The following is a 96,641-nucleotide window of genomic DNA, read 5'->3' on the forward strand; positions in this document are numbered from 1 at the left end:
TCTGGCGGCGCGCGCATCAGGCGGAGGCACGACGCCACCATTTCCGAAGGCGGCTAAGGCTCCAGATGATCCAGATCTAGCCCTGTAGTACTAGGCCTAGACAGGCCCGGGAGCCCGGACCTCCGTAGAGTGGATGCAGGGATCCGGACCGCCGGGACGGACACGACGAGCGGGGTACCACCATGACCGGAGTCGACCCCAGCCGGCTGGACGACCAGCAGCTCATGAAGGAGCTGGAGACCATCCACCGGACGCGCCACGACACCCTGCTGTACGGCTCCAACGACGCACTGCGCGCCCACAACGAGCGCATGGCTCAGCTGGAGGGCGAGTATCTGCGCCGCAATCCGCGCCGCATCGTCGCCGCCGGCCGCACCCGGGAAGGTGCCCGGGAGCGCAGTTGCGCCGAGACGACCACACCGGGCGCCTCCGCGAGCTGAGGCCGACGTCCTTCTCAGGCCTCGCTGAGCCTGTCGAGGAAGGCCTCGCAGAACGCCTTGAGGTCGTCCGGCTTACGGCTGGTGACCAGCGTGTTGGGCCCGGATTCGCACACCTTGGCCTGCTCGTCGACCCAGGTGCCGCCGGCGTTGCGGATGTCGGTCCGCAGGCTCGGCCAGGACGTCAGGGTCCGGCCGCGCACGACATCGGCCTCCACCAGCGTCCAGGGGGCGTGACAGATCGCGGCGACCGGCCGGCCCGCCTCGAAGAAGCTCTTCACGAACGCGACGGCCTTCTCGTCCATCCGCAGAAAGTCCGGATTGGCGACCCCGCCGGGCAGGACCAGCGCCCCGAACGAGTCCGCCGAGGTGTCGGCGACCACCTCGTCCACGGGGAACGTGTCCGCCTTGTCGAGATGGTCGAAGGCCTGGATCTCTCCCGGCTTCGTCGACACCAGCACCGGCTCGTGCCCGGCGTCGGAGACCGCCTTCCACGGCTCGGTCAGCTCCACCTGCTCGACGCCCTCGGGCGCGGTCAGAAACGCGATACGCATGATTCACTCCCTTGCTTCCTTGGCTTCCGTGCCGGCGTCCCGGCTCACTCCCCGCCGACCACGGCCTCGGCCAGCGCCAGCAGGTTGCGGTAGCGCGTCGAACGCGGCAGTCGGGACACCCCCTGGACGAGGGCGTCGGGGGCGTTGCCGCGGCGCAGCACGCGTGCCAGTTCGCTCGGCTGCGCCGGGAAGTCGTGCCGGGTCAGGGACCGGGCCAGTTCCAGCCGTACGGTCGCCAGTGACGGCTGCTCACTGGTCCACGGCTGCATCGGGGCGCGGTACACCTCCGGATCGTCATCGGCCGGTGGCTCGGGGTCGTTCCAGTCCTCGGTGCGCGTCGGATGCCCGGACCTGAGCAGGCCCTGCAACTCGTGCTTCATCTCGTCGTCCCGATGAACACTCAGCCGGTCACTGCCTCGCTGCATATCTCCCTCCAGGTGCTTCAGGGGGTGCCGGACGCGTACCCGGTGACGAGGGGCCGACACGCCGGAACGGGCCCCTGAGGTCACCCGAAAGGGCGGGAGGGTCCCGCGAATGGGGGTCGGCCGCGCGCGGCACGGCGTGGGGCGGGCTGTGATGGCTGCGGGGGCACCAGCCGCGTGTCCCCGGAGTCGTACTTCCGAGGAGCCACCCCATGCGCCGTACCGCTCGCGCCCTGTCCGTCGCCGTCCTGGCGGGTGCCGCGTTCGGCGTCGCCGGTACGGCCGCCGCGGCCGGCCCCGCCGCCGAGGCGAGCCCCGGCAGCGCGCGCCCCTGGAGCACACACTCCACCGTCGCACCGAGCCAGGGGGGCGGGGTGCCCCCGGGCGGCGGCATGGTTCCCGGTGGGGACAGCGCGGTTCCTCACGGGGACGGCGGCGCGGCCCCGCGCGGCGACGATGCCACGGGCCCTTGGGGCGACGACGGTACGGGCGCTCGGGGGGACGACGGCACGGGCGCTCGGGGAGACGACGGCACGGGCCCTTGGGGCGACGACGGCACGGCTGTCCACGGTGACGACGCCACGGGTTCCCGAGGAGAGGCCGGGGTCGGCACGGCGCCCGGGGGAAATGACCAGCGGCCCTGTTCCGCCGGGCAGAAGTCGTGCGGCGGTGGCGGGCGCGAGTGCGCTTCCTCCGGCTCCTCCCGTTCCTTCGGCTCCTCCGGCTCCTGCGCGGACGATCACGCGTGTGACGAGCCACGCGGCGGTGCCACGTCCTGCGATCCGCCGACCGTGGAGCACGGGGTGGAGGCCGGGGAGGGCGGCGCCTTCACCGACTCGGTTCCCGCACTGGTCGCGGGCGGCGTGCTGATCGCGGCCGCGTGCGGTGGCGCGGTGTACCGGCTGGCCGGCGGAAGGTCCCGCGCGGACGGGTGAGACGACCGCCACCGGGTACCCCGGGGCGACCACTCCGGCACCGTACGCGCCACCAGACGAAGAGCACGGCCCGGACCGGACGGCACACGGCACCACGGACTGCGCGGAGGCGGACATGCGGCGGACGGATTCCGAGGGTCAGGAGCCGGTCCGGGACGCACCCGCGCGGGGCCACGGACCCGTCCGGTACGGGCCGCCGCTGCCCGACGACGGGCTGCCCGTCCTGCCCGAGCTCTCCGCGGCGCTGGCCGCCGCCGCGAGCCGGGGCGGAGAGGAACCCGTCGGCGGCGGTCCGGCGCTGCTCGACGCGGCCTGCGGCTACTGGGAGCGCCGCGGGCTGCCCGTCACGCCCGGCCGGGTGACCGCAGGCCCCGGCGCCCCTGCCCTCCTGCTGGCGCTCACCGCCGCGCTCGGCGGCGACGTCCTGGTGCCGCGCCCCTGCGCCTCCTGGTGGGCGCCGTACGCCCGACTCCTGGGCCGGCCCGTCTTCCACGTGGCCACTCCGGCCGAGTCCGGGGGCGTACCCGACCTCTACGCGCTGCTGGAGACCGTGCGCCGGGTCCGGGAGGAGGGCGGTGACCCGCGGCTCCTCGTGCTCTCCGTCGCCGACGACCCGACCGCCACCGTCGCCCCGCCGGAACTGCTGCACGAGACCGTCGAGGCGGCGACCGGCGAGGGACTCCATCTGGTCAGCGATGAGACCTGGCGCGACACCCTGCACGCCCCGGACGCCACCGTGCTGCTCAGCCCCGCCGAGATGCTCCCGGACCGGGTCACCGTCGTCACCGACCTGGCTGGCGCCCTGTTGCCGGCCGGCTGGCCCGCCGCCGTCGCCCGGTTCCCCGAGGGGGACACCGGTACGGCCCTGCACGCGCGCGTGCTCGACGTTCTCACCGCGCTCGGCGCCCGCCTCGCCGGACCGGTCGCGGTCGCCGCCGGCTACGCCCTCGACGAGCCCGGGCCCGTCACCGGCCGCCGGGAGGCCGCCGTACGCCTGCACGCGCGCGTGGCCGCCGCCGCACACACAGCGGTGGTCGCCGGCGGCGGCCTGGCCCGGCCGCCGCAAGCGGGCCGTCACCTGTACGCCGACCTGGAACCACTGCGCGCCGCACTCGGCGCCCACGGGGTCGGCGACGCACAGGAGTTGGAGGACTTCCTCACCGACCGGCTCGGAATGCCCGCGCCCGGCGGCCACCGCTTCGGCGACGACCTCCAGGCGCTGCGCGTCCGGCTCGCCACCGGGCCACTGCTGGGCGGCACCGACGAGGAACGGCTGGAATGCCTCACGTCACCCGCGCCGTTGGAACTGCCACACGTGCAACGCGCGTTGATGTCCTTGAGGTCGGTACTCGACGATCTCCGCGACGACGCTCAGCGATGGGAGCCTCCTCGATGACGCAGCAGACGCATGAGTCAGGGTCCACCACGACGACTGCCGACACGACTGCCCTGATGACCCGGGATGCCACCACCACCCCCACAGCCCCGACTCCCTACGCGTCTTCGTTCCCGCTCGCCGAACCCCGCCCCCTGGGCGAACTCCGGGTCTGGCCGCGGACATTCCACGACCGTCTGACCGCACCCCTGCCCGGCCTCAAGGCCATGGCCCGGTTCGCCCGTGAAGGCTCCGTGCGCCCCGGGCGCGAGGGCCTCGCCGACATCCCCCGGCTGCCCTACGAGCCGGGCCAGCTACCCCGCGTCGACACCGACACGGTCGCCGTCACCTGGGCGGGACACGCCAGTTGGGTAGTCCGGATCGGCGGCCTGACCGTGCTCACCGACCCCGTCTGGTCCCGCCGCATCATCGGCACCCCGGCCCGGGTCACCCCGGTCGGCGTCGACTGGGAGACCCTGCCGCGCGTCGACGCGGTCGTCATCAGCCACAACCACTACGACCACCTGGACGCCCCCACCCTGCGCCGACTCCCGCGCGACACCCCGGTGTTCGTACCGGCCGGCCTCGGCAGCTGGTTCCGGCGCCGCCGCTTCACGACCGTCACCGAGCTGGACTGGTGGGAGGCGGCCGAACTGTTCGGTGTCCGCTTCGACTTCGTCCCCGCCCACCACTGGTCCAAGCGCACCCTCACCGACACCTGCCACAGCCTCTGGGGCGGCTGGGTCCTCACCGCCCCCGACGGACAGCACGTCTACTTCGCCGGCGACACGGGTTACGGCCACTGGTTCTCCCGCATCGGCGGCCGCTACCCGGGTATCGACCTGGCCCTGATGCCGATCGGCGCCTACGACCCCCGCTGGTGGCTCAGCGACGTCCACCTCGACCCGGAGGAGGCGGTCAGGGCGACCGAGGACCTGGGGGCGAGGCGGATGGCACCCATGCACTGGGGGACCTTCATCCTCTCCGCGGAACCGGTCCTGGAGCCCTTGACACGGGTACGGACGGCCTGGGAGAAGGCGGGCCTGGACCGGGAGTGCCTGTGGGATCTGCCGGTCGGAGGGTCGAGGGTTCTCGAGCGGGCCTCACTGGACAGCGCCCAGTAACTCAAACCCCGCAGCGAGACATCACCCGGCAGACCGAACCCGCCGCCACACACTCGGCGTCGCGCTGATCACCACGGTCAGCGTGACCGCCAGCACAACCCCCTCCCACGGCTCCGGAAACAACGACCCACCGAGAATCCCGATCAACTGATAGGTCACGGCCCATGCCACACAGGCCGGCGCATTGCCCCGCGCGAACCGTCTGAGCGGCCACTCCGCCAGCAGACATGCCAGCATCACCGGTATCCGCCCGGCCGGCACCAGGCGCGACAGCACCAGCACCATCACCCCGTGCCCGGTCAACTTCTCCTGCGCCTGCTCCAGCCGGTCCTCCGGCGCCCGCGCCCGGATCGCCGCCAGCCACCGCGACCCGTTCTTCGACCGCATCCCGCGCCGCCCCAGCCAGTACAGCGCCGCGTCCCCCAGGAAGGCGGCCAGCGACGACGTCACCAGCACCAGCGCCAGCGCGAACGGCGCCGTCTGATGAAAGGCCACCACCGCCGCCGAACTCACCAGCGCCCCCGTCGGCACCACCGGCACCAGCGCCCCGACCAGCACCAGCAGAAACAGCGTCGGATAGCCGATCACCTGCTGCGTGGACTCCGTCGACGAGGTCGAGGAGGTGGCTGCCGTGGCACCGGCGGCGGCCGCCATCACCACCAGCAGCCTCACCGCGCGACCTCCAGCCGCACGCTCTCCCCGTGACCGAGCTTGTGCACCGCCACCCGCGGCGCGTACTCCGCCGCGAGACGCACGAACTCGTCGCCGGGCGCGTGGAACTCGTGCGGACGCACCCCGTCCATGCCGATGGGCCAGTACGTCCCGTAGTGCACCGGCACCGCGCTGCGCGGCGCCAGCCGGGCCAGCGCCCGCGCCGCCCGCCCGGCGTCGAGATGCCCCTCGCCCAGGTGGGGCCCCCAGCCGCCGACCGGCAGCAGGGCCACATCCACCGGCCCGACCGCCTCGGCCATCTCGTCGAACAGCCCGGTGTCCCCGGCGAAGTACGTCCGTGCCGCGCCCTCGACGACATATCCGAGGGCGGGGGAGCGGTGCGGGCCGACCGGCAGCCGGCGGCCGTCGTGCCGCGCGGGCACGGCCCGTACGAGGAGGGGGCCGACGGATATCTCGTCCCCGACACCGACCTCGGTGATCCGCAGCTGCCGGAGCCGGCGGAGCGCGGGCACCGCGCGTGGTGCGCCCCGGGGTACAAGGAGGCGCGTGCCCGGGGCGAGCCCGGCCAGCGAGGGGACGTGCAGGTGGTCGGCGTGCAGATGGGAGACGAGCACGAGGTCCGCACGACGGGCCTCGGCCGGCGGCGGGGCGCCCCGCCGCCGGCGCAGATGCGCGAGCCGGCGCGCGAACAGAGGATCGGTGAGCAGTCGTATGCCCGAATCCTCGATCGTGCAGGTGGCGTGACCCCACCAGGTGATCTCCACCGGCACCTCTCTTTGCCTCCTTCGCGCGACTCCCCGAAGCCTACGTGCAGGAGTAGGGTCGGCGGCGAAACCCGGAGGTGAGGGGGACGCCATGGGACAGGTGCGAGGTGCCTACGGCGGGTTCGCGCCGGTGCGGGTGACCGCCATCGCGAGTCTGACGCCCCTGGAGGAACTGGAGATCGACCCCTTCCTGGTCGACTCCCGCAGCCAGCACGCGATGTGTGCCCGCTGGGCCGTGGAACACGGCTACGTCATCGCCCGCGAACTCCTGGTCCGCGGACTGCGCCACGACCACAGCGCCCTGTGGGCGGGTGTCCGCCCCGGCCTCGACATCTTCGTCGCACCGAGCAGACGGGTCCTGGAGACCGCGCTGTCCTCGGTTGAGGACTTCACGGCGGAGTGCGCGAGACGCGGGGTGCGGGTGGAGACGGTGGGGCGGGCCGAACCCTGCTACGACACCCAGATGAAGGCGCGGGTCCACCGGAGACTGTCGATGCCGACGGCGGGGTACGACGGGAGGTGAGCGCCCGCTCGCACCCCAGGGCCGTATGACAGTGTTGACGGCAGCAGACCCGCGGCCGACGCGGGTCGCGGATGCGAGGTCGGTGGGGCGTGCGGTGGCGGCGGGTCGTCAGTCAGCTCGGACGGAGCGTCGTGGTGTGGGCGGTGTCCACCGTCACCATGCTGGTGCTCGCCGGAATCCTGCCCGACTTCCAGCTCCAGTCCGCCGACGGTGACAGCGCCACCCGGATCGCCATGACCGCGGCCCTGGGCGCCGGCGCCTTCGGTGTCCTGTCGGCCGTCGTATGGCCCCTGATGGTACGACTGCTGCTGCTCGTGCCCGCACTCGTCCTCGGCCTGCTCGTCTTCTTCCTCAACGGCTCCCTCCTCCTCGTCGCCCTGCGCATCAATCCCTCCGGGCAGAGCGAGGCCGCCCCGGAGACCGCCGTGATCGTGGCCGCCGTGATGTCCGCCGTCGCCTCCGCCACCGGCGGTGCCCTCGCCGTCCGTGACGACGACGCCTACCGGCGCCGGCTCTCCCGCCTCGCCACCCGCCGCCGCCTTTCCCACCCGCCCTGCCCGGCCACCCCCGGCACCGTCTTCCTCCAGCTCGACGGCGTCGGCCATGACATCCTCACCGCAGCCGTCGCCAAGGGCCTGATGCCGACGGTCGCCGCCTGGCTGGACACCACCCACCGGCTCAACCCCTGGCGCACCGACTGGTCCAGTCAGACCGGCGCAAGCCAGCTCGGCATCCTGCACGGCTCGAACTTCGACGTCCCGGCCTTCCGCTGGTACGAGAAGGACAGCCGGGAGGTGACGGTCTGCAACCGGCCGACCAGCGCCGCCGAACTCCAGCGCCGTGCCATCGAGCGCACCGCCGACGGGGGACTGCTCACCCTGGACGGCGCCAGCCGCGGCAACCTCTTCAGTGGCGGCGCCGACGAGCAGGCCCTTGTGCTGTCCATAGCGACCCGCCGCCGAGGCCGGGAGAACCGATCCCGCGCCGGTTACTTCGCCTACTTCTCCGACCCGGCCAACGCGGTCCGCACCGCCCTCTCCTTCTTCGCCGAGGTCGGCCGCGAGATCGGCCAGTCGACGGCGGCCCGGATGCGCAGGCAGCGGCCACGCGTCAAACGCGGCGGCCTCTACCCCTTCGTCCGCGCCTTCGCCACCGTCGTCGAACGGGACGTCGTCGTCGCCGCGGTCATGGGCGACCTGCTCGCCGGCCGCACCGCCGTCTACGCCGACCTCGTCGCCTACGACGAGGTCGCCCACCACTCCGGGCCGCACAGCCGCGACGCCGAGGGGGTGCTGCAACGCCTCGACCGTGCCCTCGCGCTGATCGAGAAGGTCGCCGAGCACGCTCCGCGGCAGTACCGGATCGTCGTCCTCTCCGACCACGGGCAGAGCCCCGGCGAGACCTTCCACAGCCGCTACGGCCTCACCCTCGGCGACCTGGTCCGGGCCGGCTGCGGACGGCACGTGCCGCGTCGCGCCGAGCGTACTCACAGTGGCACCGAGGCCCGCGCCGCCGTCCGCGCGGCCCTGCGCAGACCGGTCGAGGAAGGCGGCGAGAAGCACCGGCCCACCCGGCACTCGGAACCGGTCGTCCTCGCCTCCGGCAACCTCGGCCTGGTCTCCTTCCCGGAGATGCCGCACCGCATGACCAAGGAGGAGATCGACGCCCGGTACCCCGCACTGCTCACCATCCTCGCCAACCACCCCGGCATCGGGTTTCTGCTGGTGCGCAGCGAAAAGCACGGCGGGGTCGTGCTCGGTGCGTACGGCGCGGAGATACCCCTCGACCGGCTCGACGGGCATCCGGGTCCGCTGGCCGTCTTCGGCGCGGGTGCGGCGGACGCCGTCCGGCGGACGCACTCGTTCCCGCACACCGCGGACATCATGGTGAATTCGTCGTACGACCCGGAGGGCGGCGAGGTCCTCGCGTTCGAGGAGCAGATCGGGTCGCACGGGGGGCTGGGGGGCGCTCAGGGGAGACCGTTCCTGTTGTCGCCGGTGTGCGTTTCGGCAGCGGTGGAGGAGGGCGAGGACCTTGTGGGGGCAGAGGCCGTCCACGGGGTGCTGCGGCGGTGGCTTCGGGAGGCCGATGGGCCGCAGGTTCCGTTGTCTGCGGGGCAGGCGGAGAGGGCCGCGGAGGAGGGGCAGGCCGCGTAGGGGGTTGGCTGCGGAACGGTGTGGGTGGGCGTGCACACGCGGTGGTGCGGCTCTGGCGGTGGTGCGGCTCTGGCGGTGGTGCGGCTCTGGCGGTGGTGCGGCTCTGGCGGTGGTGCGGCTCTCGCGGTGGCTGCGCCCACGCGGTGGTGCCGCTCTGGCGGTGGCTGCGCCCACGCGGCGGCAGCGCCCACGCGGTGGCTGCGCCCACGCGGTGGCTGCGCCCACGCGGTGGCTGCGCCCACGCGGTGGCAGCGCCCACGCGGCGGCAGCGCCCACGCGCCGGAACTGCCCACACCGCGAAACCGCATATGGACGCTGCCCCGCGCCCCCCTGGAGGGGCGCCTCAGGCCGACCCGTGAAAAATCGGCTGCGTCCGCCCGGCTCCCGGCACACACTGTTCGAGTCGGAGGTAATCGTCACCTCCTCGAAGACTCCTCAGGAGCCCACCCTTTGCAGGCAGCCGTCACCGTCACCCCCGCCCGCCTCCCCGAACTCCTCCTCGGCCTCGCCACCGTCCGGCCGGTCTTCCTCTGGGGCGCTCCCGGTATCGGGAAGTCCTCCCTGGTGAGGGAGTTCGCCGAATCTCTGGGGCTGGAGTGTGTGAGTCTGCTCGGTACGCAGCTCGCGCCCGAGGACCTGATCGGCGTCCCGCAGATCCGTGACGGGCGGTCGGTGTTCTGCCCGCCCGAGGCGATCGCCCGGGACGAGCCGTACTGTCTCTTCCTGGACGAGCTGAACGCGGCCACCCCGGATGTGCAGAAGGCGTTCTACTCGCTGATTCTCGACCGCCGGATCGGCAACTACGAGCTGCCGAAGGGATCGATCGTCATCGGCGCCGGCAACCGGGCCACCGACAACGCCCTCGCCCGGCCCATCGCCTCCGCGCTGGTCAACCGGCTCGCCCACGTCCACCTGGAGGCCTCCGCGCACGACTGGCTCGCCTGGGCCGCGGGCAACGGCATCCACCCGTGGATCCTGGACCACCTCACCGACCGGCCCGACCATCTGTGGTCCAAGCCGCCGAAGACCGAGGAGCCGTTCTCCACCCCGCGCTCCTGGCACATGCTCTCCGACGCCCTGCACTCCTTCGGGCGCGACCTCGACGAGGAGACCCTGAAGGTCCTCGCGCACGGCACGCTCACCCCGCCCCACGCCACCGCCTTCTGCGGATACGTCAAGATCGTGCGCAGCCGGTTCGGGATCGAGGCGATCCTCAAGGGGGAGGCCGGCTGGCCGCACCGGATCGAGGACCGCGACCTGCTCTACTACCTGGCCGAGTCGTTCCGGGGACGGCTGGTCAAGGAACTGCCCGTCGACAAGGAGCACATGTCGGCGAACGGCCGGCAGACCGCGTACCGCGCCAAGTCGCTGCTGGTGCAGCTCGCCGAGATCTCCGTCGAGGTCGCCCAGACCGTCATCGCCTCCGGCACCGACGGCAACCCCGTGCTGCCCGCCTGGTTCCTGATCGAGGCCGCCCGGGACATGCCCCGGCTGGTGGAGGCCCGACGATGAGCCGTGGCGGCCGCAAGGAACAGAAGAAGGAGCAGAAGAAGGAGCAGAAGAAGGACCCCGCCGCGGAGAACTTCGCGGCCGGGGTCGAGCTGCTGCGCGCCAACCCTGCCCTGCGCGCCGTCGAGTTCACCATCTGCCGGCACGAGAACTGCGAACTGGCGCCCCACGAAGGCCTCGTCCGGGCCGACTCCGACGGTGTGCTGCACGCCCACGCCACCCGGCGCGCCGAACCCGCCGAGTGGGCCTGGGCGTTGGCGCACTGCACCATCCATCTGGGCTTCGGCCACCTGCCCGCCGCCACCGGACCGCGCACCCAGCCCGACCGTTACGACCTCGCCGCCCGCTGCACCGTCGTCAACCGCTTCCTGCAGACCTTCCCGGTCGGCGAGGCACCGGACCATCTGCCGGCGTCCTACCCGGGGGGTGACGAGGAACGGCTCGCCGCCGGCTGGCGCCGCGTCGGCAGTGTCCCGGCCGTCTATGAGCGCGGTGGCACCAGTGGTGGCGAACCCGACCAGCTCCTCCTCCCCTGGAACGAGTGGGCGGGCCAGGTCCCCGACTGGCAGGTCGGGTTCGCGCACGCGCTGACCCGCACCATGTCCCGGGCGATGGACCTGGCCGGCGGCCGCCGCACCTCCATGACCGGGCCGCCGACTCCGCTGCGCCCGTGGGAACAAGGGCTGAGCTGGTTCGTCTCCTCCTATCCGCTGCTCGGCGGTATCGCGGCCGGGATCAAGCTGGTGGCCGACGCCGAACTGGCCCGTGCCCACGACATCGCCATCGCCGCCGTCAATCCCGAGGCGGGCGAGATCTACGTCAATCCGCTGCGCACCCTGGAGGGCGAGGAATGGCGGTTCGTCCTCGCCCACGAGATGCTGCACGCCGCCCTGCGCCACGGCGACCGCCTCGGCGGCCGCGACCCCTACCTCTTCAACATCGCCTGCGACTACGTCATCAACGGCTGGCTGGTCGAGATGCGGGTCGGCACCATGCCCGAAGGGCTGCTGCACGACCCGGAGTTGAAAGACCTGTCGGCGGAGGAGGTGTACGACCGGATCGCCGTCGACCTGCGCCGGATGCGGCGCCTCGCCACTCTGCGGGGCAAGGGACGCGGCGATGTCCTGGGCGCGCCGATCGGGCCGCCCGGTGCCTGTGTCGACCTCGACGAGTTCTACCGCCGGGGCCTTGGCCAGGGCCTCGACCTGCACCAGGCGCAGGGCCGCGGTTTCCTGCCCGGCGGCCTGGTCGAGGAGATCCGCGCGCTCAGCCATCCACCGCTGCCCTGGGACGCCCGACTCGCCCGCTGGTTCGACGAGTTCGTGCCCCGTCCGGAAGCCGTACGGTCGTACGCCCGGCCCTCCCGCCGCCAGTCGTCCACCCCGGACATCCCGCGCGCCGGCCGGTACTTCCCGCCCGAGGAGGTCGCCCGCTGCACCTTCGGCGTGGTCCTGGACACCTCCGGCTCCATGGACCGCACCCTGCTCGGCAAGGCCCTCGGCGCGATCGCCTCCTACGCCGAGGCCCGTGACGTACCGGCCGCCCGTGTCGTGTTCTGCGACGCCGCCCCGCACGACGCCGGGTACCTGCCGACGACCGAGATCGCCGGGCGGGTCCGGGTGCACGGCCGCGGCGGTACCGTCCTCCAGCCCGGTATCGACCTGTTGCACCGCGCGGACGACTTCCCGCCGAACGCACCGGTCCTGGTGATCACCGACGGCTGGTGCGACGTCCTGCGGGTGCGGCGGGAGCACGCGTACCTCGTCCCCGACGGCCGTCGCCTGCCGTTCACTCCCCGTGGGCCGGTCTTCCGCGTGCGGTGAGCAAGGATGTGATCGGATGGGAGGCAGCGAAACCGGTTCACTCGCCCCCGTACGCCGAAAGGAACAACCGTGGCCACCACGCGCACCGCACACACCGTTTGGGAAGGCAACCTCCTCGAGGGCAACGGTGTCATCACCTTCGACTCCTCCGGTATCGGCGAGCAGCCGGTCACATGGGCCTCCCGTTCCCAGGAGGCGAACGGCAAGACCAGCCCGGAGGAGCTGATCGCCGGTGCCCACTCCAGCTGCTTCTCCATGGCCCTCTCGCACGCCCTGGCCGGGGCCGGCACCCCGCCCACCAAGCTGGTGACCAACGCCGACGTCACCTTCCAGCCGGGTGAGGGCATCACTGGGATCCACCTGACCGTCGAGGGCACGGTGCCCGGCCTGGACGAGGCCGGCTTCGCGGCCGCCGCCGAGGACGCCAAGAAGAACTGCCCGGTCAGCCAGGCCCTGGCCGGCACCACCATCACCCTGGACGCGAAGCTCGCCTGACCGTCGTGGCCCTTCCGATGCCGCGTCCCCGTCAAGGGGGCGCGGCATCGTCGTTTACGGGGTACCCGGCATTGACAACGGCCCGCTCAAGTTTTGTGCTGGAGTCGGGGAAGTGGCCGGGCGGAAGGGGACGGACATGGCACGGGCGGTCGGAATCGACCTCGGTACGACGAACTCGGTGGTGGCCGTGCTGGAGGGCGGTGAGCCCACCGTCGTGGCCAACGCCGAGGGGGCGCGCACCACCCCCTCGGTGGTGGCCTTCGCGAAGAACGGCGATGTGCTGGTCGGCGAGGTCGCCAAGCGGCAGGCGGTGACCAACGTGGACCGCACCGCGCGCTCGGTGAAGCGGCACATGGGCGACGGGGCCTGGCGGTTCCCCGAGAGCGGGAGCGTCGACGGCACGCGGTACCGGGCCCAGGAGCTGTCGGCGCGGGTGCTGCAGAAGCTGAAGCGGGATGCCGAGGCGTACCTCGGCGAGGACGTCACCGACGCGGTGATCACCGTACCCGCCTATTTCGACGACTCCCAGCGGCAGGCCACCAAGGAGGCCGGGGAGATCGCCGGTCTGAAGGTGCTGAGGATCATCAACGAGCCGACCGCCGCGGCGCTCGCCTACGGCCTCGACCGGGGCGAGGAGCAGACGGTCCTCGTCTTCGACCTCGGGGGCGGAACTTTCGACGTCTCCCTCCTTGAGATCGGCGACGGTGTGATCGAGGTGAAGGCCACCAACGGCGACACGCACCTGGGCGGCGACGACTGGGACCAGCGGATCGTCGAGCACCTGGTCAAACGCTTCAAGGGGCAGTACGGCATCGATCTCGGCAACGACAGGATGGCCCTGCAACGGCTCCGCGAGGGAGCCGAGAAGGCGAAGATCGAGCTGTCCTCGTCCACGGAGACCTCGATCAATCTGCCGTACATCACGGCCTCCGCCGAGGGCCCGCTGCATCTGGACGAGAAGCTGACGCGGGCTCAGTTCCAGGAGCTGACCGCGGACTTGCTGGACCGCTGCAAGAAGCCCTTCCACCAGGCCGTCAAGGACGCGGGCGTGGAGCTGTCCGCGATCGACCATGTGATCCTGGTCGGCGGCTCGACCCGGATGCCCGCCGTCACCGACCTGGTCAAGGAACTCACCGGCAAGGACCCGCACAAGGGCGTCAACCCGGACGAGGTGGTCGCAGTCGGCGCGGCTCTCCAGGCGGGCGTCATCCGCGGCGACGTGAAGGACGTCCTGCTCCTCGACGTCACCCCGCTGTCCCTGGGCATCGAGACCAAGGGCGGCATCATGACCAAGCTGATCGAGCGCAACACCACGATCCCGACCCGGCGTGCGGAGATCTTCACGACCGCCGCCGACAACCAGCCCTCGGTCGGCATCCAGGTCTACCAGGGCGAACGGGAGATCGCCGCCTACAACAAGAAGCTCGGCGTCTTCGACCTCACCGGCCTGCCGCCGGCACCGCGCGGCGTACCGCAGATCGAGGTCGCCTTCGACATCGACGCGAACGGGATCATGCACGTCTCGGCGAAGGACCTGGCGACCGGCCGTGAGCAGAAGATGACCGTGACCGGCGGCTCCGCCCTCCCCAAGGACGACATCGACCGCATGATGCGGGAGGCCGAGCAGTACGCCGAGGAGGACCGCAATCGCCGCGAGGCCGCCGAGACCCGCAACCAGGCAGAGCAACTCGTCTACCAGACCGAGAAGTTCATCCGGGACAACGAGGAGCGGGTGCCGGGCGACACGAAGACCGACGTGGAGTCGGCGATCACCGAACTGAAGGCGCTGCTGGAACGGAACGCCGACACCGCGGAGCTACGGCAGGGCGTCGAGAAACTGGCAAGCGTCAGTCAGCGGATGGGCCAGGCCATGTACGCGGGTGCCTCCGGCGGCTCGACGACCGAAGAGCAGCGCCCGCCCGAGGCCGACGAAGAGGCAGTGGTGGACGCGGAGATCGTGGACGACGAGCGGGGCGCGACCGGGTGAGGCGATGCGGGGCAGGGGCCCCGCAGGAGGACGGTCATGGGCGCGCTCCGGTGGGTGCGGGCGGCAGAGCCGCGCAGACCGCCTCCAGGACGCAGGCGTAGGGCGTGCCGAAGGCGGTCAGCCTGCGGCGGAGTTGTGCCAGACAGTCACGGTGCTCGGTGAGCAGGTCCGTGTTGCCGGTGCGTGCCGTGAACTCCAGCACGGCGGGCAGGAAGTCCGGCAGTTCCTCGCCGGTGAACTCGATGCCGTACGCCTTGTAGACGTCCTCGAAGCGGACCAGGGACGTGCCCCGGCGGGGGGTGTCGCCGTCCTGCCACCAACTGAGATGCAGACGCCTCCGGTTATCGACGTCGAAGACCTGCACATAGTGCGCGGCCAGCTCCCGCGGTGGGGTCACCGCCGCGTGGTCGGTGAACTCCCTCAGTTGCGGGGCGGCTTCGCGCAGCAGCGGCAGCCGGGCGATGAAGTCGTCGTCCGGGTAGGTGAGGCAGAGCGCCGCCGCCTGGTAGAACACCGCGTCCGTGGACATCAGGCCTCCTTAGCCTCGTCCGTGGTGGCGGCGGTACGTCGCCGCCCATGCGGGGGCAGCCGTCGTGGTCGAGGCTGCACCCCCGAGGGAGGGCCGGCTCCGCGGGCCGGCGTACGGCGTATGTCCGCGCCGGGCTCCCCGGGGGATGTCTGCGTGTCGGTCACCTGCGCTCCCTTGCTCACCTCCCCCTACGCTTCGACGCTAGGGGCGGCCGCGGGAACGCACCTGCCCAGGCGATCCGAACGGGTCACCCGGCCGAACCGCCCGGCCGGGCTCCCGTCCAGGACATCCGGACGTGTCGCCGGTCCGGAGCACCCGAACGGCTCAGGCCTTGCGGGCGACAGCTCCGTACACCGGCACGATGCCCTCCTGCTGGAGGGCCACGTCCTGCGGGTCCGGGCGCCAGCCGGAGACCGGGATCATCCCGGGGCCGAGCAGTTCCAGGCCGTCGAAGAAGCGGTGGAAGCCGGTCAGCGGGCGCGGGTGGAAGGGCGTCCCGCTGCGCCGGAAGTGCGCGGCCGCCTGCTCCACGGCCGCGGGGCTGAGGTCCGGGGTGACCTGGGAGAGGATCAGATGGCTGCCCGGGGCGAGCGCCTCGACGTACCGCTTCAGCAGACCGTGGACGTCGTCGCCGTCCGGGTCGTCGTCGAGGTAGTGGGTCAGCGCCACCAGCGACAGGGCGACCGGCCGCCCGAAGTCCAGGGTCTCGGCGGCTCGGGCCAGCAGGGTGTCGGGGTCGCGGACGTCGGCGTGGACGTACGCGGTGCTGCCCTCCGGGGTGCCGCACAGCAGGGCCTCGGCGTGGCGCAGCACGATCGGGTCGTTGTCCGCGTACACCACCCTCGACTCCGGTGCGACGCCCTGCGCCACCTGGTGCAGATTCGGTTCCGTGGGGATGCCGGTGCCGATGTCCAGGAACTGGCGGGTCCCGGACTCGGCGACGGCACGCACGGCCCGCTGCATGAACCGGCGGTTGGCGCGCGCCCCGCGCAGCACCGTGCCGTCCACGGCGAGGATCTTCCGGGCGAGTTCCTCGTCGACCGGGTAGTTGTCCTTGCCGCCCAGCCACCAGTCGTACACCCGCGCCGGATGCGGCCGGCTGGTGTCGATGGCGGTGGGCGCGGGCTCGGGTGCGGTCACGGTCTGTGCTCCTCAGAGGTTGTCGCGGTACTCCCGCAGCAGTTCCTCGGTCCGCTGCGCCGAGGCGGCCCGGGCCGTCATATGGTCCAGGACCTCCAGATGGGCGCCGACCTCGTCGCGGGAGTCCAGGTAGAGGGCGCCGGTCAGGTACTCGGTGAAGACCATGTCGGGCAGCTCGGGCTCGGCGAACCGGAACAGCGTGAACGGCGCGTACGTCCCCGGGTGCGGGCCGCTCGCGAACTCGGCGACCTGGAGTGTGATCCGATCCCGTTCGACGAAGGCGAGCAGCTTGTCGACCTGGTCGCGCATCACCTCGGAGTGGATGCTGACCGGGCGCCGCAGCACCGTCTCGTCCATGATCACCCACAGATGGGGTGGATCGTCCTGCTCCAGCAGCCGCTGCCGGGTCATGCGCAGGGACACATGCCGTTCCACGGCCGTGGGGTCGCTGTGCCCTATCGTCCCGGCCTCCAGCACGGCCCGCGCATACGCCTCGGTCTGCAACAGGCCGGGGAAGAAGTGCGGTTCGTAGGAGCGGACGACCCGGGCCGCGCCCTCCAGGCTCACGTACAGACTGAACCAGTCCGGCAGCACATCGTGGAACCGCTGCCACCAGCCCGGCTGGTTGGCCTCCTCGGCCAGCCGCACGAACGCCGCCTGCTCCTCCTCGGGCACCCCGTACGTCTCCAGCAGCACCTGGACGTACGGGATCTTCAGCGCGACCTCGGCCATCTCCATCCGCCGTACGGTCGCCTGCGCCACCCGCAACACCCGCGCCGCCTCGTCCCGGCCGAGGCCCGAGGCCTCCCGCAGCTCCTGCAGCCGCTTGCCGAGCACGACCTGCCCCACGGTGGGCGCAGCACGCCGCTCACTCACGCCACGCCTCCCCTACGTGCACAAGTACGGGGAGCAGTGTGTCACGCGATGCCGTCTCGCACACCTGGTCGAGGCAACCTCTTACGTCAACTTGCCAGTGAGTGCAGGAACTTGGCCGTCGCCGGGTCCGCCGGCAGGAACGTCTCGATGGCCAGCTCGGCGACCGTCACATCCATCGGAGTGTTGAACGTCGAGATCGACGACACGAACGACAGCACCCGCCCCTGGTGCTCGATCCGCATCGGCAGCGCGAAGTAGGCCACAGGTTCGGCGGGTTGCCCGTCGTCCGCCACGCCCGCCGGGGCCGGATAGCCGGCGACCTCCTCGTACAACTCCCGCAGCGCGTCCGAGCGGTGGAGCGCGATCTGCCGTTCCATCTGCTCCAGCAGATGCCCGCGCCACTCCCGCAGATTGCGGATGCGCGGTGCCAGACCCTCCGGATGCAGGGTCAGCCGCATCGCGTTCGGCGCGGGCGTGAGCAGCGACTCCGGTACGCCCTCCAGCAGCATCGTGATGCCCCGGTTGGCGGCGACCACCGTGTACATGGCGTCCACGACCAGCGCCGGATACGGCTCGTAGCCCTGGATCAGCCGCTCCATGCCGTCACGCAGGGCCTCCAGCGCCGGGTCGTCCAGCGGGGTCTCCGGGTAGTGCGGGGCGTAACCGGCCGCCAGCAGCAGCGCGTTGCGCTCCCGGACCGGCACGTCCAGGTGCTCGGACAGCCGCAGCACCATCTCCTCGCTGGGCCGCGAGCGGCCCGTCTCGATGAAGCTGATGTGCCGGGCCGAGGAGTCGGCACGCAGTGCCAGCTCCAGCTGGCTGACCCGCCGCCGCTCCCGCCAGGCGCGCAGCAGCGGGCCGACACCCTTGCCGTCGGGGGCGGGCGAGGAGGCGGGGCGAGACGCGACGAGGGTCATACCGACGACCGTAACCGAGGAGCGCGCGGGGGACGGGGCCGACGAGGCTCTGTCGAGGGCGCAGGCCACGAGAACCGGTACCGCCGTGCGAGCGCGCCCGGAAGCCCTGGTCATGGCAGGCTGAGCACACGTACGCCCCGGGCACCCCACGGAAGGAAGCCGCACCATGGCCGTCGAACCGCTGGCGCAGCAGGAGATCGAGGACCGGCTGGCCGAGCTGCCGGGCTGGTCGCTGGACGGCGACCGGCTCGCCCGCGTCTACCGTCTCGACTCGCACTTCGCCGCCGCCGCACTCGTCGTGCACATCGCCCGGATCCAGGACGAGCTCGACCACCACTCCGACCTCACCCTCGGCTACCACACGGTCACCCTCACCGTGAACACCCACAGCGTGGGCGGCGCCGTCACCGGCCTGGACTTCGAACTCGCCCGCAGGGTGGAGGACATCGCCCCAGGCCACGGCGCACACTGAGCCATGTGCTCGACTACGACAAGGAAGCCGGGGCCTACGACGCGACGCGCGGCGGCGAAGCGCGCGCCGAGGCGGCCGCCGACGCCGTCCTCGGCCTGATCCCCGGCCGTCCCGACCGCCCTGGCCGTCTCCTCGACCTCGCCTGCGGCACCGGCATCGTCACCCGCCGCCTCGCCGCCGCCCGCCCCGCGCTCCAGGTGACCGGCGCGGACCGCGCCCACGGCATGGCGCGGCTGGCGGCGGCCCGGCTGCCGGGATCGGTCCTGCTGGCCGACAGCTGTCAACTCCCGTTCCCCGACGCCACGTTCGACGCGGTGACCACCGTCTGGCTGCTCCATCTCATAGCGGACACCGCCGAGGTCCGCGCCGTCGTCGCCGAGTGCGCACGGGTGCTGCGGCCCGGCGGGGTGTACGTCACCACCGTCGACAAGGCCGCCGCGCACGACGTCGGCAGCGACATCGACGCGGTCCTCGCATCGCGCCCGCGCCGCCCCGCCCCGGACGAGGCCGCCGTCGTCACGGCTCACGCCTCGGACAGCGGCCTGTCTCCCGCCGGACAGGCCGCCTTCCTCGGCCACGGCCAGGGCCGCACCCCACGCTCCACCATCGCCGACCTGCGGCGCGGCTGGTTCACGGTGCTACGGCCCGGCGACCCCCGCGTCGAGCGGTTCGCCGACCAACTGGCAGCCCTGCCCGACCAGGACCGCCACCGCCCCGACCCCCGCTTCCGCGTCCGCGCGTTCAGGAAACCGGCGGACGGCTGAAGTCCGTCGTCCTGGACGGGGTCTTTCCGGGGTGCGGGGAAAGAAGTTGGGTAAGCGCTTTCCGTTTGGTGCGGGAGTTGCCGGACGGTCCCCAGTGCGGGTGGGGGCCGTCCGGCAGTAGGTCCCGACTCGGGTGTCAGGACCGCGCACGCGGAGCGTCAGCGGGGACTATTCGAGCAGCTCCGCGTACGACCCCATGGCCAGGGCGATGTCCGCCTGAGCCCAGAACCGGTGATACGTGAACACGGGCGCGGCCCCGCCCGCCAGATAGCTCTCGATCTTCGACCACGCGGGGTCGTCCTGGTAGAAGGACCGCAGTGAGGCGAACGTCGACGACGAGTTGATCGCGTCGCCGTTCGGCATCTTCCCGGACCACCTGCTCGGCACGTACACGCTGTCGTCGAACCGGCTGTAGTCGGCCCGCGTCTCCGGCACCGCGATCCCCAGGCTGTCCTGGTAGTTGGCCCACATGCCGTCGAGCAGCGCCTTGGCCGTCGACTTCGCCGTCGCGTCACCGGACTTGGCGGCGTAGTACGTCAGCGTCTTGGCGTACGCGGCCGCCACGCCCACGTCGTTGGTGTAGTCGGCGACGGTGACGTGAAGTCCGCTGTTGGAGCCGGGACTCGAGGCGTTCCAGGTGTCGGGCTGGCCGGACCACTGGAGCGTCGAGGGGATCTGGTAGGTGCCGTCCGGGTTGATCGTGGTCTTGGACAGCGCCCACGCCACCCACTTGTCGAGGATCGCCTTGGCCGTGGCGTTCCCGGTCTGCTGGTAGTACTCGGCGACCCGTTCCATCGACCAGGCCTGGAAGCCGAACCACTGGTTGGACGGCGGGTCGTGGTAGACCGGCTCCCAGTCGTAGTACATGCCGTAGAAGGTCGACGTACCGGCCGGCGGACTGGCGTACCGGCCCTGCCAGCTGTTCGTCGCCCCGCCCGCGATGGCGCCCTCGGAGGACTGCAGCCAGCGGTAGAACTCCAGCTGCCGGGTCAGTGACGTGCTCCAGTCCGCCGCCCCCGTCGCCGACTTGGGCTTCAGGTCGGCGTACGAGCTGAGCGCGTACGCGGCCAGCGGGTTCTGGTAGCCCCCGTGCACATGGCTGGAGCCGATCCGCCACGCCCAGCCCGCACTCGTATCGGTCGCCCCGCCCCACGCGTAGTACCAGGAGAGCAGGTAGTCCGAGGCGTCCTTGCCGGTGCCGGCCGGGCAGGTGGACGGGCCGACGCAGTTGCCGATCTTCTTGAAGTACTTGTCGTACATGGCGTAACGCAGGTAGTCGCCCATCTTCGCCGCCTTGCCGACGGTGGCGGAGACGTCGGCGCCCTTGCCCTGCGCCTTCGCCCACACGTCCGCCCAGTACGCGGCCTGTACCGCCCGCGCGTCGGCGTCCGGGGCGTCCGTGTACTTCCACTGCTTTGCGTAGGACGAGTCACCGGTGAACAGGTCCAGGTACCCGTTCGTGCCGCCGTACTTGAAGGCGTCGCAGGTCGGCTGCGGAACCGTCTCCCACACCGACTCCTGCGCGCCGCGCTGGAAGGTGTTGATGTACGACGGACCGCTCGCCGTCGGGCCCGCCTCGCAGCCGCCGCCCGGAGTGTCGCCGTAGCCGTAGACGTTGTCGACGTCCTCCAGCCAGTGCATGCCGTAGACGTCGTCCGTGCCGTACGCGGTCTTCAGTTCGGCGGCGATCGGGTCCGGGCCCACCGACACCGAGGTGTCCAGCTTCGCCGGGTACTCGTTCGGCGTGTCCAGCTCCGGGGCGTAGGTGGCCGGCTTGGACGCGTTGTAGAAGGAGTTCGTCGGCTGGTCGGCGTGGGTCGGGATCATGTACTTCTCCATGAGGGCCCACGCGCCGTTGAACTTGGACCAGTCACCGGTGACCTTGCCGTACATGGCCTGCAGCCACAGAAGGTAACTGTAGGCCTCGGACGTGGTCTCATGACCCTGGTCCGGGGCCTCGACGATCAGCGTCTCGACCGAGTGGTAGGGGATGCCCCCGGGGGAGAAGTAGCCGTTCGCCGGGTTGGTGATCTTCCCGTAGAGGTCCAGGAAGCGCGCGTCGTACGCCTTCGACGCGGCCAGCTCCGTCACGGTGACCGCGGCGCCGGTGTAGCCGGACGCGGACGCGGTGAAGGTCGCGGTGCCGGTGCCCGAGGAGTCCGCGGCGACGGTCACGTTCTGCGCGGTGCTCCAGTTGGACGGGGTGAACGTCAGCGACGATCCGGCGCTCACCGTCAGGCCGGTGTTGCCGGCCGTGCGGGCCACCGACACCGTCACATTGGCGCTCGGCTGCTTCGACAGGCTCACCCCGAAGGTGCCCGTCGCGCCCTGCTGGACGCCCAGCTGGGTGGGCGAGGCGACCACGGCGGGGCCGGAGGCGACCGTGATGCCGACCGGTGTCGAGGACGCGGACGCGCCCAGGCTGTCGTACGCCTTCGCCACCAGCGAATGACTGCCCACGGTCAAGCCGGAGACCGGGAGCGAGTAGGGCGACGACGTGTCCGTCCCCAGCAGCGCGGTGTCGTCGTAGAACTCCACCTTGCTGATCGTCGCGCCGTCGGCCGCCGCCGCGGTCGCCGCCAGCGGCACCGCGTCGCCCTGCGTGTAGACCGCGCCCGCGCTCGGGCTGGTCAGCACGGCGACCGGTGGCTGGTGCGCGCCGGCGCAGGTCGTGCCGTTGACCGCGAAGCCGGTCGGGGCCGTGTTGCTGCCGGTGTACGAGAACTGGGCGCCCGTCGACACCGCCGCGCCCGCCGCGATCGTGCCGTTGTACGACGCGTTCTGTACGGTGATCGAGGTGCCGGACTGGGACCAGGTGCCGTTCCAGCCGTTCGTCAGCTTCTGGTTGCCCGTGTACGCGTACGTCAGCGTCCAGCCGTTGACCGCGTCGGTGCCGCGGTTGGTGAGGGTCAGATCAGCGGTGAAGCCGGTGCCCCAGTCGTTGGTCTTGTAGTCGACGCTGCACTGGACCGTCGCCGCATGGGCGGGAGTCGTACCGGTGGCGAGCATCGACAGGGGCAGGGCGAGGGCCGCGACGCCGGCCGTCCACAACCGTCGTACGGCTCTGCGTCTCCGCCCGGGACCCGGGGGGTGTGGGGGATGCATGTGCTGGTTCCTCCTTGCGCTTGCGGCTCGGAAAGAGGTCAAGGCTTGAACCAGTGGGAGCGCTCCCATAGTGGGGACGTGGCTTGGTGCGGTCAAGACGGTTGAGGAGTCGAAATGATTCGACGGACGCCGCTGCCGAAAAGTCAAGCAACTCCCCTGTTCTTTGCTGTCACTTGGCGCTACCTTCCTTCGCACCAGTGGGAGCGATTCCGTTCAGTCGACGCGCCGTCACGACGCGCCCGAGCTGCAAGGAGTCGCTCATGCGACACCCCCCGCGTTCAGTTCTTTTAGCCGTCGCCGGTGCGGTCGCCCTCGTAGGGTCCGCACTGGTGCCGGTGGTGTCGGCGTCCGGAGCAACGCCGGCGTGCACGGTGCGGTACACGGTCACCAGCCAGTGGGACACCGGCTTCCAGGGCTCCGTGACCATCACCAACAACATGGCGGCCATGAGCAGTTGGAGCCTCGGCTTCGACTTCGCGAACGGCCAGAAAGTCACCCAGGGCTGGAGCGCCAAGTGGTCCCAGTCCGGTACGACGGTCACCGCCACGAACGAGAGCTGGAACGGTTCGCTGGCCACGGGCGCCGACGTCAGCGCCGGGTTCCTCGGCTCGTGGTCGGGGAGCAACGCGGTACCGACGGCGTTCAGACTCAACGGCACCACGTGCAACGTCGATGCGGAGCCGACCCCGACCCCGACTCCGACCCCGACCGCGCCGCCCGGCACCGGGACTGCAGCACCTGCCTTGCATGTCTCCGGCACCAGGCTCGTGGACGCCGACGGCACGGCCCACCGGCTGCTCGGCGTGAACCGCTCCGGCGGCGAGTTCATGTGCGTGCAGGGCTACGGCATCTGGGACGGCCCGGTCGACGACGCGGCGATCAAGGCGATCGCCGACTGGAAGGCCAACGCGGTCCGCATCCCGCTCAACGAGGAGTGCTGGCTGGGCCTGTCCAACGTCAAGTCCGAGTACAGCGGCGCCAACTACATCAGCGCCGTCAAGGATCTGGTGGCCCGCGTCGAGTCGTTCGGCATGACGCCGATCCTGGACCTCCACTGGTCCTACGGCCAGTACACCGGCAACTCCGCCGGCTGCTCCGATGTGCACGCCACCTGCCAGAAGCCGATGCCGGACGCGCAGTACTCCCCGTCCTTCTGGTCCTCGGTGGCCGGCACCTTCAAGGACGACCCGGCGGCGGTGTTCGACCTGTTCAACGAGCCGTACCCGGACCGGGCGACCTCCACCACCACCCAGGCCTGGGAGTGCTGGCGGGACGGCGGCGCCTGCCCGGGGATCGGCTACGAGGTCGCCGGCATGCAGGACCTCGTCGACAGCATCCGGTCGGCCGGCGCCAGGAACGTCATCATGATCGGCGGGCTCGCGTACTCCAATGACCTCAGCCAGTGGCTGACGTACAAACCCAACGACCCGGCCGGCAATCTCGTCGCCGCCTACCACGTCTACAACTTCAACTCCTGTGCCAGTGAGAGCTGCTGGAACTCGACCCTCGCCCCCGTCGCGGCCCAGGTGCCGCTGGTCGCCGGGGAGATCGGCGAGAACACCTGCTCACACGGCTTCGTGGACCAGGTCATGAAGTGGTTCGACGACCGCGGCCTGTCCTATCTGGGCTGGACCTGGAACACCTGGGACTGCTCCTCCGGCCCGTCCCTGATCTCCGACTACAGCGGTACGCCGACGGCGTACGGCGCCGGCCTGCGCGACCACCTCCAGGCCCTCAACCCCCAGTAAACCCACCGAAGAAGAAGGAAACCCGCACTCATGAGTCGTACCCGAACAGCGGTACTCGCCGCCCTGGCGCTCGTCGCCGGGGTGTCCGGGCCGGCGGTCGCCGTGACCCCCTCCTCGGAGGCGGCGATCTCCGCGATTCCCTGCACCGTCGACTACAAGATCCAGAACGACTGGGGCGCCGGCTTCACCGTCGCCGTCACCGTCACCAACAACTCGGCGGCGAAGTCGAGTTGGGCGGTGAAGTGGTCGTACGCCGGAAACCAGAAGGTGACCAGCTACTGGAACAGCAAGATCAGCCAGAGCGGTACCGCCGTCACCGCGGCCAACGAGTCCTACAACGGCACGCTGGCGACCGGCGGTTCGGTCAGCTTCGGCTTCAACGGGTCCTACAGCGGCACCAACGCGATCCCGACCGCCTTCACCCTCGACGGCGTCACCTGCAACGTCGATGACGGCAGCGGCAGCGGAGGCGGCGGGGGAGGTGGAGGTGACAACGGCGGCGGTTCCGGGACCCGGGTCGACAATCCGTACTCCGGCGCCAAGGTGTACGTGAACCCCGAGTGGTCCGCGAAGGCCGCCGCCGAACCGGGCGGCAGCCGCGTCTCCAACCAGCCCACCGGCGTCTGGCTCGACCGGATCGCCGCGATCGATGGCGTCAACGGCGGCATGGGTCTGCGCGACCACCTGGACGCGGCCCTCGCCCAGAAGGGCAGCGGCGAAGAGGTCGTCCAGCTGGTCGTCTACGACCTGCCCGGCCGTGACTGCGCGGCCCTCGCGTCGAACGGCGAGCTGGGCCCGACAGAGATCGACAAGTACAAGTCGCAGTTCATCGACCCGATCGCCACGATCCTCGCCGACCCCAAGTACGCCTCGCTGCGGATCGTCACCACCATCGAGATCGACTCGCTGCCCAACCTGGTCACCAACACCGGCAGCCGGGCCACCGCCACCGCCAACTGCGACACCATGCTGGCCAACGGCAACTACGTGAAGGGCGTCGGCTACGCGCTCGCCAAGCTCGGCGCGATCCCTAACGTCTACAACTACCTCGACGCCGGCCACCACGGCTGGCTCGGCTGGGACGACAACTTCGCCCCGGCGGCCACCGTGTTCAAGCAGGCGGCCACCAGTGAGGGCGCGACCGTCGACGACGTGGCCGGGTTCATCACCAACACGGCCAACTACATTGCCCTGAAAGAGAACAACTTCACCATCAACGACACGGTGAACGGCACCTCCGTCCGCCAGTCCAAGTGGGTCGACTGGAACCGCTACGTCGACGAGCTGTCCTTCGCCCAGGCCTTCCGCACCCAGCTGGTCTCGGTCGGCTTCAACTCCGGCATCGGCATGCTGATCGACACCTCCAGGAACGGCTGGGGCGGCAGCGCACGCCCGACCGGCCCCGGCGCGACGACCAGCGTGGACACCTACGTCGACGGCGGCCGCTACGACCGCCGGATCCACGTCGGCAACTGGTGCAACCAGTCCGGAGCCGGCCTCGGCGAGCGCCCGCAGGCCAGCCCGGCCGCCGGGATCGACGCCTATGTCTGGATGAAGCCCCCGGGCGAGTCCGACGGCTCCAGCACCGCCATCCCGAACGACGAGGGCAAGGGCTTCGACCGGATGTGCGACCCGACGTACACCGGCAACGCCCGCAACGGCAACAACCTGTCCGGCGCCCTGCCGAACGCACCGCTGTCGGGACACTGGTTCTCCGCCCAGTTCCAGCAGCTGATGGCGAACGCCTACCCGCCGCTGTCGTAACACCACTGTCCGCCGGGGCTCAGCCCTCCAGGCCCAGTCCCCGGCGGATGGCGCGCTCCACCACCGAGTAGTCCCCGTCCGGCCGCTCCAGCTCGCAGGGAGCGGCCGGATGCAGGGGCGGCTGCGCCATGAAGCGGGGGCGGGTGCCGTGGTGCGGCTGGGCCGCGTGCACCAGGAAGGGGTGGCAGAGATAGACGTCACCGGGGCGGCCGGTGGCGTGGGCGACCGGGCGGTGCGCGGAGGCCTCGACCAGACGTGGGGCGATGTCCAGCCCGGACACACCGTCCTCTCCGTACGGTTCCAGCAGCGGGGGCACGTCGAGGTGTGAGCCGACCCGGATGCGGGTCGGGGCGTCCTCCTCGGTCACCTCGCTGAACAGGAACAGCATCAGCAGGGCCCGTTCCCGTGAGCGCAGATTGGTGAAGTACCAGCCGGCGCCCTCGGGAAGGTAGCTGCCTTCGATGTGCCAGCCGGCGTCGTCCGGCTCCTGAGCGTGCGGGAACCGCAACGGAAAGCTCCCCAGCGAGTAGCGGGGCGACCAGCGGTCCTCGCCCACCAGCAGGTCGAAGGCCCGGTGCAGGACAGGTGAGTTGGCGGCGGCAGCGAAGGGTCCCTGGGCCATCCCCGCCACCCACACCACCGGGTCCTTCCAGGTGCCGGGGTCCGCCGGGTCGTACCCCGTCTCCCGCCACAGCAGCCGGGCGCAGTCCGCGGCGACCCGCGGCGGGAACGCACCCTCGATCTTCACGAAGCCGTCGGCCAGAAAGCGCTGCACCAGCTCGTCGTCCATCCGGTCATCCTGGCCCGTCGGCCTTGCCGTCCGCATCCGGTTTTTTGCCGCCCCGGCAACAGGACTGGCCTCCGGGCGGTGCGTCGGCGCACGCTGGCGGCACCCGGACGAGAGGCTGCTCCCATGGCGCACGATCACCACCACAAGCACACCGACACCCACGCCCACTCCCACACGGACATCGACTGGGCCGACATGGCCCCGCATCTGGAGTCGCAGGCGGAGCTCTTCGCCCCGCTCTACGAGAACGCCCTGGCCTGGCTCGGCAAGGAGGTCACCGAGCCGGGGCTGATCGTCGACGTGGGCAGCGGGCCCGGTGTGGTGTCGTGTCTGTTCGCCGAGGTCTTCCCGGGCGCGCGGGTGCTGGCCGTGGACGGCAGCGAACCGCTTCTCGACCGGGCCAGGGCCCGCGCCGAGCGGCTGGGCGTGGGAGACCGCTTCGGCGTACTCGCGGGTGAGCTCCCAGGTGTCCTGGACAAGCTGGACTATCCGGCGGACCTCCTGTGGGCCGGGCACAGCCTGCACCACCTCGGCGACCAGCGGGCCGCGCTCACCGCCTTCGCCGAGCGGCTGGCCCCCGGCGGCACCCTGGCCATCCTCGAAGGCGGCCTGCCCAGCCGCTTCCTGCCCCGTGACATCGGCATCGGCCGGGCCGGGCTCCAGGCACGCCTGGACGCGGTGCAGGAGGAGTGGTTCGCGCAGATGCGCACCGAGCTGCCCGGAGCCGTCGCCGAGGCCGAGGACTGGCCCGCGCTGCTGAACTCCGCCGGGCTCAGGCACACCCGCAGCCGCAGCTTCCTCATCGACCTGCCCGCCCCGGCCTCCGACCGGGCCCGCGCCTACGCCGCAGAGATTCTCTCCCGACTGCGCGACACCGTGGGCCACGGTCTGGACGCCGTCGACCGCACCACCCTGGACCGCCTCCTCGACCCGACCGACCCGGCGAGCGTCCACCGCAGGCCCGACGTGTTCGTCCTCGGCGCCCGGACGGTACACGCAGCTGTACGCCCGGTCTAGCAGCGTCGCCGACGGCGACCCGGCGGGCTGGGCCGAGATGGTTCTCACCAACGTTCTCGGCCCCGCCCTGCTGATCCGGGCCTCCGTCGACGCGCTGAAGGCGAGCCGGGGGCGTATCGTCCTGGTCGGCAGCGTCGCCGGGTTCGTGAACACGCCGGGCAACCTGTACGGCGCGACCATGGGGGAGGGCGGTCACCGGGCTCGCGGAGAACACCCGCCGCCAGGTCACCGACTTCGGCATCGGCGTCACGCTGGTCGCGCCGGGCCGGGTGGAGACCCCGTTCTGGGACGCCAACGGAAGCCTGCCGCCCGGCCATCTGCTGACCGCCGACCAGATCGCCGACTCGGTGGTGTGGGCGATCCGGCAGCCGGCCGGCGTGGACGTCAACACCATCGTCGTACGCCCGCTGTGGCAGCCCAACTGACCGGTCCGGTACCGGGGTTGGGCCGCCCGGGTCAGTTGGCCGAGAGGAACTGCTTCGCCAGCTGGTCACCGAGGGACACCGCCGCGCTGTGGCTCTCGATGGGGGAGACCTTGGAGTTCTTGAACAGGATGTAGGTGACCCCGGAGTCGGCACCGCCGGTCGCCGGGTCCGGGTCGATGCCCAGCGCCTTGGCGGTGGCGTACGACGCCTCGCCGATGATCTCCGTGGGGCCGGTGTCGCCGACCACCGCGTACTCGACCTTGTTGTTGTAGATCACGGCGACCACACCGCCGCCCTTTATGCCGGCGCTGGAGTAGTTCCAGATGCTGCTGGAGCTGGGGACGACGACGTACGGCAGCGACTCGGCCTTCAGCGGCTTGCCGTCGGACTGGTGGAACGCGGTGTCGTCCTGGTACCAGGGGTCACGGTTCTCGTTGCAGTTGGTGGTGCGCTGGCCGTCGCAGTCGATGTCCATGTCGGCCTTCCAGAACACCGCGCCGTTCTTGCCGCACACGGGGATCGTGGCCGAGGTCTCGTCGTCGGTCTTGTACTTGCCACTGGAGATCTGGGAGCAGGAGGTCACCTTGGCGAGCAGGTCGGCCGCGCTGACCGAGCCCTCCTGGGCGGACTTCGGGACGGTGGTGCCGGAGGCGCTCGCGGGAAGCACTCCGGCGGCCAGCAGAGCGGCCCCGGAGGCCGCGGCAAGGGTCAGTGTTCGGATGCGCACTGTGGGGGGCCCTTCTGTTAGGAAAGTTTCCTGACCGGGTGCCGTACAAGGTGGCCCAGGCTGCATGTCCGCGTCAATCCCTAGGTGTGAACTTGGGGAATTGTCATGCATTGCGGCCATATGCCCGCCAGGGAACACTGGTGGGGCAGGACATTCCGAACATTCATGCAGGAGCCGTGCGGGGGATGAGCTTGGCTCCGGCGGCTCCTGGGAGGCGAGGGGTCATGTTCGTACGCACGGTGTACGTCACCGGCGATCCGGCGCAGATCGAGACCGCCATCCGGGCGCTGAACAGCGAAGGGCGCAGTCTGCTGGAGGAACGTCCCGAATACCGGGGCGCGGGCGTCTTCGTCGACCGGGACCTCGGCAAACTGCTCGCGGTGAGCTGGTGGGGCTCGGAGGGGGCCCGGCGCAACAGCGACCAGGTCATGCGCGAGCGGCGCGGGCCGATGCTGGAGCCGTTCGCGGGCACCGTCGCCGTCGAGAACTACGAGGTGGCCGTCTTCGACTCGGTACAGCTGCCGAGGGCGGGCGGCGGACTGCGGTCCACCAGGGTGGAGTTCGACCCGGCCGACACGGATCTGTTCGTCGAGACGTTCCGCTCGTCGGCGATACCCCGTCTGGAGACCCTGCCCGGTTTCGCGCGGTGTGCCCTGTTCGTCGACCGGGCGCGGGGCCGTGGCGCGGTCGGCGTGCTCTTCGTGGACCGTGCCTCCATGGCCGCCTCCCGCAGCAGCCAGGCGGCCGCCCGGCGCCAGGACGTCGCCAAGGCGCATGTGACCGTGGTCGGCCTGGAGGAGTTCGAGGTCGTCCACGCGGACGTGCACTCCGTCTGACGCGCTCCGCACGGGAGTCGGGGCAACGCGAACGGCCTGTCGGGCGACGCGAACGGCCGTCCCGCCGTGAACACGGCGGGACGGCCGCTGCGAGAGGGGCGGGACGGCCGGTACGAGCGGGGCTGCCGCTCAGCCCATGCGGTCGGCTGTCCCCATATGCCGGCTCAGCCCATGTCGAAGGTGGCCGGGTCCGGACCGATGCGCCGGTCCTCGTTGAGCGCGCTGATCGCCGCGAGGTCCTCGGTGTCCAGGCTGAAGTCGAACACCTCGATGTTCTCCTTGATCCGGGACGGCGTGACCGACTTCGGGATCACCACGTTGCCCAGCTGGATGTGCCAGCGCAGCACGACCTGGGCCGGGGTGCGGTTGTGCTTCTGCGCGATGGCGATGATCGCCGGCACCTCCAGCAGGCCCTTGCCCTGGCCGAGCGGGGACCAGGCCTCGGTGGCGATGCCCTGCTCGGCGTGGAACTCCCGGGCCGCGTGCTGCTGCAGATGGGGGTGCAGCTCGATCTGGTTGACCGCCGGGATGACCGACGTCTCCTCGATCAGCCGCTCCAGGTGCTCCGGGAGGAAGTTGGAGACGCCGATAGCCTTGACGAGGCCGTCGGTCAGCAACTGCTCGAACGCCTTGTAGGAGTCGACGTACTTGCCCCGGGCCGGCAGCGGCCAGTGGATGAGGTACAGGTCCAGGTAGTCCAGACCCAGTTTCGCCAGCGACGTGTCGAAGGCGCGCAGCGTGGCGTCGTACCCCTGGTCGGCATTCCAGAGCTTGGTGGTGACGAAGAGGTCCTCGCGAGGCACACCGGACGCGGCGATGGCCTTGCCGGTGCCCTCTTCGTTGCCGTAGATCGCCGCTGTGTCGATGCTGCGGTAGCCGGCCTCCAGTGCCGTGGCGACGGCCCGCTCGGCCTCGTCGTCCGGCACCTGCCACACACCGAAGCCCAGCTGGGGCATCTCGACGCCGTTGTTGAGGATTTTCGGGGGGACCTTGCTGCTCACGAGCTCTCGATCCTTAGGTTCTCGACAGTGTGTTGCTTCCATCGTCAACGATCACCGGCCGTGATGCATTCCTGACCCCGGAATCCGCCGGAACCGAGCGGTGAGTCAGCCTCTCGCGGCGGAGATTGGCCGGAAATGCATCCGACCTTATGGGTCCGGACCATTGACCACGGCCCGTTCCTGTCGAGACTCTGGTTCGCATCGTCGGACGTATGGCTGAACCCGGTACAGGGATGTGAACCATCCTGTGGGTTTTCCAGCTGATCCCTGTGAGCGCGACTCACTGTCTGTGCTCTGAGACCCCCCAACCTCAGGAAAGCAGGTACGCACCCATGAACGAGACGACTCCACAAGACCGCCAGGCGGAACCAACCGCTCTGCAGACATCCGATGAAAAGGTCTGGCGAAGCCCTGGTTATCAGGTCGTGGAGACGGCCCTGGAAGTGACCGGCTACGCCCTCGGCGACCGCTGACCGCACCATGACTGTCACGAGTGTCCACGCCGGTACTGCCGCCGGCCCCTGGTCGGTCGCGGAGTTCACCGAACGGCTGCGCGCCGTCACCGCCGACCGCTACCACGACCGGCATCCCTTCAACCAGCGCATGCACCGGGGCGAACTGACCCCGGCCGAAGTGCGCCGCTGGATCACCAACCGCTTCCACTATCAGCGGCACATCCCTGTCAAGGACGCCCTGATCCTCGCCAAACTGGACCGGCCGGCACTGCGCCGTACCTGGCTGCGCCGCATCCGCGACCACGACGGCACCGCCGACGGCGAGGGCGGCATCGAACGCTGGCTGCGCCTCGGCGAGGCGGCCGGCCTCACCCACGAGCAGTTGGGGGACAGCTCCCGGGTGCTGCCCGGGGTGCGCTTCGCGGTCGAGGGGTACGTCACCTTCTGCCGGCTGCGCCCCGCACTGGACGCGGTCGCCGCCTCCCTCACGGAACTGTCCGCGCCCGGCCTGATGCGCACCCGCATCACGGCCTTCGAACGCCACTACCCGTGGATCGACCCGGCCGGACTCGCCTACTTCCGCACCCGCGTCGACCAGGGCGCCCGGGACGGCGAGGAGGCCCTCGCCCTGGTCCTGGCCTGGGCCCGCACCCGCGAGCAGCAGCAGCGCGCCGTCGCCGCGCTCGCCTACAAGTGCGAGGTGCTGTGGGCGCTGCTCGACGCCGTGGACCGAGGGGACACGGGAGACACCGGGGACCCCGGGCACTCCGGGGGCTGGGGTGGGTCATGACCTGGCGACCCGCACTCGCCCGCGCGGCCGTGCTGCGCCACGACCGGGTACGCGGCACCGATCTGTTGTTGCTGCCCGAGCGGGTGGTCGTACTGCACGGCCGCGCGGGCGGGGTGCTGCGGCTGTGCGACGGCAGCCGGGCGGTGGCGGAGATCGTCACCGAACTGTCCGAGACGTTCCCGGACGCCCCGCTCACCACCGAAGTCCCCGAGTTCCTCGCGGCGTTGCGGAGAGAGGGATGGCTGAGATGACCACGGTACGGCCGGCCGGAGGACCGCCTGCGGCGAACGCCGTTGAGCCGGGCGCGGGGCGGGGCTCACCGGCCCTCGCTGAGCGGGGAGGGGCGCAGGCTTTGCCGACGCCGGTCGAGGCGGGTGGGGGGCGGGTTTGGCTGAGCGGTGTTGGGCTGGGTGGGGCGGGTGCTTGGTCGGCGGCCGTTGAGCCGTGTGGGGGGCGGGCCTTGTCCTCCGCTGTTGAGGCGGGTGGGGGGCGGGTTTGGCTGAGCGGTGTTGGGCTGGGTGGGGCGGGTGCTTTGTCGGAGGCCGTTGAGCCGGATGGGGGGCGAGTCGCGCCCACCGACGTAGAGCCGGATGGAGAGCGCGCTTCGCCGGCCGCCGTCGAGACGGGTGGGGGACAGGGTTCGCCGGCCGCCGTCGAGACGGGTGGGGGACGGGCTTCGTCGACTTCCGTTGGGGCGGGTGGGGGACGGGCTTTGGCGACTCCCGTCGAGTCGGATGACAGCCGGGGCTCGTCGGCTCCCGTCGAGTCGGATGACAGCCGGGGCTCGTCGGCTCCCGTCGAGTCGAGCGGAGCGCCAGGTTCGCCGAGCCTTGTCGAATCCGACCGGTCACCAGGTTCGCCGACCCGCGTCCAACCCGACAGATCACCAGTCTCGCCAGCCCCCGCCGCGTCCGGTGAAGGACCGGCCGATCCTCCCCCCGCCCCGCCCTGGGCGTTGCTGGCCGAGCTCACCCATGCCTGTCCGTTGCGCTGCGGGTATTGTTCCAACGCGGTCCGACTGATCGGTCGGTCAGCTGAGTTGACGGCCGGGCAGTGGGCGGAGGTGTTCCGGCAGGCCGGTGAGCTGGGCGTTGTGCAGACCCATCTGTCCGGCGGTGAGCCGCTGCTCAGACGGGATCTGCCCGAGCTGGTCGCCGCCGCCGACACCGCAGGCCTCTACACGCAGCTAGTCACCAGCGGGGTCGGGCTGAGCGAGCGGCGGCTGGCCGGGCTGGTCGGCGCCGGGCTGCGCAGTGTGCAGCTGTCCGTGCAGCACACGGAGCCAACGGCAGCCGAACGCATCGCCGGCGCCCGCTCGTTCGCGGCCAAGGAACGCGCCGCCCGGCTGATCCGGGCAGCGGGCCTGCCCCTCGGGCTGAACGTCGTCCTGCACCGGAGCAACCTGGACGCCGTCGAGGACCTGATCGCGCTCGGCGTGGCCTGGGGCGCGGACCGGGTCGAGCTGGCCAACACCCAGTACCACGGCTGGGCGGCCCGCAACCGCGCCGCCTTGTTCCCTCTGCCCGGTCAGGTCGAGCGGGCCCGGGAGGCGGTCCTGCGTTGGCGCCGACGTCTGGACGAACCGGAGTTGGTCTGGGTCGCCCCAGATCTGCCGGGCGGCACGGCGAAGCCCTGCATGGGCGGCTGGGGCCGGATCTCGCTCACCGTGACCCCCGACGGCACGGTCCTGCCCTGCCCTGCCGCGGCCACCCTGCCGGGACTGGACCCACCGAACGTCCGGGAGCGTGAACTCGCCTGGATCTGGCGGGAGTCAAGGGCCTTCAACGCTTACCGGGGCGAGTCCTGGATGCGCGAGCCCTGCCGCGGCTGCGCCCTGCGCACCACCGACTTCGGTGGCTGCCGCTGCCAGGCGTACGCCCTCACGGGAGACGCCCGCAACACCGACCCGGCCTGCCGCCACGCACCAGACCACCGTGTCGTACCCCTCCGGCGGACCACCACCGCCGCCGCCTACCGAGAAGGAGGACGATGAAACGCCTACGAGCCGCCCTCGCGGCCGTCGCGCTCACCACCGCCACGGCGGCCACGCTTCCCGCCGCCGTACCCCTGCCCGCCGCCGCGGCCACCGCGGCCCCCGCGACCAGGCCGGCCGCCGCCCCCGACTGGTCCACCGCGGTCGTCGACTCCGCCATGGCCCGCTACACCCCGAGCACCATCGGCGGCTGGTCCTACCCGGTCGGCCTCTACCTCTACGGCCAGTACCTCACCTACAAACGCACTCACGACCCCCGCTACCTCACCTACCTCAGGAGCTACGTCGACCGGTTCGTGAAGAGCGACGGCTCGATCGACCAGTCCTTCAACAGCCTGGACAGCATGCAGGCGGGCCGGCTCCTTGTGATCCTGCACCACGAGACCGGCCAGGACCGGTACCGCAAGGCCGCCAAGAAGATCCGCGACCGTCTGAACAGCTACCCGCGCACGAGCGACGGCGGCTTCTGGCACGCGGACAACTCCAGTCGCGCGCACCAACTGTGGGCGGACGGCGTCTACATGGTGAACCCGTTCCTCGTCGAGTACGGCAAGGAGTTCGGGGACAGCGCCTACACCGACGACGAGGCGGCGAAGCAGCTCGCCGTCTACGGCAGCCACCTCCAGGTCGCGAACGGGCTGCTCAAGCACGCCTACGACGAGTCCAGGAGCGCGAGTTGGGCGGATCCGGGGACCGGGCTCGCGCCGGAGCACTGGTGCCGTGCCGTCGGCTGGTACGCGATGGCGATCGTCAATGTGCTGGACGCCGTCCCGGCGAACCAGTCCCGCCGCCCCCAACTCCTCGACATTTTCCGGAAGCTGGCGGCGGGCCTGAAGAAGTACCAGGACCCGGCGACCGGACGCTGGTTCCAGGTGATCGACAAGGGCGGGCGTAGCGACAACTGGAACGAGACGTCCTGCTCCAGCATGTTCACCTACGCCCTCTCCCGCGGGGCCCAGCAGCACTACCTCGACCCGCACTACGCGGACGTCGCCCGCCGCGGCTACCAGGGCGTGCTCGCCGAACTGTCGGTCGGCCCGGACGGCCGCACCGAACTCGCCGGCATCTCCATCGGCACGAACGTCGGCGACTACGCGTACTACGTCGCCCGCACCCGGGCCGTGAACGACTTCCACGGCCTCGGGGCGTTCCTGATCATGAACGAGCAACTGCGAGGTGATTCTGTGTCATGAGCACAGCATCCAGAAGGACGGTTCTCGGAGCCGCGCTCGCCGGTGCCGCCGGTGCCGCCGTCGGGCTGCCCGCGACCACCGCACACGCCGCGTCCTGGCAGCTCAAGTGGTCGCCGTCGGCGAGCGGCGACGGCCTCGGCGCCTTCGAGACGGTCGAGGACGACCGTGCCGACTCCCACCCCGCCGGGCATCCGCACATCTACGCCACGGGCGACAACTGGCGCTTCACCATGCACACGGTCGACCGCGACACCTCGGCCGACCGCCAGCGCCAGGAGGTCACCGGCCTGCGCAACGGCAGCGGCAGCGACTACCTCAGGTGGACCCAGGGCCAGACCTGGCGGGTCACGTACTCGATGTACATCCCGGGCTCGCTGAAGGCGACCACCACCTTCACGCACATCATGCAGATGAAGCAGCCCGGCAACGGCACCTCGCCGATCGTGGTGCAGTCCCTGCGTCGGGTGAACGGCAAGCAGACCATAGAGCTGCGGCTGGCCATCGACGACATCCTCGTCGGCCGCACCGACCTGGACCCGCTGCACGACACCTGGACGGACGTCGACTTCCAGATCAAGGTCGGCAACGGTTCGGCGGGTTCGGTCCGCTGGATCCTCAAGTCCGGCGGCTCGACCGTCATCGACGCCTCGAAGACCGGCGTGGACACCTTCCTCGCCGACCGGGTCCGCCCGAAGTGGGGCATCTACCGCTCCCTCGGCGACACCTCGGGCTCACTGCAGGACACCTACCTCCTGCTCACCAAACTCCGTGGCTATCAGCTGGTGTGAGGAACCGTCACCATGAAATCCCCCACCGTCGCGCGGCACAGTGCTGCCGCGATCGTTCTCTTCGTCCTCGCCGTCGTCCTCGGGCTCTCCCATCCCGCGGCCCTGGCGTCCCCGCACACCGCGCCCAGCGCCGCCGTCTACGACGTCCGTGACTTCGGCGCCAAGGGCGACGGCTCCACCAACGACACCCCGGCCATCGACAAGGCCGTCAACGCGGCAAGTTCGGCGGGCGGCGGCACCGTCCGCTTCACCGCCGGCACCTACAAGTCCAAGAACACCATCCACATGAAGAGCCATGTGACGCTCCAGCTGGACAAGGGCGCCACCCTCCAGGGCTCCAGCGCCGACACCTACGACAAGGCCGAGTCCAACCCGAACGACGGCTACCAGGACTACGGCCACAGCCACTTCCACGACGCGATGATCTACGGCGACAAGCTCACCGACATCGGCTTCGTCGGCCAGGGCGTCATCGACGGCGCCGGAAACCTGATCACCGGCAATCCGAAGTCCGGCGAGGCCGACAAGATCCTCTCGCTGACCCGATGCGACGGGCTGCGGATCGGCGACGGCCTCACGCTGCGCCGGGGCGGCCACTTCGCGGCCCTCGTGAACGGCTGCACGAACGTGACCTCCGACCACCTGACCATCGACACCGCGAGCGACCGCGACGGCTGGAACATCATCTCCACCACGAACGTCACGGTCACCAACGCCGACATCAGGGCCAACGACGACGCCCTCGTCTTCAAGAGCGACTACGCCCTCGGCGCGAAGCTCCCCAACGGCCATGTGCGGGTGAGCGATTCCTCCCTGTCGGCCAAGTGCTGCAACGCCCTGATGTTCGGCTCCGAGACCTGCGGCGACTTCTCCGACTACCAGTTCGAGAACATCCGTATCGAAGGTGCCGACAAGTCCGGCCTCGGCATGGTCTCCATGGACGGCGCGAAGATCTCCGACGTCCACTACAAGGACATCACCATGACCGGCGTGCACTCCCCGATCATGGAGAAGATCGGCACCCGCAAACGCTGCGGCAACAGCCCCGGCATCGGCTCGATCAGCGATGTGACGTACGAGAACATCACCGCCACCGGCAACACCCCCTCCTTCAGCCCGACCCTGTGGGGAGAGAGCGGCCACCGCATCCACGGGATCACCTTCACCGACGTCAACATCACCGTGCCCGGCGGCAACGGCACCATGTCGACCGGCGTACCGGGCAACGACCCGAACGACTACAACCCCAAGGCCATCGGCACCCGGCCGGCCTACGGCTGGTATCTGCACAACACCGACGACGTCCGGTTCACCGACAGCTCCGTGAGGTTCGCGGCGAACGACGGACGCCCCGCGGTCATCACCAACGCGGCGAGCGGCATCCACTTCACCCGGTTCACCGCGCAGAAGGGGAGCGACTCCCCGTACGACGTCGGCCTCCAGGACGTCACAGGTGCCTGTGTGACGGACAGCCACAACACCTCCGGCGGCGCCCTACGCGTCTCGGGCGGCCAGGACTGCGGTACGGCCGTGAAGCCGCTCGACCTGGAGAACCCCCGCCAGGACTTCCTCCGCGACTCCGTAGGCGGCCTCTTCCTGCACTGGGGCCTGCGCACCGCCCCCGCCCACACCAGCTGCACCGCATGGGAGAACGACGTCACGAGCGGCGGCTGGACCCCCGACTACTGGGTGAAGGAGGCCCAGAAGCTGCACACCCAGTACCTGGTCCTCGCCACCTTCCACAGCCGCCTCGGCTACGCCCGCCCCTGGCCCTCCAGGATCCCCGGCTCCTGCTCCACCAAACGGGACTTCCTCGGCGAGCTGATCACCGCCGCCAAGGCCAAGGGCATGAAGGTCATCCTCTATATGACCGACGACCCCCAGTGGCACGACGACGGCGGCCACGAGTGGCTCGACTCGGCCGCCTACTCCGCCTACAAGGGCAAGGACGTCGACCTCACCACCCGTGACGGCTTCGGCCAGTTCAGCTACGACAACTTCTTCGAGGTCATGGACCGTTATCCCGACCTCGGCGGCTTCTGGATCGACAACGACAACGCGTACTGGGAGAGCCACAACCTCTACGCGCAGATCCAGCAGAAGCGCCCCGCCTACACGCTCAGCAACAACAACGAAGACACGCCGATCATGGACATGATCAGCAACGAGCAGAAGACCGGCATGACCCCCGCCTACGACTACCCGCAGGCGGTCTACACGGCCCAACCCCGCCTGACCGAGGCCGACTTCAAGCTCCCCTCGACCGGTGCGTGGTGGTACGACGGCTCCGACCCGACCGTCGACCGGAAACTCACCATCGGCCGCCTGGTCACCAACGCGGGCTCCTCGGTGAAGGCCCTGATGGCCGAGACCGCCCAGGTCAACGGCAGGTTCCCGGCCAACCAGGCCGCCTTCAACACCTTCGCCGACTCCTATCTCGACCCCGTCTGGGAGTCCCTGCACGGCACCGAGGGTGGTGGCTATATGTACGGCGGCCTCAAGCCCGGCTTCTGGAACGACGGGGCGCACGGCGTCACCACCATCTCCAAGACCGACCCGAACCGTCAGTACGTCCATGTCCTGACCCCGCCGACGACCAGCACCCTGCGGATCCGCGACAACGGCTACCGCATCGCCTCCGTCACCAACCTCCGTACGGGCAAGGCCGTTTCCCGGTCCCAGTCGGGCGGCGTGCTCACCCTCACCGGGCTCGGCTCCTGGGACCCGTACGACACCGTCTTCAAGGTCACCACGGCCGGCCGCCAGGGCATCCTCTCCGGAGTCGAGGTCGCCGCGAGCGCGTCGGCGAGCGGCCACGCCGGCTCCGCCGCCGGTGACGGCGACTACCTCACCTACTGGGACAGCGACAAGACGCTGCCCGTGAACCTGACCTTCGACCTCGGCTCGGCGAAGAAGGTCCAGTACATCGGCCTCAACCAGCGCGAGGACTCGGTCGCCTACGCCCGCTCCGACACCGAGCAGTCGGCGCGTATCAAGGCGTACAAGGTGTTCCTCAGCAACGACGGCACGAACTGCGCCGTCAGGTCCGGGGAGCTGCCCAGCCGGCGCGGTGTCCAGGGCATCGACCTGACCGCCGCCACCGCCCGCTATGTCCGCCTGGAGGTGGACTCCACCTGGGCCGCCTCCACGGACACCACGCGCTACAAGCGGCTGCGCGTCGACGAGGCCTGGATCGGCACGGCCTACGCGACGCCCGCGAACGGAGGACGCCCGTGATCCGGATCAGAGCACTGACGGCGGCGGTCGCCGCACTGCTGGTCGCCGCGGCGGTACCGCTCGTGGGCACCGCCCACCCGGCCGCCGCCTCCGACAACGGCCAGGCGATCCGGCCCGCCATGGGCTGGAGCAGCTGGAGCTATGTGCGCCGCGGGCCGACCGAGGCCAAGATCAAGGCCCAGGCCGACGCGCTGGTCGCGAGCGGGCTGAAGGACCACGGCTTCGTCCACGTCAACCTCGACGACTTCTGGCAGAAGTGCGACTCGAACGGCTTCACCGTCGACTCCTACGGCCGCTGGGCCGTCGACACCGCCAAGTTCCCCGGCGGCATCAAGGCGCTCGCCGACTACGTCCACTCCAAGGGCCTGAAGTTCGGCTTCTACGTCACCCCCGGCATCGCCAAGAACGCCGTCACCAAGAACACCCCGATCGAGGGCACGTCGTACCACGCGAAGGACATCGCGGACACGTCGAAGACCGAGAAGAACTACAACTGCAAGAACATGTACTACATCGACTACTCCAAGCCGGGCGCGCAGGAGTTCGTGAACTCCTGGGCGAACCAGTTCGCCTCCTGGGGGGTCGACTACCTGAAGATCGACGGGGTGGGCAGCCAGGACATCCCGGATGTGAAGGCCTGGTCCCAGGCCCTGCGTGCCACCGGGCGGCCCATCACCTTCGGGCTGTCCAACAACCTCCCGATCGCCGACGCCCCGACCTGGCGGCAGCTCGCGAACAGCTGGCGCACCCAGGGCGATGTCGAGTGCTACTGCGGTCCCGGCGACAACGGCAGCGGCTATCCGCTCACCGACTGGTCGCATGTCTCCGCCCGCTTCAACACGGCCGCGAGCTGGCAGCAGTACGCGGGACCCGGCGGCTGGAACGACCTGGACTCCCTGGAAGTCGGCAACGGCGACCAGGTGGGCCTCACCGCCGACCAGCGGCGCTCCCACTTCACGCTGTGGGCGATGGCCGCGGCTCCCCTCCTCCTCGGCACCGACCTCACCCATCTCGACACCGTCGACAAGGCCATGCTCACCAACGACCGGCTCATAGGCGTCGACCAGGACGGGGTCGCCGCGAAGCGGATCGTGAACAGCGGGGTCAAGCAGGTGTGGAGCAAGAAGGAGAGCGACGGCCAGTATGTCGTCGCCCTCTTCAACACCGGCACCTCCGGCAGCTCCACGGTCTCGGTGGACTGGTCCGAGATCGGCTTCTCCGGGGCCGGGGACGTCACCGACCTGTGGTCCGGCTCCCACAAGGGCGTGATCGCCGGCTCCTACAGCGCCACCCTGCGCCCGGGCGAGACCCGCCTGATCCGCGTGCAGCCCGGCAACTCCCCCAAGCGGGCGGCGGCTTCACCGGGCTTCGCCGTCGCCCCCTACGAATACCTCGGCTGGGGCAGCCCCCAGAACCCCACCTCGGTGATGTCGGCGACCGGCGTCAAGTGGTTCACCCTCGCCTTCGTCCTCTCCGACGGCACCTGCAACCCCAAGTGGGACGGCTCCCGCCCGCTCACAGGCGGCGACGACCAGGCGAAGATCGACGCGATCCGGGCGGCAGGCGGCGACGTCGTCGTCTCGGTCGGCGGCTGGAGCGGCGCCAAGCTCGGCGAGAAGTGCTCCGGCGCCTCGGCGCTCGCCGGCGCCTACCAAAAGGTCGTCAGCGCGTACAAGTTGAAGGCCCTCGACATCGACATCGAGAACACCGAGTGGTCCAACGCGACCGTACGGCAGCGGGTGGTGGACGCGCTGAAGACGGTGAAGGCCGACAACCCCGGCCTCAAGACCGTCATCACCTTCGGCACCACCACCAGCGGCCCCGACTCCACCGGCGTCGACATCATCAAGCGGGCCGCCGGCTCCGGCCTGGCGAACGACGTCTGGTGCATCATGCCGTTCGACTTCGGCGGCGGAGCGACCACCATGGGCACGCTCACCACCCAGGCCATGGAAGGCCTCAAAGCCCGGGTCAAGGCTGCCTACGGCTACAGCGACACCACCGCCTACGCCCACATCGGTCTGTCCTCGATGAACGGCACCACCGACGACTCCGGCGAACGGGTCCGCGTCGCCGACTTCAAGACCATGCTCGGCTACGCCCAGCAGCACCACATCGGCCGCCTCACCTACTGGTCCGTCAACCGCGACCGGGCCTGCGGATCCGGCACCGACGGCGATGCCTGCAGCGGTGTGTCGCAGCGGCCGTACGACTACCTCAAGGTCTTCGCCCAGTACACGGGCTGAGAGGGAGCAACCGCCATGAACCTCAGGAGAGTTCTGCCCTACGGGCTGGCCGCTGCGCTCGCGCTGCCGCTGGCCGGGCTGAGCCAGGGCACCGCCCTCGCGGCCACCGACTACCAGGCCGAGAACGCGACGATCTCCCAGGGCACCGTCGCCACCGACCACACCGGCTACACGGGCACCGGCTTCGTCGACTACACCAACGTCAAGGGCTCGTACGTGGAGTTCACGGTGAGCGCGACCGCAGCGGGCACTTCGGCGCTCACCCTCCGCTTCGCCAACGGCACCGCCGTCGACCGGCCGATGGACATCTCCGTGGGCGGCAGGGTCGTCGCCTCGGGCGTGTCCTTCCCGGCCACCGCCGACTGGAACACCTGGGCGACGAAGACGGTCGACGTCCCGGTCACGGCCGGCTCCAACAAGATCCGCGCGACCGCCACCACGGCCAACGGCGGGCCCAACCTGGACCGGGTGAGCCTCGACACGGCCGCCGACACCCAGGCCCCCACCCGTCCCGGCCAGCCGTCCTGCTCCGACATCGGCGAGGACGGCCTCACCCTCGGCTGGGGCGCGGCCACCGACAACGTGGGCGTGACGGCGTACGACCTCTACGAGCACGGCAACAAGATCGGTGAGGGGCCCGGGAGTTCGACCTCGAAGACCCTCACCGGGCTCGCCCCGAACACCACCTACGACCTCACCGTCATCGCCCGCGACGCGGCCGGGAACACCTCGCCGGCCAGTCCGGTCGTCGACTGCACCACCAAGCCGAGCTCCGACACCACCCCGCCGACCAGGCCCGGCACACTTTCCGCGGCCGACATCACATCGAACGCCGTCGACCTCACCTGGGGCGCCTCCACGGACGACCGGGCCGTCACCGCGTACGACATCCGCAGCGGGTCGACGGTCTACAAGACGGTCACCACTGGTACGACCACCACCCTCACCGGCCTCGCCTGCGACAGCCCCTACACCCTGGACGTCGTCGCCCGGGACGCGGCCGGCAATGTCTCCGAGCCGAGCAACAGCGTCACCTTCACCACCAGGGCCTGCGCCACCGACGGCGGGGTGCCCTCCTCCATCGGCACCCTCTCCACGGGCTGGACGATCCCCTGGGGCACCTACTGGATGCCCGACGGCAAGACCGCCCTGGTCACCGAACGGGACGACTTCCGGGTCTGGAAGGTGACCAAGGACGGGACCAGGACCCAGGTCGGGACCGTGCCGAACGCCGCCACCACCAACGGCGAGGGCGGCCTGCTCGGGGTCGCCGTCGACCCCAAGTGGGAGACCGACCACTACGTCTACTTCATGCACACCGCCGCCGAGGGCAACCGGGTCGTGCGCATGACCTACGACGGCAGCAAGCTCAGCGACTACAAGGTGCTGCTCCAGGGCATAAAGAAGAACCGCTACCACAACGGCGGACGGCTCCTCTTCGGCCCCGACGGCTATCTCTACGTGTCCACCGGCGAGGCCCAGACGCCGGATCTCGCCCAGGACAAGAACTCGCTGAACGGCAAGATCCTGCGGATGACGACGGACGGCAAGCCGGCCCCGGGCAACCCCTTCGGGAACTACGTCTACAGCTTCGGCCACCGCAACCCGCAGGGCCTCGCCTTCGACCGCAACGGACGCCTGTGGGAGGCCGAGTTCGGCAACAGTTCCAAGGACGAGCTGAACCTCGTCAAGCCGGGCGCCGACTACGGCTGGCCGACCTGCGAGGGCACCTGCTCGGTCTCGGGAATGACCAACCCCAAGGCCACCTGGAACGTCTCGGAGGCGTCGCCGAGCGGTATCGCCATCGTCCGCAACGTCGTCTACATGGCGTCCCTGCGCGGCGAACGGCTGTGGCGCATCCCGATCAACGGCAACGGCGAGAGCGTCGGCACACCCACCGCGTACTACGTGGGCACGTACGGGCGCCTGCGGACCGTCACCAAGGTGCCCGGCGCCGACCAGCTGTGGCTGTCCACCACCAACTGCGACAACAACGGCAACGAGCCCGACGGATCCGACAAGCTCTTCCGGATCGACATCAAATGACGGGCCGTCAGGCCCGGTAGAGGGCCTCGACCTCGTTGGCGTAGGCGTTCTCGATCGCCTTGCGCTTCAGCTTCAACGACGGGGTCAGCAGACCGTGTTCCTCGGTGAACGGCTGGGCGAGGATACGGAACGTACGGATCGACTCGGCCTGTGAGACCAGGGTGTTGGCGGCCACCACCGCGCGCCGTACCTCGGTCTCCAGGTCGACGTCGCGCACCAGCTCGGCCGCGGACATCCGGGGCTTGCCGCGCATCTGCAGCCAGTGCTCGACGGACTCCGTGTCGAGGGTGACCAGGGCGGCGATGTAGGGACGGTCGTTGCCGACGACGATGCACTGGTTGACCAGCGGATGGTCGCGGACCCGTTCCTCCAGGACACCGGGGGAGACGCTCTTGCCGCCGGAGGTGACCAGGATCTCCTTCTTGCGGCCGGTGATGGTGAGATAGCCGTCCTCGTCGAGTGAGCCGAGGTCGCCGGTGGCCAGCCAGCCGTCGTGCAGGGTGGAGTCGGTGGCCTTCTGGTTGTTGAGATAGCCCTGGAAGACGTTGCCGCCGTGGAGCCAGATCTCGCCGTCGTCCGCGATGTGCACGGTGGTGCCCGGGATGGCCTGGCCGACCGTGCCGTAGCGGGTCTGCTCGGGCGGGTTGGCGGTGGCGGCCGCCGTCGACTCGGTCAGGCCGTAGCCCTCGTAGATGTGTACACCCGCGCCGGCGAAGAACAGACCGAGTCTGCGGTCCATGGCCGAGCCGCCGGACATGGCGTTGCGGATCCGGCCGCCCATCGCCGCCCGGACCTTGGAGTAGACGAGCTTGTCGAAGAGCTGGTGCTGCACGCGCAGCGACGCCGACGGGCCGGGTCCGGTGCCCCACGCCTTCGCCTCGACGGCGTCCGCGTACTTCACGGCGACCTCGACCGCCTTCTCGAACGGGCCGCCCTTGCCCTCCTTCTCCGCCTTGCGCCGGGCCGCGTTGAACACCTTCTCGAAGATGTACGGCACGGCCAGGATGAACGTCGGCCGGAACGCGGCCAGATCGGGCAGCAGCGCTGCCGCGTGCAGCTGGGGCTGGTGGCCGAAGCGGACACCGTGCCGGATCGCGGCCACCTCGACCATGCGGCCGAAGACATGCGCGAGCGGCAGGAAGAGCAGGGTGGAGACCTCCTCGCCCTTCTTCGCGCGGAACACCGACTCCCAGCGGGCGACGACCGTGTCCGCCTCGTACATGAAGTTGCCGTGCGAGAGCACACAGCCCTTCGGGCGGCCGGTGGTGCCCGAGGTGTAGATGATCGTGGCGACGGAGTCCGGGGTGACCGCCTGCCGGTGCCGGTGCACGACCTCGTCGTCCAGGTGCGCGCCCGCGTCGTACAGCTCCTGCACCGCGCCCGAGTCCAGCTGCCACAGCTGGCGCAGCCGCGGCAGCCGGTCGATGACGGTGGCGATCGTCATCGCGTGGTCCTCGTGCTCCACGATCGCGGCCGTGCACTCGGCGTCGTACAGCATCCAGAAGCACTGCTCGGCCGACGACGTGGGGTAGACCGGCACCACCTGGGCGCCGATCGTCCACAGCGCGAAGTCGAACAGGGTCCACTCGTAGCGGGTGCGGGACATGATCGCGACCCGGTCGCCGAACCGGATGCCGCGCGCCAGCAGGCCCTTGGCGAGGGCCAGGACCTCGTCGCGGAACTCGGCCGAGGTCACCTCACCCCACTGGCCGAGGTCGTCCTTGCGGCCCAGGGCGACGTGCAGCGGGTCCGTCAGGGCATGCTCGAACACGCAGTCGGCCAGGCCGCCGACCGGCGGTGCCGACGCCAACGGCGGGTTGGTGAACTCGCGCAAACCCCGCTCCCGCTTCTCGCTCCCCAGTCACGCTCCGCACAGCGCCGTGAAAGCTACCCCACCGGAAGACCGTTCGGGAGGGGGTGCTAAAACGAGCATTGCTCACGTATGGTCGCCGCCGCACCCGGAGAATACGCTCACATGGGGAAGGGTCGGACAGAATCCTTACGGTTCCGTAGGTTTCGGCTCCGTAATCTCCACCGAATCTGTACGACCCGATTACGGCCCCGGACCGGTTACCCGCCGGTCAGGCGCGGCGCAGAACCGGGTCCTTGGATGACTGCGCCGCGGGCGCCGATTTCGTCACCGGGCGGTCCCTGCGCGGGGTCCGCACCAGCACCAGGACCAGCGCACCCGCCAGCACCGAGGCACCGCCCATCACCAGCAGCGCGCCGTTCAGGCCCGAGGCGAAGGCCGTGCGCAGGGTGTGCTCGGCGAAGGTGCCGCGCAGCGCCCCGGCGCCGCCGCCCGCCAGCGTGTGCGCCGCGTCGTGCGGCAGGGTGCCGGACATCCCGGAGGTCACCACGGTCCCGGAGACGGCGACCCCGAGCGCGTACCCCAGCTGCCGGACCGTGTTCACCGCACCGCCCGCCATCCCGGCCCGCTGGGGCGGAACCGCCGCCAGCGCGGCGCCCGCGACCGTCGGCGACACGAACCCGGTGCCGACACCCACCAGCACGAACCCCGGTATCAGCGCGGTCCAGGAGGAGCCGGCGCCCAGCACCGCCTGGCAGAGGTCGCCCGCGCCGATCAGCAGCAGCCCGCCGCCGACCGTCAGCCGGGCCGGCGCCCCGTGCAGCAGCCGCCCCACCAGCACCGCCACCACCATCGCCGCCAGCGTCATCGGCAGCAGCGTCAACCCGCCCCGCACCGGGGTCATCCCGAGCAGTGTCTGCATCCAGATCGACACATACGGCAGCGCCCCGAAAGCCACGCCGCTGAACGCGAACGCCCCGACCATCACACCGGTGAACGACCGTCCGCGCAGCAGTGACAGATCGAGGAGCGGATGTGCCGCCCGCCGTTCCACCAGCACGAACACCAGCAGTCCCAGGGCCGCCGCGGCGAACGCGCCGAGCGCCGCCGACGCCGTCCATCCGTCCTCCCCGGCCCGTACGACCCCATAGGTCACACCACCGGCGAACAGCGCGAACGCGACCGTACCCGCCCAGTCCACCCGCATACCGCGCGGCCCCCGCGACTCCGGTACGACCCGCAAGGTCAGCCATACCGCGACCACACTGACCGGCAGGTTCACCAGGAAGATCCACCGCCAGCCGGGCCCCGCCGTCAGCAGTCCGCCGACCACCGGCCCGACCGCCGCGGCCCCGCCGCTCACCGCGCCCCACACCCCGAGCGCCGCCGACCGCTGCCGCCCCTGGTAGACCGAGCCGAGCAGCGGCAGAGTCGTCGCGAACATCGCGGCCGCTCCCACCCCCTGCACGGCACGCGCCGCCACCAGCGTCCCCGGTCCCGGTGCCAGCCCGCACAGCAGGCTCGCGGCGGCGAACAGCACGACACCGGCCACATGCACCCGGCGCCTGCCGAGGATGTCGGCCGCCGCTCCCGCCCCCAGCAGCAGCGCGGCCAGCGCCAGGGCGTAGCCGTCCACCACCCACTGCAGATCGCTCAGCGACGCGTGCAGTGCCGTCGCCATGTCCGGCAGCGCCACCACCACGATCGTCACATCGAGCAACAACATGAACGTTCCCAGACACACCGCTGTCAGCGGCCCCCACCTGCGCATCTCTTCACTCCTCGGTAGAACGGCACTGTGTCACTCCGTACGATGGGGCCACTCCGGCCGATCGGAGCGGTGCAGCGGGGATGACCGGCGGAATCCGATGGGAGAGGTTGTGCTGGCGCTGGAATCCGACACGTTCGACGAGCTGGACCTTCGGTTGCTCAGTGCGCTGGAGGTCGACGGCCGGGCCTCCTTCAGCCGGATCGCGGCGGTGCTGGGCGTCTCCGACCAGACGATCGCCCGCCGCTACCGCCGGCTGTGCACCGAGGCCGGGCTCAGGGTGGTCGCGGTCCGGGACGCCGAACGGCTCGGCCAGGACCAGTGGATGCTCCGGCTGCGCTGCGCGCCCGACGGCGCCACCGTCATCGCCGAAGCCCTCGCCAGGCGCCCGGACACCGCCTGGATCGGGCTGGCCTCCGGCGGCACCGAGATCGCCTGCATGACCCGGCCGCGCCACCCCGGCGACCACGACGACCTGCTGCTCGGCAAACTGCCGCGCACACCGAGCGTGGTGGAGATCCGCGCCCAGCAGCTCCTGCACCGCTTCTACGGCGGTCCGGACGGGTGGATGCGGAAGTTCCGGGCCCTCACGGACGACCAGGTCGACGCGCTGCGGCCGCCGGTGACGGAGGCCGCCGGACCGGCGCGCCTCGACCCGGAGGACGCTTTGCTGCTCGCCGCGCTGGAACGGGACGGCCGGGCGACCTACCCGGAGCTGCAGCGGGCGACCGGGCGGTCCGAGTCGGCGGTGAAACGCCGGCTGGCCGCGCTGATCGCCTCCGGGGCGGTGTACATCGACGTCGAGTACCGGTCCGAGGTCTTCGGGTACGGCACGGCCGCGGTGCTGTGGATCACCACTGCGCCGGCCGCGATGCACTCCGTCGGGGAGGCGCTGGCCGGGCACGACGAGGTGGCGTTCGCGGCGGCCACCGCCGGGCCCTCGCACATCGTCGTCACCGCGGTGACGCGGAACACGGCCGGTCTCTACGCCTACCTGAGCGGGCCCCTCGGGCGGCTGGAGGGGGTGCAGCACGTGGAGGCCTCCCCGTTTCTGCGGAGGGTGAAGCAGCTGACGTACCAGCGCGCCTAGCGGGTGCGGTGCAGGCGCTCGCCGCCCCTGAGGATCGCCGCCGCGAGCGCGTCCGCCGCCGACTGTGCCGGTGAGCGCCGGTGGCCGTGCACGAGAACGAAGTCGATCCTGCCCAGCTCCGGGAGGCCCGCCCGGTCCGGGACGCGGAACAGGCCCGGCGGGATCAGACCCTTCGAGTGGGCCATCACGCCCAGGCCCGCCCGGGCCGCCGCGACCAGACCATTGAGGCTGCCGCTGGTGCAGACGATGCGCCACTCGCGGCCCTGGCGTTCCAGCGCCTCCAGGGCCAGGGCGCGGGTGATGCCCGGCGGGGGATAGACGATCAGCGGGACCGGGCGGTCGGGGTCCAGACGGAGCCGTTCCGCACCGATCCACACCAGGTCGTCGTGCCAGACCAGCTCCCCCAGCGGATCCTCCGCGCGCCGCTTGGCCAGCACCAGGTCCAGCTTCCCGGCGGCCAGCTGCTCGTGCAGGGTGCCGGACAGCTCCACCGTCAGTTCCAGGTCGACCTCGGGGTGGTCGTAGCGGAAACCCTCCAGGATCTCCGGCAGCCGGGTGAGGACGAAGTCCTCCGACGCGCCGAAGCGTAGCCGGCCCCGCACCCGGGTCCCGGTGAAGAAGGCCGCCGCCTGCTCGTGCACCTCCAGGATCCGGCGGGCGAACCCGAGCATGGCCTCGCCGTCGTCGGTCAGTTCCACCGAGTGCGTGTCCCGGGAGAACAGCTGGCGGCCGGTCGCGTCCTCCAGGCGCCGCACATGCTGGCTGACCGTCGACTGGCGCAGTCCCAGGCGGCGGGCGGCCTGGGTGAAGCTGAGTGTCTGGGCCACCGCAAGGAAGGTCCGCAGCTGGGAAGGGTCGTACACTCGAACATGTTATCGCGGAACACGATGGCAGTCAGAGCGGTATACCGGATTCCCGATCAACCGCCGGAGGAGGACGATGGAGAGGGGCCTCCCGGCCACCGGAGAGAGCCCGGCGCACGCGCCGGCCCGACACCATTGACCGACCGCAAGTGGAGCACCGTGAAACGCCTGAGCTGGCCAAGTTGGCTGCCGATCGACCCGTACGTCCTGCTGTTGCTCGGGACGGTGGGCATCGCCGCGCTCCTCCCGGCCCGGGACACCGCAGCCGACGTGGCCTCCGGCGCCTCCACGGCCGCGATCGCCTTCCTCTTCTTCCTCTACGGCGTCCGCCTTTCCACCCGCGAGGCCGTCGACGGACTGCGGCACTGGCGGCTCCACGTCACGGTCCTGGTCTGCACCTTCGTGATCTTCCCGGTGCTCGGCCTGGCCGCCCGCGGTCTGGTGCCCGTGCTCCTCTCCCATCCGCTCTACCAGGGCCTCCTCTTCCTCACTCTGGTGCCCTCGACCATCCAGTCGTCGATCGCCTTCACCTCGATCGCCCGCGGGAACGTGCCCGCCGCGATCTGCGCCGGTTCCTTCTCCTCGCTGATCGGTATCGTCCTCACCCCGCTGCTCGCCGCCGGCCTGCTCGGCAGCAGCGGCGGCGGCTTCTCCGCCGACTCGATCGTCAAGATCGTCCTCCAGCTGCTGGTGCCGTTCGTCGCCGGACAGCTGCTGCGCCCCTGGATCGGTGAGTTCGTCGCCCGGCACAAGAAGGTCCTCGGTCTGGTCGACCGCGGTTCGATCCTGCTGGTCGTCTACACCGCGTTCAGCGAGGGCATGGTCCGGGGCATCTGGCACCAGGTCAGCGCCGTCCGGCTGGCCGGGCTGCTCGCCGTCGAGGCGGTGCTGCTCGCCGTGATGCTCGTCCTGACCTGGTACGGCGCCAAGGCGCTCGGCTTCGGCCGCGGGGACCGCATCGCCATCCAGTTCGCCGGCTCGAAGAAGTCCCTCGCCTCCGGACTGCCGATGGCAAGCGTCCTGTTCGGCGCCCATGCCTCGCTGGCCGTGCTGCCGCTGATGCTCTTCCACCAGATGCAGCTCATGGTGTGCGCGGTCATCGCCAAGCGCCGCGCCCACGACCCGGAGGCCCAGGAGGACGCCGTGCCCCCCGCCGCTCCCGCGGCGGAGTCACGGCCCGCCGTCGGCACCGGGACCCGCGGCCGCTGAGTCGTCGGCCAGGGGGGCGGCACGGCCTTTCCGAGGCCGGCCCTGGACTCGGTCACCCGTGTTGTCGGCTGCCGAACGCGACCAGTTCACGGGCCTGTTGATCCGGATTTCCGGTACGGACGGCTGATGACGGCTAACGTTCCGTCATGACCGCACCCCTGGCGCTCGATCCGGCGCACACCGCCCTCGTTCTCGTCGACCTGATGGACCGCATCGTCGCGCTGCCCCTGGAGCCCCGCAAGGGCACCGAAGTCCTGCACACCGCCGAGGAGCTGGCCCGCTCCTTCCGCGCGGCCGGCGCACCCGTGGTGCTCCTCCGCGTCGAACGGCCCGCGCTCGCCGAGCAGCCGCCGGGCAGCGAACTGGTGGCCGGACTCCGCAGGGAAGGGGACGTGGAGATCGTCAAGCGCACCATCGGCGGCTTCCAGGGCACGGAACTCGACGCCCGGCTGCGGCGGCTCGGCGTCACCCGCCTGGTGTTCGGCGGTATCGCCACCAACCTCGGCGTCGAGTCCACCGCCCGCGCCGCCGCCGACCTCGGCTACGACCTGGTCTTCGTGGCGGACGCCATGGCCGCCTTCACAGCTGCCGAGCACGAGGCGTCCGTCCGGCTCGACTTCCCGCGCCTGGGCACGGTCGTGACCGCCGCCGACATACGCCTCACCCCCGCCTGACCGCTCAGACCAGCATTCCGCCCCCGTCCACGACCACCACCGACCCGGTGCTGTACCCCCCGCGCATCAGGTACAGGTACGCCTCCGCGACATCCGCCGGCTCGCCCATCCGCCCCACCGGCAGCGACTCGGCGGACGACCGGTACAGCTCCTCCCTGACCGCCTCCGGCAGCGTCCGCCACAGCTCGGTCCGCACCACTCCCGGCGAGACCACGTTGACCCGCACCGGCGCCAGCTCCACGGCCAGCGCCCGGGTCAGCGACTCCATCGCCCCGCACAGCGCGGACGCGACACTCGAACCGGGCATCGGCCGCTGCCCCGCCGTTCCCGTGGTCAGCACCACCGAACCACCCGGGCGGATCGTCCCGACGCCGTACTTCACCGCCGTGTACGCGCCGAACAGACGGGTGTCCAGAAAGCGGCGGGCCGCTCCGACGCTCGTCTCGGCCACCGTCTCCAGCAGCAGCGAGTCACCCGCCGTGAACACCAGGTGGTCGTAGCCGCCGATCTCCGCGAAGAAGCCACGCACCGCGTCCTCGTCCGTGGCGTCCAGCACGTGGCCCTCGGCGTCCTCGGGCAGCACCTTCAGTGCCGCGTCCACGCTCTCCTGCCGGCGCGAGGCGACGACCACCCGCGCGCCCTCCCGCGCCGCGCCCTCGGCGACCGCGAGCCCGATGCCCGACGTACCTCCAATGACGACGACACGCTGTCCCTGCAGACCCATGACCGACCCTTCTCCAAGCTGGTGTTCTGTCCCGTTCGGACGCTTCCAGCCTGCGACCCGGCGGCATCGTCCGTCCAAGACCTCTTCCGCGGGTGGCGATACCCTGAAGGCATCGCCACCCGGGAAAGGGGCCGTGCTCATGGACCTGGATCTGCGCAAGGTCCGCTATTTCGTGGCGGTCGCCGAAGCCCTCCACTTCGGCCGGGCGGCCGAGCGGCTGCACATCGCCCAGCCGGTGCTCAGCCGTCAGATCCGCGCGCTGGAGAAGGACCTGGGCGCCGAACTGTTCGTACGGGACAGCCACGGCGTGACCCTGACCGACGCCGGACACCAACTCCTCGACGACGCACGCCAGTTGCTGACGGTCGCCGACGGCGCCCGGCGCCGCGTCCTGCAGGCCGCACGCGGTCGGCGGCGGCTCGTCGTCGGCTTCCGCGCCGGTGTCGTCGTCACCCAGGCCCTGCGCGCCTTCACCGCGGCCCATCCGGACGTCGAGGCCAAGGCATGCCGGGTCGAGTGGGACGACCAGGAGCAACTGATCCTCGACGGCACCGTCGACATCGCCTACGTACGGCAGCCGGTCCGGCAGGACGGACTGGAACTGCGCCCCCTGTACAGCGAGTCCCGCGTGGCCATGCTCCCGGACCGGCACCGGCTGGCCGGGAAGCAGGAGATCTCACTCTCCGACCTCAAGGGCGAGCAGTGGGTGCGCTACAACGACCCCCGCCCGGGCGACCTGCCGCTGCGCACCATCGAGGAGAAGTTCGAGTGCGTGGCCTCAGGCACCGCCATCACGATGGTGCCCCGGTCGGTCGCCGAGCAGTACTCCCGCCCGGACATCGCCTACGTCCCGGTCACCGACGCCGACCCCGACCGGGTACTGCTGGCCTGGGCGGCCGGCCGCCGCTCCCCGCTGATCGCCGCGTTCGCCGAGGCCGCGGCGGGCGTCGCGGTGCCCGACTGAGGCGGGGCCCCTGCGGCGCAGGGGGCGCTCCCCGCCGGTCGGGGCCCCGCCGCCGTGCCGCGGGGAGCCGGTCAGCCCTGGGCGGCCGCGGCCCGCAGGGCGATGCGGTCCTCGCCCGCGTACACGTTCATGTTGCTGCCCCGCAGGAAGCCGACCAGGGTCAGCCCGGTCTCCGCCGCCAGGTCCACCGCCAGCGAGGACGGCGCGGAGACGGCCGCCAGCAGCGGAATGCCCGCCATCACCGCCTTCTGCGCCAGCTCGAAGGAGGCCCGGCCGGAGACCAGCAGGATCGCGCGGGACAGCGGCAGGGAGCCGTTCTGCAGGGCCCGCCCGACCAGTTTGTCGACCGCGTTGTGCCGGCCGACGTCCTCCCGGATGTCCACCAGCTCCCCTTCCTCGGTGAACAGGGCCGCCGCGTGCAGCCCCCCGGTCCGGTCGAACACCTGCTGGGCCGCGCGGAGCCGGTCGGGGAGGCTCGCGAGCAGCTCGGGTTCCACCCGGACCGGGGGAGTGTCGGCGATCGGCCAGCGAGCCGTCGTACGCACCGCGTCGAGGCTCGCCTTGCCGCACAGCCCGCAGGACGAGGAGGTGTAGACGTTGCGCTCAAGGGTGAAGTCGGGGAGCCTGACGCCCGGCGTGGTCCGTACGTCGACGACGTTGTAGGTGTTGGACCCGTCCACCGTCGCCCCGGCGCAGTAGACGATGTTCTGCAGATCGTCGGCGGTCGCCAGGACACCTTCGCTCACCAGGAACCCGGCCGCCAGCGCGAAGTCGTCGCCGGGCGTGCGCATCGTGATGGCCAGGGGTTTCCCGTTGAGTCTGATCTCCAGCGGTTCCTCGGCGACGAGCGTGTCCGGCCGGGCGGAGACCGCTCCGTCGCGGATGCGGATGACCTTGCGTCGTTCCGTGACTCGTCCCATGTTCTGATCAGCCCCGGTTCTGTACGTGCTGGTAGCCGAAACGGCCCTTGATGCAGAGGTTGCCGTGGGTCACCGGGTTGTCGTGCGGCGAGGTGACCTTGACTATCTCATTGTCCTGCACATGGAGCGTGAGGTTGCAGCCCACACCGCAGTACGCGCACACGGTGGTCGTCTCCGACTGCCGCGACTCGTCCCAGGTACCCGCCGCCCGCATGTCGAACTCCGACTTGAACGACAGCGCCCCGGTGGGGCACACCTCCACACAGTTCCCGCAGTAGACACAGGCCGAGTCGGTCAGCGGGGCGTCGTGCTCCACGGCGATCCGGGCGTCGAAGCCCCGCCCGGAGACGGAGATCGCGAAACTGTTCTGCCACTGGTCGCCGCAGGCGTCCACGCACTTGTAGCAGAGGATGCACTTGTCGTAGTCGCGGACATACAGATCGTTGTCGACCTTGGGCTCCTCGTTGAGCCGGGCCGCGTCGGGGCCGAAGCGGTCGGGTTTAGCCTCGTACTCCTTGAGCCACTCGGCGACGCGCGGGGTCGTCGACAGGTCCACCGAGGAGGCCAGCAGCTCCAGGACGATCCTGCGGCTGTGCCGGACGCGCTCGCTGCCGGTGCTCACGACCATCCCCGGCTCGGCCTTGCGGGAGCAGGCCGGCACCAGGGCCCGGGAACCCTCCACCTCGACCACGCACACCCGGCAGGCGTTCTTCGGGCGCAGGGTGTCGCCCTCGCACAGCGTCGGGACGTCCGTCCCGGCCGCCCGGCAGGCGTCCAGGATGGTCGAGCCCTCCGGGACCCGCGCCTGCCGGCCGTCGAGGGTGAATTCCAGCAGCCGGCGCGGGATGCCCAGCGGTGTGACGGTCATTCGTATGCCCCCAGACGGTCGATGGCGGATTCCACGGCGTTCCAGGCGGTCTGGCCGAGACCGCAGATCGAGGCGTCCCGCATCGCCCGGCCGACCTCGCGCAGCAGCGCGATGTCATCGGCCGCGCCGGCGCCGGTGCGCGCGACGATCCGGTGCAGCGCCTCCTCCTGCCGGACCGTCCCCACCCGGCACGGGACACACTGCCCGCAGGACTCGTCCCGGAAGAACTCGGCGATGCGGAGCAGGAGCCGGGGCAGCGGCACGGTGTCGTCGAAGGCCATGACCACGCCCGAGCCGAGCGTGGTGCCCGCCTCCCTGGTGCCCTCGAAGGTGAGCGGGATGCCGAGTTCGTCCGGCCGTACGAAGCCGCCCGCGGCCCCGCCGAGCAGTACAGCCCGCAAGCCGTCCCGGACTCCGGCGAGGTGGAGGAGCTCGCCGAGCGTGGCACCGAAGGGGAGCTCGTAGATGCCGGGGCGGGCCACGCTCCCCGACACGCAGAACAGCTTGGGTCCTGTGGACTTGGCGGTCCCGATCGCCGCGTACGCCGGGGCGCCCATGGTCAGGATCGGCAGGACGTTGACCAGCGTCTCCACGTTGTTCTCGACCGTCGGTTTGCCGAACAGTCCCTTCTCCACCGGGAACGGCGGCTTCGAGCGCGGCTCGCCCCGGTACCCCTCGATGGAGTTGAACAGGGCCGTCTCCTCACCGCAGATGTACGCTCCCGCACCGCGCCGGATCTCGATGTCGAAGGCGAAGCCCTGGCCGAGGATGTCCTCGCCGAGGAGACCACGGGAGCGGGCCTGGTCGACCGCATGCTGCATACGGAGTGTCGCCCGCGGGTACTCGCCGCGGATGTAGAGGAAGCCCCGGTGCGCGCCGGTCGCGTACGCCGCGATCGTCATCGCCTCCACCAGCGCGTACGGGTCGCCCTCCATGAGCACGCGGTCCTTGAAGGTGCCCGGCTCGGATTCGTCGGCGTTGCAGACGAGGTAGTGCGGATGGTCCGGCTGGGACGCCGTGGCCTGCCATTTCCGGCCGGTGGGGAAGGCGGCGCCACCGCGTCCGACCAGACCCGAGTCGGTGACCTCGCGGATGACCCCGGCGGGCCCGAGGCCGAAGGCCTGGCGCAGGGCGGTGTAGCCGCCGTGGGAGCGGTAGTCGTCGAGGGAGGACGGGTCGACCACACCGACCCGCTTGAGGAGGACGAGGCCCTCGTGACCGGCCTGGGGTACCGCCGTCGCGGCTGCCGGCTCCGCGGGTACCGAGTCGGGCGCGGTGGCCGCGAGGACGGCACCGGCCACGGTCGCCGGCGCCGCCACCGCCGTACGCACCGGGTCCCCGGCCCGGATCGCGAGGGCGGCCGGAGCGCGCTCGCACAGGCCCAGGCAGGGGCTGCGTTCGAGATGAACTCCGGATCCGAGACCCTCTTCGACGCCGGCGCGGAGTTCCGGAGCCCCCGCCGCTGCGCACGCCAGGTCCGTGCAGACGTGCAGGACGGTCGCCGGGCGGGGCTTGACGGAGAACATCGCGTAGAAGGTGGCCACGCCGTAGGCCTCGGCCGGCGGGACCGTCAGGCGCCGGCACAGATAGTCGAGGGCGCCCTCGCTGATCCAGCCGACGCGGTCGTTGATCGCGTGCAGCCCCGGCAACAGCAGATCGCGGCGGTCCCGGGCCTCGCGGCCCCCGCGTGCCCACCTCAGGTCGGCGTCGGAACGGTCGGCGCCCTCCCAGGAGGACTCCGGAGGGCCCAACAGGGCGTCGACAGCCGCCCGTTCCTCGTCCGTCGGTTTGCTGTCGCCGAAGTGCAGGTCCACTTACGTCACCTCACGATGGTCGCGACCGGGAGCTTCTCTATACGGATCGCCGACGCCTTGAACTCCGCCGTCCCGGCGATCGGGCAGTTGGCCTCGATCGTCAGCTGGTTGGTGTCCACCTCGTCGGGAAAGTGCATGGTCATGAAGGCGAGACCGGGACGCAGTGCCGTGTCGACCCAGACCGGGGCCACCACCGAGCCCCGCCGCGAGGACACCCGGACCTCCTCGCCGACCGTGACCCCGTACCGCTCGGCGTCCTCCGGGCACAGCTCGATGTACTCGCCGCGCCGCAGCGGGGAGGCGTAACCGCCGCTCTGCACCCCGGTGTTGTAGGAGTCGAGCCGCCGCCCGGTGGTGAGCCGCACGGGGTACTCCTCGTCGGTGAGGTCGACCGGCGGATCGTGCTGGACCAGCCCGAAGGGGGCCGGCATCCCGCGCCGGTCCGGGTCCTTCTCCCACAACCTGCCGTGCAGATAGGCCGGTTCGAGGCGGTCGGTGCTGGGGCACGGCCACTGGATGCCGTGGTGCTCGACGAGCCGGTCGTACGTCATCCCGTAGTGGTCCGGGGAGACCGACCTCAGCTCGTTCCAGACGGCCTCCGCGTCGGCGTACTTCCAGTCGTGGCCGAGCCGGGTGGCGAGGTCGCAGATGATGTCGATGTCCTCACGGGCCTCGCCGGGCGGGGTCACGGCCCGGCGCACCCGCTGGACCCGCCGTTCGCTGTTGGTGGTGGTGCCCTCGGTCTCCGCCCAGCCCGCGGTCGCCGGCAGTACGACGTCCGCCAACTCGGCTGTCTTCGTAAGGAAGATGTCCTGGACGACCAGGAAGTCGAGGGACCTCAGCCGACGCATCGCCTGCTCGCTGTCGGCCTCCGACTGGGCCGGGTTCTCGCCGATGCAGTAGACCGCCTTGAGCGTGCCCTCCTCCATCGCCTCGAACATCTCGGTGAGGTTCAGCCCGTAGTGCGGCTGGATGACCGTATTCCAGGCCGACTCGAACTTCAGCCGGGTGTCGGGGTCGAGGATGTCCTGGAAGCCGGGCAGGCGGTTGGGGATGGCGCCCATGTCGCCGCCTCCCTGCACGTTGTTCTGACCGCGCAGCGGCTGCAACCCCGCTCCGTAGCGGCCGACCTGGCCGGTGAGCAGGGAGAGGTTGATCAGGGCGCGGACGTTGTCGGTGCCGTTGTGGTGCTCGGTGATGCCGAGGGTCCAGCAGAGCTGGGCGCGCTCGGCGCGGGCGTAGGCGTGCGCCAACTCCCTTATCGCGGCGGCCGGTACGCCCGTCACCTTCTCCGCCAGCGACAGCGTCCACGGCTCGACGAGCGCCCTGTACTCCTCGAAGCCGCTCGTCGCCCGCTCGATGAACGCCTCGTTGGCCAGCCCCGCGTGGATGATCTCCCGGCCGATCGCGTGCGCCATCGGGATGTCCGTGCCCACGTTCAGCCCGAGCCAGCCCTCCGCCCACTCGGCGGTCGAGGTGCGCCGCGGGTCGACGGCGTACATCCGGGCGCCGTTCCTGATCCCCTTCAGCACGTGCTGGAAGAAGATCGGGTGCGCGAAGCGGGCGTTGGAGCCCCACATCACGATGACGTCGGTGTGCTCGATCTCCTCGTACGAGGAGGTCCCGCCGCCGGAGCCGAAGGCGGCGCTCAGGCCGGCCACGCTCGGGGCGTGACACGTCCGGTTGCAGGAGTCGACGTTGTTGGTGCCCATCACCACCCGGGCGAACTTCTGCGCCACGTAGTTCATCTCGTTGGTGGCGCGGGCGCAGGAGAACATCCCGAACGCGTCGCGGTTGCGGTCCAGGCCGCGGGCCGCGCGGTCCAGGGCCTCCTCCCAGCTCGCCTGCCGGAACGGCTCGTCGCGGGAGTCCCGGATCAGGGGGTGGGTGAGCCGGGTGTAGGTCTTCGGTTCACGCTTCCGGGTGCTCTTCGTGCCGGTCGTACTCCTCATGCGGCGCTCCTCAGTGCGAGCAGGTCCGAGATGGCGTGCACGGTGCGCAGGGTGGGCACCTCGACGCCGGTGATCTCCGCCAGTTCGACTACGGCCGCGAGGAGCACGTCGAGTTCCAGCGGCTTGCCGCGCTCCAGGTCCTGGAGCGTGGAGGTGCGGTGGTCGCCGACCTTCTCGGCGCCCGCGAGCCGGCGTTCGATGGAGACCCCGACCTCGCAGCCGAGCGCCTCGGCGACGTCGAGCGTCTCCCGCATCATGATCTCGATGACCCGCCGGGTGCCGCCGTGCAGGCACATCTGCCGCATCGTGGCGCGGGCCAGCGCGCTGATGGGGTTGAAGGAGATGTTGCCGAGCAGCTTGAGCCAGATGTCGTTGCGCAGGTCGGGCTCCACCGGGCACTTCAGGCCGCCGGTCTGCATGGCCTCGCTGAACCGCAGACAGCGCTTGGACACGCTGCGGTCGGGCTCGCCGACCGAGAACCTGGTGCCTTCCAGGTGCCGTACCACGCCGGGGGCTTCGAGCTCGGTGGCCGCGTACACCACGCAGCCGAGAGCGCGTTCGGGGGCGAGTACGGCGCTGACGGTGCCGTCCGGGTCGACGCTCTCGACGCGGTGGCCGTCGTGGGGGCCGCCGTGCCGGTGGAAGTACCACCAGGGGATGCCGTTCTGGGCGGCGACCACCGCCGTCCGCTCGTGCAGCAGCGGCTCGATCAGCGGCCCGCACGCCGCGTACGAGTTGGCCTTCAGGCCCAGGAAGACGTAGTCGACCGGGCCGACCTCGGCCGGGTCGTCAGTGGCGTGGGCGTGCGCGGTGAAGTCACCGCGCGGGCTCAGCACCCGTACTCCGTACTGCCTCATGGCCGCCAGATGGGGTCCACGGGCGATGAGATGCACATCGGCGCCCGCGCGGTGGAGCGCGGCGCCGACGTAGGCGCCGATCGCACCGGCGCCGAGGACTGCGACTTTCACGGAACACTCCGTTCGGTTTGAGGGATACCGCGGAGGTGGCTTCGGACTTGGCCTCGGACTTGGCCTCTGTCGTGGCCTCTGCTGTGGGCCGGATCGTGTGGAGCTTCGGCCGAATTATGTCGACGAAATATTGTCTACAGTATGGAGTCGAGGGCGACAAGGGTTCCGACAGTGACCGTTCGGCGCGTTCTGGATACCGTTCAACGCATACGATCGAGTCCTCGGGTTCTCAACACCCTGAGGGGGCCCTACCGTTCGGGATTCATGAGCAGCCCCCCTGTAGCACCGCCGGGCTGGAGCCGCTGGCTCGTCCCGCCCGCCGCCCTCTCCGTCCATCTCTCCATCGGCCAGGCCTACGCCTGGAGCGTCTTCAAACCCCCGCTTGAATCCGCGCTGAACCTCAGCGGCACCGAGAGCGCGCTGCCCTTCCAGCTCGCGATCGTGATGCTAGGTCTGTCGGCCGCGTTCGGCGGCACCCTCGTCGAGCGCAACGGGCCGCGCTGGGCCATGACGGTCGCCCTGGTCTGCTTCTCCACCGGCTTCCTGATCTCCGCGCTCGGCGCCGAGACCAAGCAGTACTGGCTGATCGTCCTCGGCTACGGCTTCGTCGGCGGCATCGGCCTCGGCATCGGCTACATCTCGCCCGTCTCCACCCTGATCAAGTGGTTCCCGGACCGGCCCGGCATGGCCACCGGCATCGCCATCATGGGCTTCGGCGGTGGCGCGCTGATCGCCTCGCCCTGGTCCGCGCAGATGCTCTCGTCCTTCGGCAGTGACAACGATGGCATCGCCCTCGCCTTCCTGGTGCACGGACTGGCGTACGCCGTCTTCATGACCCTTGGCGTGCTGCTGATCCGGGTACCGCGCACCGAGAAGCCGGTCGCGGACGCGCCGAGCGCCTTCGAAGGCGTGCAGGTCTCCGCGAACAACGCGATCCGCACCCCGCAGTTCTGGTGCCTGTGGGTCGTGCTCTGCATGAACGTGACCGCCGGCATCGGCATCCTGGAGAAGGCCGCCCCGATGATCACGGACTTCTTCGCCGACAGCTCCACCCCGGTGACGGTGTCCGCGGCGGCCGGGTTCGTCGCCCTGCTGTCCGCCGCCAACATGGCGGGCCGCATCGGCTGGTCGTCCACCTCCGACCTGATCGGCCGCAAGAACATCTACCGCGTCTACCTGGGTGTGGGCGCCGTGATGTACCTGCTCATCGCCCTGTTCGGGGACTCGTCGAAACCCCTGTTCGTGCTCTGCGCCCTGGTGATCCTCTCCTTCTACGGCGGTGGCTTCGCGACCGTCCCCGCCTATCTGAAGGATCTCTTCGGCACCTACCAGGTCGGCGCGATCCACGGCCGGCTGCTCACCGCCTGGTCCCTGGCCGGTGTGCTCGGGCCGCTGATCGTCAACTGGATCGCCGACCACCAGAAGAACGCCGGCAAGCACGGCTCCGACCTGTACACCCTCTCCTTCGGCATCATGATCGGACTGCTCGTCATCGGGTTCGTCGCCAACGAGCTGGTCCGGCCCGTCAACGTCCGCCACCACATCCCCGCACCCAGGGAGGCCGTCGATGTCGAACGACAGCAGCCAGCCTGAGCCCGACCGGCGGTGGCTGATCGCCGTCGCCTGGCTCTGGGTGGGCGCGCCCTTCGCCTATGGAGTGTACGAACTCGTACAGAAGGCCACACAGCTGTTCAACGGGTGAACCGAAGGGCTGAAGCAGGAGAATGCCCGGGCGTCCGAGGGTCTGCAAGAAGCCGACAACTCGGGCGCCCGTTTCCTGTGGCCTTACATGCCGTCGTACCCGTGAGTCACTGAACAGACTGGTGGGCCCACACATGCAACGAGGGGGACCCACCACCCATGAACGGCTCGCGCATCGCCGCCGTCGGCCACTACCAGCCCGCCAAGGTGCTCACCAACGAGGACCTGGCGGGCCTGGTCGACACCAGTGACGAGTGGATCCGCAGCCGGGTGGGCATCCGCACCCGGCACATCGCGGGGCCCGACGAACCCGTCGACGAACTCGCCGCGCACGCCGCGGCCAAGGCCCTGGCCGCCGCCGGTCTCACGCCCGGTGACATCGACCTGGTCCTGGTCGCCACCTCCACCGCCATCGACCGCTCCCCGAACACCGCCGCACGCGTCGCCGCCCGGCTCGGTGTCCCGCAGCCCGCCGCGATGGACGTCAACGTCGTCTGCGCCGGCTTCACCCACGCCCTCGCCACCGCCGACCACACCGTACGGGCCGGGGCCGCCACCCGTGCCCTGGTCATCGGCGCCGACAAGATGTCCGAGGTGACGGACTGGACCGACCGTACGACCTGTGTGCTGGTCGGCGACGGGGCGGGCGCGGCCGTGGTCGAGGCATGCGGGCCGGGCGAGGAGCCCGGGATCGGGCCGGTGCTGTGGGGTTCCGTCCCCGAGCTGAGCCACGCCGTACGCATCGAGGGCACCCCGCCGCGGTTCGCGCAGGAGGGGCAGAGCGTCTACCGCTGGGCCACCACCCAGCTGCCGCCCATCGCCCGGCGCGCCTGCGAGAGGGCCGGGGTGGACCCCGTCGACCTCGCCGCGGTCGTGCTGCACCAGGCCAACCTGCGGATCATCGAGCCGCTCGCGCAGAAGATCGGCGCGGTCAACGCGGTGGTCGCCAGGGACGTCACCGAATCGGGCAACACCTCGGCCGCGAGCATCCCGCTCGCACTGTCCAAGCTGGTCGAGCAGGGCCGCGTCTCCAGCGGCGATTCGGTCCTGCTGTTCGGCTTCGGCGGCAACCTGTCGTACGCGGGGCAGGTCGTGCGGTGTCCCTGAGGGGCGCGGTCCGTGGTGTGACGTGGTCAACTCCCGCTTCCCCTGGCAGTTGTGCGCCGTAGACTGTAGACGAAAGACAATCGATACTGAGTGTCCGCTCGTAACGGGTGTCTGCGAAGGGGGATCCGATGTTGTCAGCCGGACTGCCGCAGGGTGCGGTGCCCAAGCTCGAACGCCCCGGCCCGCTGCGCGACCGCGTCTACGAGGCGCTGCTCGAACTCATCACCACCCGCGCCCTCCAGCCCGGCCAGCACCTCGTCGAGAGCGAACTCGCCGGCCACCTCGGCGTCTCCCGGCAGCCGGTGCGCGAGGCGCTGCAGCGGCTGAACACCGAGGGCTGGGTCGATCTGCGTCCCGCGCAGGGCGCTTTCGTCCACGAGCCCACGGAGGACGAGGCCGACCAGCTCCTCACGGTGCGAACGCTGCTGGAGGCCGAGGCGGCGCGACTGGCGGCGGCCAACGCGGGCAGCGCGGGAGTGGCCGCGCTGGAATCCCTGTGCGCCGAGGGCGAGAAGGCCGTCGCCGCGGACGACGTGGACGGGGCCGTCGCCCTGAACGCCGCCTTCCACGCCAAGATCATGGACCTGGCCGGCAACACGGTCCTCGCCGAACTAGCCGCCCAGGTCGACCGCCGGGTCCGCTGGTACTACACCCCGGTGGCCCGCCAGCGAGGCCGCCAGTCCTGGATCGAACACCGCGAACTGATAGCGGCGATCACGGCCCGCGACGAACAGCTGGCGACCCGCCTGATGCGCGAACACACGGAGCACACGCGACGCTCGTACCACGAGCGGGCGAAGTCCTGACCCGGCTGATGCACGCTCGGCCGGCTCACGGCAGCGTGATGAGGGCGATGCCTTCCACCTGAGCGACGGCCAGCCGGGTGCCGTCGGGGTGGAGGGCGGCGACGGAGGTCGGGACGTGGCGGTGGCCGAAGCACCCGGCTTTGAGCGGCACGCTCACCTCGGGCCATTCCGCGACGACGACCCCGGTGGCCGTGTCGAGCAGGCGCCGGTGCCCGGAGAACGAGATTACCTGCTCGCCGCGGGGCAGCAGCAGAACACCCGGCTCGGCGTCGACGGCGCGATGGCGGAGCCAGCGTCCCCCGGACACCGACCACACCCCGAGGTGACGCGCCGGAAGACCGGCCTGCTCCTCCTCGTCCCACTCCTCCGCCCCCGTCGCCAGGACCAGCCGGTCGGCATCGAGCCAGCAGCCCGCCGTCACCTCGCCGTTCATCACCGCCGCAATCGGCAGTACGCCCTCGCCGTCCAGGGTGCCGGGGTCGGTGAGCTCGAGCGCCGTGTCGTGGACCTGGGCCGTACCGAAGGGCTGCCAGAGCCAGCCGACGGAGAGCAGGTGCCGGCCGTCCGGGCTCAGGCTCAGCCTGGCCTCGCCGGGAATCTACGCCTCCTCGTGGACGGTCGGCCGCTCAACCGGTTCCGCGGAGATCTCCCGGTGCCGCCGGCCGACAGGCCGACGAGCCCCGGTCATCGGTGACCCAGGGCCCGTCGCACCGCCGGACACGACGTGATCGTGGCGCCGCGATACAGGAGCAGGAGGGAACCGTCAGGTAGCCGTCTGTGGCTGGACCGCACCCACCTTCTCGCTCGTTCCCCGGCCCGGCTGCCGTAGTAGCAGGGCTACCGCCGCCGCCAGCATCGAGATGCCGCCGGCCAGGGCGTACGCGCCGTTGTAGCCCCAGGCGCCGACCACCATGGAGCCGAGGCCGCCGCCGAAGAGGCCGCTGACGAGCTTGCCGCTGTAGACCAGGCCGTAGTTGGTGGCGTTGTAGTTCTCGCCGAAGTAGTCCGGGGTGAGGGCGGCGAAGAGGGGGTAGAAGGCGCCGCCGCCGAACCCGGAGAGGAAGGCGAAGAACAGGAAGAGCCACTCGCTCTTGACGTCACCGGCCCAGATCACACCGAACTGGGCGAGGCCCAGGACGACTATGACGAAGACCAGCGTCGGCTTCCGGCCGAGGCGGTCGGAGAGCCAGCCCACCACTCCCCGGCCGATGCCGTTGATGACCGCCATCACGCCCATGGAGGAGGCCGCGACCAGCGGGCCGAAGCCGACGTCCTTGGCGAAGTCCACCTGGAACGAGATACCGAAGATCGAGACGCCCGCCGTCATCACGATGGATATCCACATCAGCGGGAGCATGCCGGTGCGGATCGCCTCCTTCGGAGTGAACTGCCGTACCGCAGGTGGGTTCTTGGCGAAAGCCGTGGCGTTCTTGGTGTCGCCCGAGTGGGTGAGCGGGTCGATGTCGGCCGGCCACCAGTTCTTCGGCGGGTCCTTGAAGAAGAACGCCGTGACCAGGACCACGACCAGCACGTAGACGCCGATCAGGTCCAGGACGCGGTGGTAGTTGGCCGTGTCGAAGGCGTAGTTGAAGATGAAGATGAAGGGCAGCGAGCCGTACGCGAAGCCGCCGTTCACGAATCCCGTGCGGGCGCCCCGGCGTTCGGGGAACCACTTGCCGACCATGTTGATGCAGGTCGCGTAGACCAGGCCGGAGCCGAGACCGCCGATCACACCGAAGCCGATGATCGCCAGCCATATCTCGCTGATGTGGGAGAGGGCCAGGAAGCCGACCAGGCACATCACGGACCCGGTGTACATGGCCCGGCGTGCGGTCAGGATGCCCTTCTCGCGCAGCCAGCCCGCCGGGAAGGCGATGCCGGCCTGGAAGAACACCCAGATGCTCAGGATCCAGAAGGTGTTGGACTGCGTCCAGCCGTGCGCGTGGGACAGGGTGTCCTCCGCGGAGCCGTACGCGTACTCGAAGACGCTGATGGCCATCATGGCCACCCACGGGAGATACACCATGAAGTTGCGGGAGTGGCCGAGGATGTCCCGGTCGGTCTCGCCGATCCGGTAGACGCGGCCGCGGGCGTCTGTCACTTCACGGTACGGACGCCGTTCGGCGCCGGTGCTGTTCGTGGCTACAGGGTCTGCCGTCATGTCACGCCATCTCCTCGCCGAGCGGATGCGGGTTGGGGACGATGCGCCGGGCGCTGGGCCTGCCCGGTGCCTTGAGGAAAAGGGCCAGAACTGCGGAGGCCAGGCCGACGGAGCCCGCGAGCACGAACGCGCCGTGGTAGTCCCACTCACCCACGACGACCGCGCCCAGACCGGAGCCCACCAGGCCGGAGATCAGCTTGGAGCTGTAGACCATCCCGTAGTTGGTGGCGTTGTTGTTCTCACCGAAGTAGTCCGCCGTCATGGCCGCGAAGAGGGGGAAGATCGCCCCTCCGCCGAAGCCCGAGACCATGGAGCAGAACAGGAAGAACGGCATGCTGCCCATCTGGCCGGAGACCAGCACACCGAACTGCGCGCTGCCGAGCACGATGCAGACGATGATCAGGGTGTTGCGGCGGCCGTACCGGTCGGATATCCAGCCGATGACCCCGCGCCCGGTGCCGTTGACGATCGCCTTCAACGACATCGCGGTGGCGACGATCCCGCCCGCGAACCCCATGTCCTTGCCGAACGGCACCTGGAAGGCGATGCCGAAGATGTTGATCCCCGCCGTGCACAGCAGACAGAACCACATCATCCACAGGACGGGCGTACGGGCGGCCTCCTTCGGGGTGTACTGCTTGACGGCCGGGGGGTTCTTCTCCAGTGCCCGGCGTATGCGCGGATCCCGAGTCACTTTCAGTGGATCGACGTGCGGCGGCCACCAGTTCTTCGGCGGGTCCTTGAAGAACCAGCCGGCCGACGCCACCACCAGACACAGTCCGACGCCGACCGCGGAGAGCAGCACCTTGTAGTTGCTCAGGTCGAGCACGGACGTGAAGAGGAACACGAACGGCACGGACCCGTAGGCGAAACCGCCGTTCACGAAGCCCGTCTTGCCGCCCTTGCGCTCCGGATACCACTTGCCGACCATGTTCACGCCAGTCGCGTAGACCAGGCCGGCTCCGATACCGCTGCACATGCCGAAGCCGAGATAGGCGACGACCACGTTCGGCGCGAACGCCAGCGCCACATAGCCCAGCAGCGTGCCGACCGCGCCGATCAGCATGGCCGTTCGCGCGAGGAGCCGTCCGCTCTCCCGCAGTTGCCCGGCCGGGAAGGCCACGGCCGCCTGGAAGAAAACCCAGACGCCCATCAGCCAGAAGATGTGCCCGCTGCTCCACAGATGCACCTCGTGCAGCGTGTCCTCCGCCGACGTGAACGCGTACTCGGCGGAGCTGATGCCCATCATGCCCACCCAGGGCAGGATGACCATCCACTTGCGTGGCCGGCCCATCAGATCGACGTCGGTCTCGCCGATCCGGTATGTGCGGCCGTTGCGGTCCGTCACCTCCCTGAAGGGGACGGACGCCGTTAGGTCGATGGATGACATGTTCTTTCTGCACCCCTTGCGTCGAAAGCTCTGGCCAGCGCCCCCTGTCCAATGCCTTTCGTGCGCGCACGGGTCCCGGGGCCGGCCGCAGCGCACCGCCGGCCGGCCCCTTCCTCGGCTAGGTCATGAGCCGCCCCCCAGCAGTCCGGCCGCCCGCGCCCAGCGGTACTTGGCGCCGAGCACGGCCACCGGCCGTTCGGTCGTGTACGGATACGCCACGACCCCCCGCTCGTAGAGGTACTGGCAGGCCTCCTCGACCTCGACGTCCCCCGCGAGCGAGGCGACGACCGGCTTCTCGATGCCCCGCTCCCGGAACTCCGCGACCACGCGCGCGGTCAGCTCCGCGAACACCATCGGCGGGGTGACGATGGTGTGCCAGTAGCCGAGGACCAGTGCGTGGATGCGCGGGTCCTCGAGACCGAGCCTGATCGTCGCCTCGTACGTCGACGGCGGCTCGCCGCCCGTGATGTCCACCGGGTTGCCCGCGGCTCCGAAGGGCGGGATGAAGCGGCGGAACGCCTCGTCCAGGTCCGGCGGGATCTCCATCAGGGTCAGCCCGTTGTCGGTGATCGCGTCGGACAGCAGGACACCGCTGCCGCCCGCGCCGGTGATGATCACGACGTTGTCGCCCTGCGGGGCCGGCAGCACCGGCAGGCCGCGTGCGTACTCCAGCATGTCGTTCAGGCCCGGCGCGCGGATGACTCCGGCCTGCCGCAGGATGTCGTCGTACACCGCGTCGTCGCCCGCGAGGGCCCCCGTGTGCGAGCCGGCCGCCTTGGCACCGGCCGCCGTACGGCCGGCCTTGAGGACCACGACCGGCTTCTTCGGTATGGTCGCCCGCGCCGCCTCGACGAAGGCGCGGCCGTCCTTGAGGTCCTCCAGGTGCATCGCGATGCACTCGGTGTGCGGGTCCTCGCCGAACCAGGTCAGCAGGTCGTCCTCGTCCAGGTCCGACTTGTTGCCGAGGCCGACGATCGCCGACACACCCGTCTTCGTGGTGCGGGCGAACCCCAGGATCGCCATGCCGATACCGCCCGACTGCGAGGTCAGCGCCACCCCGCCCTTCACGTCGTACGGCGTGCAGAACGTGGCGCACAGGTCCTGCCAGGTGGAGTAGTAGCCGTAGATGTTCGGGCCGAGCAGCCGGACGCCGTACCGCTCGCCGATCGCCACGATCTCGGCCTGGAGCTCGTGCTCGCCGGTCTCCGCGAAACCGGAGGGGATCAGGACGGCGTTGGGGATCCTCTTCCGGCCCACCTCCTCCAGTGCCGCTGCCACGAACTTGGCGGGAATGGCGAAGACTGCCACGTCCACCTCACCGGGAACGTCCGTGACACTCTTGTACGCCTTGCGGCCCAGAATGTCATCGGCCTTGGGGTTCACCGGATGGATCTCCCCGGCGAAGCCGCCGTCGACGAGGTTGCGCATCACCGAGTTGCCGATCTTGCCCTGCTCGTTGGAGGCACCGATCACGGCGACCGAGCGGGGCTGCATCAGCCGGCGCATGGAGGTGAGGATCTCGTCGCGCGAGTACTTCCTGCGCGGTGGCGACTGCTTCTCCGCGAGGATGATGCGGATGTCGGCGGCGACCGCGCCCTCGGGTGTGGCGATCACGGGGTTGAGGTCCACCTCGGCGATCTCCGGGAACTCCGCGACCAGTTGGGAGACCCGCCGGATCTGCTCGGCGACCGCCCACCGGTCCACCCCGGCCTGTCCGCGCACCCCGCGCAGCACCTCGGCCGCCTTGATGGAGTCCAGCATGGACAGCGCCTCGTCGGCGGAGACGGGCGCGAGCCGGAAGGTCACGTCCTTCAGTACCTCGACCAGCACCCCGCCGAGCCCGAACGCCACGACCTTCCCGAACGTCGGGTCGGTGACCGCGCCGACGATCACCTCCGTGCCCTTCGGCAGCAGTTCCTGGACCTGGACGCCCTCGATGCGCGCATCGGCGTTGTAGGCGCGCGCGTTCTCGACGATCCGGTGGAAGGCCGCCCGCACGTCCGCCGCGCCCTCGACTCCGACGATCACCCCGCCCGCGTCGGTCTTGTGCAGGATGTCCGGCGAGACGATCTTCATCACCACCGGGCCGCCGAAGCGGGCCGCGTACGCCACCGCCTCGTCGACGTCGGTCGCCAGCTCCTCGCCCGGTACGGCGATCCCGTACGCGTCGGCGACCACCTTGCCCTCGGGCGCGGTGAGGGCACTGCGGCCCTCGGCGCGCACGGAGTCGAGCAGCGCGCGGACCCGCAGTTCCCGGTCCTCTGCCATCACGTCAGATCACTCCGTTCGACTTGAGCAGGCGCAACTCTTCGTCGCCGAGGCCGAGTTCGCCGATGTAGACCTCTTCGTTGTGCTCGCCCAGCAGCGGTGAACTGGTCACGTCCACGGGGGAGTCGGAGAGCTTGAGGGGGCTGCCGACGGTGACGAACTCACCGCGCTCGGGGTGCGGGACGGTCACCACCATCTCGTTGGCGACCAGCGACTCGTCCTCGATGATCTCCTTGGTGGAGAGGATCGGCCCGCACGGGATGTTGTGGGCGTTGAGCTGCTCCAGCACCTCCCACTTGGGGAGCGTCGAGGACCACTCCTCGATCAGCTGGAACATCTTGCCGAGCTTGGGGAGGCGGGCCTCCGGGGTCGCCCACTCCGGGTCGTCGGCCAGTTCCGGCCGGCCGATCAGCTGGGTGATCGGCTGCCAGCCGACGGGCTGCACGATGACGTACACGTAGTCGTTCGGGCCACCGGGCGCGCACTGGACCGCCCAGCCGGGCTGGCCGCCGCCGGAGGCGTTGCCCGAGCGGGGCACCTCGACGCCGAAGTCCTCGTTGGGGTACTCGGCGAGCGGTCCGTGCACCAGGCGCTGCTGGTCGCGCAGCTTGACCCGGCAGAGGTTGAGCACGGCGTGCTGCATGGCGACGTTGACCCGCTGGCCGCGTCCGGTCCGCTCACGCTGGAAGAGTGCCGCCAGTATTCCGGCTACTGTATGCACTCCGGTGCCCGAGTCGCCGATCTGCGCACCCGTCGCCAGCGGTGGCCCGTCCTCGAAGCCAGTGGTGGCCATCGACCCGCCCATCGCCTGGGCGACGACCTCGTACGCCTTGAAGTTGGTGTACGGGCCGTCCCCGAAGCCCTTGATGGACGCGTACACGATCCGGGGGTTGATCTCCTGGATGCGGTCCCAGGTGAACCCCATACGGTCGACCGCGCCAGGGCCGAAGTTCTCGACCATGACGTCCGAACGGCGTATCAGCTCGGTGAGGATTTGCTTGCCGCGCTCGGTCTTGGTGTTGAGGGTGATGCTCCGCTTGTTGCAGTTGAGCATCGTGAAGTAGAGGGAGTCGACGTCCGGGAGGTCACGCAGCTGCCTGCGCGTGATGTCACCGGTCGGCGCCTCCAGCTTGACGACGTCCGCGCCGAGCCAGGCGAGCAGCTGGGTGGCGGACGGCCCCGACTGGACGTGCGTCATGTCGAGGACGCGGATGCCTTCGAGTGCCTTGGTGGTCACCGGCGTTCACCTCACTTGTACATGGTCTGGTTCATGGTTCCGGGGGCGTACGCGTCCGGGTCGACCCAGACGTTGATCAGCGACGGCTTGCCCGACTCCCGGGCCCGGCGCAGGGCGGGGCCGATGTCGGCGGGGTCGCGGACCTCCTCGCCGTAACCGCCCAGCATCTGGGCGAACCTGTCGTAGTGGACGTCCCCGAGGGTGTTGCCGACCCGCTCGCGCTCCTTGCCGTACTTGGCGGCCTGGCCGTAACGGATCTGGTTCATCGAGGAGTTGTTGCCGACGATCCCGACGAAGGGGAGGTCGTAGCGGACCAGGGTCTCGAAGTCCCAGCCGGTGAGGGAGAACGCGCCGTCGCCGAAGAGGGCGACGACCTCCTTGTCGGGCCGCGCCTGCTTGGCGGCGAGGACGAAGGGGACGCCGACACCGAGGGTGCCGAGGGGCCCCGGGTCCATCCAGTGCCCTGGCGACTTGGGCTGCACGACCTGTCCGGAGAAGGTGACGATGTCGCCGCCGTCGCCGATGTAGATCGAGTCCTCGGTGAGGAAGTCGTTGATCTCGCTGACCAGGCGGTACGGGTGGATCGGCGACGCGTCCGACTTCAGGCTGGGCAGCCGCTTCTCGAGCGCGGTCTGCTCGGCGGCCCGCAGCTCGTCGAGCCACTCCTTGCGCCTGGAGGCCCCGCCGTTGACGCGCCCGGAGGCGGCGTCGGTCACGGACTTCAGCACCAGCCCCGCGTCGCCGACGATCCCGAGGTCGATGTCCCGGTTCTTGCCGACGGTGCGGTAGTCGAGGTCGATCTGCACGACGGTCGCGGCGGGGGAGAGCCGCTTGCCGTAGCCCATCCGGAAGTCGAAGGGCGTGCCGACGATCACGATGACGTCGGCGTTGGAGAACGCGTACCGGCGGGAGAGCTGGAAGTGGTGCGGGTCGCCGGGCGGCAGGGTGCCGCGTCCGGCGCCGTTCATGTAGGCGGGGATGTTGAGGGTCCGTACCAGCTCGATGGCGGCCGCGGTGCCCCGGGTCGTCCAGACCTGGCTGCCCAGCAGGATGGCCGGTTTCTCCGCGTGCACGAGGAGGTCGGCTAGCTTCTCGATCGCCTCCGGGTCGCCGGCGGAGCGGGTGGAGGCCCGGTAGGCGCCGCCCTTGGGTATGCGCGCCTTCTCGGCCGGGACCTTGGCGTCCAGGACGTCGCGCGGTATCTCCAGGAAGGAGGGGCCGGGGGCGCCGTGGTAGCACTCGCGAAACGCCATCGACACCATGTCGGCGGCGCGGGCGGTGTCCGGGACGGTCGCCGCGAACTTGGTGATCGGCGCCATCATGTCGACGTGCGGAAGGTCCTGCAGGGACCCCATCTTGTGCTGGGTGAGGGCACCCTGGCCGCCGATCAGCAGCATCGGGGACTCCGCGCGGAAGGCGTTGGCGACCCCGGTGACGGCGTCGGTCGTGCCCGGACCTGCGGTGACCACCGCGCAGCCGGGCTTCCCGGTGATGCGCGCGTATCCGTCGGCGGCGTGGGCGGCCACCTGCTCATGGCGGACGTCGACGACTTCTATGCCCTCGTCGACGCAGCCGTCGTAGATGTCGATGATGTGGCCGCCGCACAGGGTGTAGATGCGGTCGACCCCCTCGGCCTTCAGCGCCTTGGCAACGAGATGACCACCGGAAATCACGTCCTGGGTGTCGTCGGGCATGGCGAAGTCCTTGTCCCTTCGTAGGGGGTGCGGTGCCGTCTCCGTACATTGCATACAGTCGACGAATACTGTATGAAGCTTGTTATCCCGCATCCGGTGGGTGGTGTCCAGGGGGCGTGCGGCACTTTTAAGACAGGAGCCGAAATGGACCTGTACGAGCACCAGGCAAGGGAACTCTTCGAGGAACACGGCATCGTGGTACCGAGGGCCGAGGTCACCGACTCGCCCAAGGAGGCCCGGGAGATCGCCCGCCGACTCGGCGGCCGGGTCGTCGTGAAGGCGCAGGTCAAGACTGGTGGCCGGGGCAAGGCGGGCGGAGTCAGGATCGCCGCCGACCCGGCCGCCGCGGAACTGACGGCCCGGCAGATCCTGGGCATGGACATCAAGGGCCACACGGTCGGCAACGTGATGCTGGCCCAACCGGTGGAGATCGAGCGCGAGTTCTACGTCTCCTACGTCCTCGACCGGGCGGCCGGCGGCTTCCTGGCGATCGCCTCCGCCGAGGGCGGCATGGAGATCGAGGAGGTGGCCGCGACCCGGCCGGAGGCGGTGGCCCGCATCCCCGTCGACCCCGCCAAGGGCCTCACCTCGGCGAAGGCGGTCGAGATCGCCGAGGCGGCGGGACTGCCGCCACAGACGGTCGACGTCCTGGTACGACTCTGGCAGGTGCTGGTCCGCGAGGACGCCCTGCTCGTCGAGGTGAACCCGCTCGTGCGCACCCGACAGGGCCGGATCCTGGCCCTCGACGGCAAGGTCACCCTTGACGACAACGCCCGCTTCCGGCAGGCCCGTTGGGGCGCCGACGAAGCCGAGCACCATGACCCGCTGGAGGCGACGGCCGCCGCGAAGGGCCTCAACTACGTCAAACTGGACGGCGAGGTCGGCATCATCGGCAACGGCGCCGGCCTGGTGATGTCCACCCTGGACGTGGTGGCCGGCTGTGGCGCACGGCCCGCCAACTTCCTGGACATCGGCGGCGGGGCCTCCGCCCAGATCATGGCCGACGGGCTCTCGGTGATCCTCTCCGACCCGGCCGTGAAGTCGGTCTTCGTCAATGTCTTCGGCGGGATCACGGCGTGCGACGCGGTCGCCGACGGGATCGTGCAGGCTTTGGAGACCGTCCGGCTGACCAAGCCGCTGGTGGTCCGCCTCGACGGCAACAACGCGGCGCGCGGCCGGGCCATTCTCGACGGACGTGCGCACCCCCTGGTCGAACAGGCCACCACCATGGACGGCGCCGCCAGCCGCGCCGCCGAACTCGCCCACACCGCCTGAGGAGCCGGGACATGGCGATCTATCTCACCAAGGAGAGCAAGGTCCTCGTCCAGGGCATGACCGGCGGCGAGGGCATGAAGCACACCCGGCGGATGCTTGCCGCCGGGACGGACATCGTCGGCGGGGTCAATCCGCGCAAGGCAGGCCAGACCGTCGACTTCGACGACCGTGCCGTCCCGGTCTTCGGCACGGTCGCCGAGGGCATGGCGGCCACCGGCGCCGATGTCACCGTGGTGTTCGTGCCACCCGCGTTCGCCAAGGCGGCGGTGCTGGAGGCGGCCGACGCCGGTATCGGCCTCGCGGTGGTGATCACCGAGGGCATCCCGGTCCACGACTCGGTTGCCTTCACCTCGTACGCTCGTGGCAGGGGCACCCGGATCATCGGTCCCAACTGCCCCGGCCTGATCACCCCCGGCCAGTCCAACGCGGGGATCATCCCGGCCGACATCACCAAGCCGGGCCGGATCGGTCTCGTCTCCAAGTCGGGCACGCTGACCTACCAACTCATGTACGAGCTGCGGGACATCGGCTTCTCCACCTGTGTGGGCATCGGCGGTGACCCGGTCGTCGGCACGAACCACATCGACTGCCTGGCCGCCTTCCAGGAGGACCCCGACACCGAACTCGTCGTCCTCATCGGGGAGATCGGCGGCGACGCGGAGGAACGGGCCGCCGCCTACATCCGGGAGCACGTCACCAAGCCGGTCGTCGGCTACATCGCCGGGTTCACCGCGCCCGAGGGCCGGACCATGGGCCATGCGGGCGCCATCGTCTCCGGTTCGGCCGGCACCGCGCGGGCCAAGCAGGAGGCGCTGGAGGCGGTCGGGGTCCGGGTGGGGAGCACACCGACCGAGACCGCCCGGCTGGTCCTCGACCTGCTGGACGCACGGCAGCCGGAAGGGAGCTGAGCCATGACTCCTGCCCTCAAGCCCGGCACCGGCTGGAGCGATGCCTGGGCGCGCTGTCTCGCCCTCGCCCCCGAGGCCTTCCGGGACGACCGTGTCCTCAACCTGTGGGGCGGCACCTGGCAGCCCGACGGCCGGCCGCTGCCCGCGACCAGCCCCGTCGACGGCAGCCCCATCGCGGGCCCCCCACGGCTCGACCGCGACACCGCCCACCGGGCCGTCCGCGCCTGCCTCGACCAGCACCGCGCCTGGCGGCACGTCCCGCTGGAAGAGCGCCGGGCCAGGGTGGCCGCCACCCTGGACGCCCTGACCGAACACCGCGAACTCCTCGCCCTGCTCCTGGTCTGGGAGATCGGCAAGCCCTGGCGGCTGGCCCAGGCGGACGTGGACCGGGCGATCGACGGGGTGCGCTGGTACGTCGACGGCATTGAGCCGATGCTCGCGGAGCGCGCCCCGCTGGACGGGCCGGTGTCCAACATCGCCAGCTGGAACTACCCGATGAGCGTGCTCGTTCACGCGGTACTCGTCCAGGCCCTGGCGGGCAACGCGGTGGTGGCGAAGACCCCGACCGACGGCGGGGTCGCCTGTCTCACCCTGGCCTGCGCGCTGGCCGCCCGTGAGGGCCTGCCGGTCACGCTGCTCAGCGGCAGCGGGGGCGAGCTGTCCGAGGTGCTGGTGCGGGCGCCCGAGATCGGCTGTGTCTCCTTCGTCGGCGGCCGCGACACGGGGGCCGCGGTGGCCACCGCCGTCGCCGACCTCGGCAAACGGCATGTACTGGAACAGGAGGGGCTCAACACCTGGGGCATCTGGAACCTCACCGACTGGGAGGCGTTCACCGCCGTCGTCCCCAAGCTCTTCGACTACGGCAAGCAGCGCTGCACCGCCTACCCGCGGTTCGTCGTCCAGCGTGAGCTGTTCGACGAGTTCCTGACCGCCTACCTCCCGGCCGTCCGAGGCCTGCGGATCGGCCACCCCCTCGCGGTCGACCACCCCGGCGACCCACTGCCCGAGCTGGACTTCGGGCCGGTGATCAACGCGGCCAAGGCCAAGGATCTGACCGACCAGGTCGCCGAGGCCGTCGACCGCGGCGCCGTCCCGCTGCACCGCGGCCGCCCGGCCGACGCGCGCTTCCTGCCCGGCCAGGACACATCGTCGTACGTCCACCCTGTCACCCTCCTCAACCCGCCCCCGTCCTCCCCGCTCCACCACGCGGAACCCTTCGGCCCGGTCGACACGATCGTCCTGGTCGACACGGAGGCCGAACTGCTGGCGGCCATGAACGCCTCCAACGGCGCGCTGGTCGCCACGCTCTCCACCGACGACGAGGCCACCTTCGCGCGGCTGGCCCCGCAGATCCGCGCCTTCAAGGTCGGCCACGGCAAGCCGCGTTCGCGCGGGGACCGCGACGAGCTGTTCGGCGGTTTCGGCGCGTCCTGGCGGGGCGCCTTCGTCGGCGGGGAACTGCTGGTGCGCGCGGTGACAAAGGGGCCGGAGGGGGAGCGGCTGCCGGGGAACTTCCCGGGGTACCAGCTCATGCCGTGAGGGCGAGCACCGGGACCGTGACCTCCTCGACGCGAGGGGGTCCGTCCCGGTGCGGACCAGGGCGACGATCGTGGCAGCGGGCGCCGCCGGGTCGTCGTACGGCACCAGGACCGGCACCGGGCGGACGACCCCCGTAGCGGACCGGACACGCACGGTGAGTGGGTTCCCACCTGCGGATATGCCGACGGAAACGCAGGTGAAGGGCACTCCGAAAGCTTGGTATTGTTGTCCCTGTCGCCGCGGGGAACACCCCCGGTCAGGCGGCAGACACCTAGTCCGGGTGGCGGAATGGCAGACGCGCTAGCTTGAGGTGCTAGTGCCCTTTAACGGGCGTGGGGGTTCAAGTCCCCCCTCGGACACTCACTATCGCTATAGCGATACGCGGATGAGGGCCTCGACCTAACGGTCGCGGCCCTACCTGCGTGTTCGTAACTGATCGTGATCCCGAAGGCTTCGTAGAGCGGGCTCTTCTTCTCTGCGTCGACGGCCTGCACGCGTTGTGCGATGTCTCCGAGTCTCTCAGTGATCTCCCGGATCTGGTCGGCGCTGAGGGGAGTTTCCTTCTTTCGAGTGGCGGCAGGTCGCGTGTCGAGCTTCTTGCGTGCTGCCTCCTTGTCCGTCTGCGCCTCGTTGATCCATTGAGTGACGACGGCAGGGTCGGCGCCGGCTTCGAGGGCGGCCTGGTAGCGGGCGAGACGCCGCTCGCACTCCTTGACGATTTTGCGGGCCTGAGCCTGCTGCGGGGTGAGCGTCTCGGCCGCGTGTGCTGCCGCGCTGGCTTGGGCGAGGGCGGTGAGGGTGGCGGCGAGCCGGTCGGGGGCGAAGGCTTTCGCGATCCATCGGTCCAGAGCCCGGCAGACCACGTCCTCCCGGAGGTAGACGGTCCGGGGGTGGTCCAGGCCGGGGTGGAGGGACTGTTCCTGTTCCTTGAACTCGCAGCGGTAGTAGACGGTGTTGCGGATCGTCGCGGGCTGCATCTTGCGCCCGCACGTCTCACATCGCACCCTGCGGTTGCCGAAAACCATATCCGCCCTGTTCAGGCGGCATGATGGTACTCGTGCAGGATGCCGCCGAGTCGTTGGCGTCGTCGTATGTCGAGGTGGGTGATTTCCTCGGGATCGGTGATCGGCGTCGGCAAGGGGTGTAGGGGGCGGGGCGTCGGCGATGCCTTGATGGGGCCGGTGGGAGTTGTAGAAGTCTTCGAACTCGCGTAGCGCGTGGAGCAGGTGTCGCTGGTTCCAGATCAGGGTGCGGTCCAGTAGCTCGCGGCGGCAGGTCTGCACCCACCGTTCCGTGATCGAGTTCATACGCGGCGTCCGTACCCCGCTGAGCGCGACCTCGATCCCCGCATCGTTGAGGATGCAGTCGAACAGGGCGGGAAACTTCCTGTCCCGGTCCCGGATCAGGAACCTGGCCCGGCAGCCAGCGTCTTCGAGGTCCATGACGAGGTTCTTCGCGGCCTGCGTCACCCATGCGGCGGTGGGGTGTGCGGTGGCGCCGAGGATCCGGATCCGGCGGCTGGCGTGCTCGATCACCGCGAACACATACAACCGTGCCCCGCACACCGTGACCGTTTCCAGGAAGTCGCAGGCCAGCAGGGTGTCGGCCTGGGAGCGCAGGAAGTGGGCCCAGGTGCTGGTAGCGCGTTCAGGTGCCGGGTCGATCCCGGCGTCCTGGAGGATCTCCCAGACTGCGGACGCGGCCACCGTGACGCCCAGAACGAGGAGTTCGCCGTGGATGCGGCGATAACCCCAAGTAGGGTTTTCGCGGGCGAGCCGTAATACCAGCAGCCGGATGGAGCGCACGGTCCGCGGCCTTCCCGGCCGCTTGGGACGACAGCGGACAGCGTGCCGGCGTGTGATCAGATCGCGATGCCAGCGCAGCACTGTGTCGGGACGCACTACCCATCGCATCCTGCGCAGCACCTGCGAGGGCAGACGGTGCAGCAAAGCCGCCAGGAACGCGCGATCGCTCGGGGAGAACCGGACTGTCTGGCCGTCGAGTTGGCGTTCCAGCACCGTGATCTGATGGCGCAGGACCAGGATCTCCGTGTCCTTGTCCCGGTCGCTCAGGGGCAATAGGCGCAGCATGGCGAACGCGTTCGTCACGGCCAGGTAGGCCAGTCGCAGCAGCACGATCGGCCATCATGCCGCGGCCGACGCCAGCCGCGCGAGAGTACCGATTCGAGCCTCCAGGCTCGAGACCCCACGCGTCCCGTATGCCGGCTTCCACCTGGGCGGATGAGGTTTTCGGCAGGCGCACTGCCATGCGGTCTTCTTCCGGTGGGGGTTGCGGGCGGCGTCATGGGCGGAGGGGCAGGGATGCCTTCCCGGGTGAGCTGGGCGGCGATGGCCTTGGTCGCTCATGCCGTCGACGTACATCTGCCTACTGCTCCCGCTTCAACACCGCCAGCACTGCCCGCACATGCCCGTCGGACAGGCCCCCGGTCCCCTTGGGCCGCAGATCCAGCGGTGCCCGCACCTTCGCCGGGAGCTTCTCGTCGGCGAGCCGCACCTCGTTGGAGGCGTTGCTGACGGGGATGCTGCCGCGGCGTCTGGGCTGCTCGCCCGGCTGTTGCGCGGACGCGGAGACGGTCGGCTTCAGCTCGTCCTTGACGCAGGCCTTGGACGGGCCACTGCTGCCGCTCCTCACGAGGCCACTGCTTTGCGACGCGGGCGAGGTCAGCCACGACGTGTCCCGGGCGCCGGGGATTGTCGGGGGCGGGGTCACGGCGGGGGCCGCCTCGGCCTCACGCGACACCGTCGGGACGTTCACCTGGTCGGTGAACTCCACCCGCCCGGGATACAGCATCGAGTCGTAGGCGTACATCATCACCGAGGCGAAGTCGTAAGCCCCCACCGGCAGCCAGTCGTCGCTCAGCATGCTGGCCGCCGTCCGCCGCTCGGCCGGGACGGGGGAGCCCGTGATGGCCTCGAGGATCGCGGCGCGCAGCGGGAACTCCGGGTGGAACTGCTCGTGTCCGAGCCCGACGCAGTGGCACATCTCGTGGTGGAGCGTCTTGTAGGGGGCGTCCCCCTCGACCCGGTGGTAATGCACCAACTGACCCTGCATGGTGAACCCGATGTCCGAGCAGCCGCCCGACTCGTATGAGAACACCACGTCCGGCAGGGTGTCCTTCTCCGCCTGCACGAACACCGGTTCCTGGAAGTGGCTGTTGAAGATCCCGATACCGTCGTACGTCCACTGCGCCTCGGGTGCCCCGGCCACGTGGCTCGAATCTACCACGGTGTAGGTGATGCGGCTGTTCTACGAGAAACCGGCCTTCTATTTCCTTACCCGCATCAGTCCCCCTATGTAGAAGTTCGGTCCCCCATTGTAGGAATTTCCGGGGCAGCTAGAACGGCTCCGACGGCACCAGGCTGCCGCATACCGGCTATACCATGACGTCATCCAGCAAACTGGAAGGCGGCCCTGTTAGCCCCTGAGTCCCCGCAGCAACAGGTCCACCACCGCCGCGAACTCGCCTTCCACGTCGGCTGTTCCCACTCCTCCGCGTAGCCCGGGTCATGGGAGCGGCCGGTGGCCTGGAAGAGTACGCGCGCGGCGGCGGCCGGGTCCTCGGCAGTGAAGACGCCCGCCGTGACACCGATCGTGATCCCGAGGGCTTCGTGGAGTGGGCTCTCTCAGTGATCTCCCGGATCTGGTCGGCGATGACTCCGCCGAGGTGGTCGTGTCGGCGTATGCGGAGGTGGTCGATCTGGTCGGGTTCCAACGGTTGGGGCAGGGCGCGGAGGGGTGCTGCGGTGTTCAGCGATCGGTGAGTGCGGTGCTGGTTGTAGTGCCATTCCTACGCGCGCAGCGCCCGGCGTGGACGAGTCTCGTTCCAGATGAGGGTGCGGTCCAGCAGTTCGGGGCGGAGCGTTCTCACCCAGCGTTCCATGATCGCGTTCATGCGGGGCATCCGGACACCGGTCGGCGTGGTGGTGATCCCGGCGTCGCTGAGAGTCTCGTTGATCGGCTCGGGGTACTTGGCGTCGCGGTCGCGGATAAGGCGGCGGATCGAGGTGAGGGTACGCCGCCCCGGTCCGCGGTTCACGCTCACACGGGCGTGACGGTGTCCGGGGTGACCAGGAGATGTAGCCGGCGCAGTGTCGCGCGGGGCAACGTCGACAACAGCGCGGCGAGGAACGTCCGGTCCTCGGCTCCGAACCGGGGACGCCGGTCCCCAAGTTGCCGATGCAGGTCCCTGCCGACGGCTCAAGTGATGCTCGCCAGGGCATGACCAGAGGCATCGGTCTCCTGATGCACTTCGAGGGAGACCAACAGGTGAATCGCCGCGTCCGCCCACGGTGCCAACGCCGCGTCCGGGGTCTCGGTGACCAGGGCTGTGGCGACCGCCTGCAGCAGCGCCGCGCCCGCGTGCAGCCCTGTGCGCCGCAGTTCCGCCGCCGCCGTGGCCAGTCGGTCGCGCGCGAAGCGGCCGTGGCCGCGCAGGCCGGTGTGGGCGAGGTCGGCGAGGGCGGAGAAGCCCGACGTGAGAGCGCGGGTGATCGGGTCCGGTATGTGCTCCGCCGCGGGCGCGAGCACGCTCGTGCCATCGTCCGCTGCCAGATCGCAGATGACCAGCTCGTCCCCGGTGAGGACGGCGAGCGGATCGAGGACAGGGCGGCCGCCCTCGTGGCGCAGCAGGCCGCTGACGAAGCGGACCTGCCCGCTGCCGAGCGCCTCGGCCAGCGCGTCCAGTCTGCCCGGGCAGACGGGATCGTGGTCGGCGCGGATCAGTGCTGCCGTACCGGACGGGTCCCCGACGACGGCTTCCAGCCGCTGCTGGGCGGCGTCGTAGCCGACGGAGTCGACGGCGGCGACGGTCAGCACCCGGGCGGTGTCGGCCTCCACCCGGGGCCGGATCAGCCGTGGCGGCCGGTCGTCCCAGGAACGCAGGTGCGCGGCGAGATCGCGGACCAGCAGTGATGCGGGCAGGTCGGCCCAGGCCGAGCCGACCGGGGTGATACTCGTGGCGGCCACCCTTCCGCGGCCGATCGTCACGGTACGGCCGGGGCTGCGGGAGATGTTCTCGCTGACGACGTTGGCCCCGGCCAGTGCGCGCAGCGGTGAGCCGAGCAGACGCCGCGTCGCGAGGTCGCTACCCGTGAGGACGTGCCCCTCCGGCAGTTCCCAACGCTTGCGCAGCACCAGCGCGATCCCCCCGTCCGGCTGCGCGAAGTACACCTCGGCCGTGCGTTCCGTCGTCGTCCGGCCGGAGATCCGGCAGCCGAGCGCGACCAGCCGGACCTGGCGCAGCGGGGTGTCGGCCGGCTCCTGGGTGCCGAGCACGCCGGGCCCGTCGACCGCGCCGGCCCGATGGCGGGCGTAGAGCTCGGCGACGAGCCGGGCGACCCGCGTGGCCTCGTAGCGCGCGTCGCGCGCCGCGTAGGCGTCGACCTGGCGGCGCAGATCGGCGAGCGCCGCCGCGGGCCAGTGCAGGGCGGCTCGGGACAGCGCCGCACCGGCGCGGTCCAACTGCGCGACGAACACCGGGGTGGTGTGCGCGACACCGCCCAGCAGCAGCTCGTCCGTGAGCGCCACGGCCTCACCGAGGCCGTCGCGACCTTCGGTGACGCTCGGCCCGGCGGGCGGGCGGCCGCAGACGGAGACCTGCGTCTCCGCTCCGCCGTCCTCGGCGTTCGCGTCGGCCGCGCGGAAGGCCCAGACCGCGAGCGTGATCGCCTCTCCGCGCCGCGGGGTCGCGGCGTCGGTCAGCGCGTAGCCGAGCTCGTGCGGGACGGGGAACCGTACCGTGCACGTCGCCAGCTCGACCCAGGGGACCGGTTGCGCCTCGTCGGCGCGGTGCACCGTCGCCGCATAGCCGCGCTCGAAGGCGCGGCGCGCGGCGGCCAGCGCGGCCCGGCCCAGCACCGCGGAGAGCTGCGCATCGTCGAACTCGCCCGGGGACCAGGCGATCACGGGCAATGCGGCTGGCTCCGCCGTCGAATGCAGCCGCTGGTAGGCCAGCACCAGCCCGATCCGGTGCCGGCACACGCCCGTCGAGGCGCAACTGCACTCGGTGGCATCCAGCCCGACGCCGACCGGCAGGCGGGTTCGGCTGCCGTCAGGGTGGACGCCGCGGACACTTCCGTCGCTCGGGCAGTCGACCCGCGGCCCGGCGTCCGCGTCCAGGTCCTTGGCGGCGCGCTTGACCAGGCCGCGGTTGGCGAGGGAGGCGAGCGTCTCCGCCGTGAGGGCCAGCAGGTCCTCCCGCAGCGGCGCGCCCCCGCGCGTGCTCCCGCTGGTCATCGGCCCACCTTCTCGGCGACGAACTCGGCGAGCCGGCCCGGGGTCATCGCACCGACCTGGGCGCCGGCCTCCGCTAGCCTCCCCGCGAGGCCACGGTCGTAGACGGGGTCGGCCTCCTCGTCGAGCGCGGCCAGGCCGAGCACGGTGGCGCCCTGCTCGACCAGGCCCCGGATCGTGCGGACGAGCCGATACGGGTCGCCGCCCTCGTAGAAGTCGGAGATGACCGCCACGATGCTGCGGCGCGGATTCTCCACCAGCCCGGCGGCGTAGTCGACGGCCCGGGCGATGTCGGTGCCGCCGCCGAGCTGGACCCGCATGAGCAACTCGACCGGGTCGGCCACGTCGCTGGTCAGGTCCACCACCGAGGTGTCGAAGGCGATCAGGTGGGTGCGCAGCCCCGGAAGGCTCCACAGGCAGGAGGCGGTGACGGCGGAGTGGATCACGGAGCCTGCCATCGAACCCGACTGGTCCACCAGCAGGACGAGCTGCCACCGCTCCAGATGCCGCCGGGTACGTGAGTGGAATCGCGGTCGCTCGATCAGCACCCGGCGCTGCTCCGGCTGGTAGTGCGACAGGTTGGCCCGGACGGTGCCCTCGAAGTCGAAGTCGCGGGCCAGCGGCAGGCGGCTGGGCAGGCGCGAGCGGGCACCGGTGAAGGCCCGGCGCAGCTCCGGACGGAGCCGGTCCATCAGCTCGCGGACCACCGCCTCGACGATGCGCCGGGCCATGGCGAGCACCTCGGGGTTCATCAGGTGCTTGGTGCGCAGCACGGCCCGCAGCAGCGTGGCGTTGGGCTCGACGCGGGAGAGCACCTCGGGATCGGTGACGATCTCATTGATCTCGTACCGCTCCACCGCGTCCCGCTCCAGCCGCTCGACGGTCTCCTTGGGGAAGAGCCGGTGGATGTCGTCGAGCCAGTCCACGGGGGTGAGTTCGGAGGGACCGTCGCCCCCCTTCCGGCCGCCGCCCGTCCCGCCGCCGCCCGTCCCCCTGGCCGGGCCGCGCCGGACGCCGCGCCGTTCCAGGTCCGTGTCCTGGCCGTAGAGCCACTCCAGCGCCGCGTCCCGGGCGGCGGCCTGCTCGCCGAGCGGGCCCGTCGCAGGCTCCGCGGGTGCGCCCAGGATCAGTCGCCAGCGCTCCAGCCCGGCGTCGTCGGCCGCGCCGGTCGCCTCCGTGGCGGCCGGCCTGTGCTGCCCGCCGGTCATCGCGCCGCCTGCCGGGTGCGCAGACCGTACCTGTCAAGCAGTCGGCTCACGTTCTCCTCCAGGGCTCGGGCGCGGGCCAGTTGCAGCGGATCGGCGGAGGTGCGCAGCAGTGAGCGGGCCGAGCCGCGACGATGGCGCCGCTCCAGCAGGCGCTCCGCGATCCGCTCGCGCTCGAGCGAGGAAACGCTTGCGCTCGGCCGGGGCGAGCTCTTGGTCGTCCCTGACGCCGGGGGAGGGCAGATCCTTGCGCCGCTTGCCGTCGGCGTCCAGCACAAAGGGGCGCAGCTGCTCGTCGAAGCCCACGGTGAAGCGGCGCGGACCGTAGTCGACCACCGTGGTGCCGTCCGCGCCGAGGCCGAGGTCGGGGACCAGGCGGTCCGAGAGCTGTTCGCCGGTGAGACCCAGGCCCTCCGCCACCTCGGAGATCTTCTCCTGCGCACGGACCTTGAGCGCCTTGAACTTCACCCGTTGGGCGATGCCGTGCAGGTGCAGCAGCGCGACGTCGCTGCCGATCGTGGCCAGGACGTTCAAGCCCTCGACCGCGCGGTGGTGTGCGCCCTGACCGGGCCAGTCCCGCAGGATCGGAGTGAGCCGACGCACCGTCTCGTCGTCCCCGAGGGACCCGAGGGCGTGCAGGATCCAGCTCTCCTTGGCGGGCATGCCGGCCTGCCGCCACTCCTCGAACAGGGCCCAGGCGAAGGCGGCCAGCGAGTCGGCGCGGCAGGCCTCGATGACGACGGCGAGCCCGGGGTACGGGTCGGCGGGCTTCGACAGGGCGAGCATGGTCAGGACGTGCCGGACCGCGTCCTCGGGCAGCGCCTGGCCCGAAGCGAGCAGGAGCTGCGGCAGCACGGCGGGTTGTACCCAAGCGGGCAGCACGGGCATCCGGGCGGGCAGCGCGTTCTCCAGCGGGTCCGTGGTCAGCGCCTCGGCGACGATCTTCGCCGCGTCCTCGCCGTAGCGCGTGACCACGGCGGCCAGCACGGCGTCCGTGCCTTCGTCAGCCGCGACCAGACGCAACGCCTGTTCCGCCGCCTTGCGAGCCTGCCCGGCCGTGCCGACCGCGTCGGGGACCAGCAGCAGACCCGCCGGGATGCCGTGCCGGGCGAACCAGGAACGGGCGGTCGGCTGCACCGACTTGAGCCGGACCAGGCCGTCCGCCATCACCCGCGCCGCACCGGCGTCGAGGAACGGCAGCAGAAGCGGCGCGAGGTGGGCCGGCTGGGCCCGCGCGACCGACACCGCCATCGGCAGCGCGGCCAGGCCGTACTTGGCGACGACGGGACGTAGCCACTCCTGCCCGCCCCACAGTTCCGTGGGCCGCCACTTCTCCACCCAGGGGGCAAGCACCTCGGCGGGCCCCTGAACCAGCAGCCGGGCCGCATACCAGAGGCTGGAGCCGGCCGCGAGGACCTGGGCCGCCTGCGAGTCCCAGTCCGTCGACTCCGGGTACTGCCACCCTGTGAAGTCCGTCCGGGACCAACACTCCTGCTCGCCCGCGCGCCACACTGCCTGCGGCGCGTCGTCCGGCTGAAGACCGGTGAGCACGCGGAGCTTGCGGGGCGTGCGCTTGCGAGTCCACGGCGGCGAGACCAGCAGCGTCGGCAGCGCCTCCGGCACCGCCTCGGTGACGCGCTCCCGGCCACCGGCGAGCGTGCGGACCAATTCCACCGCCGCCTCGTCGAGTTGCGGCAGCACCTCGGGGAGCAGGGCACTGTTCAGCGTCACATGGGCATTGAGGAGCTGCCGTGCGGCCGGCGCGTTCTTGCCGTCCTTGAGTGCCGCCGCGGCAAGCAGCCGCACGGCCCGGGCCGGGTAGCGCCGCATAGCCTCCTGGAGGGCGGGCCGGGTGTGTTTGTCGTCTAGGCGGCCGAGCAGGAGGCGGAAGGCGTCGTCGCTCGGGAACTGGGTCACCGCCGAGGCGACGCTGCGCAGCTGGTCGGAGCCGTAGGCCCGCTTCATCGCCTCGTCGAGGAACGGCACGCAGGCCGTTCCAAGGCCGTCGGCGAGCGTGGCGATGAGCCCTACCGACCAGCCGTTCCAGATGAGCTGCGGGGTCGAACCGAGGCGGGCCACCTGCGTCGGATCGTCGAGCGCGCAGAGCAGCAGCGACCGCAACTGCGGCCCGCCGTCGCCGTAGCCGGGCTCGTCGGCTATGCAGTCGTCGGTCCACCCCTGCGTGCCCGGCGCGAGATAGGCCGCGACGAGGCGGCGCCGCGGCGTGGTGCGGCACTCGGCGAGCGCTGCGACGGTCTCCTGATACGCCGTCTCGTCCGCAGCGGCCATCAACGCCCGCACCCGGTCCGCGAGCGGACGCGCGAGATGCAGCGCGATCTGCTGCGTCGGACCCCGGAACAGCAGCGTCGGGTCCGTCCGGCTGGATCCGCGCTGCTGCCAGCCGGCGTCGATGTCGAAGACCTCCACCACCGCCCGAGCGGCGAACGCCAGCCCGTGCCGCGCGACCCAGGCATCGGCGAACGGCGATTGCTCCCAGCCTCCGGACCGCCACGCGGGCGGCAGGATGCTCGCCACCGCGGCGGCCCCGACTGCTTCCGCCTCACCGGCCAGGTAGGCACGCGCGCGCCGCACCAGAGTCGAATCGGTGTGCCGGGCAGTCAGCACCTGCTCGAGCCAGTCCCGCTCGGACGCGATCCGCACCTCGCCCAGCGTCACCGCCTCCGGCCCGGGCGCCGCCACGGCCCGCACCACACCCCCACGGCGCGGTTGAACCAGCCGCCTCCAGGCGCTGGGCAGGACGAAGGTGTCCTCGTCCGGCAGCCCGGCGTCCCCTGCGACCGCCTCGGCCCCCCGCTCCGGCCGCGGTTCGGACTCGACCTCGATGTAGCCCTTGCGCTTCTTCTCCGCCACAAGCTTGCCGAAGTGTGCCTCCGCTGCCTCGGCGGATTCCAGTTCCTTCACCTGGGCGCGGCCCTCGGCGCCGATCCGGCCGTACCGCACGCGCACCGACGCGCCCTCTACAGCCGCCTCCCAGAACTTCGCAGAACCGTCCCCGACGAGCTCCCAGCGCCGCACCGCTCCTCCTCCATGCGGTGGCCAGCCACCGGTTGCAGTGGTCATCCGGTGATCAGTGAGCGAAACCCTAGCGACCGCCTCTGACAATTGACGCGGCGCGAGCGACTCCGGCCGCCGCACTGTGTCGCTCGAAGAGCCGTCATTGCAGGTCAGGCCACATATGTCTGTCCCGTTGATGCGGTCACCGAGGGCTTCACACCCAGGGGCTCTCGCGGTTTCCGGACGTGACGGCGCTGTACGGCGCTATGTGACCTGTACGCGTGCCTGACCTGAGGTGTCTCAGGCGGCGCACCTCCGCAGCCGAGAAACGTTCGCCGCCGACCCTTCGGGGAGCCGAAGAAGGAACAGGGCAGCGCGGCCGTCGTCGCGGCACAGTTAACCTGCGCAAATGAAGCGGATTCAGTGGGCCGCCGGGGCGGTCGTCGGCTCAGCGGTGGGTGACGCTTTGGGCGGCCCCTTCGAGTTCGGTCCCCGGGGAGCATTCTCCGCGCGGTTTCCCGAGCCTGGTGCTGGTGGCGAGATGTGCGGAGGCGGTGGGTGGGACCCCGGCGAGGCCACTGACGACACGCAGATGGCCGTTCTGGTCGCGGAGTCGCTGCTGGACCGGGGCGGCCTGGATCTGCCGGACATCTTCGCCCGCTTCCAGCGGTGGGCAGCATCAGAGCCGAAGGACATCGGCCTGCAGACCGAAGATGTCCTGACCAACGGCATGCCCTGGGACCTCGCCGCCGCGATCCATTTCCAGATCAACCAACGAGCAGCGGGAAACGGTTCCTTGATGCGGGCTTCCACCTCCGCGGTCCACTTCGCCGCCGCCGGCCAACAGGCCACCATGAACGCGGCCCGCCGCATCGCTGCCCTCACCCATGGTGACCGCGCGGCCTGGGAAGGCACCGCGATCTTCCACGAACTCATCCGCGTCACGTTCGAGGACACCGACCCCCTCACCGCGCTCCCGGACATCCTGACTCTTGTCCACCCCGACCACCGCGGCCGCTACGCCACAGTCCTGGCGCCCGACTGGCATCCTGATGAGGCGACCGAGTTCAACGGTGCCGTCTGGCCTTGTCTGGGCTCCGCCATCTGGGCCCTGCGCAGCACCACCAGCTTCGAAGAGGCGATACGCGCGGCGATCGACCTCGGCGGTGACACGGACACTGTCGCCGCGGTGACCGGAGGCCTCGCGGGGGCGTACTACGGGCTGGACGCAATCCCCGCCCACTGGTTGCAGCCGCTCCATGTCCCCCTCCCAGGATTCCATGGACGGGTGCTGCACCTTGCAGACCTGATCGACCTTGCACACCGCCTCGCAGAAGGGTTGCGATGAGACAGGTGCAGTAGCCCGAACACGGTGTCAATCCCCTCGAATCGTGGAGACGATCTATGCGGCCAGTCCCTCGGTCAAGGTGGCCCAGTAGTCACGTTCGTAGTCGATCGGGCTCTTGAACCCGCACACGCTGTGTAGCCGCCTGGCGTTGTAGAAGTCGGTGATCCAGGTGGCGATCCTGATCCGGGCCTCGGCGCGGGTGTCTCCGAAGGAAGCTGATCGCTGTTGAGCGGCTGACACATGGCGCGGCGGGCGGAGCGACGGCACACGGCGGCGCCGATGCCCAGCGGCAGCCGTGAGCGAGGCGTGGAACGATCCTGCGGTCGCCGTTGGCCCGCAGTCGACACTCTTTCGAACGACTCGTTGATCGGGAATGCTAAGAGACGGCTGAACGACAAAGTCCGAACAGAGGAGCCTTTGCTTCAGCGCGATTCCTAGGCGGCGGCTACTGCAACCGCTACCGGTGAGGGCCTGCACCGCACGGTGGTTGCGGCGAAGGTTGCCGCCCAGTTCGGTGGAGTTACCCCGGTCTCACAGACACGAATGGATTTGTGAGCTATGCGCCGGCGTAGAGGACCTTACTTGATGGTTCTGCGGCGTGTCGGCGCTCGAAGTCGGCAGGGCTGAGCTGGCCGTTCGCCGAGAGTCGGCGACTTGGGTTGTAGAAGCCCTCGACGTAGGCGAACAGGGCTTGCTCGGCGTGGTGGCGGGTGGGGAATGTGGTGCGATCGATGAGTTCTCTTTCCAGTGATGCGAAGAAGCTCTCGGTTACGGCGTTGTCATAGCAAGATCCAGTGCGGCCGGTGGAGTGCCGGATACCGGCCTCCTCGCAGCGCTGACTGGACGTCAGGCTCGTGTATTGCGACCCCTTGTCGCTGTGGTGCACCAGTCCGGGGCGCGGGCGGCGGGCCGCGGCTGCCATGGCGAGGGCGTCGGTGACCAGTTCGGTTCGCATGTGGTCGGCCATGGCCCAGCCGACGATCCTGGGGGAGAAGAGGTCCATGATCACGGCGAGGTAGAGCCAGCCCTCGTCGGTGGGCACGTAGGTGATGTCGGCGGTCCAGCGCAGGTTCGGTGCGCTTGCGGTGAAGTCCCGGCTGATCAGGTCAGGGGCCGGCTGGGCCCGCCGGTCCTGGCGGGTCGGCGATGCCCGGCCGGTGCGGCGGTGCACGCCGGCCAGCCCGGCCTGGCGCATCAGACGAGCGACGCGCTTGCGGCCCACACGCAGGCCGTCGAGTTCGCGCAGGTCGGCGAGGATGCGCGGGGCGCCGTGGGTGCCGTGGGACCGCTCGTGGTGCCCGCGGATCTTCTCAGTGCGCTCGGCGTCCTCCCGATGCCGGCGGGAGGGGCCGCGGTCCTTTCAGGCGTAGTAACCCTGCCGTGACACACCCAGCAGCCGGGCCATGAGGGAGACGTCGTGGTGTGCCCTGTTCTTCGTCGATCAGCCGGTAGCAGATCACCGGCTGGTCTCCCGGGCGAAGAAAACCGTGGCTTTACGGAGGATCTCCTTCTCCTCACGCAACTACTCGACCTCACGGCGCAGTTGAGTGGCGACCGGTCGAAGAGCGACATGCGGCGGTGTCGTGGTGCCATGGACGGCGTCCCGCGCCGCCCGCCACCGGATTTCCCGTGACCGTGCTCTGGAGTGTCACACCGCGGGGAGCGCCTGGCTCAGCTTCGAGGAGGCCAGCCGCGGGCGGTCTCACACCCGGCGCGCACGCGGACTTCGCCGTCCTCAGCGAGGACTACTTCACCGTGCCGGAGGACCGCATTCCATGGATCCGCTCCGAACTCACCGTGGTGGGAGGCGAGATCGTGCACAGCACAGGGACCCTCGCCCTCCCATGACCGCACAGACCGGGCGCCCCCTGTGGGCCGACGCGCGCCGCAATCGGCAGAAGATCCTCTCCACCGCGGGGTGCGTCTTCGCCGAGGACGGACTGGACGCGCGCCTTCGTCGCATCGCCGAGGAAGCGGGCGTGGGAACCGGCACCCTCTACCGGAACTGCCCGACCCGAGAAGCCCTTATCGAGGCCGTCTACCGTAAGGAACTGAGCGGGCTCTGCGACGCCGCCCCCGAGCTCCTGGCGACGATGCCGCCGCGCGAGGCACTCCACGCCTGGATGGGCCGCTTCCTCGACTACGCCACCGTCCAACCGGGGATGGCCGAGGCACTGCGCGCCGTCGTCGACTCCGGCGTCAGTCCCTGCGTCAGCCGCGAGCTGATGACGACCGCCCTCACCTCGCTCCTGGACACCGCGGCCGCCGAAGGCACCATCCGGTCGGACATCGGCGCGCCCGACCTGTTCGCGGCCCTGACCGGCGTCGCCCTTGCCGCCGGAAAGCCCGGACGACGCGAGCAGGCCGAACGCCTCCTCGGCCTCATCCTGGGCGGTTGCGCTGCGGCACAGCAGTGAGGGGCCGGCCGACGGGGTGGGTCCCCGGGCCGGCCGGCCCTCTGTCCTGCGTGCCGTCAGGTCCGTGCCGGACTCAGGGGTAGCTGACCAGGTAGGCCACGTTGCTGCTGGGGGTGACCTGGTTGCCGGTGCCGTCGATGATGTGGTTGATGGTGCCGGCGCCGCCCAGGACCGTGGTGACCATGCTGTGGAACTTCACCGTGGACGTGGTGGGCACCTCGATGGCATGGCCGAGTACCACGGAGGGGTTGTCGCGGAGATAGGCGTAGACGCCCACACCCCATGCCTCGTGGGAGGTCACCGAGTTGGCGACCTTGTACGAGGCGTAGCCGAGGTCGCCTCCACTGGTGGTCCAACTGGACTGGTCGGGCACGTCGTAGGGGGTCTCGCTCTGGTAGAAGTAGGTGCGGCCGCCGTTGCCGTTCCAGGTGGTCTGGTACTTCTGGTAGTGCTCGACCGCCAGGCCGTACATGGTGACGTTGTTGCCGTTGACGATCAGTCCGTTGACGGCCGGGTTGGTCGTCCAGCCGACGCCGTTGGTGTGGTCCGCCCGCCACAGCCACAGGTCGTCGCCGATGACGTCGTTGCTGTTGATGACCAGTGACTGGGTGGCCTTGCCGGCGACGTCGCCGCCGATGCGGAAGAACACGTCGTGCAGCACGATCGGGTCGGCGCTGTGCCCGGCGCTCGAGCCGGCCGGGCCGACCTGCATCAGCACGTTCGAGTTGGTGGTGTTCGCGCTGATCAGCAGCCCGGCGATGTCGACGCCGTCGACGTCGGCGGTGGTGATCGCGGTGACGCCGTTGTCCGGCACGAGGGTGGCCAGGCCCAGTCCCAGGACCACCGTGTCGGGGCGGGTGATGTTCAGCGGGGCGGACAGGTGGTAGACGCCCGGGGTGACGATCAGGTTCTGGCCCGTGGCGAGCGCGTTGTTGATCGTCGTGGCGGTGTCACCGGGCTTGACGATGTAGAACTGGCTGATCGGCAGCGAGGTGCCCGGAGCAGTGCCGTTGATCCAGTCGGGGCCTTGCACATTGGTGCGCACCGACGGGACGAACACCTGCCAGTTTCCTGAGCCGTCGACGTAGATGAACGGCTTCTCGCGCATCACCGGGCTCTGGGCGACGGTGGTGTACTGCGGGTTGGGGAAGCTGGTCGCCGGGGCGCCGGTGTCGCCGACGAACACCATGTTCCAGTTGTGCCCGGTCCAGCCGCCGTCCATGGCGGTGTTCTGGGTGAGGAACTGCTGCTGGGTCCCGGAGTTGATCTGGCCGGAGACCCGGGAGTTGCCGATGTAGCCCCCGCTGGACCAGTTGGTGGTGGTGCCGTGGGTGTCGTCCCACAGCTTCATGCTGCCGTGCACATCCATCCGCCGGAACGGGTCGGCCTGCGAGACCGCCCACATGGTGCTGCCCGAGCTGGGGCTCACGGACATGTTCTCGGCGTCGCGCCAGAAGTTCTGGGTGGCGTTGCCGTCGCTGGTGTGACCCTCGACGTGCACGCCGCCGCCGGTGATCGACACCTGGTCCGGTGACAGGCCCAGCCCGGAGACCTGGGTGTAGTAGCCGACGGGGATGTCGACGTTGTACGTGCCGGGAGTGAACAGCAGGGCGTTGCGCTGGGTGCCGAACTCGTTGGTCTGCTGGGTGCTGTAGACCGAGTTGATCTTCGACTGGATGGTGGACATCGGCATCGACGGGTCGAACACCGTCACGTTGGGGCCGAAGTCCGGGGTGTTGGCCGGCGGGGTGATGCCGCCGGAGATCGTGAACGACTGGGCGCCCGTGCCGTTGCAGGTGTACTGCTGCAACTGGACGCTGTCGGCGGTGGACGCCGACGGCACATCGAGACACTTGCCGCTGTTGCGGTTGACGAAGCGGTAGGTGCCGGAGGCCTCGGCGACCGGCAGCCACTGCTGGTTGGCACCGCCGCCGTAGAGCCACAGCTGGGTCAGCGCACCGTCGGCGGTGGAGACGTCGGTCTCGTCCCAGACCTGATTCGGCGCGGAGGCCACGCCGATGCGGTAGTAGCCACCGTCGGTCGCGGTGAACTGCCAGGACTGGCTGCCGGTGCCGTTGCAGGTGTACTGCTGCACGGCGGTGCCGTTGGCGGTGGCCGCGGCACGCGCGTCCACGCACTTGCCGCTGTTGGCGTTGACGACGGTCGTGGGAGCGGTGGGGATGGTCGCGGCGCCGGCAGCGGGGGCGGAGACCAGCACGATACCGGCGGCCGGCAGCAGAAGGGCGGTCGTGAAGGCGGCTGTGCGTCTGCGGTGACGGGTGGCTCTTACGAGCCCGGCGAGAGAGTTGATCACGCGTGTCTCCTCGGTCGCGGATGCGGGGCGCGATGCGGATCGGACGCTAAGCGCCGTCCGACGGGCCGTCAATACTCATCAAAAAATAAGCCATGAACTAAGCCCTCAGAGAAGGGAGATGAGCGGGAACGGCCCTGATGTCGAGGAGACCTCGTCGACGACGTTCACGGCGGGCACGGTGCTGGCCGCACCGGCCGCGACCAGCGGCGGCGGCCATGGAACACGTATGGCCGCCTCCCCGTCGGGGGCGCGGCGGGGAGGCGGCCGATGAGAGGGAGGGGAGGGTTTCAGGGCCTGCGGCGCCGGGCGGGTGCCGATGGCAGGGTCTGGGCGCTGCCGGGAGCGGCGGGGACCTCGTCGGAGGCGAGCATGTCGTCGCCATACAGGTCCTGCAGCCAGTTTGTCTGGTAGATCGGTCCGCTTCAGCCTGCAGTGGTAGATCGGGTCGGTCTTGCCCTTGGTGGTGTACACCGAGGTGATCCGCACCTCGGTGCGCTGCCCCTGGCTCTTCATCAGCCTTCTAGTCCCTCTTGGTGCGCCATCACCTCCGCCTGCAGTATCGGCCCCGGCCCGGACAGTGCGGCGATCCCGACGATCACCCCGCCGACGATCAACCACCCGTTCGGCGCGGCGGTGATCAGCAGCGAGAGAGTCGCGATCAGCGTCAAGGTCCCGAGCACCAGTCCGAGCCCGCTCCAGTCCGGATTGGCGGACAGCGACGACAGCCCGACGATCACCGGCGGACCGAGAAACGCCATCGTGGTGAGGCGGCGGACCTGCCGGGACGAGGTGGCGGTGGCTGTGCGAGGCACGGCGTCAGCGTGACGAACGGGGGCGTCAGGCTGAAGAGCGGGGTCCGTTACTGCGGTCGCGCTCTCGATGAGCACCTGTGATCCGAGCGATGTGGCGTGCCTGGCGCACCGGCCAGGTGTGTCCAGCACTCGGCGGTGTCGATGTGGACGCCGAGGATCGCCGCGGACGTCGACGCCGTGGGCGACCGGGCGGCTGGAGAGGTCGTGGCCTGCGTAGTGGCGGCCGGGCAGGCGGCTGGGGAACAGCCGGCGGCGCCGAGCTTGGCCGGGTTGGCTCTCCTGGAGGCGTTGGACGGGTTCGGCTTGTTGCTTGACCAGGCGGTCCATCGCTGGGGGTAGGAGGGTGCGGTGGCGTCCGAGGGCGATAGTGCTGCTGCCCTTCGCGGTGCGGTGGACGTCGTCCGTCTTGAGGGTGGAGATACAGGTGATTTTGGCGCCGTAGAGCAGGACGAGTGCACCGACTGCCCGGACGTCGGCGGGCAGGTCGGTGTCGCTGACGCATCGGGTGAGCAGGGCGACCTGCTCGTCCTGGTCGGCGAAGTTCGCCGGTTCGCTGTCGCGCCATCCGGCGACGGCCGGACAAGCGCCCACTTCAGCGCTGAGCTGGGTAAAGCCCTCTGGGTCACCCCTGCGGACAACACAAACCCCGGCCCTGTGACGGACTGGCGACGGGTGGGCCAGCTAGGCCCTGTCGTCACATTCCCGCCTGCCCCGCGACGCCATGCATGCTCCCCCAGAGGGGGGACCCCCACTCGCCGCACCGGGCCCGGACCCGAGTACATCCAGTAGGAGGGTCAGGGCCCGGCACTCCCCCCAGCCTTCGGCCGGGGGGACCCCCAGAGCACGCACCTGACGCCGCGGAGCCGCCCTCCGGGCGACGACGGGAATTCGACGACAGGACCTAGGCCGGAACCCCGCCGGCCGCCATGCACCGATTACACGCGGGCGCGGGCGCGGGCGAGGCCTGGGCCCGGTCGTTCGGAGTGTGTGATTGCCGTCGCTGCGCATATTCGTGTGGCCTTTTAGAGTCGTCTCGCTTTCTTCGATGGCGCCGGCGCGCCCTGGACTGTGTGCGCCGTCTGGCGCCCGATGTGACACAAGCGGCCTCCATCGTGTGGCCATAGAGCCGTGCCTCGAGGAGGAACGTTCATGCTGGCCAGGAGGATCGGCGCGGTCGCCGCAACAGCAGTGGCGCTGGTTGCAGCCCGCGACCTTGTCCAGAAGCGGCACGCGCTGCTGCGCAACTTCCCGGTGATCGGCCACGCCCGGTACCTGCTGGAGACGATCGGGCCGGAGCTGCGGCAGTACATCGTGACCTCCAACGAGGAGGAGCGCCCCTTCAGCCGTGACCAGCGCACCTGGATCTACGCGTCGGCGAAGGAGGAGAACAACTACTTCGGGTTCGGCACCGAGGTCGACGTCGAGCACGTCCAGGGGCACGCCTACCTGAAGCAGCGCACCTTCGCCGGTGCTCTGCCCGACTCGCACGACCCGCAGGCCCCGCTGCCCTCGGCCAAGGTGCTGGGCGGTCCGCGCGGGCGCGCCAAGGCCTTCCGGCCGGCGAGCGTCGTGAACATCTCGGCGATGAGCTTCGGCTCACTCTCCGGCGCGGCCATCACGGCGCTCAACAAGGGAGCGGCGCTGGCGGGCACGATGCACAACACCGGCGAGGGCGGCCTGTCGCCGTACCACCGCAATGGCGGCGACTTGGTGCTGCAGATCGGCACCTCGTACTTCGGCTGCCGCAACGAGGACGGCAGCTTCAACCTCGAAAAGCTCAAGAACGTGGTCGCGAGCGCCCCCGTCAAGGCGATCGAGATCAAGCTCTCCCAGGGTGCCAAGCCGGGGCTGGGCGGGATGCTGCCGGGCGCCAAGGTGACCCCGGAGATCGCCGAAATCCGCGGCATCCCCGTCGGCAAGGACTGCGTCTCCCCGTCGCGGCACACCGCGTTCAGCGACGTCGACTCGATGCTCGACTTCGTCGAGCTGCTCGCCGGCGAGACCGGTCTGCCGGTCGGGGTCAAGAGCGCGGTGGGAGAGATGGGCTTCTGGCAGGAGCTGGCCACGCTGATGGCGCGTGGCGACCGTGGTGTCGACTTCGTGACCATCGACGGCAGCGAGGGCGGCACCGGAGCGGCGCCGCGAATCTTCGCCGACTCGGTGTCGTTGCCGTTCCGGATGGGCTTCTCCCGGGTCTACGGCACCTTCGCCGAGCTCGGGCTGACCGACGAGCTGACCTTCATCGGCTCCGGCAAGCTCGGCCTGCCCGAGAACGCCGCGGTCGCCTTCGCCCTGGGCGCCGACATGATCAACGTGGCCCGTGAGGCGATGCTGTCGATCGGCTGCATCCAGTCGCAGAAGTGCCACACCGACAAGTGCCCCACCGGCGTCGCCACCCAGAACCAGTGGCTGGCCCGCGGCCTGGACCCGACCTCGAAGGCCACCCGGACCGCCGTCTACCTGCGCACCCTGCGCAGGGAGCTGATGAAGGTCTCGTCGGCTGTCGGCGTCGCCCACCCGGGACTCATCACCGCCGACGACATCGAGATCATGAACGGCGACTACGAGGCTCGCACCCTGGCCGGTGTCTACGGCTACAAGGACGGCTGGGGCGAGCTCGGCCCGCACCTTGCCAAGGAGATCACCGAGCTGCTCGTCTCCACGCCGACCTCCACGACCACCCGGCCGGAGTGATCGCAACGTGTCCGAAGAAGTGAGATTCAAGAGCGTCGTCGTTCCCTGAGCTGGCCGGGTCGATCGACCTGACGGAGGGCGAGGTCCGGGGCTGGGGGATCTTTGTCCACGGATTCACGCTCGGCAGGAACTCGCCGGCCGCCTCGCGGGTCAGCAAGCAGTTGGCCCGCGAGGGGATCGGCGTGCTGCGCTACGACAACCTCGGGATCGGCGACTCCGACGGCGACTGGGGTGACGGTTCCTTCACCGTCAAGGTCCAGGACACCGTCCGCGCGGCAAACCTGATGGCAGAGCGGGGGACTCCGGCGGATCTGCTGGTGGGTCACTCGTGGGGAGGCGCCGCCGCCATCGCCGCGGCGGCCGAGGCGACCGGCGTCCGCGCGGTCGCCACGATCGGGATGCCCGCCGACCCCAGCCACGTGGAGCACCAGTACGACGCGGTCGTGGACCGCGTGCTCAGTGAGGGGCAGCACGAGTGGTTCGTCGGCGGGCGGACCCTGCTCCTCAAGCGCGCCTTCGTCGAGAACGTCCGCCGTGCCCGTCTGCACGAGCGGGTGCGCGAGTTGGACCAGCCGCTGCTCGTGATGCACTCGCCCACCGACGACACCGTCGATATCGCCAACGCCGGGGAGATCTTCCGCAAGGCGCGGCACCCGCGAAGCTTCGTCTCGCTCGAAGGAGCAGACCACCTCCTGACCGCACCAGGGCAGGCGCAGCGAGCCGCCCACATCATCAGCGCCTGGGCCGACCAGTACATCCACGCCTCACGAGCCGCGGGAAGGGGCATTTTGGGTGTTTGAGTGGGCGTTTAGGTATGCCCTACGCCGTTATGCCGCTCTTGCGACTGCTGCTCTTTGCAGTGATTTGCGCTCCATGTGCAGCTTCGCGGCCTTCCAGGCTCCGGTCTCGGCGCCCATTTCCTCCGTCTCTCGCACTCAGATTCCGTCTGGTCTATGGACGTCATAGAAACGCCGTACTGATGAAGTAACGCCGTCAGCGGCGTTGTTCGTGTAAAAGCCCTCTCGTGAGCCAGCGGAAGCCGTACCCCAGCGACCTGTCCGACGCCCGATGGGCGTTGATCGAACCGACCTTATCCGCCTGGAGGAAAGCCCGACTCGACCGCAGACCCACCGGCCAGCCGGACCAGGGCTTCGGCATAGTCGTCTGACGTCCGGTTCGTGATCAAGCGAGGCCAAGGATCGCGAGGGGGCGGCGTGGGTCACGGGCGTTGCGACGAAG

At 70.4% G+C, this 96,641-nt stretch carries 79 protein-coding genes, 1 tRNA gene and 4 pseudogenes; 45 read left to right on the forward strand and 39 right to left on the reverse strand.

Annotated features, from left to right (window positions below; all coding sequences use genetic code 11):
• The first annotated feature begins 182 nt into the window (after nucleotides 1-182).
• Nucleotides 183-440, forward strand: coding sequence for a DUF6158 family protein (locus ACZ7OO_RS38345; RefSeq protein WP_352224207.1), 258 nt, complete (start codon nucleotides 183-185; stop codon nucleotides 438-440).
• A gap of 14 nt (nucleotides 441-454) precedes the next feature.
• On the opposite strand, the gene ACZ7OO_RS38350 is transcribed toward ACZ7OO_RS38345, so the two are convergent.
• Both ACZ7OO_RS38350 and ACZ7OO_RS38355 read right to left on the reverse strand, forming a co-directional pair.
• A complete protein-coding gene (locus ACZ7OO_RS38350) occupies nucleotides 455-991 on the reverse strand; it encodes a type 1 glutamine amidotransferase domain-containing protein (RefSeq protein ID WP_471512092.1) in 537 nt (178 codons plus the stop codon).
• 44 nt (nucleotides 992-1,035) lie between these two features.
• Nucleotides 1,036-1,416 (reverse strand): DUF2795 domain-containing protein, encoded by a 381-nt coding sequence (locus ACZ7OO_RS38355; RefSeq protein WP_471512093.1) that lies wholly within the window; start codon nucleotides 1,414-1,416, stop codon nucleotides 1,036-1,038.
• Nucleotides 1,417-1,625: 209 nt separating this feature from the next.
• Here ACZ7OO_RS38355 and ACZ7OO_RS38360 point away from each other — a divergent pair, with 209 nt between their 5' ends.
• The 3 genes from ACZ7OO_RS38360 to ACZ7OO_RS38370 all read left to right on the forward strand — a co-directional run bounded on the left by ACZ7OO_RS38360 (nucleotide 1,626) and on the right by ACZ7OO_RS38370 (nucleotide 4,847).
• Nucleotides 1,626-2,348, forward strand: a complete 723-nt coding sequence (locus ACZ7OO_RS38360) for a hypothetical protein (RefSeq protein WP_471512094.1) — start codon at nucleotides 1,626-1,628, stop codon at nucleotides 2,346-2,348.
• 115 nt (nucleotides 2,349-2,463) lie between these two features.
• The gene (locus tag ACZ7OO_RS38365) at nucleotides 2,464-3,744 is read left to right on the forward strand and encodes an aminotransferase class I/II-fold pyridoxal phosphate-dependent enzyme (RefSeq protein ID WP_471512095.1); all 1,281 of its coding nucleotides are present in this window, start codon (nucleotides 2,464-2,466) and stop codon (nucleotides 3,742-3,744) included.
• Complete coding sequence (locus tag ACZ7OO_RS38370; protein ID WP_471512096.1) at nucleotides 3,741-4,847, forward strand: MBL fold metallo-hydrolase; 1,107 nt, start codon at nucleotides 3,741-3,743, stop codon at nucleotides 4,845-4,847. The genes ACZ7OO_RS38365 and ACZ7OO_RS38370 overlap by 4 nt, the downstream gene beginning before the upstream one ends.
• Before the next feature lie 21 nt (nucleotides 4,848-4,868).
• On the opposite strand, the gene ACZ7OO_RS38375 is transcribed toward ACZ7OO_RS38370, so the two are convergent.
• Together ACZ7OO_RS38375 and ACZ7OO_RS38380 are read right to left on the reverse strand one after the other, a co-directional pair.
• Nucleotides 4,869-5,501, reverse strand: coding sequence for a DedA family protein (locus ACZ7OO_RS38375; protein WP_471512163.1), 633 nt, complete (start codon nucleotides 5,499-5,501; stop codon nucleotides 4,869-4,871).
• Nucleotides 5,502-5,515: 14 nt separating this feature from the next.
• Nucleotides 5,516-6,289: an MBL fold metallo-hydrolase gene (locus tag ACZ7OO_RS38380; RefSeq protein WP_471512097.1), complete on the reverse strand. Its 774-nt coding sequence runs from the start codon at nucleotides 6,287-6,289 to the stop codon at nucleotides 5,516-5,518.
• 85 nt (nucleotides 6,290-6,374) lie between these two features.
• On the opposite strand from ACZ7OO_RS38380, the gene ACZ7OO_RS38385 reads away from it, so the two are divergent.
• The 6 genes from ACZ7OO_RS38385 (at nucleotide 6,375) to dnaK (ending at nucleotide 14,776) form a co-directional block, all read left to right on the forward strand.
• Nucleotides 6,375-6,806: a hypothetical protein gene (locus ACZ7OO_RS38385; protein ID WP_471512098.1), complete on the forward strand. Its 432-nt coding sequence runs from the start codon at nucleotides 6,375-6,377 to the stop codon at nucleotides 6,804-6,806.
• A 71-nt stretch (nucleotides 6,807-6,877) separates the two neighbouring features.
• Nucleotides 6,878-8,962 carry a phage holin family protein gene (locus ACZ7OO_RS38390; protein WP_471512099.1) on the forward strand — a complete coding sequence of 695 codons (2,085 nt, stop codon included), beginning with the start codon at nucleotides 6,878-6,880 and terminating at the stop codon, nucleotides 8,960-8,962.
• Between the two features lie 450 nt (nucleotides 8,963-9,412).
• A complete protein-coding gene (locus tag ACZ7OO_RS38395; RefSeq protein ID WP_471512100.1) occupies nucleotides 9,413-10,474 on the forward strand; it encodes an ATP-binding protein in 1,062 nt (353 codons plus the stop codon).
• A complete protein-coding gene (locus ACZ7OO_RS38400; RefSeq protein ID WP_471512101.1) occupies nucleotides 10,471-12,294 on the forward strand; it encodes a vWA domain-containing protein in 1,824 nt (607 codons plus the stop codon). The genes ACZ7OO_RS38395 and ACZ7OO_RS38400 overlap by 4 nt, the downstream gene beginning before the upstream one ends.
• Before the next feature lie 69 nt (nucleotides 12,295-12,363).
• The gene (locus tag ACZ7OO_RS38405) at nucleotides 12,364-12,789 is read left to right on the forward strand and encodes an OsmC family peroxiredoxin (RefSeq protein ID WP_352224197.1); all 426 of its coding nucleotides are present in this window, start codon (nucleotides 12,364-12,366) and stop codon (nucleotides 12,787-12,789) included.
• A 136-nt stretch (nucleotides 12,790-12,925) separates the two neighbouring features.
• Entirely contained in the window at nucleotides 12,926-14,776 is a 1,851-nt protein-coding gene (dnaK, locus tag ACZ7OO_RS38410; RefSeq protein WP_471512102.1) for a molecular chaperone DnaK, read from the forward strand.
• Between the two features lie 34 nt (nucleotides 14,777-14,810).
• Here dnaK and narJ read toward each other — a convergent pair whose 3' ends face one another.
• From narJ to ACZ7OO_RS38430, 4 genes are all read right to left on the reverse strand, one after another.
• Entirely contained in the window at nucleotides 14,811-15,305 is a 495-nt protein-coding gene (gene narJ, locus ACZ7OO_RS38415; protein ID WP_471512103.1) for a nitrate reductase molybdenum cofactor assembly chaperone, read from the reverse strand.
• A 324-nt stretch (nucleotides 15,306-15,629) separates the two neighbouring features.
• Nucleotides 15,630-16,445 carry an SAM-dependent methyltransferase gene (locus ACZ7OO_RS38420; RefSeq protein ID WP_471512104.1) on the reverse strand — a complete coding sequence of 272 codons (816 nt, stop codon included), beginning with the start codon at nucleotides 16,443-16,445 and terminating at the stop codon, nucleotides 15,630-15,632.
• A gap of 12 nt (nucleotides 16,446-16,457) precedes the next feature.
• The gene (locus ACZ7OO_RS38425) at nucleotides 16,458-17,321 is read right to left on the reverse strand and encodes a helix-turn-helix domain-containing protein (RefSeq protein ID WP_471512105.1); all 864 of its coding nucleotides are present in this window, start codon (nucleotides 17,319-17,321) and stop codon (nucleotides 16,458-16,460) included.
• Between the two features lie 86 nt (nucleotides 17,322-17,407).
• Nucleotides 17,408-18,238: a helix-turn-helix domain-containing protein gene (locus ACZ7OO_RS38430; protein WP_471512106.1), complete on the reverse strand. Its 831-nt coding sequence runs from the start codon at nucleotides 18,236-18,238 to the stop codon at nucleotides 17,408-17,410.
• Nucleotides 18,239-18,404: 166 nt separating this feature from the next.
• Between ACZ7OO_RS38430 and ACZ7OO_RS38435 the strand changes: the two genes are divergently transcribed.
• Nucleotides 18,405-18,710 (forward strand): 4a-hydroxytetrahydrobiopterin dehydratase, encoded by a 306-nt coding sequence (locus ACZ7OO_RS38435; RefSeq protein WP_450766118.1) that lies wholly within the window; start codon nucleotides 18,405-18,407, stop codon nucleotides 18,708-18,710.
• Nucleotides 18,711-18,715: 5 nt separating this feature from the next.
• Nucleotides 18,716-19,474: a class I SAM-dependent methyltransferase gene (locus ACZ7OO_RS38440; protein ID WP_471512107.1), complete on the forward strand. Its 759-nt coding sequence runs from the start codon at nucleotides 18,716-18,718 to the stop codon at nucleotides 19,472-19,474.
• Between the two features lie 168 nt (nucleotides 19,475-19,642).
• Here ACZ7OO_RS38440 and ACZ7OO_RS38445 read toward each other — a convergent pair whose 3' ends face one another.
• On the reverse strand, nucleotides 19,643-22,579 hold the full coding sequence (locus tag ACZ7OO_RS38445; protein WP_471512108.1) for a glycoside hydrolase family 48 protein: 2,937 nt from the start codon (nucleotides 22,577-22,579) through the stop codon (nucleotides 19,643-19,645).
• Between the two features lie 260 nt (nucleotides 22,580-22,839).
• On the opposite strand from ACZ7OO_RS38445, the gene ACZ7OO_RS38450 reads away from it, so the two are divergent.
• Nucleotides 22,840-24,327, forward strand: coding sequence for a cellulase family glycosylhydrolase (locus ACZ7OO_RS38450; RefSeq protein WP_471512109.1), 1,488 nt, complete (start codon nucleotides 22,840-22,842; stop codon nucleotides 24,325-24,327).
• A 30-nt stretch (nucleotides 24,328-24,357) separates the two neighbouring features.
• The gene (locus ACZ7OO_RS38455; RefSeq protein WP_471512110.1) at nucleotides 24,358-26,091 is read left to right on the forward strand and encodes a glycoside hydrolase family 6 protein; all 1,734 of its coding nucleotides are present in this window, start codon (nucleotides 24,358-24,360) and stop codon (nucleotides 26,089-26,091) included.
• A gap of 19 nt (nucleotides 26,092-26,110) precedes the next feature.
• On the opposite strand, the gene ACZ7OO_RS38460 is transcribed toward ACZ7OO_RS38455, so the two are convergent.
• Entirely contained in the window at nucleotides 26,111-26,881 is a 771-nt protein-coding gene (locus ACZ7OO_RS38460; RefSeq protein ID WP_471512111.1) for a phytanoyl-CoA dioxygenase family protein, read from the reverse strand.
• Between the two features lie 123 nt (nucleotides 26,882-27,004).
• Here ACZ7OO_RS38460 and ACZ7OO_RS38465 point away from each other — a divergent pair, with 123 nt between their 5' ends.
• The gene (locus ACZ7OO_RS38465; protein WP_471512112.1) at nucleotides 27,005-27,898 is read left to right on the forward strand and encodes a class I SAM-dependent methyltransferase; all 894 of its coding nucleotides are present in this window, start codon (nucleotides 27,005-27,007) and stop codon (nucleotides 27,896-27,898) included.
• A pseudogene (locus tag ACZ7OO_RS38470) lies at nucleotides 27,888-28,323 on the forward strand (SDR family oxidoreductase); the annotation flags it as partial. The gene ACZ7OO_RS38465 and the pseudogene ACZ7OO_RS38470, both read left to right, overlap by 11 nt.
• Before the next feature lie 31 nt (nucleotides 28,324-28,354).
• Here ACZ7OO_RS38470 and ACZ7OO_RS38475 read toward each other — a convergent pair.
• Nucleotides 28,355-29,050, reverse strand: coding sequence for a glycoside hydrolase family 75 protein (locus ACZ7OO_RS38475; protein ID WP_471512113.1), 696 nt, complete (start codon nucleotides 29,048-29,050; stop codon nucleotides 28,355-28,357).
• A gap of 224 nt (nucleotides 29,051-29,274) precedes the next feature.
• Between ACZ7OO_RS38475 and ACZ7OO_RS38480 the strand changes: the two genes are divergently transcribed.
• Nucleotides 29,275-29,886, forward strand: coding sequence for a hypothetical protein (locus ACZ7OO_RS38480; RefSeq protein ID WP_471512114.1), 612 nt, complete (start codon nucleotides 29,275-29,277; stop codon nucleotides 29,884-29,886).
• Nucleotides 29,887-30,050: 164 nt separating this feature from the next.
• Here the strand turns inward: ACZ7OO_RS38480 and ACZ7OO_RS38485 are convergent, their stop codons facing one another.
• Nucleotides 30,051-30,887 (reverse strand): aldo/keto reductase, encoded by an 837-nt coding sequence (locus tag ACZ7OO_RS38485; protein WP_471512115.1) that lies wholly within the window; start codon nucleotides 30,885-30,887, stop codon nucleotides 30,051-30,053.
• Nucleotides 30,888-31,219: 332 nt separating this feature from the next.
• Between ACZ7OO_RS38485 and ACZ7OO_RS38490 the strand changes: the two genes are divergently transcribed.
• The 9 genes from ACZ7OO_RS38490 to ACZ7OO_RS38530 all read left to right on the forward strand — a co-directional run bounded on the left by ACZ7OO_RS38490 (nucleotide 31,220) and on the right by ACZ7OO_RS38530 (nucleotide 43,635).
• Nucleotides 31,220-31,360, forward strand: a complete 141-nt coding sequence (locus ACZ7OO_RS38490) for a pyrroloquinoline quinone precursor peptide PqqA (protein WP_471512116.1) — start codon at nucleotides 31,220-31,222, stop codon at nucleotides 31,358-31,360.
• 7 nt (nucleotides 31,361-31,367) lie between these two features.
• On the forward strand, nucleotides 31,368-32,132 hold the full coding sequence (gene pqqC / locus ACZ7OO_RS38495; protein WP_471512117.1) for a pyrroloquinoline-quinone synthase PqqC: 765 nt from the start codon (nucleotides 31,368-31,370) through the stop codon (nucleotides 32,130-32,132).
• The gene (gene pqqD / locus ACZ7OO_RS38500; protein ID WP_471512118.1) at nucleotides 32,129-32,383 is read left to right on the forward strand and encodes a pyrroloquinoline quinone biosynthesis peptide chaperone PqqD; all 255 of its coding nucleotides are present in this window, start codon (nucleotides 32,129-32,131) and stop codon (nucleotides 32,381-32,383) included. The genes pqqC and pqqD overlap by 4 nt, the downstream gene beginning before the upstream one ends.
• Nucleotides 32,384-33,087: 704 nt before the next feature.
• Entirely contained in the window at nucleotides 33,088-34,125 is a 1,038-nt protein-coding gene (pqqE, locus tag ACZ7OO_RS38505; RefSeq protein ID WP_471512119.1) for a pyrroloquinoline quinone biosynthesis protein PqqE, read from the forward strand.
• Nucleotides 34,122-35,318: a glycoside hydrolase family 88/105 protein gene (locus ACZ7OO_RS38510; protein WP_471512120.1), complete on the forward strand. Its 1,197-nt coding sequence runs from the start codon at nucleotides 34,122-34,124 to the stop codon at nucleotides 35,316-35,318. The genes pqqE and ACZ7OO_RS38510 overlap by 4 nt, the downstream gene beginning before the upstream one ends.
• On the forward strand, nucleotides 35,315-36,106 hold the full coding sequence (locus tag ACZ7OO_RS38515) for a Tat pathway signal sequence domain protein (protein WP_471512121.1): 792 nt from the start codon (nucleotides 35,315-35,317) through the stop codon (nucleotides 36,104-36,106). Before ACZ7OO_RS38510 ends, ACZ7OO_RS38515 begins: the two co-directional genes overlap by 4 nt.
• Nucleotides 36,107-36,118: 12 nt before the next feature.
• Entirely contained in the window at nucleotides 36,119-39,343 is a 3,225-nt protein-coding gene (locus ACZ7OO_RS38520; RefSeq protein ID WP_471512122.1) for a glycosyl hydrolase family 28 protein, read from the forward strand.
• The gene (locus ACZ7OO_RS38525; protein ID WP_471512123.1) at nucleotides 39,340-41,589 is read left to right on the forward strand and encodes an alpha-galactosidase; all 2,250 of its coding nucleotides are present in this window, start codon (nucleotides 39,340-39,342) and stop codon (nucleotides 41,587-41,589) included. The genes ACZ7OO_RS38520 and ACZ7OO_RS38525 overlap by 4 nt, the downstream gene beginning before the upstream one ends.
• A gap of 15 nt (nucleotides 41,590-41,604) precedes the next feature.
• Nucleotides 41,605-43,635: a PQQ-dependent sugar dehydrogenase gene (locus tag ACZ7OO_RS38530; RefSeq protein ID WP_471512124.1), complete on the forward strand. Its 2,031-nt coding sequence runs from the start codon at nucleotides 41,605-41,607 to the stop codon at nucleotides 43,633-43,635.
• Nucleotides 43,636-43,642: 7 nt separating this feature from the next.
• Here ACZ7OO_RS38530 and ACZ7OO_RS38535 read toward each other — a convergent pair whose 3' ends face one another.
• On the reverse strand, nucleotides 43,643-45,469 hold the full coding sequence (locus ACZ7OO_RS38535) for an AMP-dependent synthetase/ligase (RefSeq protein WP_471512125.1): 1,827 nt from the start codon (nucleotides 45,467-45,469) through the stop codon (nucleotides 43,643-43,645).
• 247 nt (nucleotides 45,470-45,716) lie between these two features.
• Nucleotides 45,717-47,216, reverse strand: coding sequence for an MFS transporter (locus tag ACZ7OO_RS38540; RefSeq protein WP_471512126.1), 1,500 nt, complete (start codon nucleotides 47,214-47,216; stop codon nucleotides 45,717-45,719).
• A gap of 97 nt (nucleotides 47,217-47,313) precedes the next feature.
• Between ACZ7OO_RS38540 and ACZ7OO_RS38545 the strand changes: the two genes are divergently transcribed.
• The gene (locus ACZ7OO_RS38545; protein ID WP_471512127.1) at nucleotides 47,314-48,303 is read left to right on the forward strand and encodes an Lrp/AsnC family transcriptional regulator; all 990 of its coding nucleotides are present in this window, start codon (nucleotides 47,314-47,316) and stop codon (nucleotides 48,301-48,303) included.
• Here the strand turns inward: ACZ7OO_RS38545 and ACZ7OO_RS38550 are convergent.
• Nucleotides 48,300-49,166, reverse strand: coding sequence for a LysR substrate-binding domain-containing protein (locus tag ACZ7OO_RS38550; protein ID WP_471512128.1), 867 nt, complete (start codon nucleotides 49,164-49,166; stop codon nucleotides 48,300-48,302). The two genes, ACZ7OO_RS38545 and ACZ7OO_RS38550, sit on opposite strands and share 4 nt — an antisense overlap.
• Nucleotides 49,167-49,325: 159 nt before the next feature.
• Between ACZ7OO_RS38550 and ACZ7OO_RS38555 the strand changes: the two genes are divergently transcribed.
• Together ACZ7OO_RS38555 and ACZ7OO_RS38560 are read left to right on the forward strand one after the other, a co-directional pair.
• Nucleotides 49,326-50,375 carry a bile acid:sodium symporter family protein gene (locus ACZ7OO_RS38555; RefSeq protein WP_471512129.1) on the forward strand — a complete coding sequence of 350 codons (1,050 nt, stop codon included), beginning with the start codon at nucleotides 49,326-49,328 and terminating at the stop codon, nucleotides 50,373-50,375.
• 146 nt (nucleotides 50,376-50,521) lie between these two features.
• Nucleotides 50,522-51,049 (forward strand): isochorismatase family protein, encoded by a 528-nt coding sequence (locus tag ACZ7OO_RS38560; RefSeq protein WP_471512130.1) that lies wholly within the window; start codon nucleotides 50,522-50,524, stop codon nucleotides 51,047-51,049.
• A 4-nt stretch (nucleotides 51,050-51,053) separates the two neighbouring features.
• Here ACZ7OO_RS38560 and ACZ7OO_RS38565 read toward each other — a convergent pair whose 3' ends face one another.
• Nucleotides 51,054-51,773, reverse strand: a complete 720-nt coding sequence (locus ACZ7OO_RS38565; protein WP_471512131.1) for an SDR family oxidoreductase — start codon at nucleotides 51,771-51,773, stop codon at nucleotides 51,054-51,056.
• A gap of 139 nt (nucleotides 51,774-51,912) precedes the next feature.
• Here ACZ7OO_RS38565 and ACZ7OO_RS38570 point away from each other — a divergent pair, with 139 nt between their 5' ends.
• Entirely contained in the window at nucleotides 51,913-52,737 is an 825-nt protein-coding gene (locus ACZ7OO_RS38570) for a LysR family transcriptional regulator (RefSeq protein ID WP_471512132.1), read from the forward strand.
• Nucleotides 52,738-52,808: 71 nt separating this feature from the next.
• Here ACZ7OO_RS38570 and fdhD read toward each other — a convergent pair whose 3' ends face one another.
• From fdhD to ACZ7OO_RS38595, 5 genes are read right to left on the reverse strand one after another with little or no spacing between them, the layout of a single operon-like run.
• Nucleotides 52,809-53,657: a formate dehydrogenase accessory sulfurtransferase FdhD gene (gene fdhD / locus ACZ7OO_RS38575; RefSeq protein ID WP_471512133.1), complete on the reverse strand. Its 849-nt coding sequence runs from the start codon at nucleotides 53,655-53,657 to the stop codon at nucleotides 52,809-52,811.
• 7 nt (nucleotides 53,658-53,664) lie between these two features.
• The gene (locus tag ACZ7OO_RS38580; RefSeq protein ID WP_471512134.1) at nucleotides 53,665-54,525 is read right to left on the reverse strand and encodes a 2Fe-2S iron-sulfur cluster-binding protein; all 861 of its coding nucleotides are present in this window, start codon (nucleotides 54,523-54,525) and stop codon (nucleotides 53,665-53,667) included.
• Complete coding sequence (locus ACZ7OO_RS38585; RefSeq protein ID WP_471512135.1) at nucleotides 54,522-56,339, reverse strand: NADH-ubiquinone oxidoreductase-F iron-sulfur binding region domain-containing protein; 1,818 nt, start codon at nucleotides 56,337-56,339, stop codon at nucleotides 54,522-54,524. Before ACZ7OO_RS38585 ends, ACZ7OO_RS38580 begins: the two co-directional genes overlap by 4 nt.
• Before the next feature lie 5 nt (nucleotides 56,340-56,344).
• Nucleotides 56,345-58,291: a molybdopterin oxidoreductase family protein gene (locus ACZ7OO_RS38590; RefSeq protein WP_471512136.1), complete on the reverse strand. Its 1,947-nt coding sequence runs from the start codon at nucleotides 58,289-58,291 to the stop codon at nucleotides 56,345-56,347.
• Nucleotides 58,288-59,259: a 2-dehydropantoate 2-reductase gene (locus tag ACZ7OO_RS38595; protein WP_471512137.1), complete on the reverse strand. Its 972-nt coding sequence runs from the start codon at nucleotides 59,257-59,259 to the stop codon at nucleotides 58,288-58,290. Before ACZ7OO_RS38595 ends, ACZ7OO_RS38590 begins: the two co-directional genes overlap by 4 nt.
• Nucleotides 59,260-59,523: 264 nt before the next feature.
• Here ACZ7OO_RS38595 and ACZ7OO_RS38600 point away from each other — a divergent pair, with 264 nt between their 5' ends.
• The 4 genes from ACZ7OO_RS38600 (at nucleotide 59,524) to ACZ7OO_RS38615 (ending at nucleotide 62,873) form a co-directional block, all read left to right on the forward strand.
• Nucleotides 59,524-60,852, forward strand: coding sequence for an OFA family MFS transporter (locus ACZ7OO_RS38600; protein ID WP_471512138.1), 1,329 nt, complete (start codon nucleotides 59,524-59,526; stop codon nucleotides 60,850-60,852).
• Complete coding sequence (locus ACZ7OO_RS38605) at nucleotides 60,827-60,961, forward strand: MFS transporter small subunit (RefSeq protein WP_358919897.1); 135 nt, start codon at nucleotides 60,827-60,829, stop codon at nucleotides 60,959-60,961. The genes ACZ7OO_RS38600 and ACZ7OO_RS38605 overlap by 26 nt, the downstream gene beginning before the upstream one ends.
• 158 nt (nucleotides 60,962-61,119) lie before the next feature.
• The gene (locus tag ACZ7OO_RS38610) at nucleotides 61,120-62,067 is read left to right on the forward strand and encodes a beta-ketoacyl-ACP synthase III (protein ID WP_471512139.1); all 948 of its coding nucleotides are present in this window, start codon (nucleotides 61,120-61,122) and stop codon (nucleotides 62,065-62,067) included.
• Between the two features lie 128 nt (nucleotides 62,068-62,195).
• Nucleotides 62,196-62,873: a GntR family transcriptional regulator gene (locus ACZ7OO_RS38615; protein ID WP_471512140.1), complete on the forward strand. Its 678-nt coding sequence runs from the start codon at nucleotides 62,196-62,198 to the stop codon at nucleotides 62,871-62,873.
• 25 nt (nucleotides 62,874-62,898) lie between these two features.
• Here ACZ7OO_RS38615 and ACZ7OO_RS38620 read toward each other — a convergent pair whose 3' ends face one another.
• The 6 genes from ACZ7OO_RS38620 to ACZ7OO_RS38645 all read right to left on the reverse strand — a co-directional run bounded on the left by ACZ7OO_RS38620 (nucleotide 62,899) and on the right by ACZ7OO_RS38645 (nucleotide 71,623).
• A complete protein-coding gene (locus tag ACZ7OO_RS38620; RefSeq protein WP_471512141.1) occupies nucleotides 62,899-63,306 on the reverse strand; it encodes a hypothetical protein in 408 nt (135 codons plus the stop codon).
• Between the two features lie 330 nt (nucleotides 63,307-63,636).
• Nucleotides 63,637-65,034 (reverse strand): OFA family MFS transporter, encoded by a 1,398-nt coding sequence (locus ACZ7OO_RS38625; protein WP_471512142.1) that lies wholly within the window; start codon nucleotides 65,032-65,034, stop codon nucleotides 63,637-63,639.
• A 1-nt stretch (nucleotide 65,035) separates the two neighbouring features.
• Complete coding sequence (locus tag ACZ7OO_RS38630) at nucleotides 65,036-66,424, reverse strand: OFA family MFS transporter (protein WP_471512143.1); 1,389 nt, start codon at nucleotides 66,422-66,424, stop codon at nucleotides 65,036-65,038.
• A gap of 123 nt (nucleotides 66,425-66,547) precedes the next feature.
• Entirely contained in the window at nucleotides 66,548-68,692 is a 2,145-nt protein-coding gene (locus tag ACZ7OO_RS38635) for an acetate--CoA ligase family protein (protein WP_471512144.1), read from the reverse strand.
• Nucleotides 68,693-68,696: 4 nt separating this feature from the next.
• Complete coding sequence (gene frc, locus ACZ7OO_RS38640) at nucleotides 68,697-69,929, reverse strand: formyl-CoA transferase (RefSeq protein WP_471512145.1); 1,233 nt, start codon at nucleotides 69,927-69,929, stop codon at nucleotides 68,697-68,699.
• 11 nt (nucleotides 69,930-69,940) lie between these two features.
• Nucleotides 69,941-71,623: a thiamine pyrophosphate-binding protein gene (locus ACZ7OO_RS38645; protein WP_471512146.1), complete on the reverse strand. Its 1,683-nt coding sequence runs from the start codon at nucleotides 71,621-71,623 to the stop codon at nucleotides 69,941-69,943.
• Between the two features lie 144 nt (nucleotides 71,624-71,767).
• Here ACZ7OO_RS38645 and sucC point away from each other — a divergent pair, with 144 nt between their 5' ends.
• The 4 genes from sucC (at nucleotide 71,768) to ACZ7OO_RS38665 (ending at nucleotide 75,704) form a co-directional block, all read left to right on the forward strand.
• Entirely contained in the window at nucleotides 71,768-72,898 is a 1,131-nt protein-coding gene (gene sucC / locus ACZ7OO_RS38650) for an ADP-forming succinate--CoA ligase subunit beta (RefSeq protein WP_471512147.1), read from the forward strand.
• An 11-nt stretch (nucleotides 72,899-72,909) separates the two neighbouring features.
• The gene (gene sucD, locus ACZ7OO_RS38655; RefSeq protein ID WP_471512148.1) at nucleotides 72,910-73,806 is read left to right on the forward strand and encodes a succinate--CoA ligase subunit alpha; all 897 of its coding nucleotides are present in this window, start codon (nucleotides 72,910-72,912) and stop codon (nucleotides 73,804-73,806) included.
• A 3-nt stretch (nucleotides 73,807-73,809) separates the two neighbouring features.
• The gene (locus ACZ7OO_RS38660) at nucleotides 73,810-75,345 is read left to right on the forward strand and encodes an aldehyde dehydrogenase family protein (RefSeq protein ID WP_471512149.1); all 1,536 of its coding nucleotides are present in this window, start codon (nucleotides 73,810-73,812) and stop codon (nucleotides 75,343-75,345) included.
• A 274-nt stretch (nucleotides 75,346-75,619) separates the two neighbouring features.
• Nucleotides 75,620-75,704, forward strand: a tRNA-Leu gene (locus ACZ7OO_RS38665).
• On the opposite strand, the gene ACZ7OO_RS38670 is transcribed toward ACZ7OO_RS38665, so the two are convergent.
• From ACZ7OO_RS38670 to ACZ7OO_RS38705, 8 genes and pseudogenes are all read right to left on the reverse strand, one after another.
• A complete protein-coding gene (locus ACZ7OO_RS38670) occupies nucleotides 75,669-76,322 on the reverse strand; it encodes a hypothetical protein (RefSeq protein ID WP_471512150.1) in 654 nt (217 codons plus the stop codon). The genes ACZ7OO_RS38665 and ACZ7OO_RS38670 overlap by 36 nt on opposite strands.
• Before the next feature lie 59 nt (nucleotides 76,323-76,381).
• Nucleotides 76,382-77,480, reverse strand: a pseudogene (locus tag ACZ7OO_RS38675) (integrase core domain-containing protein).
• A gap of 250 nt (nucleotides 77,481-77,730) precedes the next feature.
• Nucleotides 77,731-78,573, reverse strand: a complete 843-nt coding sequence (locus tag ACZ7OO_RS38680; RefSeq protein WP_471512151.1) for a hypothetical protein — start codon at nucleotides 78,571-78,573, stop codon at nucleotides 77,731-77,733.
• Between the two features lie 179 nt (nucleotides 78,574-78,752).
• Complete coding sequence (locus ACZ7OO_RS38685; protein WP_471512164.1) at nucleotides 78,753-78,962, reverse strand: hypothetical protein; 210 nt, start codon at nucleotides 78,960-78,962, stop codon at nucleotides 78,753-78,755.
• A 191-nt stretch (nucleotides 78,963-79,153) separates the two neighbouring features.
• On the reverse strand, nucleotides 79,154-79,408 hold the full coding sequence (locus ACZ7OO_RS38690; protein WP_471512152.1) for a hypothetical protein: 255 nt from the start codon (nucleotides 79,406-79,408) through the stop codon (nucleotides 79,154-79,156).
• Between the two features lie 155 nt (nucleotides 79,409-79,563).
• Nucleotides 79,564-81,600, reverse strand: coding sequence for a hypothetical protein (locus ACZ7OO_RS38695; RefSeq protein WP_471512153.1), 2,037 nt, complete (start codon nucleotides 81,598-81,600; stop codon nucleotides 79,564-79,566).
• Nucleotides 81,597-82,805, reverse strand: coding sequence for a VWA domain-containing protein (locus tag ACZ7OO_RS38700; protein WP_471512154.1), 1,209 nt, complete (start codon nucleotides 82,803-82,805; stop codon nucleotides 81,597-81,599). The genes ACZ7OO_RS38695 and ACZ7OO_RS38700 overlap by 4 nt, the downstream gene beginning before the upstream one ends.
• Before the next feature lie 33 nt (nucleotides 82,806-82,838).
• A complete protein-coding gene (locus ACZ7OO_RS38705; RefSeq protein ID WP_471512155.1) occupies nucleotides 82,839-85,838 on the reverse strand; it encodes a WGR domain-containing protein in 3,000 nt (999 codons plus the stop codon).
• A 388-nt stretch (nucleotides 85,839-86,226) separates the two neighbouring features.
• Between ACZ7OO_RS38705 and ACZ7OO_RS38710 the strand changes: the two genes are divergently transcribed.
• Nucleotides 86,227-87,165, forward strand: a complete 939-nt coding sequence (locus ACZ7OO_RS38710) for an ADP-ribosylglycohydrolase family protein (RefSeq protein ID WP_471512156.1) — start codon at nucleotides 86,227-86,229, stop codon at nucleotides 87,163-87,165.
• 54 nt (nucleotides 87,166-87,219) lie between these two features.
• Here ACZ7OO_RS38710 and ACZ7OO_RS38715 read toward each other — a convergent pair whose 3' ends face one another.
• Together ACZ7OO_RS38715 and ACZ7OO_RS38720 are read right to left on the reverse strand one after the other, a co-directional pair.
• Nucleotides 87,220-87,405: a hypothetical protein gene (locus ACZ7OO_RS38715; protein WP_471512157.1), complete on the reverse strand. Its 186-nt coding sequence runs from the start codon at nucleotides 87,403-87,405 to the stop codon at nucleotides 87,220-87,222.
• Nucleotides 87,406-87,721: 316 nt separating this feature from the next.
• Nucleotides 87,722-88,510, reverse strand: a pseudogene (locus tag ACZ7OO_RS38720) (IS3 family transposase); the annotation flags it as partial.
• 290 nt (nucleotides 88,511-88,800) lie between these two features.
• Between ACZ7OO_RS38720 and ACZ7OO_RS38725 the strand changes: the two are divergent.
• A complete protein-coding gene (locus ACZ7OO_RS38725) occupies nucleotides 88,801-89,013 on the forward strand; it encodes an amidohydrolase family protein (RefSeq protein WP_471512165.1) in 213 nt (70 codons plus the stop codon).
• Entirely contained in the window at nucleotides 89,010-89,582 is a 573-nt protein-coding gene (locus tag ACZ7OO_RS38730) for a TetR/AcrR family transcriptional regulator (protein ID WP_471512158.1), read from the forward strand. The genes ACZ7OO_RS38725 and ACZ7OO_RS38730 overlap by 4 nt, the downstream gene beginning before the upstream one ends.
• Nucleotides 89,583-89,655: 73 nt before the next feature.
• On the opposite strand, the gene ACZ7OO_RS38735 is transcribed toward ACZ7OO_RS38730, so the two are convergent.
• The gene (locus tag ACZ7OO_RS38735; protein WP_471512159.1) at nucleotides 89,656-91,896 is read right to left on the reverse strand and encodes an RICIN domain-containing protein; all 2,241 of its coding nucleotides are present in this window, start codon (nucleotides 91,894-91,896) and stop codon (nucleotides 89,656-89,658) included.
• A 118-nt stretch (nucleotides 91,897-92,014) separates the two neighbouring features.
• On the opposite strand from ACZ7OO_RS38735, the gene ACZ7OO_RS38740 reads away from it, so the two are divergent.
• The gene (locus tag ACZ7OO_RS38740) at nucleotides 92,015-92,167 is read left to right on the forward strand and encodes a hypothetical protein (RefSeq protein WP_471512160.1); all 153 of its coding nucleotides are present in this window, start codon (nucleotides 92,015-92,017) and stop codon (nucleotides 92,165-92,167) included.
• Nucleotides 92,168-92,408: 241 nt separating this feature from the next.
• On the opposite strand, the gene ACZ7OO_RS38745 is transcribed toward ACZ7OO_RS38740, so the two are convergent.
• Complete coding sequence (locus ACZ7OO_RS38745) at nucleotides 92,409-93,299, reverse strand: hypothetical protein (protein WP_471512161.1); 891 nt, start codon at nucleotides 93,297-93,299, stop codon at nucleotides 92,409-92,411.
• Between the two features lie 558 nt (nucleotides 93,300-93,857).
• Here ACZ7OO_RS38745 and ACZ7OO_RS38750 point away from each other — a divergent pair.
• From ACZ7OO_RS38750 to ACZ7OO_RS38760, 3 genes and pseudogenes are all read left to right on the forward strand, one after another.
• On the forward strand, nucleotides 93,858-95,402 hold the full coding sequence (locus tag ACZ7OO_RS38750; RefSeq protein WP_471512162.1) for an FMN-binding glutamate synthase family protein: 1,545 nt from the start codon (nucleotides 93,858-93,860) through the stop codon (nucleotides 95,400-95,402).
• A gap of 98 nt (nucleotides 95,403-95,500) precedes the next feature.
• The gene (locus tag ACZ7OO_RS38755) at nucleotides 95,501-96,202 is read left to right on the forward strand and encodes an alpha/beta hydrolase family protein (RefSeq protein WP_471512166.1); all 702 of its coding nucleotides are present in this window, start codon (nucleotides 95,501-95,503) and stop codon (nucleotides 96,200-96,202) included.
• A 224-nt stretch (nucleotides 96,203-96,426) separates the two neighbouring features.
• Nucleotides 96,427-96,543 (forward strand): annotated as a pseudogene (locus ACZ7OO_RS38760) (transposase); the annotation flags it as partial.
• Between the last annotated feature and the right edge of the window lie 98 nt (nucleotides 96,544-96,641).

It is taken from the genome of Streptomyces sp. NPDC111744 (assembly GCF_055634995.1).

Excerpts from the sequence above, each read along its gene's own strand:
- ACZ7OO_RS38600 (WP_471512138.1), top strand. The coding sequence starts at position 59,524 with ATGAGCAGCCCCCCTGTAGCACCGCCGGGCTGGAGCCGCTGGCTCGTC.
- ACZ7OO_RS38450 (WP_471512109.1), top strand. The coding sequence starts at position 22,840 with ATGCGACACCCCCCGCGTTCAGTTCTTTTAGCCGTCGCCGGTGCGGTC.
- dnaK (WP_471512102.1), top strand. The coding sequence starts at position 12,926 with ATGGCACGGGCGGTCGGAATCGACCTCGGTACGACGAACTCGGTGGTG.
- ACZ7OO_RS38390 (WP_471512099.1), top strand. The coding sequence starts at position 6,878 with ATGCGAGGTCGGTGGGGCGTGCGGTGGCGGCGGGTCGTCAGTCAGCTC.
- sucC (WP_471512147.1), top strand. The coding sequence starts at position 71,768 with ATGGACCTGTACGAGCACCAGGCAAGGGAACTCTTCGAGGAACACGGC.
- ACZ7OO_RS38435 (WP_450766118.1), top strand. The coding sequence starts at position 18,405 with ATGGCCGTCGAACCGCTGGCGCAGCAGGAGATCGAGGACCGGCTGGCC.
- pqqC (WP_471512117.1), top strand. The coding sequence starts at position 31,368 with ATGACTGTCACGAGTGTCCACGCCGGTACTGCCGCCGGCCCCTGGTCG.
- ACZ7OO_RS38695 (WP_471512153.1), bottom strand. The coding sequence starts at position 81,600 with ATGACCAGCGGGAGCACGCGCGGGGGCGCGCCGCTGCGGGAGGACCTG.
- ACZ7OO_RS38710 (WP_471512156.1), top strand. The coding sequence starts at position 86,227 with ATGAAGCGGATTCAGTGGGCCGCCGGGGCGGTCGTCGGCTCAGCGGTG.
- ACZ7OO_RS38375 (WP_471512163.1), bottom strand. The coding sequence starts at position 5,501 with ATGGCGGCCGCCGCCGGTGCCACGGCAGCCACCTCCTCGACCTCGTCG.
- ACZ7OO_RS38445 (WP_471512108.1), bottom strand. The coding sequence starts at position 22,579 with ATGCATCCCCCACACCCCCCGGGTCCCGGGCGGAGACGCAGAGCCGTA.
- ACZ7OO_RS38570 (WP_471512132.1), top strand. The coding sequence starts at position 51,913 with ATGGACCTGGATCTGCGCAAGGTCCGCTATTTCGTGGCGGTCGCCGAA.
- ACZ7OO_RS38460 (WP_471512111.1), bottom strand. The coding sequence starts at position 26,881 with ATGGACGACGAGCTGGTGCAGCGCTTTCTGGCCGACGGCTTCGTGAAG.
- ACZ7OO_RS38455 (WP_471512110.1), top strand. The coding sequence starts at position 24,358 with ATGAGTCGTACCCGAACAGCGGTACTCGCCGCCCTGGCGCTCGTCGCC.
- ACZ7OO_RS38385 (WP_471512098.1), top strand. The coding sequence starts at position 6,375 with ATGGGACAGGTGCGAGGTGCCTACGGCGGGTTCGCGCCGGTGCGGGTG.
- narJ (WP_471512103.1), bottom strand. The coding sequence starts at position 15,305 with ATGTCCACGGACGCGGTGTTCTACCAGGCGGCGGCGCTCTGCCTCACC.
- ACZ7OO_RS38580 (WP_471512134.1), bottom strand. The coding sequence starts at position 54,525 with ATGACCGTCACACCGCTGGGCATCCCGCGCCGGCTGCTGGAATTCACC.
- ACZ7OO_RS38630 (WP_471512143.1), bottom strand. The coding sequence starts at position 66,424 with ATGTCATCCATCGACCTAACGGCGTCCGTCCCCTTCAGGGAGGTGACG.
- ACZ7OO_RS38480 (WP_471512114.1), top strand. The coding sequence starts at position 29,275 with ATGTTCGTACGCACGGTGTACGTCACCGGCGATCCGGCGCAGATCGAG.
- ACZ7OO_RS38515 (WP_471512121.1), top strand. The coding sequence starts at position 35,315 with ATGAGCACAGCATCCAGAAGGACGGTTCTCGGAGCCGCGCTCGCCGGT.
- ACZ7OO_RS38645 (WP_471512146.1), bottom strand. The coding sequence starts at position 71,623 with ATGCCCGACGACACCCAGGACGTGATTTCCGGTGGTCATCTCGTTGCC.
- ACZ7OO_RS38540 (WP_471512126.1), bottom strand. The coding sequence starts at position 47,216 with ATGCGCAGGTGGGGGCCGCTGACAGCGGTGTGTCTGGGAACGTTCATG.
- ACZ7OO_RS38620 (WP_471512141.1), bottom strand. The coding sequence starts at position 63,306 with ATGAACGGCGAGGTGACGGCGGGCTGCTGGCTCGATGCCGACCGGCTG.
- ACZ7OO_RS38660 (WP_471512149.1), top strand. The coding sequence starts at position 73,810 with ATGACTCCTGCCCTCAAGCCCGGCACCGGCTGGAGCGATGCCTGGGCG.
- ACZ7OO_RS38360 (WP_471512094.1), top strand. The coding sequence starts at position 1,626 with ATGCGCCGTACCGCTCGCGCCCTGTCCGTCGCCGTCCTGGCGGGTGCC.
- ACZ7OO_RS38465 (WP_471512112.1), top strand. The coding sequence starts at position 27,005 with ATGGCGCACGATCACCACCACAAGCACACCGACACCCACGCCCACTCC.
- ACZ7OO_RS38700 (WP_471512154.1), bottom strand. The coding sequence starts at position 82,805 with ATGACCGGCGGGCAGCACAGGCCGGCCGCCACGGAGGCGACCGGCGCG.
- ACZ7OO_RS38590 (WP_471512136.1), bottom strand. The coding sequence starts at position 58,291 with ATGAGGAGTACGACCGGCACGAAGAGCACCCGGAAGCGTGAACCGAAG.
- ACZ7OO_RS38510 (WP_471512120.1), top strand. The coding sequence starts at position 34,122 with ATGAAACGCCTACGAGCCGCCCTCGCGGCCGTCGCGCTCACCACCGCC.
- ACZ7OO_RS38355 (WP_471512093.1), bottom strand. The coding sequence starts at position 1,416 with ATGCAGCGAGGCAGTGACCGGCTGAGTGTTCATCGGGACGACGAGATG.
- ACZ7OO_RS38565 (WP_471512131.1), bottom strand. The coding sequence starts at position 51,773 with ATGGGTCTGCAGGGACAGCGTGTCGTCGTCATTGGAGGTACGTCGGGC.
- ACZ7OO_RS38370 (WP_471512096.1), top strand. The coding sequence starts at position 3,741 with ATGACGCAGCAGACGCATGAGTCAGGGTCCACCACGACGACTGCCGAC.
- ACZ7OO_RS38545 (WP_471512127.1), top strand. The coding sequence starts at position 47,314 with ATGGGAGAGGTTGTGCTGGCGCTGGAATCCGACACGTTCGACGAGCTG.
- ACZ7OO_RS38430 (WP_471512106.1), bottom strand. The coding sequence starts at position 18,238 with ATGACCCTCGTCGCGTCTCGCCCCGCCTCCTCGCCCGCCCCCGACGGC.
- ACZ7OO_RS38740 (WP_471512160.1), top strand. The coding sequence starts at position 92,015 with ATGAGCGGGAACGGCCCTGATGTCGAGGAGACCTCGTCGACGACGTTC.
- ACZ7OO_RS38605 (WP_358919897.1), top strand. The coding sequence starts at position 60,827 with ATGTCGAACGACAGCAGCCAGCCTGAGCCCGACCGGCGGTGGCTGATC.
- ACZ7OO_RS38350 (WP_471512092.1), bottom strand. The coding sequence starts at position 991 with ATGCGTATCGCGTTTCTGACCGCGCCCGAGGGCGTCGAGCAGGTGGAG.
- ACZ7OO_RS38530 (WP_471512124.1), top strand. The coding sequence starts at position 41,605 with ATGAACCTCAGGAGAGTTCTGCCCTACGGGCTGGCCGCTGCGCTCGCG.
- ACZ7OO_RS38400 (WP_471512101.1), top strand. The coding sequence starts at position 10,471 with ATGAGCCGTGGCGGCCGCAAGGAACAGAAGAAGGAGCAGAAGAAGGAG.
- sucD (WP_471512148.1), top strand. The coding sequence starts at position 72,910 with ATGGCGATCTATCTCACCAAGGAGAGCAAGGTCCTCGTCCAGGGCATG.
- ACZ7OO_RS38610 (WP_471512139.1), top strand. The coding sequence starts at position 61,120 with ATGAACGGCTCGCGCATCGCCGCCGTCGGCCACTACCAGCCCGCCAAG.
- ACZ7OO_RS38750 (WP_471512162.1), top strand. The coding sequence starts at position 93,858 with ATGCTGGCCAGGAGGATCGGCGCGGTCGCCGCAACAGCAGTGGCGCTG.
- ACZ7OO_RS38625 (WP_471512142.1), bottom strand. The coding sequence starts at position 65,034 with ATGACGGCAGACCCTGTAGCCACGAACAGCACCGGCGCCGAACGGCGT.
- ACZ7OO_RS38365 (WP_471512095.1), top strand. The coding sequence starts at position 2,464 with ATGCGGCGGACGGATTCCGAGGGTCAGGAGCCGGTCCGGGACGCACCC.
- ACZ7OO_RS38520 (WP_471512122.1), top strand. The coding sequence starts at position 36,119 with ATGAAATCCCCCACCGTCGCGCGGCACAGTGCTGCCGCGATCGTTCTC.
- ACZ7OO_RS38635 (WP_471512144.1), bottom strand. The coding sequence starts at position 68,692 with ATGGCAGAGGACCGGGAACTGCGGGTCCGCGCGCTGCTCGACTCCGTG.
- ACZ7OO_RS38670 (WP_471512150.1), bottom strand. The coding sequence starts at position 76,322 with ATGCAGCCCGCGACGATCCGCAACACCGTCTACTACCGCTGCGAGTTC.
- ACZ7OO_RS38560 (WP_471512130.1), top strand. The coding sequence starts at position 50,522 with ATGACCGCACCCCTGGCGCTCGATCCGGCGCACACCGCCCTCGTTCTC.
- ACZ7OO_RS38730 (WP_471512158.1), top strand. The coding sequence starts at position 89,010 with ATGACCGCACAGACCGGGCGCCCCCTGTGGGCCGACGCGCGCCGCAAT.
- pqqD (WP_471512118.1), top strand. The coding sequence starts at position 32,129 with ATGACCTGGCGACCCGCACTCGCCCGCGCGGCCGTGCTGCGCCACGAC.
- ACZ7OO_RS38345 (WP_352224207.1), top strand. The coding sequence starts at position 183 with ATGACCGGAGTCGACCCCAGCCGGCTGGACGACCAGCAGCTCATGAAG.
- ACZ7OO_RS38490 (WP_471512116.1), top strand. The coding sequence starts at position 31,220 with ATGAACGAGACGACTCCACAAGACCGCCAGGCGGAACCAACCGCTCTG.
- ACZ7OO_RS38615 (WP_471512140.1), top strand. The coding sequence starts at position 62,196 with ATGTTGTCAGCCGGACTGCCGCAGGGTGCGGTGCCCAAGCTCGAACGC.
- fdhD (WP_471512133.1), bottom strand. The coding sequence starts at position 53,657 with ATGGGACGAGTCACGGAACGACGCAAGGTCATCCGCATCCGCGACGGA.